We start from the raw sequence: 112998 nt of genomic DNA on the forward strand, positions 1-112998 counted from the left end.
CCACTGAAGGAGTCGCCACCGTCGGCGAGTTGAAACTTCCCCGGCACATGGCGGCCGTGCGCCGCCTGTCCGCGGTGGCCAACGTGACCGGCGTAACCGACCTGGAGCCGGCCCTGACCGTGGGCGAACACCTGCGGGAGCGGGCCCTGTTGGAGCACCGCTTCGGCGGCTCCCTGCGCGGGCTGCTGCACCCGCGGCCCCGGCGCGTCCACGAGGCCCGGCTGCGCGTCGACGCGGCGCTGGCCGCCGCCCGGCTGGACCTGGAGACGCTCCCCAAGGGCTCCCGGACGGCCGTACGGGACCTGGAACGGCCGCAGGAGGCGCGGCTGTCCCTCGCGCTGGCGCTGCTCGGCCGGCCCCGGCTGCTCGGCGTCGACGACGTCGACATGAAGCTGTCGGACACCGAACGCACCGCGATGTGGGACCTGCTGCGGTCCCTCGCCCGCGCGGGGACGACGGTCGTGGCCGTGTGCCGCACCGCGCCCGGCGACTGCGTGACCGTGCCGACCGGACCGAAGGAGGACGCCGGTGACGCGCTCGCCGAGGCTGGCCGCGCTTGAGCTGAGGCGCTTCGGACGCGGACGGCTGCCGCGCGCCGCGCTGGTCGCGCTGCTCGTGCTCCCCCTGCTGTACGGCGCCCTGTACCTGTGGTCCTTCTGGGACCCGTACGGCCGGCTGGACCGCGTCCCGGTGGCCCTGGTCAACGACGACAAGGGCGCCACGGCGGGCGGGAAGCGGATCACCGCCGGCGACGACATCACCGACGGACTGCGTGACAGCCGGACCTTCGAGTGGCACGAGGTGAGCGACGCACAGGCCCGCGCGGGCGTGGAGGACGGCACCTACTACCTGTCGCTGACCCTGCCGGCCGACTTCAGCCGCCGGATCGCCTCCAGTTCGGGCGACTCGCCCGAGGCCGGCGCCCTACAGGTGCGCACCAACGACGCGAACAACTACATCGTCGGGCAGATCTCCCGCACGGTCTTCGCCGAGGTGCGCTCGGCCGCGTCCACGAAGGCGTCCCGGGGCTTCCTGGACAAGATCTTCGTGTCCTTCTCCGACATCCACGACCAGACCGTCACGGCGGCCGCGGGCGCCGACAAGCTGAACAGCGGTATCGGCAAGGCGGAGAAGGGCTCCAAGGACCTCGCGGACGGGCTGAAGGACGCCAAGAGCGGCAGCGGCGAGCTGGCCAAGGGCCTGAAGAAGCTGGACACCGGCTCCGGTGACCTGCAGAAGGGCGCCCGGCAGGTCGCCGACGGCACCCAGGCGCTCGCCGACCAGGTCAACGGCGTCTACGCCGACGCGGGCCCGTTCCTGAAGGACAACGAGAAGACCGTCGGGGACACCGCCCGGCTGGTCTCCGACTCGGCCAAGGCGGTCGGGGACAACCTGGAGACGCTGGTGAAGCTGGCCCCGGGCACCGCCAAGGCCGCGCACGCCTCCGCCGCCGTCCTGGACGAGGTCTACCGGGCGCGCTGCGAGAAGGCGCCCGTCCCCGACCCGGCCTGCCCGCAGCTGAAGCGGGCCGAGCGGGCCGCCGCCGAGACCGCCACCGTCGCCGACGACCTCAACACCCTCATCGCCGACCAGCACGGCGACCTGAAGACCATGCGGGACAACCTGGGCGCCCTGCGCAAGCAGGCCGACGCCCTCGCCGCGCGGGCACCGCACCTGTCCGAGGACGTCGCCCACGCCGTCAAGGACATCAACACGCTGAACACCGGCGCGCGGAAGGTCGCCGCCGGCGCCGAGCGGCTGCACACCGGGCTCGGCACCGCGCACACCGGCGCGGTCGCCCTGGACCAGGGCATCGGCACCGCGAAGTCGGGCGCCGAGACCCTGAACGGCGGCCTGTACAAGCTGTCGGACGGCTCCGGGAAACTGGCCGGCGGGCTGCACTCGGGCGCCCGGAAGATCCCGGACTACGACAAGCGGGACCGCGACCGGCGCACCGGCGTGATGGCCGACCCGGTCCGGCTCGCCTCCCACGACCTGCACCGGGCGCCGAACTACGGCACCGGGTTCGCCCCCTACTTCATCCCGCTGTCCCTGTGGGTCGGCGCGATGGTGGCCTACATGCTGATCCCGCCGCTCAACCGGCGCGCCCTCGCGGCCGGCGCCTCCGCCTGGCGGATCGCGTGCGCCGGCTGGCTGCCGGTGGTCGCCGTCGGCGTGCTCCAGGTGACGGCGCTGATGGCCGTGCTGCACTGGGCGATCGGGCTGCGGATGCTCCGGGCGGCCGGCACGCTCGGTTTCCTCTTCCTGGTCACCGCCTGTTTCGCGGCGCTCGTGCAGTGGCTGAACGCCCGGTTCGGCGCGGCGGGGCGGATCCTGGTCCTCGCGCTGCTGATGCTCCAGCTGACCTCGGCGGGCGGCACCTATCCGGTGCAGACCAGTCCCGGCTTCTTCGCCGCCGTGCACCCGTTCCTGCCGATGAGCTACATCGTGGAGGCGCTGCGCCGGCTGATCACCGGCGGCGGGCTCGGCCCGGTGTGGCAGGCGTGCGGGGTGCTGACCGCGTTCACCGCCGGCGCCCTGGCGCTGACCGCGCTCGCGGCCCGCCGCCGCCAGGTGTGGACGCCGGCCCGGCTGCATCCGGAGCTGACCCTGTGACGGGGGCCGGGGGAGGCGCCCGCACCCGCGCGGACCTGTGAGAATCGGGGCCATGGAAAGCAGCAGCGCCCGGGCCGGCGGCAGCACGCGCCGCGAGGCCACCCGGCAGAAGCTCTACGAGGCGGCCGTCACGCTCATCGCGGAGCAGGGCTTCTCCGCGACCACGGTGGACGAGATCGCCGAGCGGGCCGGGGTCGCGAAGGGCACGGTGTACTACAACTTCGCGAGCAAGTCCGTCCTCTTCGAGGAGCTGCTGAGGCACGGCGTCGGCCTGCTCACCGCCTCCCTGAAGGAGGCGGCCGAGCGGACGGCGCGCGCGGGCGGCGGCAAGGTGGACGCGCTGGACGCGATGGTCCGCGCGGGCCTGGTCTTCATCGACCGCTACCCGGCCTTCACCCAGCTGTACGTCGCCGAGCTGTGGCGCACCAACCGGGCCTGGCAGTCCACCCTGATGGTGGTGCGGCGGGAGGCGGTCGCGGTGGTGGAGGGCGTGCTGCGCGACGGCGTGGCGGCCGGCGAGTTCAGCGACGAGATCGACGTCCCGCTGACGGCGGCGGCGCTGGTCGGCATGGTGCTGGTGGCCGCGCTGGACTGGAAGTCGTTCCAGCCGGAGCGCTCCCTGGACGATGTCCACGCGGCCCTGTCCCGGCTGCTCCAGGGACGGGTCAGCGGCAGGGTCTGAGCGCCCGGGGACCTCCCGGCCCACGGAAGAAGGCGCCGGTCCGCTCCCGGACCGGCGCCTCTTCTCTCCCCCGTGCTCCCCCGTGCTCCCCGTACGTCCTTCGCGTTCTCCCCCGTACGGGTTCCCCCTGGTCTCCCCCTGCGGACCCCCGTGGCGGTCTTCCCCCGAGGCCCCCCGTCTCGCTTCCGCCGACGGATCGGCGGAAGGAGCGGCCGGCGGGCGGGCGCGGTTCCGCCGCCCCGTGCCGGCGGTGCCGGCCCCGCCCCCTGCCGTGGCTCCACTCTCTCGTCCCGGCGGCCGGCGGCCCATCCGCGCGCGTACTCATCCGGCGGTCTGAGTACGCGTACTCAGCCGTCCGCGCGCGGGCCGGGCCGTACGCCCGCCGGGTGGCTACGATCGCCTCCGTGTCCGTACTCCCCTTGGTCTTCACCAGTGGCTGGGCCAGCGGCGTCAACGCCTACGCGGTGGTGCTGCTGCTCGGCCTGTTCGGCGTGACGGGGATCAGCGACGACGTGCCGCAGGCGTTGCAGCGGCCCGAGGTGCTGATCGTCGCGGGGGCGCTGTTCCTGTGCGAGGCCGTCGCCGACAAGATCCCTTACGTCGACTCGGTCTGGGACTCCGTGCACACGGTGGTCCGGCCGGCCGCCGGCGCCTGGGTGGGGGCGCTGCTCGCCGGCCACAGCGGCTCCGTCCCCGAGCTGGCGGCCGGTGTGCTCGGCGGGTCGACGGCGCTGGCCAGCCACACCGTCAAGGCCGGGACGCGGATGGCGGTCAACGCCTCGCCCGAGCCGTTCAGCAACATCGTGCTGAGCCTCGCCGAGGATCTCGGGGTCGGCGCCGTCGTGGCGTTCGCGATGTTCCATCCGCTGGCCGCGGCGGTCGTCGCGGGTGTCCTGCTGGCCGGCGGGCTGCTGGCCCTGGTGTTCCTCGTCACGCGCATCCGGCGTTTCCTGCGCCGCCGGGCCCAGCGGCGCGAGGAGCGGCGCATCGCCTCGCGAGTCCCCTGACCTGCGGCGCGGCGGCCCGGCGGCCGCGTTGTCGGTGGCGGTCGATAAAGTCGCGGGCATGGCACGGATTGCGGTGATCGGCGCCGGGATGGGCGCGATGGCGGCCGCCGCCCGGCTGGCCGTCGCGGGCCACCGGGTGGTGGTGTACGAGCGGACGGAGACGTACGGCGGGGCGGTGCGCCGGTTCGAGCGGGAGGGTTTCCGCTTCGACACGGGCCCGGGGCTGCTGACGCTGCCGGCGGTGTACCGCGATCTGTTCGTCAAGACCGGGAAGGAACCGCTGGAGGAGTGCGTCGGGCTGGTCCAGGTCGACCCCTCGTCCCGGCACGTCTTCGCGGACGGCTCCGCGGTGTCCCTGCCGAACGCCTCGCGCGCGGGCGTCGTCGCGGCCCTGGACGAGGCGCTGGGCGCGGGGGCGGGCGAGCGGTGGGGCGCGTTCCTGGTGCGGGCCCGGGAGGCCTGGGACCGCACCCGCCGGCCGCTGCTGGAGGAGCCGCTGTGGCCCAACTGGCGGGTGCTGGCCGAGAAGGAGCCGTATCCGGCGGTCCCGCACAAACGGCTGCTGCGCACCCGCCGGGCCGGGACGCTGGCCGAGATCGGCGCCTTCGAGCTGCGGGACGAGCGTCTGACGGCCCTGCTGGCGAGTCACGCGCTGGCCTACGGCCTCGATCCCCGCACCACCCCGGCGAGCGCTGCCGTGCTGGCGTACATGGAGCACGCGTTCGGCACCTGGTATGTGCGCGGCGGCCTCCGTGAGCTGGCGCGCGCGGTGTACGAGCGGTGCCTGGCGCGGCGGGTGGAGTTCGTCTTCGGCGCCGAGGTCACCCGGATCACGGAGCGGGACGGCCGGGCGGCCGGCGTGGAGCTGGCCGGGGGCACGGCCGCCGAGGCGGACCATGTCGTGGCGGGCGTGCACCCGGCGCGGCTACGGGCCCTGACGGACCGTCCACTGGACGGGGAGGGCGAGGTGCGGGCCGACCCGGAGGCCGCGCCGCCCGCCCGGTTCACGCTGCTGCTCGCCCTGCGCGGCGCCCGGGAGCCCGGTGCCGCGCACCGCACGGTCGTGCACCCGGCGGACCCCGGGGCGGAGTGGGACTTCCTGGCCTCGCCGGGCGGTGCCGAGCCGCCCGCGCCGACGGTGACCGTGCTGCGCCCCGGTGATCCCGCGCTGCGCCCCGACGACGCGCACGAGTCGGCCGTGCTGTCCGCCGTGGTGCCCGCCGGCGCCGGCCGGGACGAGCGGGCGGCCGGGCGGTACACGGACCTCCTCCTGGCCGCCGGCGAGCGCGCGATACCGGGGCTGCGCGAGCGGCTGCTGTGGCACGAGGTGCGCTCGCCGGGCGACGCCGGGGCGGAGACGGGCGCCCCGGGCGGGTCCGTGCCCGCGCCCGCGCTCGCCGCCGGCGGGGGCCGCTTCCTGCACCCGGCGAACACCACGCGGCTGCCCGGGCTCTACCGGGCCGGCGGCTGGGCCCACCCGGGCGGCGGGCTGGCGCACGCCGGGATGTCGGGCGCGCTGGTGGCCGGGCTGATCGTGGAGGGACCACGGTTCCGCGGCTCCCAGTGAGCGGGGTCCGGTGAGCGGGGTCCGGGCCCCGGCGGACGGGGCCCGGACGGCTCAGAAGCGGTACTGCTCGTCGTAGCCGGCGCCGGGCTGCGGCCGGTGTCCGTCCGGCTGCGGGTACGGCTGCTCCTGCGGGAGTTCGCCGCCGTGGCTGTCGTCGGTGCGCTGCTGCGGCACCCAGACGCCGCCCGGCGGGGTCTCGGGGTAGCCGCCGGGAGCGTACGGGTCCGGGGCGTAGCCGGGCTGCTGGCCGTACTGCTCGCCGTAGCCCTGGTCGTAGCCACCGTAGGACTGGGTGCCGATGTACGGGTCGGAGTAGTTGGCGTACCCCTGCGGCCGGCCGGTGGTGTCGTAGCCGTAGTCCTGCTGTCGGCCGTAGGCGGGGTATTCGTAGGCCGGGGCCTGCTGGGCGGGGTCGCCGTAGCCGGTGTAGCCGCCGGGGTCCTCGGGGAGGACCAGCGGTTCGTAGACGGCGGTGGTCTCGGCGGGGGCGGTGCCGTCCGCACGGGAGGCGGCCGGCGTGAAGACGTCGTCGCGGTCGAAGTCGTCGCGGTCGAAGCCGTCGGCGCGGTCGAAGCCGTCGTGGTCGCCGGGTGCCTGGCCGTAGACCGGGTGATCGGTGCCGTGACCGGTCTCCTGCCCGTAGGCCGGCCGGCCGGTGTTGTCCTGCTCGTCGGCGGGCCCGGGGTCCTGCGGGGCCGCGGTCTGCCGGTCCGTGCGGCCCCGGCGGCGCTTGCTGCCGCCACCGGTCCCGGCGCCGGGCCGCTTGACCGCCCAGCCGGAGGCGAAGCCGCGGCGGAACGAGAGCGTCACATAGGTCTGGCCGACCGCGAAGGCGATCGCGCCGACCCCGATCACGATCACGGAGGGCAACAGCACACCGGCCACGACCCCGGCGAAACCGGCGAAGGCCAGCAGCCGCCAGCGCAGCCGCGCCTTGTATTGCAGCAGCACCTCGCCCAGCAACCACAGCGCGACGCCGCCGAACGCGATGTAGAGGACCGCCCAGCCCATGTACGCCCCTCTCCCAGTGACCGCTACGCAGTGTGTCGTATCGCGGTGCGGCCGGTCTAGGCCCGCGGGGGGTGGTGCAGGCCCAGGTTCTCGTAGATTTCCAGGGTCGCCGTGGAACTGTTCAGCGTGATGAAGTGCAGTCCGGGCACTCCTTCGGCCAGCAGCCGAGCGCAGAACTCCGTGGCGAACTCGATACCGATGGAGCGTACCGCCGCCGGATCGTCCCGCGTCGCCAGGATCCGCTCTTTCAGGGCGTCCGGGACCTGGGCGTTGCTCAGTTTCGGCAACCGTTCCAGCATCTTCACGCTGGTCACCGGCAGGATCTCCGGGATCACCGGGGTGTCGCAGCCCGCCGCCGCCACCCGGTCGCGCAGCCGTAGATACGACTCCGGCTGGAAGAACATCTGTGTGATGGCGTAGTCGGCGCCCGCGCGGCACTTGTCCACGAAGTGCGCGACGTCGGTGTCCCAGTCCGAGGAGCGCGGATGCATCTCCGGGAACGCGGCGACGCCCACGCAGAAGTCGCCCGACTCCTTGATGAGCCGGACGAGTTCGGCCGCGTAGGTGAGCCCCTTGGGGTGCGGGACCCAGGTGCCCATCGGGTCGCCGGGCGGGTCGCCGCGCACGGCGAGCATGTTGCGGATGCCGGCGTCGGCGTACTGGCCGATGATGTTGCGCAGTTCGGCGATGGAGTGGTCGACCGCGGTGAGGTGGGCGACCGGGGTCAGCGTCGTGTCGGCGACGATCTGCTGGGTCTCCTTGACGGTGCCCGCGCGGGTGGAGCCGCCGGCGCCGTAGGTCACGGAGACGAAGTCGGGGGCGACCGCCTCGACCCGCCGGAGCGCGCTCCACAGGTTCCGCTCGCCCTTGGGAGTCTTCGGCGCCGAGAACTCGAAGGAGTACGTCGTCTTGCCGGTGGCGAGCATGTCGCGCACGGTGCGTGCGCGATCAGTCCTGGTGGATGGGGTTCCGAGGGCCATACGGGCAGGTTAGCCAGGGGTGGGCGGTCCCCCAACCGAACCTGGGAAATTGCCCGGATTGTCGGCCACGTGTCCACCCCTTGGACACCGATCCGGCCACCGGGCGCTCTCAGACCTGCCGCAGCCGCTTGCCGAACTCGGCCGCCGCCGCGCCCGGGTCGTCCGCCTCGGTGAGCGCGCGGACCACGACCACCCGGCGGGCGCCCGCGTCCAGCACCTCGTCCAGGTTGCCGAGGTCGATGCCGCCGATGGCGAACCAGGGGCGGCCGGTGCCGAGGGCCGCCGTGTGGCGGACCAGGCCGAGGCCGGGCGCGGGGCGGCCGGGCTTGGTGGGGGTGGGCCAGCAGGGGCCGGTGCAGAAGTAGTCCACGCCGTCCTGGACGGCCGCGGCGGCGGCCTCGGCCTCCGTGTGCGTGGAGCGGCCGATCAGCACGCCGTCGCCGAGGATCGCGCGGGCCGCGGGGACCGGCAGGTCGCCCTGGCCCAGGTGCAGCACACCGGCGCGGGCGGCGTGGGCCACGTCGGCCCGGTCGTTGACCGCGAGCAGCTTGCCGTGCCGGGCGCAGGCGTCGGCGAAGACCTCCAGGTGCGCCAGCTCCTCGGCGGCCTCCATACCCTTGTCGCGCAGTTGCACGATGTCCACGCCGCCGGCCAGGACCGCGTCCAGGAACTCGGGCAGGTCGCCCTGGCGCCGGCGGGCGTCCGTGCAGAGGTACAGGCGGGCGTCGGCGAGCGCGGCGCGGGCGGTGTCGGTCATGTGCGTGGGTCCCCCCGTGGTCGGTGTCCCCGGCGGTGCTGCGGCGGCGGTGTGCGGGCGTCCGGCCCGCACACCGCCTCCGGCTCCCCGGTGCGGCTCAGACGGCGAGCGCCTGGGCGCGGCGCTTCACCTCCGTGCCGCGATTCTCGCTCAGGGCCTGCGCGGGCGTGCCGGGCAGGGTCGGGTCGGGCGTGAAAAGCCACTCGATCATCTCTTCGACCGTGAAGCCGTCGTCCCGCAGGAGCGTCAGGGTCCCGGACAGGCCCTTGACGACCTTGTCCCCGTCGATGAAGGCTGCGGGGACGTGCAGCGCCCTGTTCTCCCCCCGGCGTACGGCGATGAGCTGGCCGTCCTTGACCAGCTGCCGGACGCGCGTCACCTCGACGCCGAGCATGTCGGCGATGTCGGGGAGGGTGAGCCAGGCGGGGACGAGAGCATCGATCTTTGCGTCAATCTCGGTCACGGATCTAGGGTAGGCGCTCCGCCGGGGCGCCCGCGATGTGTCGTCGGCCGTCCGCGGGTCCGTCGTGGCCGGTCACGCCCCCGCGGGCGGCCGTGGCGCTCAGTCGGCCGTGGCGTTCTTCAAGGGGCAGGCCGGGTCCGACAGGGCCCCCGGATCCATGGCGCGGCCGGCCTCGATCAGCCGGCGGCCCTGGGCGAGATCCCGGGGCCGGCCCACGGCCAGCAGGGCGACCAGGCGGCCCGCGCGCAGCCAGCAGACCGTCCAGGACGGGCCGGCCGGGTCGCCGCGCCACACCAGGCGGTCGGCCGCGGCGTGGTGCCCGGCGTACTGCACGAACCGGCCGAACTGCTCCGACCAGAAGTACGGCACCGGGTCGTAGACCGCGGGGGTCTCGCCGAGGATGTTCGCGGCGACCGTGCGCGGGCCCTGAAGGGCGTTGTCCCAGTGGTGGACGAGGAGCCGTTCGCCGTAGCGGGCCGACGGGAAGGACGCGCAGTCGCCCACGGCGTACACGTCCGGCAGCGAGCTGCGCAGCCGGTCGTCGGTGAGGACCTCGCCGTGCGCGCCCAGGGCGACGCCGGAGCCGGCCAGCCAGGCGGTGGCGGGACGGGCGCCGATGCCGACGACGACGGCGCCCGCGGGCAGCCGGGTGCCGTCGGCGAGCACCACCGCGCCGGGCTCGACCCGCGCCACGCGCGCGCCGGTGCGCAGTGCGACGCCCGCGTCGGCGTACCAGGCGGCCATGGGCGCGGCGGCCTCGGCGGGCAGGGCGCCGGCCAGCGGCCGGCCGGCGGCCTCCACGACGGTCACCGCGCAGCCGGCCTCGCGGGCGGCGGTGGCGAACTCGGCGCCGATCCAGCCGGCGCCCACGACGACGACGTCGTGCTGCCGGGCCAGCACGGGCCGCAGCCGGCCGGCGTCGTCCAGGGTGCGCAGCAGGTGCACGCCGGGCACGCCCTCGGTGCCGGGCAGCGTGACCGGTTCGGCGCCGGTGGCGAGGACCAGGACGTCGTAGGGCACCGGGCCCGCCTCGGTGTCCAGCTCGCGTGCGTCCGCCCGCAGGCCGCGCACCGCGCAGCCGAGCCGCAGTTCGACCCCGAGGGACTCGAAGTCGACGTCGAAGGCGGAGTCCTCGGCCTTGCCGAGCAGGACCGCCTTGGACAGCGGCGGCCGGTCGTAGGGCTGGTGGGGTTCGGCGCCGATGACGGTCACCCGGCCCCGGAAGCCCTGTTCCCGCAGGGCCACGGCGGTCTGCACCCCGGCCATGCCCGCGCCGACGACGACCACGCGCGGCCCCGGTGACGTGCCCTCTTGTGCTGTCTGCTCGCTCACCCGGTCACCTTAGACACATGACGGAACGTCAGTCAGCGGGCGTGCTCGGTGACCTGGTCCACAACGCTCGTGCCGGCGCCCGGACCGGACTCCCACTCCCAGGTCTCCGTCAGCCGCAGCCGCCCGTCCGGCAGCTCCCCGACCGTGGACACGCAGTGCCCGGAGGCGGTCGTCCCGTCGGTCCTGAGCTGCACGTACCGGAAGTCCAGCCGGTCGCCCTCGCGGGTGCCGACCAGATGGCCGCGCACCACGTCGCCGCCCGCGTACTCGGCCCAGACGGCGCCGTCCCGCTCGTGGTACGCGAACCGGGTGGCGGTGCCCACCTGGCCCGGGTCCTGGTCCGACACGGGGGCGAAGGCGAGTCCGTCGAGCGACCGGGCCATGGAACGGGGCTCCCTTACGGGTGAGGAGGGGTGCGGGCTAGGGTGGCCACCGTACAAGCACTCGCGGGAGCCCGGACGACCGGGCTGAGAGGGAGGCTCGCGGCCTCCGACCGTACGAACCTGATCCGGGTCATGCCGGCGAAGGGAGGGGCTCACCGCCCATGTCGTCACGTACGTCCGACGTCCTCGTCATCGGGGGCGGAATCATCGGCCTGGTCACGGCCTGGCGCGCGGCGCAGCGCGGGCTCGCCACAGCCGTCGTGGACCCCGCGCCCGGGGGCGGCGCCGCGCAGGTGGCGGCCGGGATGCTGGCCGCGGTCACCGAGCTGCACTACGGCGAGGAGACACTGCTCGGGCTGAACCTGGAGTCGGCCCGCCGCTATCCGGAGTTCGCCGCCGAGCTGACCGCGCTGACCGGCCAGGACCTCGGCTACCGGCGCTGCGGCACCCTCGCCGTGGCGCTGGACGCCGACGACCGGGCCCACCTGCGCGAACTGCACGCGCTCCAGCAGCGCTGCGGTCTGGCGGCGCAGTGGCTGTCCGGGCGGGAGTGCCGGCGCCTGGAACCGATGCTGGCGCCCGGGGTGCGCGGCGGGCTGCGGGTCGACGGCGACCACCAGATCGACCCGCGCCGGCTGGCCGCGGCCCTGGTCGCCGCGTGCGAGCGGACCGGTGTGGTGTTCCACCGCGACCGGGCGGAGCGCCTGGACGTGGTCGCGGACCGGGCCGCCGGCGTCACCACGGCGGACGGCACCGGGCTGCGCGCGGAGCAGGTGGTGCTCGCCGCCGGCAGCCTGAGCGGCCGCCTCGCGGGCGTGCCGCGGGAGCTGTCGCCGCCGGTCCGGCCGGTCAAGGGGCAGGTGCTGCGGCTGACCGTGCCGCCCCGGTACGCGCCGTTCCTGAGCCGGACCGTACGGGCCGTGGTGCGCGGCGGCCACGTCTATCTGGTGCCCCGGGAGAACGGCGAGCTGGTCGTCGGCGCCACCAGCGAGGAGCTGGGCTGGGACACGACGGTCACGGCCGGCGGCGTGTACGAGCTGCTGCGCGACGCCCACGAGCTGGTGCCCGGCATCACCGAGCTGCCGCTCACCGAGACCCGGGCCGGACTGCGCCCCGGCTCCCCCGACAACGCGCCGCTGCTCGGCCCGTCCGGCCTGGCCGGGCTGCTGCTGGCCACCGGTCACCACCGCAACGGGGTGCTGCTCACGCCGGTCACCGGGGACGTCCTGGCGCACACCCTGACCACCGGCGAACTCCCCGAAGAGGCACGTCCCTTCACTCCCCGGCGCTTCGGTGCCGCCCGCCCGGAACAGCAGGAGCAGCCCGTATGAGCACCTCCGTGACCATCTCCGTCAACGGCGAACCCCGCCGTGTCGCGCCGGGCACCGCACTGGACGCCCTGGTGCGCACGCTCACCGCGGCGCCGCGCGGGGTGGCCGCCGCCGTCAACGAGACCGTCGTCCCGCGGGCGCGGTGGGCGGCGACCGCGCTCGCCGAGGGCGACCGCGTCGAGGTCCTCACCGCCGTACAGGGAGGCTGAGCCATGGCCGACGATCCGCTGGTCCTCGGTGACCTGGCCTTCTCCTCCCGGCTGATCATGGGCACGGGCGGGGCGCCCAGCCTGGAGGTGCTGGAACGGGCGCTGGTCGCCTCCGGCACGGAGCTGACGACCGTCGCGATGCGGCGGGTGGACCCTTCCGTGCACGGCTCGGTGCTCTCGGTGCTGGAACGGCTCGGCATCCGGGTGCTGCCGAACACGGCGGGCTGTTTCACGGCCGGCGAGGCCGTGCTGACCGCCCGGCTGGCCCGGGAGGCGCTCGGCACGGACCTGGTGAAGCTGGAGGTGATCGCCGACGAGCGGACGCTGCTGCCCGATCCGGTGGAGACGCTGGAGGCGGCGGAGACGCTGGTCGACGACGGGTTCACGGTGCTGCCGTACACCAACGACGATCCGGTGCTCGCGCGCCGGCTGGAGGACGCCGGGTGCGCCGCCGTCATGCCGCTCGGCTCGCCGATCGGCTCCGGGCTCGGCATCCGCAATCCGCACAACTTCCAGCTCATCGTGGAGCACGCGCGCGTGCCGGTGATCCTGGACGCGGGGGCCGGCACGGCGTCCGACGCGGCGCTGGCCATGGAGCTGGGCTGCGCGGGGGTGATGCTGGCGTCGGCGGTGACGCGGGCGCAGGAGCCGGAGCGGATGGCCGCGGCGATGCGGCACGCGGTGGAGGGGGGCCGGCTGGCCCGGCTGGCGGGGCGGATCCCGCGGCGCTACCTCGCGGAGGCGTCCTCCCCGGCGGAGGGTCTGGCCCGGCTGGACCCGGAGCGGCCGGCGTTCTGACGGCGCCCGCCCGCGCGGTCCCGGAGCCCGCCGTGTGACCCTCGTCCCGCGTGCCGCTCGTCACAGGTCGGCCGCAGTGCCGCCGCGGGGGCGGCCGGCGGGGCGGGGGCGCGGGCGGTGCCTCGTAGACTCGCCTCTCGTGGATACGACCCTTCAGGACCCCTTGGTCGGGCAGGTGCTCGACGGCCGCTACCGCGTCGACGCGCGGATCGCGGCGGGCGGGATGGCCACGGTCTACCGGGCCCTGGACACCCGTCTGGACCGTGTGCTCGCGCTGAAGGTGATGCACCCGGCGCTCGCGGCCGACGGGTCGTTCGTGGAGCGGTTCATCCGGGAGGCCAAGTCGGTCGCCCGGCTCGACCACCCGAACGTGGTGCAGGTCTTCGACCAGGGCACCGACGGGTCGTACGTCTACCTGGCGATGGAGTACATCGCCGGCTGCACGCTGCGGGACGTGCTGCGCGAGCGCGGCGCCGTGCAGCCGCGGGCCGCGCTGGACATCCTGGAGCCGGTGCTCGCCGCGCTCGGTGCCGCGCACCGGGCCGGGTTCGTGCACCGCGACATGAAGCCCGAGAACGTGCTGATAGCCGACGACGGCCGGGTGAAGGTGGCCGACTTCGGGCTGGTGCGCTCCGTGGACACGGTGACCAGCACGACGGGCGCCGTGCTCGGTACCGTCTCCTACCTCGCGCCCGAGCAGATCGAGCAGGGCACGACCGGTCCGCGCGTGGACGTGTACGCGTGCGGGGTGATGCTGTACGAGATGCTGACGGGCGCCAAGCCGCACTCCGGGGACTCCCCGGCCCAGGTGCTCTACCAGCACCTGCACGCGGACGTGCCGCCGCCCTCGGCCCTGGTGCCCGGGCTGCCGTCCGCGCTGGACGACCTGGTGGCGTCGGCCACCGCGCGCGTCCCGGACGCCCGGCCGCAGGACGCGGTGGCGCTGCTCGGCCAGGCGCGGCAGGCCCGGCCGGCGCTGACCGACGAGGAGCTGGACACGCTGCCGCCGCAGGCGCTGGCCGCGCGGCACGACAACGCCGGGGACCGCACGAGCGTGATCCCGCGCGCGCTGACCGCCCCCGTCCCCCGCTCCGCCGGCGCGGAGGAATCCCCGTCCGGGCCGCTTGCCGACGGCGAGGACCCGCCGCTGACTGCCGTAGCGGACGGTGTCGACCGCACGGCCCGGCTGCAGAGCCCGCCCGTGCCGCCCCGGCGCCGCCCGGCCCGGCCGCGGCGCGCGGTGCTGGCCCTGATCGCGGCCGTGCTGGTGGTGCTGGGCGGGGGCGCCGGTGTCTGGTACATCAACTCCGGCCAGTTCACCAAGGTGCCGCCGCTGCTGGCGAAGACCGAGGCCCAGGCGCGGGACCGGCTGGAGGCGGCCGGGCTCGGCGTCGGCGAGGTCGAGCACGCCTACAGCGACACCGTCGAGCGGGGCACGGTGATCGGCTCCGACCCGGCGCCCGGCGCCCGGATACGCGACCACGACGCGGTGTCGCTGACCGTGTCGCTCGGCCCGGAGACGGTGAACGTGCCGAACGTGGAGGGCCAGTCGCTGGCGAAGGCGCGGGCCCGGCTGAAGGCGGACGGCCTGGAGCCGGGCATGGTCACCCGGGAGTTCAGCGACGACGTGCCGCGCGGCTCGGTGGTCCGGACGACGCCGGACGCGGGCACCAAGCGGCACGCGGGCTCGGCGATCGCGCTGACCGTCAGCAAGGGCAGCCCGGTCGACGTGCCCGACGTCACCGGCGACGACCTGGACAGCGCGCGGCAGGACCTGACGGACGCGGGGCTGAAGGTGCGGATCGCCGCCAAGCGGGTCCACTCCGAGTACGACAAGGGCGCCGTCGCCGCGCAGAGCCCTCAGGAGGGCGACGAGGCGGCCGAGGGCGACACGGTGACCCTGACGCTGTCCGAGGGCCCCGAACTGGTCGAGGTCCCGGACGTGGTCGGGGACAGCGTGGACGACGCCCATGAGGCGCTGGAGGCGGCGGGCTTCGAGGTGGACGAGGACCGCGGGCTGCTCGGCCTGTTCGGCGACACCGTGAAGAAGCAGTCGGTGGACGGCGGCGACAAGGCGCCCAAGGGGTCGACGGTCACGATCACCATCCGGTGACCGGTCTCACCGGTGATCACGGTCCGGGCGCGGGGGCGGACATGACACCCTGAACGGGTGAGTCCCGTTCGATCCCCCCGCCCCGGCAGTTCCCGCAATCCCGTCGGCAGCCATGTCCCGGTGGCCGGCGGTCTGCACTCCGTCGGGCTGTCCTACGCCCGTGAGCTGAAGGCGGAGGCCGTGCAGGTCTTCGTCGCCAACCCGCGCGGCTGGGCCACGCCCGCCGGGAACCCGCGGCAGGACGAGGCGTTCCGCGCGGCCTGCGCCGCGGAGTCGGTCCCGGTGTACGTGCACGCCCCGTACCTGATCAACTTCGGTTCGCACACCGAGGCGACGGCGGAGCGGTCGGTGGAGTCGCTGCGGCACTCGCTGCGGCGCGGGCGCGAGATCGGCGCGCTGGGTGTGGTGGTGCACACCGGCAGCGCGACCGGCGGCCGGACGCGGGAGGTGGCGCTGCGGCAGGTGCGCGAGCGGCTGCTGCCGCTGCTGGACGAGCTGACCGAGGACGACGACCCGTTCCTGCTGCTGGAGTCGACGGCCGGGCAGGGTGCCTCGCTGTGCTCGCGGACCTGGGACTTCGGGCCGTACTTCGCGGCGCTGGACGCCCACCCGAAGCTGGGCGTGTGCCTGGACACCTGCCATGTCTTCGCCGCCGGGCACGACCTGACCGGGCCTGCCGGTATGCACCAGACGCTGGATCTGCTGGTGGAGACGGTCGGCGCGGGCCGGCTGAAGCTGATCCACGCCAACGACTCCAAGGACGTGGCGGGCGCGCACAAGGACCGGCACGAGAACATCGGCGCCGGCCACATCGGCGAAGACCCGTTCCGGGCGCTCATGACCCACCCGGCGACCGAGGGCGTCCCGCTGGTCATCGAGACGCCCGGCGGCAAGGAGGGGCACGCGGCGGACGTGGAACGGCTGAAGAAGCTGCGCGACGCCTGACGGGAATACCCCAGGGGGGTATATGGTTCCGGCAGTGCAGGAGCCGTCATCCGACCTGGGGGCAGTCATGAAGCACGAGGCGCACGCCGGACACACACAGCACGGGACACCTCCGCACGCGGACCACCACGCGAGCCACGGCACGGACGGGCGCGCCGGTCACGCGGGGCACCACGGTCACGCACCCGGTGCCACCTGGTCCATGGCCGCGCAGGCCACGCTCCACTGCCTGACCGGGTGCGCCATCGGCGAGGTGCTGGGCATGATCGCCGGCACGGCGCTCGGCTGGGGCAATCTGCCGACGACCCTGCTCGCGGTCGCGCTGGCCTTCTTCTTCGGCTACTCGCTCACCCTGCGGGGCGTGCTGCGGGCCGGCGTCGGCTTCCGCACGGCCTTCCGGGTGGCGCTGGCCGCGGACACCCTGTCCATCGCCGTGATGGAGCTGATCGACAACGGCGTGATCCTCGTCTGGCCGTCTGCGCGGGACGCCATGCTGGGCGACGCGCTGTTCTGGGCCTCGCTCGCGGTGTCGCTCGTGGTGGCCTTCGCAGTGACCACCCCGGTGAACAAGTGGACGATCGGCCGGGGCAAGGGGCACGCGGTGGTGCACCGGTACCACCACTGAGCCGCCCGGAGGACGGGAGTCACAGCTCGGGGCCGTCCCCGGACTCCTCCTGGTAGGAGTAACGCTGCTCGCGCCAGGGATCGCCGACGTTGTGGTAGCCGCGCTCCTCCCAGAAGCCGCGGCGGTCGGCGGTCATGTACTCCACGCCCCGGACCCACTTCGGGCCCTTCCAGGCGTACAGGTGCGGGACGATCAGGCGCACCGGGAAGCCGTGCTCGGCGGTGAGCAGCTCGCCGTCCTTGTGGGTGGCGAAGATGGTCCGGTCGGAGCAGAAGTCCGACAGGCGCAGGTTCGAGCTGAAGCCGTACTCCGCCCAGACCATCACATGGGTGACGTCGGGCGCCGGCGGGGCCAGCTCCAGTACGGCGCCGGCCGGGACGCCGCCCCACTCCGCGCCGACCATGCTGAACTTCGTCACGCAGTGCAGGTCGGCCGTCACCGTGGTGTACGGCAGGGCCGTGAACTCCTCGTGGTCCCAGGTCCGCTTGTCACCGTCGGCGGTGGCCCCGAAGACCCGGAACTCCCAGCGCTCGGGCCGGAACTTCGGCACGGGCCCGTAGTGCGTGACCGGCCAGCCGCGCTGGAGCCGCTGACCCGGCGGAAGCTCTGAACCTGCCGCTGCCCCAGACCCTCGCTCCACCGGATGACCCATGTATCCATCCTGACAGACCTCGGGCAGTGCCCTTGACCATCACTCTCCGAAAAGGGCATATACCTACAAGCCGGTGCGAACTTACTAAGTATCCACTTACTGGACGATCTTCTCCGTCGGTGCAATCATGCGGCGCTATCGGCCGGGTCCCTCTGGAAGGAGTCCACAGCGATGCAAGGCGACCCCGAGGTCATCGAACTGCTCAACGAACAGCTGACCGCCGAGCTGACCGCGATCAACCAGTACTTCCTGCACGCCAAGCTGCAGGACCACAAGGGATGGACCAAGCTGGCCCGGTACACCCGGGCGGAGTCGTTCGACGAGATGCGCCACGCCGAGGTGCTCACCGACCGCATCCTGCTCCTCGACGGCCTGCCCAACTACCAGCGGCTCGGCCATGTGCGGATCGGGCAGACGGTGGCCGAGATGTTCCAGGCGGACCGGCAGATCGAGGTCGAGGCCATCGACCGGCTGCGCCGGGGCGTGCAGGTGATGCGCGAGAAGGACGACATCACGTCGGCCAACGTCTTCGAGGCGATCCTGGCCGACGAGGAGCAGCACATCGACTATCTGGACACCCAGCTGGAACTCGTGGACAAGCTGGGCGAGGCGCTCTACCTGGCGACCGTCATCGAGCAGAGCCAGCCCGACGCCTCGGGCGGCCTGTCCGGCCACTGAGCGGCCGGCGCCGTCAGGCCGCGTCGTCCAGCCGTACGAGCGCCGGGGCGCGCTGGCCGGCCGGCTCCCGGCGGGGGCAGGCGCCGCGGCCGAGCAGGGCCTGGATGCGCCGGACGCAGCCGCCGCAGTCGGTGCCGGCCTTGCAGGCGGAGGCGATCTGGCGCGGGGTGCAGGCACCCTTCTCCGCGTGCTGCTTGACCTGGTCCTCGGTGATGCCGAAGCAACTGCAGACGTACACGCGGGTTCACCTCCCCGGAGGGTCGCTGGTCACTGCCCTCCCCTGTTCGGTGAGGCAAACCTAACCTAACCCATTCCCGGCAACCGGAGAAGTGACCGGGGCGCGGATCCGGTGTGATCCGCGCCCCAGGGTGACTCAGTGCCGGCCGGTCACTGGTCCCGGTACATCTCGGCCACCAGGAACGCCAGGTCCAGCGACTGGCTGCGGTTCAGCCGCGGGTCGCAGGCCGTCTCGTAACGCTGGTGCAGGTCGTCCACGAAGATCTCGTCGCCGCCGCCCACGCACTCGGTGACGTCGTCGCCGGTCAGCTCCACGTGGATGCCGCCCGGGTGGGTGCCCAGCCCCTTGTGGACCTCGAAGAAGCCCTTGACCTCGTCCAGCACGTCGTCGAAGCGGCGCGTCTTGTGCCCGGAGGCCGCCTCGAAGGTGTTGCCGTGCATGGGGTCGGTCACCCAGGCCACCGTCGCGCCGGACGCCGTGACCTTCTCGACCAGCTCGGGCAGCTTGTCGCGGATCTTGTCGGCGCCCATCCGGACGATGAAGGTCAGCCGGCCCGGCTCCCGCTCGGGGTCGAGGCGGTCGATGTAGCGCAGCGCCTCCTCGGCCGTGGTGGACGGGCCCAGCTTGATGCCGATCGGGTTGCTGATCCGCGAGGCGAACTCGATGTGCGCGTGGTCCAGCTGCCGGGTGCGCTCGCCGACCCACACCATGTGCGCGGAGACGTCGTACAGCTTGCCGGTGCGGGAGTCGACCCGGGTCAGGGCGGACTCGTAGTCCAGCAGCAGCGCCTCGTGCGAGGAGTAGAACTCGACGGTCCGGAACTCCTCCGGGTCGGTGCCGCAGGCCCGCATGAAGTTCAGCGCGTTGTCGATCTCCCGCGCGAGCTGCTCGTAGCGCTGGCCGGACGGCGAGGTGCGCACGAAGTCCTGGTTCCAGGCGTGCACCTGGTGCAGGTCGGCGTAGCCGCCGGTGGTGAAGGCGCGCACCAGGTTCAGCGTGGAGGCCGACGCGTGGTACATCTGCTTGAGCCGCTCCGGGTTCGGGATGCGGCTGGCCTCGGTGAAGTCGAAGCCGTTGACGGAGTCGCCCCGGTACACCGGCAGCGTCACGCCGTCGCGGGTCTCGGTCGGCTTGGAGCGCGGCTTGGAGTACTGCCCCGCGATCCGGCCGACCTTCACCACGGGCACGGAGGCCGCGTAGGTCAGCACGGCGCCCATCTGGAGCAGCGTCTTCAGCTTGTTGCGGATGTGGTCGGCGGACACCGCGTCGAACGCCTCGGCGCAGTCGCCGCCCTGGAGAAGGAACGCCTCTCCCTTGGCGACGGCCGCCATCCGGGCGCGCAGCTGGTCGCACTCGCCCGCGAAGACGAGCGGCGGATACGACTCGAGGTCCGCGATCACTGCGCGCAGAGCCTCGGGGTCGGGGTACTCGGGCTGCTGCGCCGCGGGCAGGTGTCGCCAGGTGTTGCCAGCGCTCGGGCTGGTCTTAGCGTTCACGGTCACTCCGTAAACATTACGGGGTCCTGTCCCATGTTCTTCCTCCGGCTCGAAGGGTGAGACGGCGTGACTGCCTGCCGGACGGCCGGCGGGTGCGGTAGGGTTCCCGGCATGTTCGCGCTGTCGATCCAGACCTGGTGGTGGACCGCTTCTCCGGCGGCCCGCTGATCGCGCGTACGACAAGACTTCGCGAAGGCCGCCCGAGGGGCGGCCTTCGGCGTTTCCGGAGCCGTTCCTCACCGCCATCGAGCACCGATCACTTCGATCACATCGACGGAAAAGAGGAACCATGGACCTGGCACGGCTGGTGCACGACTCCCGCCCCTTCGCCCTGCTCCACCGCCGCACCCCGGGCCGCGACGAGCGCCTGGTGGAGGTGCTGACCGGCCCGGTGACCCGGTGCGACCGGCTGGCCGACCTGCCCGACGAGGGGCTGGCGCTCGTCCCGTTCCGGCAGTTGCGCGAGCGCGGCTTCGACGTCCGCGACGACGGCACCCCGCTGCTGGTGCTGACCCCCGAGGAGACGTACACGCTCGATCTGGACGAGGCCCTCGGTCTGCTGCCCGCGCACGAGGTGCGGGTCGAGGGCGGCGGCTTCGACGTGGACGACGAGGAGTACGCGCGGATCGTCGGCCGGGTGCTGCGCGAGGAGATCGGCCGGGGCGAGGGCGCGAACTTCGTGATCCGGCGCACCTACGAGGGCCGGGTCCCCGGCTTCGGCCGCGCCGACGCCCTCGCCCTGTTCCGGCGGCTGCTGGCGGGCGAGCGCGGCGCCTACTGGACGTTCGTGGTGCACACCGGGGACCGGACGCTGGTGGGCGCCAGTCCCGAGGTGCACGTGCGGATGTCCGGCGGCACGGTCGTGATGAACCCGATCAGCGGGACGTACCGCTATCCCGCCGAGGGGCCCACGCCGGACCACCTGCTCCGCTTCCTCGCCGACGGCAAGGAGACCGAGGAGCTGTCGATGGTCGTCGACGAGGAGCTGAAGATGATGTGCACCGTCGGCGACATGGGCGGTGTCGTCGTCGGTCCGCGGCTGAAGGAGATGGCGCACCTCGCGCACACCGAGTACGAGCTGCGCGGCCGGTCCTCCCTGGACGTGCGCGAGGTGCTGCGGGAGACGATGTTCGCGGCGACGGTGACCGGGTCCCCGGTGCAGAACGCGTGCCGGGTGATCGAGCGGCACGAGCGCGGGGGCCGCGGGTACTACGCCGGTGCGCTGGCCCTGCTCGGACGGGACGCCGGGGGCGCGCAGACCCTGGACTCGCCCATCCTGATCCGCACCGCCGACATCGGCGCCGACGGCCGGCTGCGGGTGCCCGTCGGGGCGACGCTGGTGCGCGGCTCCGACCCGGCCGGCGAGGTCGCGGAGACCCACGCGAAGGCGGCGGGCGTGCTGGCGGCGCTCGGGGTGGGCCCGGCCCGGCCGCGCGCGGAGCGGGAGCGGCCCCGGCTGGCCGACGACCCGCGGGTGCGGGCCGCGCTGGACGGGCGGCGGGCGGGGCTCGCGCCGTTCTGGCTGCGGATGCGGGAGCGGCCCGGTGTCCTGACCGGCCAGGCCCTCGTGGTGGACGCCGAGGACACCTTCACCGCGATGCTGGCGCACGTCCTCGGGTCCGGCGGGCTCGACGTGAGCGTCCGGCGGTACGACGAACCCGGGCTGCGGGAGGCGGTGCTCGCGCACCCGGGTCCGGTGGTCCTCGGGCCCGGCCCCGGCGACCCCGCCGACCTCGCCGATCCCCGGATGGCGTTCCTGCGGGACCTGACCGCCGAGGTGCTGGGCGGCCACCGGCACGGGGTGCTCGGCGTGTGCCTCGGACACGAGCTGATCGCGGCCCGGCTGGGGCTGGAGATCGTCCGCAAGGAGGTGCCGTACCAGGGGGCGCAGACGGAGATCGACCTGTTCGGGCGGAGCGAGACCGTCGGTTTCTACAACAGCTTCGTGGCGCGCTGCGACGAGGACGCGGCCCGGGAGCTGGCCGCGCACGGCGTCGAGGTGAGCCGCGCGGAGAACGGCGAGGTGCACGCCCTGCGCGGTCCCGGCTTCGCCGGGGTGCAGTTCCACCCGGAGTCGGTGCTGACGCTGAACGGGGCCGCGGTCGTGCGGGAACTGGTGGGCGGGCTGCGCCGCACGACCGTGTAGCGCCCGGGCGCCGGTCAGCCGAAGAAGACGCCCGCCTCCCGGTACAGCTCCGGGTCCACCGTCTTCAGTCTGGCCGTCGCCTCGGTCAGCGGGACGCGGACGATGTCGGTGCCGCGCAGGGCGACCATCCGGCCGAAGTCCCCGTCGTGGACGCAGTCGATGGCGTGCAGTCCGAAGCGGGTGGCGAGCCAGCGGTCGAAGGCGCTGGGCGTGCCGCCGCGCTGGACGTGGCCGAGGACCGTGGTGCGCGCCTCCTTGCCGGTGCGCCGCTCGATCTCCTTGGCCAGCCACTCGCCCACCCCGGACAGCCGGACGTGCCCGAAGGAGTCCCGCGACTCGTCCTTGAGCACCACCTGGCCGTCCTTCGGCACGGCGCCCTCGGCGACGACCACGATCGGCGCGTAGGAGGCCTGGAACCGGGAGGTCACCCAGTCGCAGACCTGGCCGATGTCGAAGCGCTGTTCGGGGATGAGGATGACGTTGGCACCGCCGGCCAGGCCCGCGTGCAGGGCGATCCAGCCGGCGTGCCGGCCCATCACCTCCACCACCAGGACCCGCATGTGGGACTCGGCGGTGGTGTGCAGCCGGTCGATGGCCTCGGTGGCGATGTTGACGGCGGTGTCGAAGCCGAAGGTGTAGTCGGTGGCGGACAGGTCGTTGTCGATGGTCTTCGGCACGCCGACACAGGGCATCCCGTACTCGTCGGACAGCCGGGCGGCGACCCCGAGGGTGTCCTCGCCGCCGATCGCGATCAGGGCCTGCACCTCCTGCTTGGCCAGGTTGTCCTTGATCCGGCGGATGCCGTCGCGCACCTTCAGCGGGTTGGTCCGCGAGGAGCCGAGGATGGTGCCGCCGCGGGGCAGGATGCCGCGCACGGCGGGGATGTCCAGACGGACGGTGTCGTTCTCCAGCGGACCGCGCCAGCCGTCCCGGAATCCGACGAAGTCGTAGCCGTACTCCTGCACGCCCTTGCGGACGACGCCCCGGATGACGGCGTTGAGCCCGGGGCAGTCGCCGCCTCCGGTCAGTACTCCGACGCGCATGGAAATGTCCCTTCGCCGCGATGGTCTGACGCCGAGTCACGCTAATGGTGATTCAGGTCACATCGGGAGGGGCGATTCGGGTGATCCGGGCGCGCGCCGCGTACGCGCCCTACCCCCCGTCGAGTCCGCGCTCTATGGCATACCGGACCAGCTCCACCCTGTTGTGCAGGTGCAGCTTGCCCAGGGTGTTCTGGACGTGGTTCTGGACCGTGCGGTGGGAGATGACGAGGCGTTCGGCGATCTGCTTGTAGCTCAGGCCCTTCGCCACCAGCCGCAGCACCTCCGTCTCCCGCTCCGTCAGCCGGGGCGCGCCCGGCTCGCCGGCGTCCGCGGCGGGCGCGGGCTCGGCGGCCAGCCGCCGGTACTCGCCGAGCACCAGTCCGGCCAGGCCCGGCGTGAACACCGGGTCGCCGGCGGCGGTACGGCGCACCGCGTCGAGCAGTTCCGCGGTGGAGGCCGACTTCAGCAGATAGCCGGTCGCGCCGGACTTCACCGCCTCCAGCACGTCGGCGTGCTCGCCGCTCGCCGAGAGCACCAGGACCCGCAGCGCCGGGTCGTGGCCGACCAGTTCCTTGCAGACCTGGACGCCGGGCTTGGCGGGCAGGTTGAGGTCCAGCACCAGCACGTCGGGCGCGGCGGCCCGGGCCCGGCGCACCGCCTGCTCGCCGTCGCCGGCGGTGGCGACCACCTCGAAACCGGACTCGGCCAGGTCCCGGGCGACCGCGTCCCGCCACATCGGATGGTCGTCCACCACCATGACCCTGATCGGGCCCTGCCGCTCGGTCATCACCGCTCCGCCTTCTCGCCGCGCGCCCGGACGGCGCCCTTCGGTACCTTCAGTTCGACCTCCGTGCCCTGCCCGGGAACGGAGAGGATCCCGGCGCTGCCGCCGAGGTCGCGCAGCCGGCCCCGGATCGACAGGGCCACCCCGAGCCGGCCCTCGCCCTCGGCCTGCGCGAGCCGGCCCTCGGGGATGCCGGGGCCGTCGTCGCGGACGGTGACGACGATCTCGTCCGGCTCGTCCTCCAGCAGGATCCAGGCCCGCGCCCCGTCCCCCGCGTGCGCCCGCACGTTGTCCAGGGCGGCCCCGACGGCGGCGGCCACCTCGCGGGCCGCGGCCGGCGGCAGCGGCACCGGGGCGCCGGGCTCGGCCAGGCTGACCCGGGCACCCGCGTACGGCGCGAGCAGGGAGCGCAGGTCGAGCGGACCGGTCTCGTCCGGTTCCTCCACCGCGCGGACGACGGCGCCCTCGGCCAGGTCCTCCGAGACCCGGGACACCGGCACCAGACCGCCCGAGACCAGGGTCCGCAGGGCCACTTCCTGGTCCCCGGCCAGCCGGCCCAGCTCGGCCGCCTCGCCGCCGAGCGCCGCGCCCCGGCGCTTCACCATCGCCAGCACCTGGAGCACGCCGTCGTGGATGTCCCGGGCCAGCCGCTCCCGTTCCCGGGTCGCCGCCTCGATCTCCAGGGCGCGGGCGAGGGTGCGCTCGGAGGCGCGGGCCACCTCCACGACGTAGCCGATGGCGATGGCGGCCACCCAGACCAGGATCACGTTGTGCACGGTGTCCCGGGCGGGGTGGCCGCGCTCGGCCAGGTTGGCCGCGGCCACGGCCGTGGAGGCGACGGCCGCCCAGCGCCAGCCGCCCTTGACGGCGAAGGCCAGCACCGCGCCTGCCGTCCATATCGACGGCAGGGTGGGGCCGCCGCCCGCGATCCGCTGGTGGCTGTCGGCGAGCGGGGTGAGCAGGATGCCGGCCAGCGCGACGGCCAGGTCGGCGGCGAGGAAGCGCCGGGTGCAGCTCGCCGCGTTCGCCACCCTGGGCAGGGTGGCGAGGGTCCACACGACCAGCACCGTGTAGTAGGCGACGGCCACCCAGGGCCGGACGAACTGGTCGTAGGCGGTGGCGCACAGGCCGATCGCGTAGAGCATGGTCAGGACGCGGTACGCGGTCAGCGCGCGCCACAGCGGCAGCTCCACCGACATCCGCATGACCCGCTCGCGCTTGGGCATGTCCCCCGGCCCCCCGATTCCCCCGGCCCCCTGGCACCCCGGCCCGCCGGACCGCTGGTCCGCCGCGGCTAGGACTCGTCCTGCTTCTTCCCGGCCGTGCCGGTCTGCTCCGCTTCGGCCTCCCTGGCCGCCTTCGCCGCCCTCGCCGCCTTGGCCGCCTCCGTGAGCTGCCGCTTGGCGGCGGTGGCGTAGATGTCGACGTACTCCTGGCCGGAGAGCTTCATGATCTCGTACATGACCTCGTCGGTCACGGCGCGCAGCACGAACCGGTCGTGTTCCATGCCCTGGTACCGGCTGAAGTCCAGCGGCTTGCCGATGCGGATGCCGGGCCGCATCAGCTTGGGCACCACCTTGCCGGGCGGCTGGATCTTCTCCGTGTCGATCATGGCGACCGGGATGACCGGCGCGCCGGTGGCGAGCGCCACCCGGGCCAGACCGCCGGGTTTGCCCCGGTACAGCCGGCCGTCGGGCGAGCGGGTGCCCTCCGGGTAGATGCCGAACAGCTCGCCGCGCTCCAGCACCTCTATGCCGCTCCTGACCGCCGCCTCACCGGCGCCGCGCGCCCCGGAGCGGTCCACCGGGAGCTGGCCGACGCCCTTGAAGAAGGCCGCGGTGAGGCGGCCCTTCACGCCCGGGGTGGTGAAGTACTCGGCCTTGGCGATGAAGGTGACCTTGCGGTCCAGCACGGCTGGCAGGAAGAAGGAGTCCGAGAAGGAGAGGTGGTTGCTGGCCAGGATGGCCGCACCCGTGGCCGGAATGTTCTCCAGGCCCTCCACCCACGGCCGGAAAGCGACCTTCAGCGGCCCGCCGATGGCGACCTTCATCGTGCCGTACAACACCCGTGTGCCTCCCGTTTCCGTCGGACAGACCTTAACCCCAAGGACCGTCAATGGGCCCGACGACCCTGGTCGGTGTCAGTGCGGTCGCGTACGGTGAAGCACATGCCAGTTCTCCCCGGAGCCGAGCCGTACCGCCACCAGGGCGGTGAGGTGGGGGTCCTCCTCTGCCACGGTTTCACCGGCTCGCCCCAGTCGCTGCGCCCCTGGGCGGAGCACCACGCGGCCCGCGGCCTGACCGTCTCCCTGCCGCTGCTGCCCGGCCACGGCACCCGCTGGGCGGACATGCAGCTCACCACCTGGCAGGACTGGTACGCGGAGGTGGACCGCGAGCTGCGCCTCCTCGCCGAGCGCTGCTCCCGGGTGTTCGTCGCGGGGCTGTCGATGGGCGGCGCGCTGGCCCTCCGGCTCGCGGCCCGGCACGGCGAGCGGGTCGCGGGCGTGGTGGTGGTCAACCCGGCCAACAAGGTGCACGGCCTGTCCGCGTACGCCCTGCCGGTGGCCCGGCACCTGGTGCGCACCACGAAGGGCATCGCCAGCGACATCGCGAAGGAGGGCGCGGCGGAGCTGGGCTACGACCGGGTGCCGCTGCACGCGGCGCACTCGCTGCGCGCCTTCCTGCGCCGGCTGGACGGCGAGCTGCCCCAGGTCACCCAGCCGCTGCTGCTGCTGCGCAGCGCCCAGGACCATGTCGTCCCGGCGGCCGACTCGGCGCGCGTGCTGAGCCGGGTGTCGTCCCTGGACGTCACGGAGACCGTGCTGGAACAGAGCTACCACGTCGCGACGTTGGACGTGGACGCGGACCGGATCTTCGAGGAGAGCTACGCCTTCATCGGCCGGCTCGCACCCAGTGTCGGCAAGGAAGGGACGGCCGCAGTTGGCTGAGCACGACTCCGACCGTGAGGGCCGCGAGGACCGCGACGGCCAGGAGGACCGCGAGGGCCAGGGGGCCCGTGAACCGGACCGCCAGGAGGTGCCGTTCGACGAGGACGCCGCCTGGCGGGCCATCGTCGCCGGCTACGGCGTGGAGCCGCCGGACCCGCCGGGCGCCCGGCCGTTCAAGCCCGTGGAGGATCTGGCGCTGCTGGAGAAGAACGCCGTGGCGGACACCGGCGGGGACGACGGGGGCGACGCCCCGCCCGCGCGCCCGCTCGGCGGCTCGGTCTCCTTCGCGCCCGGGATCGGCCCGCGTGACTACGCGGTGGCCGAACCGTCCGACGACGACTTCGGCGACGGCGACGAGGGCCACTTCGTCCCGCCGGAGCCGCCGCCGCTGCCGGCCGCGGACACCACCGCGAAGTTCGCCTGGCTCGGCGTGGTCGGCGGCCCCGTCCTGCTGCTGCTGGCGGTGCTGCTCGGCTGGGACATGACCTGGTGGCTGGCGACCTGCGGCATCGGCGGCTTCCTCGGCGGCTTCGTGACGCTGGTGGCGCGGATGCGGACGGACGACGAGGAGGACGACGGCCCGGGCCGCGGAGCGGTGGTCTGACGCCGGACCGGACCGGCTGACACTGGGCGGGGTCCGCAGCCGCTCGGCCGGCCGGCCGGCCCTGGACCGGACCGGGTCCGCGGCCGGCTGACGCCCGGGCCCGGCCGCCGACGCCGGTTACGCCGCCGGGACCCGCAGGGCGGCCAGCACCGGGAGGTGGTCCGTGGCCGCCCGCAGGTCCGCCCGGCTGATCCCCGGCTCGTCCAGGGGCACGCCGCAGCCCAGCACCTCGATGCCCTTGGTCGCGAAGACCGCGTCGATGCGCTGGTGCGGACCGGCGGCGGGCGAGGTGAACTCGCCGCCCCAGGGCGCGGTCGTACGGCAGTCCTGGAGGCCGGCGGCGAGGCGGCGGAAGGTGGGTCCGTCGGGGCGTTCGTTCAGGTCGCCGCCGACGACGGCGTGTTCCGCGCCCAGCCCGGCGAGGTGGTCGAGGAGCAGCCCGCCCTGGGCCTGGCGCTCGTCCTGGCGGAGGCTGAGGTGGCAGCTGACGACGCCGAGCCGGGCGGCGCCGAACCGGACGACGGCGCCGGCGAGACCGCGCCGGTGCAGACCCGGCGTGAGCGGCAGCAGGACGTCCTCGGTCCGCTCGACGGTGGCGCGCAGACCGCACAGGATCGCCGGACCCGCCGCCGTGGCCCCTCCGGTGAGGACGACCTGGCCGGAGGCCGCCGCGAGCCGGGCCAGCTTCTTGCGCCAGCGGAAGAAGCGCGGGGCCTCCTGGAGCAGGACCAGGTCCGGGGCGCAGGCGCTGATGACACGGGCGAGGGCGGCGGTGTCGTCGCGCATCGAGCGGATGTTGTAGCTGAGCACGCGGACGACGGCGGAACCGTCTGCCGCGGTGTGGGAGTCGGGGAGCGGCACCATGTGGATCAATGTACGCCCCGGGGACCGGGGCGCGGCGACCCGTGCCCCCGGCCGCGGACCCGCCGCGGCCGGGGATGCCCGCGCGGCCGGGCCGCGCGGACACGGGGCGCCGCGCCCCGGCGCCGCTACATGACCGGGTCGGGCTCCCGGGCCAGGTCCGCCGCGCCCACCAGGCCCGCCTTGTTGCCGAGCTGGGCGGCGATCACGTCGGCCACCGGGCGCCAGTTGCCGCCCACCAGCCAGCGCTTGTACGACTTGCGGATCGGGTCGAGGACCAGATCGCCCTCGTCCGAGAGGCCGCCGCCGACGATGAACGCGGACGGGTCGAACAGGGAGGCCAGGTCGGCCAGGCCGGCACCGGCCCAGCGGGCCAGCTCGCGGTAGGAGTCGACGGCGACCGGGCAGCCCTGCCGGGCGGCCATGGAGATGTGCTTGCCCTCGATGCCGTCGGGGGTGCCGTCGCCGAGCGCGAGCAGCACCTCGGCGCGCTCGGGGGTGGCGTTGGCGCGCTGCTTGGCGTAGCGGACCAGGGCGCGGCCAGAGGCGTACTGCTCCCAGCAGCCCTGCGAGCCGCAGCCGCACAGCAGGCCGTCCGGGACCATCCGGATGTGGCCGAACTCGGCGGCCACGCCGAAGTGGCCGCGGCGCAGCTTGTTGCCGATGATGATGCCGCCGCCGAGGCCGGTGCCGAGCGTGATGCAGATGACGTTGCGGTGGCCCTTGCCGGCGCCGAACCGGTACTCGCCCCAGGCGGCGGCGTTGGCGTCGTTCTCGACCACGACCGGAAGGCCCGTACGGGCCTCGACCTTCTCCTTGAGCGGCTCGTTGCGCCAGTCGATGTTCGGCGCGAAGTACACCGTGGCGCGCTGCCGGTTGACGTAACCGGCGGCACCGATGCCCACGCCGACGATCTCGTGCCCGGCGCGCGCGCCCTCCACCGCCGAGGCGATGGCGTCCACGATGGCCTCGGGCGTGGTGGGGGTCGGCACCTTGAAGGTCGAGAGGATGTTGCCTTCCTCGTCGACCACGCCGGCCGCGATCTTCGTGCCGCCGATGTCGACGCCGATGGTGAGTCCCATGAATCCCTCAGTTTCGGTCGAGCCCCGCTACGGCCAACCGTACCCGAGGCCCCGCCGTGCCAGGGCTTCAGTCCAGGTCGATGCGCTCCCCCGGACCGGTGCCCTCGCCCCGGTCCCCGCGGCCGCCCGTGTCGTCCCGCTCGTCCCGGTCCGTCCGGTCCTGGCGGTCCGGCCGGCCGCCGCCCGGACCGGCCGTCCAGCGCCGCTCCTGGGCCTGGACGGCGGAGCGGTAGGCGGCGAGCAGTTCGCCGCCGGCCGCGGCCAGGTGGCCGAAAACGTCCGGGTTGCGCTCGATGACGGGTTCCACGGCGGCCTTGGCCTGCTCCACGGCCTGCCGCGCCAACTGCTGGGCGGCGGGTCCGGCGAGGCTTTGGAGGAGGGGCGAGGACAGCCCGGAGAGCTTGTCGGCCACCGCGTCCACCAGCTTCTTCAGCTCCTCGGCGGCCGGGCCCTGCGGGGGTCCCTGCTCGGTGCGGCGGCGGGCCTTCTCGGCGGCGAGGTCCTCGGCGCAGGCCGTGGCCCAGGCGTCGGCGTCGGTCGCCCGCTCCTGCGGCGGTTCGGGTGCGGGGCGCTCATCGCTCATGGCGGACTCCTGACTAGGTTCGCCTTTACGACGTTACCCGAACGGCCGTGCCCGGCTCACCGGCCGGCGGCGGGCCACAGATCCGGGTCCGGGGCGAACCGGATGCGCAGTTCGCCCTCGCGCAGTCCGGCGCCGGCGACGGTGCAGCGGCGCAGCGCGGAGGGCAGCGGCACGATCCGGCGGAACGGGCCCGCGCTGATCAGGAGTTCGTCGCCGCGCCGGACCAGGTCCAGCTCGTCCCGTATCGCGCCGGGCAGCGGCAGCGCCCAGACCAGCACGCCGTCCTCGGCGATGCGGTCGGTGACGGGCCACTGCACCGGGGCGGGCGCCGGATCGACGGCGGGCACGGCGAGGGCGGCGAGGTCGTCGGGGCCCTGCGGGTCGCGGCCGAGGTGCGCGACGGTGTGCACGTCGTGCGTCTCCCGCCAGTCGGCGAGCGTCTTGCGCTGCTGGGCGAGGAGTCCGGTGAGCCAGCTGTCGGGGGCCGCGTCGGGCAGGGTCCGGTTGGCGATCAGGGCCTCGGTGCGCAGGCCGCGCAGGGCCAGGCCGAGGCTCGCGGCGCGGATCGCGGCGGCGCCGGCCGGGCCGGGCTCGGCGACCAGGCGTACGGCGGTGCCCGGGTCGGTCAGGACGGTCTCGACGGCGGCCAGCTCCAGGTCCCAGCGGGCCGCCGTCTCGTACAGCCACCCGGCGGGCATGGGCACGCCGGCCAGCCGGCCGAGGACCGGGCGCAGGGCGCGGGCGGCCTGCCGTTCGGGCGGCAGCAGGCGGCGCAGATAGCGGCGCAGCTCCTCGGGCAGGGCGAGCAGGGCGAGGGCCTGCGGCAGCGGCGGGAGGTCGGCGACGAGGAGGTCGTACCGTCCGGAGAGGGCCGCGTCGCGCAGGGCGCGGAGGAAGGACAGTTCCTCGGCGCCGGGCAGCGGGGTGACCTCCTCGGCGTCCAGCCGGGCGGCGCCGAGCAGGTCGAGGACGGTCACGGCGCGGCTCTGGAAGGCGGTGAGGTCCTGCCGGAAGCGTTCCGTGGCGTCCGGGCGCCAGACGGTGAGGTGCGGCGCGGCCTCGGTGGGGGCCGGTCCCGTCCCGGTGCCCAGTGCCACGCCCGGGGTGTCGGTGCGGTCGGCGCTGAGCAGGAGGGTGCGGGTGCCTTCGCCGGCGGCGCGCAGCGCGGTCGCCGCGGCGACCGTGGTGCGTCCGCCGCCGCCCGGGCCCGTGATCAGGATGGTGCGCATGACGGGAACGCTACCGGTGCCCCGCCGGCGGCCCGTCCGCCGCCGGGTGCGGCGGCCCTGGAGGGTCAGGGCGGTCCGGGCGGTCCGGGCCGGCCGGCGCTCAGCCGGCCGTGTGTCCGGCCGCCGCGGACGGCCCCTGCTCCACCCTCTTCTTCAGGCCCGCCAGGGCCCGGTCGATGATGACCTTCTCGGCCTTGCGCTTGATCATGCCGAGCATGGGGATCTTGACGTCGACCGTGAGCCGGTAGGTGACCTCGGTGGCGTCCGCGCCGGCCCGCTTCAGCAGGTAGGTGCCGTCCAGGGAGCGCAGCATCTGGGACTTGACCAGGGTCCAGGAGACCTCGTGCTCGCCGGCCCAGGTGTAGGCGAGGGTCTGGTCGTCCTTGATGGCGCCGGCGTCCATGACGAGGCGGACCTGTTCGGCGCGGCCCCGCTCGTCGGTGGCGAGGACCTCCGCCTCCTTCACCTCGCCGGTCCAGTCCGGGTAGCGCGCGAAGTCGGCGATCACCGCCATGACGTCGGCCGGGGCCGCCTCGATCGTGATGCTCGAACTGGTGTGTTCCGCCATCGCGGTGGCTCCTCCAGATGCGGGCCGGGTTGGGAGAGATCTGTGTGCGCCGGCTGCGCACGCGTGTGCAGCGTGAAGGCTACCGCGCCGCCGACCTGCCGCCTTCACCCCGCCCGACGTGCCTCACCATTCGAGCACCCAGGGCGTGCCGGTGCGGGCGAAGTGCCCCACGTTCACGCACTCGGTGGCGCCGATCCGCATCCGGCGGGCCAGCGGCTGGTGCACGTGCCCGAACAGCGCGTACCGGGGCCGGGTGCGGCGGACGGCGTCCAGCAGGGCCCGGCTGCCCCGCTCGAAGCGGCGGGCCACGGTGTCGTACACCAGCTCGGGCACCTCCGGCGGGATGTGGGTGCACAGCACGTCGACCTCGCCGACGGCCTCGATCTTCGCCGCGTACTCCTCGTCGTCGATCTCGTACGGCGTGCGCATCGGGGTGCGCAGGCCGCCGCCGACGAAGCCGAAGGTCCAGCCGCCGATCTCCACCCGCCCGCCGTCGAGGACGGTGGTGCCGGGCCGGGCGTATTCCGGCCAGAGCTGCGGCATGTCGACATTGCCGTAGGTGGCGTACGTCGGTGCGGGGAACGCGGCGAACATCTCCTCGTACTGCCTGCGGACCGCCTTCTCGATGGCGGCGGCCCGGTCGGCGCCGACGCCGGCCCACAGCCGGGCGCCGAACTCGCGGGCCTCGGCGAACCGGCGGGCGGTGCGCAGCTCGACGATGCGGTCGGCGTTCTCCTTGCCGAACAGGTCGGGGAAGATCCCGCGCGAGTGGTCGGCGTAGTCGAGGAAGAGGACGAGGTCGCCGAGGCAGACGAGGGCGTCGGCGCCGTCGCCGGCCCGGGCCAGGTCCCGGGCGTTGCCGTGCACGTCGCTGACCACATGGACCCGGGTCCGCCGGCTGCCGGTGCGTGTGGATGCCATGGTGATCAAGGGTAGGCGCGCGGGGGTGGGGTGAACAGTGCCGGTCCGGCCTGCGGTTACTCGCCGGTCGGTTGGGCCGTGGACTACTGTGCGCGAAGGAAAGTCCGCGTGTGTGACGCAGCGAACATCTCGCCGGGACCCCCTGTCGTAGACGCCATACCGGCGGGTAACGTCCGGGCAGTCCAGTCGTGCTCTGGTTTTCAGCCACCGAAGTACCCGAGCACTTGCCCGAGCCTTGGACCGCACCGTCGCATCGCACAACGTCGTGGCGCCGGCGCCCTATGAGGAGCAGCAGTCTTGCGCGAGTTCAGCCTTCCGGCCCTGTACGAGGTCCCCGCGGACGGCAATCTGACCGACATCGTCCGCAGAAACGCCGCGCAGCATCCCGACGTCGCCGTCATCGCCCGCAAGGTGGACGGTGTCTGGCAGGACGTGACCGCACGGGAGTTCCTCGCCGAGGTGCACGCCGCCGCCAAGGGCCTCGTCGCCGCCGGGGTCCAGCCGGGCGACCGGGTGGGACTGATGTCCCGGACGCGGTACGAGTGGACGCTGCTGGACTTCGCGATCTGGAGCGCGGGCGCCGTCACCGTGCCGGTGTACGAGACCAGCTCGCCGGAGCAGGTGCGGTGGATCCTGTCCGACTCGGGCGCCACCGCCTGCGTGGTGGAACTGGACGCCCACGCGGCGGCCGTGGAGTCGGTGCGCGAGTCGCTGCCCGCGCTGAAGCACCTCTGGCAGATCGAGGCCGGGGGCGTGGCGGAGCTGGGCCGGCTCGGCCAGGGCGTGGCGGACGAGACGGTCGAGGAGCGCGGCTCGCTCGCCCGCGCCGACGACCCGGCGACCATCGTCTACACCAGCGGGACGACCGGGCGGCCCAAGGGCTGTGTGCTCACCCACCGCAGTTTCTTCGCCGAGTGCGGGAACGTCGTGGAGCGGCTGCGTCCGCTGTTCCGCACCGGCGAGTGCTCCGTGCTGCTCTTCCTGCCCCTCGCCCATGTCTTCGGGCGACTGGTGCAGGTGGCGCCGATGATGGCGCCGATCAAGCTGGGCTGCGTCCCGGACATCAAGCACCTCACGGACGAACTGGCCGCGTTCCGGCCGACGCTGATCCTGGGTGTGCCGCGGGTCTTCGAGAAGGTCTACAACTCGGCGCGGGCCAAGGCGCAGGCGGACGGCAAGGGCGCGGTCTTCGACCGGGCCGCGGACACCGCGATCGCCTACAGCAAGGCGCTGGACACGCCGTCCGGCCCGTCGCTCGGCCTGAAGCTGAAGCACAAGCTCTTCGACAAGCTGGTCTACGGCAAGCTGCGCGCGGTGCTCGGCGGCCGGGGCGAGTACGCCATCTCCGGGGGCGCCCCGCTGGGCGAGCGGCTCGGCCACTTCTTCCGGGGCATCGGCTTCACGGTGCTGGAGGGCTACGGCCTGACCGAGTCCTGCGCGGCGACCGCGTTCAACCCCTGGGACCGGCAGAAGATCGGCACGGTCGGGCAGCCGCTGCCCGGCTCGGTGGTGCGGATAGCGGACGACGGCGAGGTGCTGCTGCACGGCGAGCACCTGTTCAAGGAGTACTGGAACAACCCGGGCGCGACGGCGGAGGCGCTGGCCGACGGCTGGTTCCACACCGGTGACATCGGCACCCTGGACGAGGACGGCTATCTGCGGATCACCGGCCGGAAGAAGGAGATCATCGTCACGGCGGGCGGCAAGAACGTGGCGCCGGCCGTGATCGAGGACCGGATCCGGGCGCACGCGCTGGTCGCGGAGTGCATGGTGGTGGGCGACGGGCGGCCGTTCGTGGGCGCGCTGGTCACCATCGACGAGGAGTTCCTGGGCCGTTGGGCCGCCGAGCACGGCAAGCCGGCCGGTGCCACGGCGGCGGCGCTGCGCGAGGACCCCGATCTGCTGGCGGCGGTCCAGGCGGCCGTGGACGACGGCAACGCGGCGGTGTCGAAGGCGGAGTCGGTGCGCAAGTTCCGCATCCTGCCCGCCCAGTTCACCGAGGAGTCGGGCCATCTGACGCCGTCGCTGAAGCTCAAGCGGAACGTGGTGGCGCGGGACTACGCCGCCGAGATCGAGGCGATCTACGCCAAGTGAGGCGCCGCGCCCTCGCGGGGGCGCGGTCCTACAGCAGAGCCTTCAGGTGCTCGGCCAGCAGGTCCCAGCGCCACTTCTCCTCCACCCACCGGCGGCCCCGCTCGCCCATGCGGCGGCGCAGGTCGGCGTCGGCCAGCAGCGCCACGATCCGGTCGGCGGCCTCCGCGGGCTCGCCGCCGCGGACCACCCAGCCGGTCTCGCCGTCCAGGACCGCGTCCGGGGCGCCCCCGGAGTCGCCCGCGACGACCGGCAGGCCGGTCGCCGACGCCTCCAGGTAGACGATGCCCAGGCCCTCCACGTCCAGGCCGCCGCGCCGGGTCCGGCACGGCATCGCGAACACGTCGCCGGCGCCGTAGTGCGCGGGCAGCTCGGACCAGGGCACGGCGCCGGTGAACCGGACCGAACCGGCCACGCCGGTCTCCCGGGCCAGACGGCGCAGGTCGCGCTCGTAGGGGCCGCCGCCGACGATCAGCAGGACGGTGTCCGGCTCGGCGGCCAGGATGCGGGGCAGGGCCCGGATCAGGGTGTCCTGGCCCTTGCGCGGCACCAGCCGGGAGACGCAGACCACCACCGGCCGCTGCGTGAGGCCGAGCCGGGCGCGGACCTCGGCGCCCCCGGAGGCGGGGTGGAAGGTCTTCTCGTCGACTCCCGGCGGCAGCCGCACCATCCGCGAGGCCGCCGCCGGGCCGAGCGCGGCGGCGATCCGGGAGCGGGTGTATTCCCCGAGGTAGGTGAGGGTGTCCGTGGACTCCCCGATCCGGCGCAGCAGCTGCCGGGCGGCGGGCAGCTGGGCCCAGCCGGCCTCGTGCCCGTGGGTGGTGGCCACCAGCCGCTCGGCGCCGGCCCCGCGCAGCGCGGGTGCCATCAGGCCGAGCGGGGCGGCCGCCCCGAACCACACCGAGGTGCAGCCGTGCTCGCGCAGCAGCCCGGCCGCCCGCCTGGTGACCCGGGGGGTGGGCAGCAGCATCGTCGTGCGGTCGCGGACGACGGTGAACGGCTGCTCGGCGTCGAAGGCGGCGGTGGCCTCGGCGCCCTCCCGGCCGTGCTTCCAGGTGGAGGCGTAGACGACCAGCCGGCCGGGGTCCAGGCGGAGGGCCATGTTGTGCAGGAACGCCTGGATGCCGCCCGGCCGGGGCGGGAAGTCGTTGGTGACGACGAGGGTCTTGTCCATCGCCGCCGACCCTACCGAATGGACCGTTCCCGGCCGCGTGCCCGGCCGGGTCTGTGGCACCCGCACGGGAACGCGGGACATCATGGTCGCTCGCGCGGATTCGAACGGCACGGGCACACACGGCGGCGGACGGCAGGGGATCAGGTGAAGACGAAGGGCGCCGGACGGTCCCTGACGTGGCTGCTCGCGGCCTGGGCCGGCAGCCGCGCGGTGCTGCTGCTGTTCGTGTTCCGGGTGTACGTCTTCCCGGGCCCGGACGTCACCTCGGACGTGTCGGTGATCTACCGCGGCTGGTACGAGGTGCTGCGCCAGGGAACGTTTCCGCTGGACGATGTCACCTGGCAGTACCCGCCCGCCGCCGCCCTCGCGGTCCTCTCCCCCGCCGCCCTGCCCTTCCTGTCGTACGCGCACGCCTTCTACGTGCTGGCCTGTCTGTCCGACGCGGTCGTGCTGGCGCTGCTGGTGCGTGCGGGCGGGCGGCCCGGCCGGTCCCCGCGCGGCGCCTGGGTGTGGGCGGCGGGGGTGCCGCTGCTCGGGCCGACGGTGTACGCCCGCTACGACCTGATGGTGACCGCGGTCGCCGTGGCGGCGCTGCTCGCCGGGGCCCGGCGCCCGCGGGTGCTGGGCGCGCTGACCGCGCTCGGGGCGCTGCTGAAGGTGTGGCCGGCGCTGCTGCTGGTCGGTGTGGTGCGGCGGCGGGCGTGGGCCTCGGCGGCGGTCACCGCGGCGGGTGTCGCCCTGCTGTTCGCGGTGTCGATGCCGGGCGCCTTCGCCTTCCTCTCCTTCCAGCGGGACCGGGGCACCGAGGTGGAGTCGCTGGGCGCCCTGGTCTTCCATGTGGCCCGGCACTTCGGCTGGCAGGGCGAGGTGCTGCTGAACTACGGCTCGATCGAGTTCCTGGGCCCGGGGGTGGGGGCGGTCAGCACGGCCGCGCTGGCACTGACCGGAGCCGCGTTCGGCTGGCTGCTGCTGTGGCGGCTGCGCGCGGGCGCCCCGCGGCCGCATACCCTCGCCGACGCGGCCCTCACGGCGGTGCTGCTGTTCACGGTGACCAGCCGGGTGATCAGCCCGCAGTACCTGGTCTGGCTGGTCGGCCTGGCCGCCGTCTGCCTGTCGCACCGGGCGAGCCGGATGGGCGCCCCCGCGCTGCTGACCGTGCTGGCGTCCTTCCTGACCGTCCTGGAGTTCCCGCTCGGCTTCTCGCACGTGGTGCTGAGCGACTGGTACGGCGTCACGCTGCTGGTGCTGCGCAACGGCCTGCTGCTCGCGGCCGCGCTCACGGCGGCCCGCCTGCTGTGGCGCTCGACCGTACGGCCCGGTGCCGCCGCTCCCTTCCCGCCCCGCTCCGCCCGCCCCGCCGGGGCCCCGGTCTCCTCCTGACACCCGGCCCGCCACGGCGGCACCGCCCGGCCGCGGCGGGCCGTCGCCGGGCTCAGCCGAGCTGCCGGGCGAGGTAGGCGCGCCACTGCGCGGTGAACCGCGGCGGTGTGGTGCCGAGCACCGTGCGCAGGGCCTCCTCCACGGCGCCCGCGCGGCCGGGGTGGGCGCCGACGGCCCGGTAGAAGGCGCCGAGCCGGGACGGGCCCCAGCGGTCGGCGATCATCCGGCAGGCCAGCCAGCCGCCCTCGTAGGCCCGGGCCAGCTTCGTCGGGTCGCTGGTGAAGCGGAAGTCCGCGTCGGCCGGGAGCGCGCGGGGCACCTCGCCGTCCCGGACCGACCGGGCCAGTTCGGGGGCAGCCTCGGCCGGGGCGCGGCCGGTGCCGAGGTAGCCGGTCCAGTCGGCGTAGCCCTCGGACAGCCACAGCGGAGTGGCGGCGGTGGTGGCCGTCCGGGTGGCGACATGGGTCGTCTCGTGGGTGACGACCACCTGCTTGCCGGTGTCGCCGAGCAGCGCGTACGCGTCCGGGTTGACCACCACCCGGTCCGCGGGCGCCCGGCCCGAGCCGCCCGCCTCGCCCGTGGTGACGGCCGCGATGCCCCGGTAGTCGGCGGCGGGCGAGCCGAGCAGGGCCGCCATGCCCGTCAGGGACCGCGGCACGAGGACGACGATCCGGCGGCTCCAGCCCGTGCCCCACACCCCGGAGACCGCCGGCACCGCTTCGTCGGCCAGCCGGGCGAAGGGGCGCAGGTCCGGGGCGGACCCGCCGGCGCCGAGCACCAGGCTGTGCGCGCCCCGCACCACGGTCACCGGGCCCTGGTCCCAGAGCTGCTGCCCGGCCCTGGGGGCGGGCCGGTCGGCGGTGACGTACCAGCGGCCGGCGGCGGTCCGGCCGAGGGTGAGGGTGCGGCGGGCGCCGACCGGGGCCGTGTCGTAGCCGGCGACGCGGTAGCGCAGGTCGGCGTCGGCGGTGGCCCCGGATCCGGTGCGGCGCACGGCGGTGACCCGGTAGCTCCAGGAAGCCAGCGGGAGGGCGCGCAGCCGGGTGTACTCGGTGCGGGCGCCGGTCGCGCCGTACGCCCGCTCGTCGTGGCCGAGCAGGGCCGCCGCGCGCCGGTCGAGCACCCGCTGCACCTCGGTGCGGACCGGATCGGCCGCCGCCGGGGGCGCGGTGCACCCGGCCAGCGGCAGCAGCAGACCGAGCCCCACGGCTCCGATGACCCATGCCCGCCGACGACCAGCCACCGCCCGATCGTACGGTGTCGGGCGCGGTCAGGGCCGGGTGACCGAGGAGACCGGCATCATGCCGACCGGGTCGTAGCGCACCGGGGCGCCGGGGTAGGGCGCGTGGATGACCTGGCCGTGGCCCGCGTACAGGGCCACGTGGCCGGCGTCGGAGCGGTAGACGACCAGATCGCCGGGGCGGGCCTGGGAGAGCGGGACCCGGCGGCCGGCGTACCGCTGCTCCTGCGAGGTGCGCGGCAGGTGCACGCCGGCGTGCGCGTACGCCCACTGGGTCAGGCCCGAGCAGTCGAAGCGGTCGGGGCCGTTGGCGCCCCACACGTACGGGCGGCCGAGCACGGAGCGGGCGGCGGCCAGGGCGGCGGCGGCGCGGCCGCCCTGGCCGGCGGCCGGTGCGGGCGGGTCCGTGCGGCTGCCCCGGGAGGCCCGGTCGTAGGCGGCGCGTTCGGCGGCGGACATGGCGTTGACCAGTTGCCGGGCCCGGGCCAGCTTGCGCTCCACGGTCCGCTTGTGGGCGGCCACCGCCTTGCGGCTGCGCTCCAGCTCGGCGAGGATCCCGGCGGTCTCCGCGCGCTCCTGGACCAGTGCGCGCAGCACGGACCGCAGCTCCTTGAGCCGGCCCGCCTGCCGGGCGCCGATGCGGTCGAGGGTGGCCGCCTTGTCCAGGTAGTCGTCGGGCTCGGCGGAGAAGAGCAGGGCCACCGCCGGATCGATGCCGCCGGCCCGGTACTGGGCGCCGGCCAGTGCGCCGAGCTGCTCGCGCAGGTCGTTGACGCGCTGCTGCTGCCGGGCGATGCGGTCCTGGGCGGTGCGCACCCGGCGGCGCAGCTCGCCGGCGCGTTCGTCGGCCTTGTCGTAGGCCTGGGTCGCCTTCTCGGCCTCCGTGTAGAGCCGGTCGACCTCCGCGCGGGCGCCGGCGTCCGGTGCCGCGTGCGCGGGTACGGCGCCGAGCGCGGCCGCCGCCGCCGACAGCACGCACAGGGCGGCGGTGCCCCGGTCGAATCCGGACGGTGCAAGGCGGCGATGGGACCCCACGGCAGTCCTTCGGCAGGCGGACACAGGCCGTTCCCCGGCGCCTGGGGACGGGGAGGCCCCGGCACCGGGGAAACGCGGCAGACAGTAGCCGTGCGAAGGGGCCCGGACCAAAGACCTCGGCGTCAACACACGCTGACGCCCCGCCGCTGACGCAGGTCACCGGCGGGGCGCGGGGTCAGTTCCGGTTCCGGTGATTCGCCCGTTCGGACGCCACCGTGTCGGACCGGGGCCCGGGTGTCAGACCCGGACGCCGAACTGGAACGGCATGTTGTTGATGGACTCGTAGCGCACCACGGCACCGGTGTGCGGGGCGTGCAGCACCTGGCCGCCACCGGCGTACAGGCCCACGTGGTGCAGGTCGCCGTAGAAGAAGACCAGGTCGCCGACCTTCAGATCGCCGACCGAGCCGATCCGGGTGCCGATGCCCGCCTGCGCCTCGGAGGTGCGCGGGATGGAGACGCCGGCCTGGGCGTAGGCCCAGGAGGTCAGACCCGAGCAGTCGAAGGAGGAGGGGCCGGTGGCGCCGTAGACGTACGGCTTGCCGATCTGGCTCTGGGCGGCGGCGAACGCGGCCGAGGCGCGGCCGGAGGCGGGCGGGGCGTCCTTGAGGTCCACCCGCTCGGTGGAGGAGCGGTTGGCGCGCTGCTGCTCCTGGGCGAGCTGCGCCTTCTCCTGGGCGGTGAGGGTGTTCAGCAGCCGCTGGGCCTCGGCCAGCTTGCCCTGGACTTCCCGCTTCTTGTTGCCCAGTTCGGTGCGGGTGGCGGAGAGGTCCTTGAGCTTCTCGGTGGCCTCGGCCCGCTCCTGGGCGAGTTCGCGCTGCTTGTCCTGGATCTTCTTCAGCGCGTCGACCTGCTGGCTGCTCAACTGGTCGAGCGTGGACGCCTTGTCGAGGTAGTCGTCCGGGTCCGAGGACAGGAACAGCTGGACCGAGGCGTCGATGCCGCCGGAGCGGTACTGCGCGGTGGCCAGCGAACCGAGGCCGTCGCGGAGCTTGTTCAGCTCCTCCTGGCCGCGCGCGACGCTGTCCTGGATGGTGGAGATCTCCTTCTGCAGCTTCTGCTGCTTCTCCTTGGCGCCGTTGTACTTCTCGGTCGCCTGCTCGGCCTGCTCGTAGAGCTTGTCGACCTTGGCCTTGACCTCGGCCTTGCCCGGATTCTCGCTCGGCGCGGCATTGGCGGCGTTGGCGCTGAGCGCGACGGCAGCTGCGGCAGCGGTGGTGAGCACGGTCACGCGAGTGCGGCTCGGCTGCTTGGGTCGACGGTGGGACGCCACGGAGGACGAACTCCTTCTTGTGAGTGTTCACCCGTTCGGAGGTTCGAGCCCAGACCCTAGTGACCTAGCTGTGATCAGTTCAAATCCTCACGGCAAAAAACCCCGTCACGCCATGCATTCTTTGCACATAACTCACATGCAGTGATGCGGGATTGACACTACGTTGCGTGACGTTGCCTGCCAATTCGGGCATTATCCGGGCCTGTTGGACCTTCAGGACAGCCGCTTCAGCAGCACCGCGGAGGCCACCGGCCGGGCGCCCGCCTTCGCGACCCCGTCGGCCACCTCCCGGTCGGTGGAGGCGACGATGACCGGACGTCCCGGCGGCTCGGCGCGCACGAGCTGGCGGATCAGCTCGTCGGCCGTGACACCCGGCTTGGAGAACAGCACCCGCACCCCGCGCGGCGGCGCCAGCAGCACCGGCGCGGCCAGCTCGGCCCCGTCGAAGACACAGGTCACCTCGGCCCCGGTCTGCGCGGCGAGCGCCGAGAGCTGGCCCAGCAGCCTCAGCCGCTGCTTCTCCAGCGGCATCTGCGGATAGCCGGTCTTGGTCACGTTGTAGCCGTCGACGACCAGGTGCGCCTGCGGCAGCGCGAGCAACTGGTCGAGGATCGCCGGATCGTGCTCCGACAGGGCGCGCGCGGCGATGTCCTTCGGGGTCATCCGGCCCGGCTCCACCGCGTCGACGGTCTCGGCGGGGCGCACCGACACCGGCGGCAGCGCGAGTTCGCGCCGCAGGCCCTGGGTCGCCTCCAGCAGGGTGTCGAGCAGCAGCCGTACCCGCATGTCCTCCACGCTGCGGCCCTCCCGGGCCGCCCGCCGGGTGGCCTCCAGCGCGGCCTCGGCCTCGCCCAGACGGGCCTTGAGCCGCCGGGACTCGCTCTCCGCCGCCGACACCTGCACCTGCGTCTCGGCGCGCACGGCGTCGATCTCACCCTGGACCTTGCGCAGCGCGGCCTCCCCGCGCTTGACGTCGTTGAGCGCCGAACGCAGCTTGCGGTGCAGCGACTCGGCCTCCTTCTTCGCCGACTCCACCTCCGCGCGCAGCCGTTCGGTCTCGGCGCGGGTGTGGTCGCGGGCCTGGGCCAGCTCCGCGCGCAGCCGCTCCAGCTCGGCCCGGCTCTCCTCGTCGGCCCGCTCGGCGTCGGCGCGCTGGGCCTCCTCGCCGGCCGCGGCGACCAGCTTCACCCAGCCCGCCGGGCGCAGCACGTAGGCCGCCGCCGCCACGTCGAGCGGGTCCGCGGCCGGGGGCGGGGCGCCGGCGTCGAGGGCACCGGCGAGTTCCGCCTGCGTCTCCCGGAACTTCTCGCCGATCCGCTGCCGGAACAGCGGGTCGGTCTCCAGCGCCGCCGCCATCGCGTTCCCGGCGAACTTCGCCCGGCGGTTCGGGGCGAACCGGGCGTACTGCCGCAACTGGGCGGGCAGTTCCGCCACGGTCAGCCCGCCGAAAGCGTCCGAGACGATCTGCACGACCCGCCGGCGCACACCGTCGGGCAGCGGACGGTCAAGCACCTCAGCGGTGCCGTCGTCCGGCCCCCCGCCTGCGGTCTCCACCATCCGTCACACCCCAATACCGGAAAAAGAGCCTCTCCGGGGCGGCTCCGCTCAGGAGCCGGCGCCCGGCCTGTCCACGAGTTCCACCTGGTCCACCGCGTTGCACCAGCGGCAGCGCACCGACTCGATGGTCTCACTGACCACCTCGCGCTCCTCCACCGTGGGCTCGCCGGCCAGATCGAGGTGGATGTACTCGACGACCTTGGACGAGCGGGTCACGTCGAACCGGGTGAGGTTGCCGCACAGGGCACAGCGCCACCGGGTCGTGGCGGTCGGCAGGGGAACCGTCATCGCGCTGGTCCGCTCCTTCTCGTGTCGGTCCGCGCCGCTGACCGGCGCGTGTGGCTCGTAACCCTACGGCCTGGCGGTCACTCGCCGCCCGTCCGTCCACGGCGGCGAGGCGGTCTGTCGGCATGCGTCCCGTTACGTCATGCTCTGTAGTCATGATCAGTACCTGGAGCACGGCCGCCGGCAGGGCCCTCAGAGCGGTCCGGAGCACGCCGGCGCCGGTGACGTACGGGCTCATCGCGCTGTGCGTCCTGCTCTTCGCGCTCGGCCCGGCCTCCGGGCTGGTGCCCGGGTACGGCTCCGGGGACGCGCTGCCGGCCGTCCAGCGGGCGTACTTCCGGCGCTGGGGCGTGGTCCCGGCCGAGCTGTTCGACGGACCGGCCCGGGGCGCGCTCACCCCGGCCACCGCGCTGTTCGTGCACGGCAGCTGGGTCCATCTGCTCGGCAACATGCTCTTCCTCTTCGTCTTCGGAGCGATGACCGAGGAGAGGATGGGACGGGTGGAGTTCACGCTGTTCTACGCCGGCTGCGGCTACCTCGCCCTCCTCGGCTACGCGGCGGCGAACGCCGCGTCCGGGCAGTCGCTGGTCGGCGCCTCCGGTGCGGTCTCGGCGGTGCTGGGAGCGTTCCTCTACCTGTTCCCCCGGGCGCGCGTGACCAGTCTCCTGCCGTTCCTGTTCTTCCTGCCGCTGCGCTTCCCGGCCTGGGTCGTGCTGCCCTGCTGGGCGGCCCTGCAGTGGCTGGCGGCCGGGCGGGCCTCGGACGGGCCGGGGGTGGCCTACCTCGCCCACCTGGTCGGCTTCGGTCTCGGCTTCGGCTACGCGTGGGTGCGCTACGGCCGTGGGACTAGAGTGAAGGCCGCACCGGCTCCGGTCACCGAGGGAGAGAGACAACCGTGATCACCGCGATCGTTCTGATCAAGACCAGCGTGGACCGGATCCCCGAGATCGCGGAGCGGATCGCCGCGCTGGACAGCGTCAGCGAGGTCTTCTCGGTCACCGGCACCTACGACCTGATCGCCATGGTCCGGGTCCGGCAGCACGAGGACCTCGCCGAGGTCATCCCCGGCCGCATCAGCAAGATCCCCGGCGTGGAGGGCACGGACACGCACGTGGCGTTCCGCACCTACTCCCAGCACGACCTGGAAGCCGCGTTCGCGATCGGCCTGGACAACTAGGGCCTCTCGTTCGGATCATGCCGGGCTCGCGGGCCCTGGCACCGCACCTCGCGGCGTTGTCGTCGGTTGCCATGGCTCCGCCATGGCGCCCTCCTCCGCCTTGCGATGCACGGCACCAGACCCCGCTCCCTGATCCGGCCTGATCCAAACGAAAGACCCTAGGGCCTGTCCGCCCGTTGCCGTCGCGTGACGGGAACGGGCGGACAGGCCCTGGGGCGCGGCCGGGCGCGCGGCGGGCCGGCGTCAGACCGCCGGGACGCAGCGGCCCTCCTCCGTGCGGTACTGCCACTTCGCGCCGTCCCGGACCAGTTCCCGCACCGCGGTGACGAAGCGCTCGACGTGCTCGTCCGGGGTGCCCGCGCCGAAGCTGACACGGATGGCGTTGAGGGACTTCTCGCCCGGGGCCGCCTCCGGGGCGCCGCACTCGCCCTGGGTCTGCGGGTCGCTGCCGAGCAGGGTGCGCACCAGCGGGTGGGCGCAGAACAGGCCGTCGCGGACGCCGATGCCGTACTCGGCGGAGAGCGCGGCGGCGAAGTGGGAGCTGTTCCAGCCCTCGACGACGAAGGAGATGACGCCGACCCGCGGGGCGTCGTCGCCGAACAGGGACAGCACGCGCACCTCGGGGACCTCGGCCAGGCCCGCGCGGACCTTGGCGATCAGGTGCCGCTCGCGGGCGACCAGGGCGTCCCAGCCGGCCTCGGTGAGCGCCTTGCAGGCGGAGGCGATGGCGTAGGCGCCGATGACGTTCGGGGAGCCGGCCTCGTGCCGGGCCGCGGTCTCGTGCCACTCCACGGCCACGCCGCCGTCCTCGCGCCGGGTGACCTTGCGGCTGGCGCCGCCGCCCGCGAGGTACGGCTCGGCCTCCTGGAGCCAGTCGGCGCGGCCGGCGAGGACACCGGAGCCGAAGGGCGCGTACAGCTTGTGCCCGGAGAAGGCGATCCAGTCCACGTCGAGGTCCGCGACGGACACCGGGTGGTGCGGGGCCAGCTGGGCGGCGTCCAGGACGATCCGGGCGCCGTGGGCGTGCGCGGCGGCGGCCAGTTCGCGCACCGGCCACAGCTCGCCGGTGACGTTGGAGGCGCCGGTGACACAGACCAGGGCCGGGCCGTGCGGGTCGCGCTCGGCGAGGGCGCGCTCCAGGGTCTCCACGGCCTGCCGCGGGGTGCGCGGGGCGTCGAGGTAGGTGACGTCCGCGTGCTGCCAGGGCAGCAGGGAGGCGTGGTGCTCGGTCTCGAAGACGAAGACCCGGCAGCCGGCCGGGACCACCCGGGCCAGCAGGTTGAGGGAGTCGGTGGTGGAGCGGGTGAAGACGACCTGGTCGCCGGGCCGGCAGCCGAGGAACTCGGCGACCGCCGCACGGGCGTTCTCGAACAGGTCGGTGGAGAGCTGGGAGAGGTAGCCGGCCCCGCGGTGGACGCTGCCGTAGTACGGGGCGTAGGCGGCGACGTCGTCCCAGACGCGCTGGAGGGCGGGGGCGCTGGCCGCGTAGTCCAGGGCCGCGTAGGTGACTTCGCCGCCGGTGACCAGCGGCACGGAGACATCTGCCCCCAGAACGGGCAGAGGGGTGCAAACGGACCGGTCGGTGGCAGCGGTGGAGACAGACATGGCGAACTCCCGTGAAGGAATGCGGAACGCGGCGGGGTGAAGAGGGAAAAGGGTGTGCGGAGGCGGGGCTCTGCGGCCCTAACGCATTCGCTTGCTCACGGAAGTCTCCTCGACGACCAGGATCCCTGGTGGTGCGAGGGATCCGCGCTTGCCGTGGACCTTGCTGTCCACGGCCTGGTCTTCACCCGGGGCACCCCGCCACGGACGGAGGGTTGCCGGACAGTCGGCCGGGGCCTCATGACTGTCACTCATGACCTGGTGCAGAAAAGTACGCGAGATGATCGTCGTCCCGCAACCCCGTGTCCGGATCGCGGGACGGCTTCCGGTCACCTCACGCGTTGCTGGCGGCCACCCAGCGCTCCAGCACCCGCCGGGCCGCCCCGGAGTCGATCGACTCCGCGGCCCTCGCCATGCCCGCCCGGAGCTGCTCGGCGAGCGGCGCGTCCGCCGGGTCCAAGGCCACCAGCGCCGCCGCCGCGTTCAGCAGCACGGCGTCCCGTACGGCCCCGTGCTCGCCGTCCAGCAGCCGGCGGGCCACCTGTGCGTTGTACGCCGGGTCGCCGCCGCGCAGGGCCTCCACCGGGACCAGGCGGAGGCCGGCGTCGCGCGGGTCGAAGGACTCCTCGCGGACCTTGCCGTCCCGCACCACCCAGACCCGGGAGGTGGCCGTCGTCGTCAGCTCGTCCAGCCCGTCGTCCCCGCGGAAGACCAGCGAGGAGTTGCCGCGTTCGGCGAGCACGCCCGCGACGATCGGCGCCTCGCGGGCGACGGCCACCCCGACCGCCTGGGCCCGCACCCGCGCCGGGTTGGTCAGCGGGCCGAGCAGGTTGAACACCGTCCGGATGCCCAACTGCCCGCGGGCGGCGCCCACATGGCGCAGCGCCGGGTGGAACTTCACCGCGAAGCAGAAGGTGATGCCGGCCTCGTCGGCGACCTCGGCCACCCGGCGCGGCGACAGGTCGAGGTTGACCCCCAGCTGTCCCAGCACGTCGGAGGAGCCGGACGCCGAGGACGCGGCGCGGTTGCCGTGCTTGACGACCTTCGCGCCGGTGCCGGCCACGACGAGCGAGGACATCGTGGAGATGTTCACCGTCTTGGCTCCGTCGCCGCCGGTGCCGACGATGTCGACGGTGCGGCCGGGCACCTCGATCACGTTCGCGTGCTCGTACATGGTGCGGACCAGGCCGGTGATCTCCTGGACCGTCTGGCCCTTGGCCCGCAGCGCCACCGCGAACCCGGCGATCTGGGCGTCGGTCGCCTCCCCGCGCATGATCCGGTCCATCGCCCACGCGGTGTCGTCCGCGGACAGGTCCCGGCCGTCCAGCAGGCCGTTCAGCAGGGCGGGCCAGGAGCGGCCCGCCGCGGTGTCGCCTCCAGCGGGGGTCACAGCGCTCATCAGCCGCTCCTCGTACAGATTCCTGCTCCGTCGCCCCCCACCCTATCCAGCCCGGCGGCATGGCGAAGGGCCCCGTCCGGCTCGCGGACGGGGCCCTTCGGCGTGGCGTGGCGACGCGGGGATCAGTGGTGGCCGTGGCCGCTCGTGATCTCCTTGTACTCCTCGGCGGACGGCTTCGGGATCTGGTTGTCCTCGCCGAAGTAGGCGTTGGACAGCTTCACCCGCAGCTTGTGCGAGGCAGGCACCTTGCGCTCGACACCGTTCTCGTCGACCGTCGGGCCGATCTCGGCCGGCGTGTACTGCTCGTGCGCGGTGAGCGTGTGCAGCTGCTCCTGGCTGAGCGGCTCGTGCACCTCGATGAACTCACCGTGCGGCAGCCGCTTGATGATGCCGGTCTCGCGGCCGTGCAGCACCTTGTCGCGGTCGCGCCGCTGGAGGCCGAGGCAGATCCGCTTGGTGACGATGAACGCGATGACCGGGGCCACGAAGTAGGCGATCCGGACGAACCAGGTGACCGCGTTGATCGACAGGTGGAAGTGCGTGGCGAAGATGTCGTTGCCGCCGCCGATCAGCATCACGAAGTACACGGTCAGCCAGGCGACACCGAACGCCGTACGGGTCGGGGCGTTGCGCGGGCGGTCCAGGATGTGGTGCTCGCGCTTGTCGCCGGTGACCCACGACTCGATGAACGGGTAGACCGCGATCGCCATGAGGATCACGCCGAACAGCAGCAGCGGGATGAACACGCCCAGGACCAGCGTGTGGCCCCAGAAGTTGATCTCCCAGCCCGGCATGGCGCGGATCAGGCCCTCGGCCATACCCATGTACCAGTCCGGCTGGGCGCCGGTGGACACCTGGTCCGGACGGTAGGGGCCGATCGCCCAGATCGGGTTGATCTGCGCGATCGCCGCGAGGGCCGCGAGGACACCGAAGACCAGGAAGAAGAAGCCGCCGGCCTTCGCCATGTACACCGGGAGCAGCGGCATGCCGACGACGTTGTTGTTCGACTTGCCGGGACCCGCGAACTGGGTGTGCTTGTGGTAGAAGACCAGGATCAGGTGGGCCACCATCAGGCCCAGCATGATGCCCGGCAGCAGCAGGATGTGGATCGAGTAGAAGCGGGCCACGAAGTCGCCGCCCGGGAACTCGCCGCCGAAGAGGAAGAACGAGATGTACGTGCCGATGATCGGCACGGACAGGATCGCGCCCTCCATGAAGCGGACACCGGTGCCGGAGAGCAGGTCGTCCGGGAGCGAGTAACCGGTGAAACCGGTGAACATGCCCAGGAAGAGCAGCAGGAAGCCGAACAGCCAGTTGATCTCACGCGGCTTGCGGAACGCGCCGGTGAAGAACACGCGCATCATGTGCACGAACATGCCGGCGATGAAGACCACGGCACCCCAGTGGTGGATCTGCCGGACGAGCAGACCACCGCGCACATCGAAGGAGATGTGCAGGGTCGAGTTGAACGCCTCCGACATCAGCTGTCCCTGGAGCGGGACATACGTGCCGTGGTACTGCACCTCGTTCATCGACGGGTGGAAGAACAGCGTCAGATAGACACCCGTCAGGATGATGATGATGAAGCTGTACATGCACACTTCGCCGAGCATGAACGACCAGTGGTCGGGGAAGATCTTGCGCATGTTGGCCTTGGCGAGGGAGTAGATCCCCAGCCGGCCGTCGGCCCAGTCGGCGAACCGCTCGCCGGCCGGCGCCTGCCCGCGAGAGCGGGGCGTCGCGTTGTCTGCAGTACTCATCCGCGCTCCCAGAAAGCAGGACCGACGGGCTCCTCGAAGTCGCCGAGCGCCTGGAGGTAACCCTCACTGTCCACACCGATGCGCAGCTGCGGCAGGGCGTGGCCGGCGGGGCCGAAGATCACTCGGGCACCGTCGGAGAGGTCGAAGGTGGACTGGTGGCACGGGCACAGCACGTGGTGCGTCTGCTGCTCGTACAGGGAGATCGGGCAGCCGACGTGGGTGCAGATCTTCGAGTAGGCGACGATGCCCTGGTGCGACCACTCCAGCTCGCGCTTGTCCTTGATGTTGCCCGGCTGGATGCGGACGATCATCAGGGCGGCCTTGGCGATCTCCGTCTGGAACTCCTCGGAGTGCTCCTCCAGGCCGTCGGGCTTGGCGAAGGTGAGCGAGCCCACGGCGACGTCCTCGGGACGCAGCGGCTGGTTCGTGTTCATGTTGACCAGGCGCTTGCCCTTGGCCCACATGGTGTGGCGCAGCTTGGTGCCGGGCGCCGGGCCGAGGCCGCCGAGCAGCATGACGCCGGAGAGCGGCACCAGGGCCAGCGCGCCGAACATCGTGTTGCGGATCAGCTTGCGGCGGCCGAGCGCCGACTCCTTGGCACCCAGGCGGAAGTCCGCGTGGACCTTCGCCCGGACCTCGGGGGACGCCTCGATCGGGTGACGCTCGTCGGCGACCTCCACGTCGGACATCAGGGTGCGGGCCCAGTGGACCGCGCCCGCGCCGATGCAGAACAGCGCCACGCCGAGGGTGAGGCCCAGCGTGAAGTTCAGCGCGTTGATGTGGCCGATCGGGAAGACGAAGACCGCCTTGTCGTGCGGCACCGCCACGTAGGAGACGATGAAGCCGATGGTGGCCAGCATCGACACCGTGAACAGCAGGGCGACCACGCGCTCGGACCGCTTGGCGGCCCGCTCGTCGATGTCCTGGATCCGGTGCTCGTGCGGCGGCAGCCCCGGGTCGGCGAACGGGTTCTCCTCGTCCGCGACGTCTACCGCGCCGTGCGCGTGGGCCTGCTCAGCGGGCAGGTTCTCTTCTGGAATGTCTTGGCTACTCATGACTTCTTGGCCTTTGCGGTCCGAGCGGCGACCCAGACGGCGACCACGATCAGCGTGCCGAGGCCGAAGATCCAGCCGAACAGACCCTCGCTGACCGGTCCGAGACCGCCCAGCTCCAGACCACCCGGGTTCTCGGTCTTGTCGCCGTTGACCGCGTTCAGGTACGCGATGATGTCCTTCTTGTTCTTCTCCGACATCGTGGTGTCGGGGAAGGACGGCATGTTCTGCGGGCCCGTCTGCATGGCCTCGTAGATGTGCTTCGGAGCGACACCCTCCAGCGTCGGCGCGAACTTGCCCTTGGTCAGGGCACCGCCCTTGCCGGTGAAGTTGTGGCACTGCGCGCAGTTGGTGCGGAACAGCTCGCCGCCCTTGGCGATGTCCGCGCCCTCGGGGCCGTACTGCTGCTTGGTGGGCACGCTCGGGCCGGCGCCCAGCGACGCGACGTACGCGGCCAGCTGGTCGATCTCGGCCTGCGAGTAGGTGACCTTCTTGCGCGGGATCTGGGCCATCTGGGAGGTGGAGGCCGGCATACGGCCGGTGCCCACCTGGAAGTCGACCGCGGCGGCGCCCACGCCGACGAGGCTGGGGCCGTCGGAGGAGCCCTGGCCACCGGTGCCGTGGCAGCTGGCGCAGCCGACCTCGTAGAGCTTCTTGCCCTCCTTGATGGTCAGGGACTGGGCGGTTTCATCGGCCTGTGCCTTGCCCGCGGGCGCGAACGCGGCGTACAGCCCCCCAGTGGCCGCCAGCGCGAGGAGTAGGACGACGACCGCCGCCAGCGGATGGCGTCGTCGTGCGGAGAGCTTTTTCACGGATTACCCCGGTGTCAGGATCTTCTGCGTCGGTGCTTCTGGATGTGCGGGAGCGGTCCCCGCTACTTGATCAGGTAGATCGTGGCGAAGAGGCCGATCCAGACGACATCGACGAAGTGCCAGTAGTAGGACACGACGATGGCGGCGGTCGCCTGCTCGTGAGTGAACCTCTTGGCCATGTAGGTACGGCCGAGGACCAGCAGGAAGGCGATGAGGCCACCCGTCACGTGCAGGCCGTGGAAGCCGGTGGTCAGGTAGAACACCGAGCCGTACGGGTCCGAGGACAGCGAGATGCCGTCCTTCTTCACCAGCTCCGTGTACTCGTAGATCTGACCGCCGATGAAGATCGCACCCATGATGAAGGTGAGGATGAACCAGCCACGGAGCTTCTTCACATCGCCGCGCTCGGCCGCGAACACGCCGAGCTGGCAGGTGAGGGAGGAGAGCACCAGGATCGTGGTGTTCGTGGCGGAGAAGGGCACATTCAGTGCCTCCGCCATCTCCTTCCAGTGAGCCGGTCCGGTCACCGACCGGAGGGTGAAGTACATCGCGAAGAGGGCCGCGAAGAACATCAGCTCGGAACTCAGCCAGATGATGGTTCCGACGCTGGTGAGGTTCGGCCGGTTGACCGACGGGTGCGCGTGCCCGGTATCTACTGTCGTTGCTGTCGCCACGACCGACATTATGTCGGTCGCTTATCTCGCGCTCACTCCGGGGGGTGCCGTTCGGAGTGTTGCCACCCGCCGAACCGGTGCTGACGTGGTGTTCAGGGGAGTAACATCCGCCCAGACGGCCCTGTCCGTCCCGTCCGTACGACGCCGACGTCCCGGAGGAACAATGCAGCCGACCGCCACGGTGCTGGTCTACAGCGACGACTCCAACACCCGCGAGCAAGTACGGCTGGCCGCCGGGCGCCGGCCCGCTCCGGACGTCCCGCCGGTGGAGTTCCTGGAGTGCGCGACGCCCGCCGCGGTGCTGCGGGAGCTGGACCGGGGCGGCATCGACGTCTGCGTGCTGGACGGCGAGGCCGTGCCGATGGGCGGCATGGGCGTGTGCCGGCAGATCAAGGACGAGGTGTTCGACTGCCCGCCGGTGCTGCTGCTCATGGGCCGGCCGCAGGACGCCTGGCTGGCCACGTGGAGCCGTGCGGACGCCGCGGTGACCCTGCCGGTGGACCCGGTGGAGTTCGCCGCCTCGCTCGCCTCCCTGCTGCGGCGCAAGAGGCTGCTGAGCGCCTAGGAGCGCGGGGCACCGGGACCGCGTGCCGCACGCGGTCCCGTGCCCCTCCAGGGCGCTCACACGGCCGCTGGCCGCAGGCGCACGGTGTCCGCCGGGGCGGAGCCGTCCGAGGTCTTGCCCGTCAGGGCGCTGCCCGTGCGCCACTTGTTCCAGTCGACGTTCCAGTCGCCGAAGCCGTTGCCGAAGGGCTCCATGGGGTCGCCCTCGGAGTTGACGACCCGGACGACGTCGCCCGGCCGGATGTTGTCGTACAGCCACTCGGCGTTGGACGTGCTCATCCCGGTGCAGCCGTGGCTGACGTTCGCGTAGCCCTGGGAGCCCACGGACCAGGGCGCGGCGTGGACGTACTCGCCGGACCAGGTCACCCGGGTGGCGTAGTAGACCGGCAGGTCGTAGGAGTCCGAGCTGCCCTCGGCGATGCCGACGGTGCTCCCGCGCATCCGTACGAAGTACTGCTTCTCCAGGACCACCTTGACGCCGTTGCGGGTCTCGAAGCCCGGCTTGCCGGTGGTGACCGGGATCTGCTCGATCTCCCGGCCGTCCTTGTAGTAGGTGAGCTGGTGCGCGGCGGCGTCCGTGACCACCTCGACCCGGTCGCCGATGGTCAGCTTCAGCGGTGCGGACTTCCCGCCCCACAGCCGGTCGCCGATCCGGATGCCGTCCAGGTTGCTGTGCACCCGGACGGTGGCGTGGGCGGGCCAGTAGTCCTTGGGGCGGTAGTGGAGTTCCTTGTCGCTCACCCAGTACCAGGCGCCCGGCACGGCGGGCACGGACTCCACCCGCAGCGCCCGTTCCACGACGGCGCGCTGGGCCTTGTCCTTGACGCCCTGGTCGAGCTGGGCCGTGACGGGCTGGCCGACGCCGTAGGTGCCGCTGCCCGGTCCGAAGGTGACGCCCAGCCGTTTCCGGCCGGCGGGCTTGCTGGTGTCGAAGGCGAGGACCTTGCGGCCGGGTGCGCCGTCCTCGTCCTCGGTGCTCACCGTGACCGTGTAGCGGGCGCCGGCGGCCAGGGGGGAGGTGCTGTGCCAGCGGCTGCCGTCGGCGGCGAGTTCGCCCGTCACGAAGCGCCCGGTGGAGTCCCGGGCGACCACGTCCGTGATGCGGCCCTCACCGCTGTTGGCGGTGACCTCCAGGGGTTTGTCCGGGTCGACCCGTTTCCCGGTCTCGGTGGGGCCGTTGAAGGAGATCAGGTCCGCTGCGTCGTACGGCCTGGCCGACAGGGGGTTGCCGTCCGAACCGCAAGCGGTGACGCCCGCACCGAGGGCGGTCACCAGCAGGGTGCAGCCGACGACGCTGCGGGTCCGCGCAGTGTGGTTCATGTGATCACGCTATGAGATGACGGGACGACCGGCACGGCGGACAACGCATACGAGCGAACGTCGCTACGGCAAACGAAGGGAGCCCGGACCCTCCGTCAGGAAGGTCCGGGCTCCCGGTGCGTTCAGCGCGCCCTACTGGGTCCGGTTCTCACCGTGGTAGTACTCGAACACCCAGCCGAACAGGCCGATGACGATGAACGGCGCGGAGAAGTAGATCAGCCACCAGCCGACCGCGATGCTGAGGAAGGCGACCGCGCCGCCGAAACCCAGCATGAGCGGCTGCCAGCTGTGCGGGCTGAAGAAGCCCAGCTCGCCCGCGTCGTCCGCGACGTCGGCCTCCTTGTCGTCCTGGGCGCCCGCGTCGATCCGCCGGGCGGTGAAGCCCAGGTAGAAACCGATCATGACGGCCAGGCCGAAGGCCAGGAAGAGCGCCGTGGTACCGGCCGGCTCCTTCGACCACACGCCATACACGATGGCCATGATCAGGATGAAGACGCTCAGCCAGATGAACATCCGACCCTGGATCTTCACTTGCCGGCCTCCTTGCTGCCCGCGACGGCGGTGCCGTGACCGGCGTGCTCAAGCTGTTCGAGCGCGGCGATCTCGGGGTGGTGCAGGTCGAACGCCGGGGATTCGCTGCGGATCCGCGGCAGGGTGACGAAGTTGTGCCGGGGCGGCGGGCAGGACGTCGCCCACTCCAGCGAGCGGCCGTAGCCCCACGGGTCGTCCACACCGACCGGCTTGCCGTACTTGGCCGTCTTCCACACGTTGTAGAGGAACGGCAGGATCGACAGGCCGAGCAGGAAGGAGCTGATGGTCGAGACCGTGTTCAGCGCGGTGAAGCCGTCGGCCGCCAGGTAGTCGGCGTACCGGCGCGGCATGCCCTCGGCGCCCAGCCAGTGCTGGACCAGGAAGGTGCCGTGGAAGCCGATGAACAGCGTCCAGAAGGTGATCTTGCCCAGGCGCTCGTCCAGCATCTTGCCGGTCCACTTCGGCCACCAGAAGTGGAAGCCGGAGAACATGGCGAAGACGACCGTGCCGAAGACCACGTAGTGGAAGTGGGCCACCACGAAGTACGAGTCCGAGACGTGGAAGTCCATCGGCGGCGAGGCCAGGATGACACCGGTCAGACCACCGAACGTGAAGGTGATCAGGAAGCCGGTCGCCCAGAGCATCGGCGTCTCGAAGGACAGCGAGCCCTTCCACATGGTGCCGATCCAGTTGAAGAACTTCACACCGGTCGGCACCGCGATCAGGAAGGTCATGAAGGAGAAGAACGGCAGCAGCACACCACCGGTGACGTACATGTGGTGGGCCCACACCGTCACGGACAGACCGGCGATCGCGATGGTCGCGGCGATCAGACCCATGTAGCCGAACATCGGCTTCCGGGAGAACACCGGGATGACCTCGGAGATGATGCCGAAGAACGGCAACGCGATGATGTACACCTCTGGATGGCCGAAGAACCAGAAGAGGTGTTGCCACAGCAAGGCGCCGCCGTTGGCGGCGTCGAAGACATGGGCGCCGAACTTGCGGTCCGCCTCCAGGGCGAACAGCGCGGCGGCCAGCACCGGGAAGGCCAGCAGGACCAGCACACCGGTCAGCAGCACGTTCCACACGAAGATCGGCATGCGGAACATCGTCATGCCGGGCGCGCGCATGCAGATGATCGTGGTGATGAAGTTGACCGAGCCGAGGATCGTGCCGAAGCCGGAGAAGGCCAGACCCATGATCCACATGTCGGCGCCCACGCCCGGCGAGCGGACCGCGTCCGACAGCGGCGAGTAGGCGAACCAGCCGAAGTCGGCCGCGCCCTGCGGGGTGAGGAAGCCGCCGACCGCGATGAGCGAGCCGAACAGGTACAGCCAGTAGGCGAACATGTTCAGCCGCGGGAACGCCACGTCCGGCGCGCCGATCTGCAGCGGCATGATCCAGTTCGCGAAACCGGCGAACAGCGGCGTCGCGAACATCAGCAGCATGATCGTGCCGTGCATCGTGAACGCCTGGTTGAACTGCTCGTTCGACATGAACTGCTCGCCCGGACGGGCCAGCTCGGCGCGCATCAGCAGCGCCATCACGCCGCCGATCAGGAAGAAGGCGAACGACGTCGCCAGGTACATCGTGCCGATCGTCTTGTGGTCGGTCGTCGTCAGCCACTTGACGACGACTTCGCCGCGGCGCTGGCGCCGGACCGGCAGCTCGTCCTCATAGTGGGACCCTGCTGCCGCGGCACCCTGGGGTTCGTTGAGGATGCTCACAGGATGTTCGACTCCCGGTTCTTCTCGTGCGGCGTCTGGTCGATGCCCGCGGGAATGTAACCGGTCTGCCCCTTCTTGACGAGGTCCTTGAGGTGCTGCTCGTAGCGCTCCGGGGAGACGACCTTCACGTTGAACAGCATCCGGGCGTGGTCGACGCCGCACAGCTCGGCGCACTTGCCACGGAAGGTGCCCTCCTTGTTGGGAGTCACCTGGAAGGCGTTCGGGTGGCCCGGGATGACGTCCTGCTTCATCAGGAACGGCAGCACCCAGAAGGAGTGGATGACGTCACGCGAGGTCAGGACGAAGCGGACCGTCTTGCCCTTGGGGAGCCAGAGGGTCGGCCCGGGGTTGCCGGTCTGCGGGTTCCGCGAGGCGGGCGTACCGACGTCGTAGACACCGCCGGCGTTCGCCGGGAAGTCCTTCTTGTACCGGTCCGGGACACCGGCCAGGTTCTTGTCGGTCTTGGCGTCGCCGGTGGACCCGGGGACGTCCGAGATGTAGTTGAAGCCCCAGCTCCACTGGAAGCCGACCACGTTGACCGTGACGTCGGGCTTCTTGGACATGTCGAGGAGCTTCGACTCGTCCCGGGCCGTGAAGTAGAAGAGCACCGAGATGATGATGATCGGGACCACCGTGTAGAGGGCCTCGATCGGCATGTTGTACCGCGTCTGCGGAGGTACTTCGACCTTCGTGCGGCTGCGCCGGTGGAAGAAAGCACTCCACAGGATCAGGCCCCACACCAGCACGCCGACGGCGAGCGCGGCAGCCCAGGAGCCCTGCCATAGGGAGAGGATCCGCGGAGCCTCTTCCGTGGTCGGGGTGGGCATGCCAAGGCGGGGGAAGTCCTTGTATGTGCAACCGGTTGCGGTCGCCAGGACCAGGCCCGCGGTCAGTGCCTGCAGCAGCTTCCGCCGCATCGGGCGCCGCGGCGAGCGGTCGGAGCCGTTGGGACTCACGTAGCGCCTTCCCGAGAGTCTCGCCCGCGCGGTCGGCTGCGGCCTTCTCGCTGGTCGGTCGCCGCCCTGCGTCGGGCAGGGGTTTGGATGTTTATGCGGACCAAACCCTAGCCCACCCTCTCCGAGGGTTCGCGGGGAGGGGTGCCTACTGGGTGGGGTGGTTCGCTGGATTGGCGGCTGCGGGTACGTCAGTGCTGGTCGCACTCCACGCCGCGGCCGTCGGTGCGACCGTTTCACGCCTGCGGACGGACCGCCTCCGCCGGGGTCTTAACGTTGCCGTATGGCCTACTTCGACGCAGCCTCCGCCACCCCTCTCCACCCCGTCGCCCGCCAGGCGCTGTCGGCCTCCCTGGACGAGGGGTGGGCGGATCCGGCGCGGCTGTACCGGGAGGGGCGCAGGGCGCGGATGCTGCTGGACGCCGCGCGCGAGGCCGCCGCCGAGGCCGTCGGGTGCCGGGCCGACGAGCTGGTCTTCACCCCGTCCGGCACCCGGGCCGTGCACACCGGGATCGCGGGGGCGCTGGCCGGGCGGCGCCGGACCGGACGCCACCTGATCGTGTCAGCGGTCGAACACTCCTCCGTCCTCCATGCGGCCGAGGAGTTCGAGGCGGAGGGCGGGAGCGTCACCCGGGTGGCCGTCAACCGGACGGGAGCCGTCACCCCTTCGGCGTACGAGGCGGCGCTCCGGGCGGACACCGCGCTGGCCTGCCTGCAGTCGGCCAACCACGAGGTGGGCACCGTGCAGCCGGTGGCCCGGGTGGCCGAGGTGTGCCGGGCCGCCGGGGTGCCGCTGCTGGTGGACGCGGCGCAGTCGCTGGGCTGGGGGCCGGTCGAGGGCGACTGGTCGCTGCTCGCGGCCAGCGCCCACAAGTGGGGCGGGCCGGCCGGGGTCGGACTGCTCGTCGTGCGCAAGGGAGTGCGGTTCGCCGCGCGGGGGCCGGTGGACGAACGGGAGTCGGGCCGGGCGCCCGGGTTCGAGAACATCCCGGCGATCGTGGCGGCCGTGGCCTCGCTGCGCGCGGTGCGGGCCGAGGCGGCCCAGGAGGCGGTACGGCTGCGGGAGCTGACGGAGCGGATCCGCACCCGGGTGCCGCGGCTGGTGCCGGACACGGAGGTGGTCGGCGACGCCGGGCACCGGCTGCCCGGGATCGTCACCTTCTCCTGCCTCTACGTCGACGGCGAGGCGCTGCTGCACGAGCTGGACCGGGCCGGCTTCGCGGTCTCCTCCGGCTCCTCCTGCACGAGCGGCACGCTGACACCCAGCCATGTGCTGAAGGCGATGGGCGTGCTGAGCGAGGGCAACGTCCGGGTGTCCCTGCCGGCGGGGACGGCCGAGGCGGACGTGGAGCGGTTCCTGCGGGTGCTGCCGGAAGCCGTGGCCGGGGTGCGGGAGAAGCTGGGCACCCCGGCCCCGGTCACCCAGGCGGGTCCGGGGACGGGCCGGGAGGACCTGGTGGTCGACTCCCTCGGCAAGCGCTGCCCGATCCCGGTCATCGAACTGGCGAAGGTGATCGGCGACGTGCCGGTGGGCGGCACGGTCCGCGTCCTGTCCGACGACGAGGCGGCCCGCCTGGACATCCCGGCGTGGTGCGAGATGCGGGGCCAGGAGTACGTGGGCGAGGAGCCGGCGGACCGGGGCACGGCGTACGTGGTCCGCAGGGTGGGCTGAGACGCCCCCCGGGCCGGGGCCGCGGGAGGCGCCTCCGCGGGACCTCAGCCGAGGTGGGCGCGGACTTCCCGGCCGGCGTCCTCGCCGTACGCCTTCACGAATCGCTCCATGAAGTGGGCCCGCCGCAGCTGGTACTCCTGCGTCCCCACGGTCTCGATGACCAGCGTCGCGAGCATGCAGCCGATCTGCGCCGCCCGCTCCAGCGGGACGCCCCAGGCCAGCCCGGACAGGAAGCCCGCGCGGAAGGCGTCGCCGACGCCCGTGGGGTCGGCCTTGCGCTCCTCCTCCGGGCAGCCGACCTCGATCGGGTCCTCGCCGGAGCGCTCGACGCGTACGCCGCGCGAGCCGAGCGTGGTGATCCGGTGGCCGACCTTGGACAGGATCTCCGCGTCGCTCCAGCCGGTCTTGGACTCGATGAGCCCCTTCTCGTACTCGTTGGAGAACAGGTAGGTCGCGCCGTCCAGCAGTGTCCGGATCTCCTCGCCCTCCATCCGGGCGATCTGCTGGGAGAAGTCGGCGGCGAACGGGATGTTCCGGGAGCGGCACTCCTCCGTGTGGCGGAGCATCCCCTCGGGGTCGTCGGCGCCGATGAGGACCAGGTCGAGGCCGCCGACGCGGTCCGCCACGGTCTTCAGCTCGATCAGCCGGGCCTCGCTCATCGCGCCGGTGTAGAAAGAGCCGATCTGGTTGTGGTCGGCGTCGGTGGTGCACACGAACCGGGCGGTGTGCAGGGTCTCGGAGATGCGGACCGACTCGGTGTCCACACCGTGCCGGTCGAGCCAGGCGCGGTAGTCCTCGAAGTCGGGGCCGGCGGCGCCGACCAGGACCGGCCGGGTGCCGAGCTGGCCCATGCCGAAGGCGATGTTGGCTCCGACGCCGCCGCGGCGCACGTCGAGGTTGTCGACCAGGAAGGAGAGCGAGACCGTGTGCAGCTGGTCCGCGACGAGCTGGTCGGCGAAACGGCCGGGGAAGGTCATGAGGTGGTCGGTGGCGATGGAGCCGGTGACTGCGATGCGCACGACGGGGACTCTCCTGCGGGAGACGGCGTTGACAGTTCACGCTACCCGGTCGGCCGCCGCCGCTGAAGTTGACGAAACTACCCGATAGTAGATCTTTCTTCGCGGTCCGCGGCGTGCGTACGGTGCGGTCATGACGAACCCCAAGGCCCTTCCCTCCGCGCCGGCCGAGTCCGGCGGCGGCCTCGCCTCGCTGCGCGGCGACTGCGCCCGCATGGCCCCGCACTGGGCGGTACCGGAGCGGGCCGAGCCCGGTCCGGTGTCCCCGTCCCGCATCCACGGGGTCAGCGTGCCGGCGCGGTCGGCCCGGCTGCTGGACGCGATGTCGGACTACGGCGACTGACCCGCCGGGCGCGTGCCCGGGAACCGCGCGCTCCTCTCCCGCGTCCCATCACCGTCCCCGCGCGGGGACGGCCGGACCCGACCCAGCGAGGAGCGATGCGGTGAACACCGAGCAGCCCGAGGACCCCGGCGACGCGGCGGTTCCGAAGGCATCCGAGGCATCAGAGGCGTCCGAGACACACGGCGTAGACGAGGCAGCCGGGGCGACCGGGGCGGCGACGGCGTCCGGACAGGGTGCGGCGGCGGCCACGGCCGGGCAGCGGGTCACCGCGGACGGCGGACGCGCGGCCGGGCGGCGGCGGTCGCCCGCCGCCGTCGCCTGCGCCGTCGCGGCCGTCCTGCTGGCCGGGGGCGGCGGCGCCTGCCTGGCGGCGGGCGGCGGACCGGGCGGCCAGGGCGGGAGCGCCCCGGCCGCGTCCGGTCACGGCACTCCCCCGCCGCTCGCGCTGGACGGCCCGGCCGCGGACGGCGACGGCGGTATCGCGCCGGGCGAGCCGGACCCGTCCGGCGTCCGGTACGTGGCCGCGGGCGAGCTGCCGGCCGGGCCCGGTACGGCGGCGGTCTACGCGCCGGCGGGCGAGGTCGGCCGGGAGCGCGTGGTCCGGCTGGCGAAGGCGCTCGGCCTGGACGGGGCGCCGGTGGCCGAGGGACGGAGCTGGCGGGTGGGCGGCCAGGACGGCTCCGGGCCGCGTCTGACGGTGGACCGGGACGCGCCGGGGAACTGGTCGTACAGCCGGTACGCGCCGGGCACCGACGACTGCCGCAAGGTGACCGTGTGCGCCCCGGACCCGGGCCGCCCGGCCGGTGCCCCGGTGAGCGCGGCCGACGCCGAGGCGGCGGCGGCGCCGGTGCTGGCGGCGGCGGGACTGGGCGGCGCGCGGACCGACGCGAGCCGGGTCCAGGGCGCCCAGCGGGTGGTCGACGCGGACCCGGTGGTGGGCGGACTGCCCACGTACGGCTGGACGACCGGCCTGACCGTCGGCCGCACGGGTGAACTGGTCGGCGGGCACGGGCGGTTGAGCACGCCGGTGAAGGGCGCCGTCTATCCCGTGCTGGGCGCCGCGAAGACGCTGGAGCTGCTGAACGGCAAGGCGCGGGACGGGCACCGGATGGGAACCGGCGGGTGCGCGAGCCCGGTGCCTCCGAAGGACCGGCTGGAGCAGCCGTGCGGGGCGTCCACGGGGGCGCCTGAGCGGACGGCCGGCGGTGGCACGGCCACGGTGGACCAGGCGGTGTTCGGGCTGGCCGCGCGGTCGGCCGGCGGGCGGCCGGCGCTGGTGCCGTCCTGGCTGTTCCGGGTGCGCGGGTCCGGGGCGGACGGCGCGTTCACGGTGACGTATCCGGCGGTGGTCCCGGAGTACCTCGCCCCGCCGCCCACGTCCGGCAAGAGCCGGAGCGTGCCGGTGACCTCGTACACGGCCGACGGGCGGACCCTGCGGGTGCGCTTCTTCGGCGGGGTGTGCGCCGACTACGACGTGTCGGCGCGGGAGAGCGGCGACCGGGTGACGGTGACGGTCACCGAGCGGCCCTGGCCGGACCGGGTGTGCGTACTGATCGCCAAGGAGTACGTGCGGACGGTGACGCTCGCCGCCCCGCCGGCCGGCCGGGCGGTGGTCGGCACGGACGGCCGGGCGATCCCGCAGGCATCTCCGGGCGCGCTCCGCCCGGCCGTACCGGCGACGCCGCGCTGACCGGTGCCACCGCGCCGGCCGGCGCGCGACGCGAAGGCGGCGGCCCCCCGAGGGGGGCCGCCGCCTTCTTCGGTCGGATCGCGGCTCAGCTGAAGGAGTCGCCGCAGGCGCAGGAGCCCGTCGCGTTCGGGTTGTCGATCGTGAAGCCCTGCTTCTCGATCGTGTCCACGAAGTCGACGGTGGCGCCGCCGAGGTACGGGGCGCTCATCCGGTCCGTGACGACCTTGACCCCGCCGAAGTCCTTCTCCACGTCGCCGTCGAGCGAGCGCTCGTCGAAGAAGAGCTGGTAGCGCAGGCCGGAGCAGCCGCCGGGCTGGACGGCGACGCGCAGCGCGAGGTCGTCGCGGCCTTCCTGGTCGAGCAGGGCCTTGACCTTGGCCGCCGCGGCGTCGGTCAGGATGATGCCGTCGGTGACGGTGGTGGTCTCGTCCGATACGGACATCTACATCTCTCCCGGGTTGTACGGAGACTGCTTGCCGACGAGTGCAACCGGCGATTCCGCGGATTCATTCCGGGCCGGGCATTCGCGTTGTCGCGTTTTCACTTCCCTCCTCATGCTCGCACACGGCCCGCCGGGCGGACAGCGGCCCGGAGCGGAGCCCGGGGGGATTCACGTCACATCGACGCTATCGCCGTCGTCAAAGTGACGTGAACCAGCTATGATAGATAGCGTCAGTTAGACGAAAAGTAGAAAGGGTGCGTGCCGTGACCACCGCCCAGACCCCGGAACTCGACGTGCAGCCGAGCCCGCTCGCCCTGCTGCTGCTCGGCCGCGAGGCCGACCCGAAGAGCGAGCGGGGCGTCGAGTGCCCCGGTGACCTGCCGTCGCCCTCCGACCCCGGGCTGGTCGAGCGCGCCCGCGCCGCCAAGGCCAAGCTGGGTGACAAGGTCTTCGTGCTCGGCCACCACTACCAGCGCGACGAGGTCATCCAGTTCGCCGACGTCACGGGCGACTCCTTCAAGCTGGCCCGGGACGCCGCCGCCCGCCCGGAGGCCGAGTACATCGTCTTCTGCGGTGTGCACTTCATGGCCGAGTCGGCGGACATCCTGACCTCCGACGACCAGAAGGTGGTCCTGCCCGACCTCGCCGCCGGCTGCTCCATGGCCGACATGGCGACCGCCGAGCAGGTCGCCGAGTGCTGGGACGTGCTGACCGAGGCCGGCGTGGCCGAGCAGGTGGTGCCGGTCTCGTACATGAACTCCTCCGCCGACATCAAGGCGTTCACCGGCAAGCACGGCGGCACCATCTGCACCTCCTCCAACGCCCGGCGCGCCCTGGACTGGGCCTTCGAGCAGGGGGAGAAGGTCCTGTTCCTGCCGGACCAGCACCTGGGCCGCAACACCGCCGTCCGCGACATGGGCATGTCCCTGGACGACTGCGTGGTCTACAACCCGCACAAGCCGGACGGCGGCCTCACCGCGGACGAGCTGCGCGCCGCCAAGATGATCCTGTGGCGCGGCCACTGCTCCGTGCACGGCCGATTCAGCCTGGAGTCGGTCCAGGACGTGCGCGAGCGCGTCCCGGGGGTGAACGTGCTGGTGCACCCCGAGTGCCGGCACGAGGTCGTCGCCGCGGCGGACTACGTCGGCTCGACCGAGTACATCATCAAGACCCTCGAAGCCGCCCCGGCCGGCTCCAAGTGGGCCATCGGCACGGAGCTGAACCTGGTGCGCCGGCTGGCGAACCGTTTCGCGCCCGAGGGCAAGGAGATCGTCTTCCTCGACCGGACGGTCTGCTTCTGCTCGACCATGAACCGCATCGACCTGCCCCACCTGGTCTGGGCCCTGGAGTCCCTGGCCGAGGGCACCCTGGTCAACCGGATCGAGGTCGACAAGGAGACGGAGGCGTTCGCCAAGCTGGCGCTGGAGCGGATGCTGGCGCTGCCGTAACGGACGCACAAGGGCCGGGCCTCGCAAGGAGGCCCGGCCCTTTTCCGTACCCGTCACACCCCGGCAGGCGTCACACCCCGGCGGGCTCCGGTGTCTTCTCCGCCGCCGGCCGCCGCTTCGCCGCGCGCTTCTTCGCCCGGCGCTCCTTGCGCAGCTCCAGCATGGCGTAGAGCGTCGGGACCAGGAGCAGGGTCAGCAGGGTCGAGGTGATCAGGCCGCCGATGACCACCACGGCCAGCGGCTGGGCGATGAAGCCGCCCTCGCCGGTGACGCCCAGGGCCATCGGGAGCAGCGCGAAGATGGTCGCCAGCGCGGTCATCAGGATCGGGCGGAGCCGGTGCCGGCCGCCCTCGATCACGGCCTCCACCACGCCGTACCCCTGTGCGCGGTACTGGTTGATCAGGTCGATCAGCACGATCGCGTTGGTCACCACGATGCCGATCAGCATCAGCATGCCGATCATCGCGGGCACGCCCATCGGGGTGCCGGTGGCCACCAGCAGACCGATCGCGCCGGTCGCCGCGAACGGGACGGAGACCAGCAGGATCAGCGGCTGGACGAGCGAGCGGAAGGTCGCCACCAGCAGCATGAAGACGATCGCGATCGCCGCGAGCATGGCCAGACCCAGGTTCTTGAACGCGTCGTCCTGGTCGGAGCTGACACCGCCGATCTCGGCCGTGGCGCCCGCCGGCAGCTTCAGGTCCTTGATCTTCGACTGCAGCTTGGTGCTGATCGCGCCCGTGTTGTCGCCCGTCGGCCGGGCCGTGACGGTGGCCGCGCGCTGCCCGTCGATACGGGTCATGGACACCGGGCCGTCCACCAGCTTCACCGTGGCGACGTCGCTCAGCCGCACCGGGCCGAGGGGCAGCTTGCGCAGCTGGGCCAGCGTGGTCGCGGGCTTCGCCGACCGGACGACGACGTCCCGCTCGGTGTCGTCCAGGACCGCCTTGGCCGCCGTCGTCCCGCGCACCGCCTGCGCCACCGCGGCGCCCAGCTTCTGCTCGTCGAACCCGGCCGCCGCCGCGGCGGGCTTCGCCTTCACCGAGATCCGCGGCACGCTCTGGGCGAGGTCGCTGGTGACGTCGGTGACGTGGTCGAGGCCGGCGACCGTGGAGCGGACCTGCTCCGCGGCCGTGCGCAGCGCCTTGGCATCGGACGCCTTCACCACCACGCTCAGGTCCTGGCTGCCGAAGCCGTCACCGGCCGACACGGTGGTCGTCCCGATGCCGTCCAGCTTCTTCAGCCCGTCCTCGAGGTGCCGCTGCACCTCGTCGTAGGAGGCCGAGTCCTCCAGCATCACCTGGTACGACGCCTGGTTGGTGTCGGTGCCGCCGCCGAACGCCGCCATGAAACCGGAGGAGCCGACGGTGACCTGGTAGTCCTTGACGCCGTCGGTGGCGGCGAGCAGCTTCTCCACCCGCCGGGCCTGCGCGTCGGTGGCGGCGAGGCCGGTGCCGGGCTTCAGCTTCTGCTTGACGGTGAGGACCTGCTGCTCGCCCTGGTCGAAGAAGTTCGTCTTCAGCAGGCCGGACATGCCGAAGGTGACGACCAGGACGACGATCGCGATGAGCACGCTGGTGAGGCGGCGGCGCGTGGCGAACCGCAGGACCGGGACGTAGGCGCGCTGGAGCCGGCTGTTCGCCTCCTTCTCCTCGGCCTCGCGGCGGGCCTGGGCCGCGTCCGCGGGCGTGCCCTTCGGGGCGCGCAGGAACCAGTACGACAGGACCGGCACGACCGTCAGCGACACCACCAGGGAGGCCAGCAGGGCCGCCGTCACGGTGATGCTGAACGAGCCGAACAGCGCGCCCACCATGCCGCCGACCAGGCCGATCGGCAGGAACACGGCGACGGTGGTGAGGGTGGAGGAGGTGACCGCGCCCGCCACCTCGCGGACCGCGGTGAGGATGGCCTCCTTGCGCTCCTCGCCGTAGCCGAGGTGCCGCTTGATGTTCTCCAGGACCACGATCGAGTCGTCCACGACCCGGCCGACGGCGATGGTCAGCGCGCCCAGCGTCAGCATGTTCAGCGACAGGCCGCGCGTCCACAGCACGAGCAGGGCGAGGACCACGGACAGCGGGATGGACACCGCCGTGACCAGGGTCGAGCGGACCGACGCCAGGAAGAGCAGGATCACCAGGACCGCGAAGAGCAGACCGAGCGCGCCCTCCGTGGTCAGGCCCTTGATGGACTTGGACACGGCCGGGCCCTGGTCGCTGACGACCGTGAGCTTCGCGCCCGCGCCGAGGTCCGCGCGCAGCCCGGGCAGCTTGTCGTGGACCGCGTCGGATATGGAGACCGCGCTGCCCTCGTGGTCCATGGTGACGTTGACGGCGAGGCTGGGCCGGCCGTCGGTGCGGGTGAGGGAGTCGGCCGGGGCCGGCCGCTTGGCGACGGCGGCCACGTCACCGAGACGCACGGGCTTCTTCCCGTCCGCGCCGGCGACCCGCAGGTCCTCGATCTGCCGCAGCGAGGTGAAGCCGCCGCCGACCTGGACGGTGCGCCCCACGCCGTCCTCGTCGAAGGAGCCGGCCGGGACGGTGGCGCCGCCCGCCTGGAGGGCCTGGGCGAGGGCGGCCGGGGTGAGCCCGGCCCGCGCCAGCTTCGCGTCGTCCGGGGTGACGGTGACCTGGAGGTCGCGTACGCCCGTGATCTGGACGCGGCCGACGCCGTCGATGTCCTTCAGGGCCGGTACGACCGTCGTGTCGAGCTGGTCGGCGAGCGCCTGCTGGTCCTTGCCGGAGGTGACGGCCAGGACCACGGTCGGCATGTCGTCGGTGGAGCCGGAGACGACCTGCGGGTCGACGTCGTCCGGGAGCTGGTTGCGGGCCCGGTTCACGGCCTGCTGGACGTCGGAGACGATCCGCTTGGTGTCGTTGCCGTAGTCGAAGGACGCCATGATCACGGCGTTGCCCTCGCTCGCCGTGGAGGTGACACCGGTGACGCCGTCGACGCCCTGGAGGTTGTCCTCGATGGGCTCGACGACCTGCTTCTCGACCACGTCGGGCGAGGCGCCCTGGTACGGCGCGATCACCGACACCATGGGCAGTTCGATGGTGGGCAGCAGCTGCTGCTTGATCTGGGGTATCGCGATCAGCCCGAAGGCGAGCACGATCAGCGACACGAGCCCGACGAGGGCGCGCTGCGCGAGGCTGAACCGGGACAGCCAGGACATGGGTTTAGGGTCTCTCTTCTGGGAGCGGCAGAAGCGGCGGGAGGCGCGGGCGGACGCCCACTGCACCACCTTGGGCCATGCCGGGGGCCCGTTCCGTAGGCCCCAGGTCCCGTTCCGGTGCCGGGCCCCTACTCCGCGCGCAGTACACGCGGGTGGAGGTCAGTCCCTCCTCGGACGGACCAGCCCCGACTCGTACGCGATCACGACGAGCTGTGCCCGGTCCCGGGCGCCCAGCTTGGCCATGGCCCGGTTGACGTGCGTCTTCACCGTCAGCGGGCTGACCGTCAGACGCTCGGCGATCTCGTCGTTGGACAGGCCGCCGGCGACCTGGACGAGGACCTCCCGCTCCCGGCCGGTGAGCGCGCCCAGCCGCTCGGCGCGGGCCGCGCCGGAGCCGTCGCCGTCGTCCGCGCGGGCGAGGAAGCGGGCGATCAGGCCCTTGGTGGCGGCCGGGGACAGCAGGGCCTCGCCGCCGGCCGCGATCCGGATGGCGTTCAGCAGCTCCTCCGGTTCGCTGCCCTTGCCGAGGAAGCCGGAGGCGCCGGCGCGCAGCGCCCGCACCACGTAGTCGTCCACCTCGAAGGTGGTGAGGATGACCACGCGGACCTGGGCCAGGGCGGGGTCGTCGCTGATCATCCGGGTGGCGGCGAGTCCGTCGGTGCCGGGCATCCGGATGTCCATCAGCACCACGTCGGCGGCCTGTTCCCGGGCCAGCCGGACCGCTTCCGCGCCGTCGGACGCCTCGCCCACCACCTCCATGTCGGGCTCGGAGTCGACCAGCACCCGGAACGCGCTGCGCAGCAGGGCCTGGTCGTCGGCGAGCAGGACACGGATGGTCATACGGGCTCCCCTGGGGCCGGCGGCGTCTTGACGGGCAGGATCGCATGGACGCGGAAACCGCCGCCGTAGCGGGGTCCGGTGGTCAGGGTGCCGCCCAGGGCGCCGACCCGCTCACGCATGCCGAGCAGCCCGTGCCCGCCGCCGGCCTCGGGCACCCCGGGCGTTCCGGAGCCGTCGTCCAGCACGGTGACCTCCAGCGCGGGTCCGACGCGTACGACGCTCACCTCGGCCCGGGCGCCGGGTCCCGCGTGCTTCTGCACGTTCGTCAGCGCCTCCTGCACGATCCGGTAGGCGGCCAGGTCGACGGCGGCGGGCAGTTCGCCGCCCTGGCCGGCGCCGGCCACCTCCACCGGGAGGCCGGCGCTGCGGAAGGTGGCCGCGAGGTCCGCCAGCCGGCTCAGGCCGGGGGCGGGCTCGGTGGGAGCCTCCGGGTCGCCGGACTGGCGCAGCAGGCCGACGGTGGCGCGCAGTTCCTCCAGCGCGCTGCGGCTGGCCTCGCGGACGTGGGCCAGGGCCTGCTTGGCCTGGTCGGGCCGCTTGTCCATGACGTGGGCGGCGACCCCGGCCTGGACGTTGACCAGGGCGATGTGGTGGGCGACGACGTCGTGCAGGTCACGGGCGATGCGCAGCCGTTCCTCGGCGACCCGGCGGCGGGCCTCCTCCTCGCGGGTGCGTTCGGCGCGTTCGGCGCGGTCCCGGATGGCCTGGACGACCGCGCGGCGGCTGCGCACGGCGTCGCCCGCGGTGGCGCCGATGCCGGTCCAGGCGAGGACGCCGAGGTTCTCCTGGGCGTACCAGGGCAGCGGGCCGGCGAGCATGGCGGCGGCCGTCAGCACGGTCATGGTGAGCAGGCCGAGGCGCCAGGTGGTGGGGCGGTCGGTGGTCGCGGCGACGGTGTACAGGGCGACGACGGCGGACATCGCGACCGGGGCGCGCGGGTCGCCGGTGACGCACTCGACCACGGAGACCGTGCCGGTGACGGCGAGGACCGTGCGAGGCGCGCGGCGGCGGAAGACGAGCGCCGCGGCGCCGGCCAGCATGAGCAGCAGGCTGAGGACGTCCGGGGTGTGCACGCCCCAGGTCACGCCGTGCCCGTCGCGCGGCACCGCGAAGGAGCCGGCGACCATGCAGACGAGGACGGCCGCGGCGAGGGCCGCGTCCAGGGCCAGCGGGTGGGCCTTGAGGCCGCACCGGGCGCGGTCGAGAGTGCTCACGGGGGAACAGTACGGCGCCCTTCGCGCACCGGTCCCCGGACCGGGACCTGGGCCGGTCAGCCCGGGATGAGGCCGTCGTCGCCGAGGAGGGAGCGGACCTCCTCCAGAGTGGCGTCCGGGGACGGCAGGATCAGCTCGGAGGGCTCCAGCGCGTCGTCGGGCAGCGGCGTGCCGGAGCGGCGGACGGCGTCCAGCAGCGCGGCGAGCGTGCGGCGGAAACCCTCGCCGTCACCGCTCTCCACCTCGGCCAGCAGTTCGTCGTCCAGCCTGTTCAGCTCGGCGAGGTGGGCGTCGTCCAGCCTCACCTGGCCCTCCCCCATGATCCGTACGATCACGTCGGCCTCCATCGGCTCGGACCCCGGCGTCGGACCGGTTACTGCTTGTCGAAGCGCGGGGTGTCCTGCGGCTGCTGCTGGGACTGCCCCTGACCGGTGCCGCCCTCGAGAGCCTGCTGCGGGGAGCCCCCGGCCAGCTCGGCCTTCATGCGCTGCAGTTCCAGCTCTACATCCGTACCACCGGAGAGCCGGTCCAGCTCGGCCTGGATGTCGTCCTTCTGCATCCCGGACTGGTCGTCCAGGGCACCCGAGGCGAGCAGTTCGTCGATGGCGCCGGCCCGGGCCTGGAGCTGGGCGGTCTTGTCCTCGGCGCGCTGGATGGCGAGGCCCACGTCGCCCATCTCCTCGGAGATGCCGGAGAACGCCTCGCCGATGCGGGTCTGGGCCTGGGCCGCGGTGTAGGTGGCCTTGATGGTCTCCTTCTTCGTGCGGAAGGCGTCCACCTTGGCCTGGAGGCGCTGGGCCGCCAGGGTGAGCTTCTCCTCCTCGCCCTGGAGGGTGGCGTGCTGCGACTCCAGATCCGTGACCTGCTGCTGGAGGGCGGCCCTGCGGGACAGCGCCTCGCGGGCCAGGTCCTCCCGGCCGAGCGCGAGCGCCTTGCGGCCCTGGTCCTCCAGCTTGCCGGACTGCTGCTGGAGCTGGTTGAGCTGGAGCTCCAGGCGCTTGCGGCTGGTCGCCACGTCGGCGACGCCGCGCCGCACCTTCTGCAGCAGCTCGATCTGCTTCTGGTAGGAGTAATCGAGGGTCTCGCGCGGGTCCTCGGCCCGGTCAAGGGCCTTGTTCGCCTTCGCGCGGAAGATCATCCCCATACGCTTCATGACACCGCTCATGGGCTTCGCGCGCCCCCTTCTGACGGACTCCAGCTCACCGAACCTGCGACAAGACCCACAGTACGGGCCCTGTCTCCATTACCGCACTGTTCGCGGGGTGATGCGCTCCTCCCCGAGGACGACCGCGGACCGTCCCGCTCCGGCGCGAGGAGTAGGTGATCCCACCCCGGTCTCCTCCCTCCGTCCCCTACAGACGCCCGGTGTTGCCGGATCGTTCCCCGCGGGACTGGGGTCCATGCCGGTGCAGCCCTTACCCTTGGGTTTTGTGTTCCGTAGCCGTGCCAAGGAAGAGAAGGCCCCCGCCGACAAGGCGCCGGTGACCGACTCCAAGCAGCCCCGCGACCCGCAGGCCCCCAAGGGCCGGCCCACGCCCAAGCGCAGTGAGGCCCGGCCCCAGCGCCGCAGCGTCGCCTCCACGCCGACGAACCGCAAGGAGGCAGCACAGCGCCGGCGCGAGGAACGGCGGCAAGCCCTGGAGCGGCAGCGCCAGTCCCTCGCCAGCGGCGACGAGCGTTATCTGCCCGCCCGGGACAAGGGCCCGGTCCGCCGCTTCGCCCGGGACTGGGTGGACTCCCGGTTCAACGTGGCGGAGTTCTTCCTGCCGCTCGCCGTGGTCATCCTGGTGCTGAGCGTGGTGCGGGTGCCCTCCATCCAGAGCGTGGCGCTGCTGCTGTGGCTGATCGTGATCGTGCTGATCGTGCTGGACGCGGCGGTGAGCGGCTTCCGGCTGCGCAAGCGGCTCGCGGAGCGCTTCCCGGACCAGAACACCCGCGGCGCGGTGGCCTACGCGCTGATGCGCTCGCTCCAGATGCGCCGGCTCCGGCTGCCGAAGCCGCAGGTCAAGCGCGGAGAGCGGCCCTGAGCGCAGAGGCTGTCACCGGGGGCGCGGCCGACGCCCGGCCGGACGGGCCGGGCGGCCTGCGCGATGTCGTGAGCCAGGAGCTGGTGGCCCGGCAGCTGGACGAGCAGATAGCCGGGCGGTTCCCGGTCGGGCGGCGGCTGCGGGTGCTCGACGTGGGGATGGGCCGGGGCGCGCAGGCGCTGCGGCTGGCCCGGCTCGGCCACCACGTCACCGGCGTCGAGCAGGACCCGGTGCTGGTCGCCGCCGCCCGCCAGGCCGTGGCCCGGGAACCGGAGGGCATCCGGGAGCGGGTGCGGCTGGTGCAGGGCGACGGGCGGGACACCGGTGTGCACTTCCTGCCGGGCAGCTTCGACGTGGTGCTGTGCCACGGCGTCCTGATGTACGTGGCGGAGCCCGACCCGCTGGTGGCGGGCCTGGCGCGGATGCTGGCCCCGGGCGGTCTGCTCTCCCTGCTGGTCCGCAACGGCGACGCGCTCGCCATGCGCCCGGGTCTCGGCGGTGACTGGGCGGGCGCCCTGGCCGCCTTCGACACCACCGCCTACCAAAACCGCCTCGGCCTGGACGTCCGCGCCGACCGGCTGGCCGCCCTCACCGCCACGCTCGACGGCATCGCCGCGCCGCTGCGCGCCTGGTACGGCGTGCGGGTCTTCACGGACACGGCCGCGCAGGAGGCGGCGCTGCCCGACGACCTGGAGACGCTGCTCGCGGTCGAGGAGCGGGCCGGCCGCACGGACCCCTACCGCGGGGTGGCGGCGCTGCTGCACCTGTGCGGCGTACGGGGCTAGGGTCTTCCGTTCGGATCAGGCCGGCCCTGGGGTCTGCCGTCCGGGCCGGGGCCCGCGCGTCCGGGGTGCTCCGTCCCGCGTCCGGGGTGCTCCGTAAGGGAGGCCCTGAGCCCGTTCGGGGCAACAGCGCGGGCCGGGTGATCAGCGCGCGGTGAGACTCGGGGCATGGACGCTTCCCGTACCCGCGCGCCGCGGACGGCCGTCTTCGCCGTCGCTCTCCTGTGCTGCGCGGCCCCGGCCGCCGGCTGCTCCGGTCCCGTCGCCCTGGCCGGACGGGACGCCCCGGCGGCCACCGGGGCGGCCGTGCCGACGGCCGCGACCGATCTCCAGGACCGCTACCAGCAGGTGATCAGGGATGTCCTGCCGTCGGTCGTGCAGATCCAGGCCAGCCGCGACCTGGGCTCCGGGGTGGTGTACGACGACAAGGGGCACATCGTCACCAACGCGCACGTGGTCGGCGCGGAGAAGACCTTCCAGGTGACCACCGCCAGCAGCGAGGAGCCGCTCACCGCGACCCTCGTCTACTCCTACCCGGAGCAGGACCTCGCCGTGGTCCGGCTGGACCGGGTGCCCGACGGGCTGAAGCCGGCGGTGTTCGGGGACTCCGAGAAGGTGGAGGCCGGCCAGATCGTGCTGGCCATGGGCTCGCCGCTGGGGCTGTCGTCCAGCGTGACGCAGGGCATCGTCTCGGCGACCGGACGGACCGTCAGCGAGGGCAGTGAGGGCGGCGGCACGGACGCCACGATCGCGAACATGGTGCAGACGTCGGCCGCGATCAACCCCGGCAACAGCGGCGGCGCCCTGGTCGGCCTGGACGGGCGGGTGATCGGCATCCCGACGCTCGCCGCGGCCGACCCGGGCCTCGGCAGCGCCGCGCCCGGCATCGGCTTCGCGATCCCGGCGTCCCTGGTCCGCACGGTCGCCGGCCAGATCGTGCGGCACGGCGAGGTCGTCGACTCCGGGCGGGCGGCCCTCGGCATCACCGCCCGCACGGTCGTGGACGACCGGTACCGGCCGGCCGGGGTGGCGGTGGTCAGCGTCCGGGCCGGCGGCGCGGCCGACCGGGCGGGCCTGCGCCCCGGCGACGTCATCACCAGGCTGGGCGACACCCCGCTGACCACCATCACCTCGCTGTCCGAGGCGCTGGCCGCGGACCGGCCGGGCCGGCGGACCACGGTGACGTACCTGCGGGACGGCACCGGGCACACCGCCGAGGTGACGCTGGGCGAGCAGTGAGGAGGGCGCCGCCTCCTCACGCCGCCGTACGGCCGCTCACGCGTCGGCGTGCAGGCTCATCGGGCCGTAGATCTCGGTGTTCTCCTCGAACAGCCGCACCTGGTCGGCCCCGCCCTCCAGCAGCGCCTTCCACTGCTCGCCGATCCAGGACTCGGCGTCGCCCTGGGTGGTGAACTCCTCGGGCTGGACCGCCGGCTGGACCTCCGTCCCGTCGGCCTTCTCGAACCGCCACGTCCATGCCGTCATGTGGGCCTCCTTTGATCCAACACCTGCTGGCAGCCTAGCCGGAAGCGCAAGACCTGCCGGGACAGGCGAAAATCGGTCCGTGGACATCACTCTGCTCGGTACCGGTGCCCCCGCGGGACTGCCGCGGCCCGACTGTTCCTGCGCCGCCTGCGCGAGCGCGCTCGGGCCCGGCGCGCGGGCCGCGACCGCGGTGCTCGTGGACGACGCGCTGCTGCTCGACCTGACCCCGGGCGCGGCGTTCGCGGCGGCGCGCGCCGGGCATTCGCTGGCCGGGGTGCGGCAGGTTCTGCTGTCGCATCCGCACGACGGTCCGGCGGTGGAGGTGCCGGCCGGGCTGCCGCAGCCCGGCCGGGTGCCGGACGGGCGGGAGTTGGCGCTGCTGACGGGGCATCGGGTGCGGGCCGTGGCGATGGACGCGGGCGGCACCGGGTACGCGGTGACCGGGCCGGACGGGCAGCGGCTGCTGTACCTGCCGCCGGGCGGGTCGCCGGCCGGGCTGGAGCAGACGGCGGCGCGGCCCTACGACATGGTCCTCGCGGACGTGGTGAACCGCCCGGACGCCCTCGCCCGGCTGCGGGCGGCCGGTGCCGCGGGCCCCACGACGGACGTCCTCGCCGTCCACCTGGACCACGACGTGCCGCCCGGCGCGGAGTTGCGGCGCCGGCTCGCGGCGGCCGGGGCGCGGGCGGTGCCGGACGGCTCGACGCTGGTGGTCGGGGCGTACGAGGAGGTGCCGGACGTGCCGCGCCGGACGCTGGTGCTGGGCGGGGCCCGCTCGGGCAAGTCGGTGGAGGCGGAGCGGCGCCTGGAGGCGTTCCCGGACGTGCTGTACGTGGCCACGGGCGGCACGCGCGCCGGGGACACCGAGTGGGCGGCGCGGGTGTCCGCGCACCGGGAGCGGCGGCCGGGCTCGTGGCGTACGGCGGAGACGACCGACCTGGTGCCGCTGCTGGCGCAGGACGGGCCGCCGCTGCTGGTCGACTGTCTGTCGCTGTGGCTGACGGACGTGATGGACTCCGTCGGGGCGTGGGACGACGCGGAGTGGGCGGGCGGCGGCGAGAAGGCGCTGCGGGAGCGGGTGCGGGAGCTGACGGAGGCGGTGCGCGGCACCCGGCGGTCCGTGGTGGCGGTGTCCAACGAGGTCGGCTCGGGGATCGTCCCGGCGACGGCGTCCGGGCGCCGCTACCGGGACGAACTGGGCCGGCTGAACGCGGCGTTCGCAGCGGAGTGCGAGCAGGTGGTGCTGGTGGTGGCGGGGCAGGCGCTGGTGCTGCGGGGGTGAGCAGTCATCCGGCGCCCTTGCGGGCGACGATCCGGTACGCGTTGGAGAACCGCGTCCGGCGCAGCAGCGGAGCGCATCCGTGGTCCAGGGCCGCGGCCAGCGTGCGGACCGGCGCCGCCGCCAGGCGCAGCGGCGGACGGGCGTGCGCCAGCGCCAGCGCGACGGCCGCCGCGAGGTCGTACGGCACGTGCGGGTCCGTGCGGTCCGTGACGAGGACCGCGCAGCCCAGGGCCGAGAGCTCGGCGCGCAGGTTGGCCGGCGGCGGCAGGTGCAGATGGCGCGGCTGGCCGTGCGGGAGCCACCACTTGCCGAGGAGTACGGCGAACAGGCTGCGCGGGTCGGGTACTTCGACGACCAGGTGGCCGCCGGGCCGCAGCACGGTCAGCGCGGCGCGGAGTTCGGCGCGCGGGTCGGGGGCGTGCTCCAGGTGGTGGAACATGGTGACGACGTCGTAGCGGGCGCGCAGCCGGGCCGTCATGCCGGGCGTCGTCAGATAGCCGCGGTGCGCCTCCTCCACGCGGCCCTCCAGCAGCGCCTGCTCCACCCGCGCCGTGGGGTCCAGCCCGTCGAAGCTGGTGTAGGGGAAGAACTCCTTCGCCGCCTCGGGGAACCGGGCGTGGCCCGTGCCGACGTCCAGCCAGCTCTCCGGTTCGCGCAGCGCCGACAGCCGCCGGGCGGCGGCCCGGTGCCGGCGCCGGACCGCGCGGTCGGACAGCACGCGGGCGGTGAGGTCCGCCAGCTGTCTTTCGTAGGCGTCGCGGCGGAAGAAGGCGAGTCCCTCCGCGCTGAGCCGGGGGTTCTGGAAGGTGTGGGCGCAGTCGGCGCACTCGTCGAGGACGAAGGTGCCCGCCCGGTGGCGCAGCGGGTCGGGCGCGCGCAGCCGGGTGCGCAGCGCCCGGGAGCCGCACCAGGGGCAGTCCGCGCGGCGCGGCTCCTGGAAGGGGTCGTGGGGGGTGGTGATCTGCGGGGTGAGGGGCGTGGTCGGCATGGGCGGCTCCCTGTGCGACATTCCGCGGCAAAGCGGAACGTATGGGATACCGGTCCGCGGTGCCAAGACGGCGTGCGGGCGGGGTGGTGATGTGCCGCGGGAGTGTGCGCCCGCTGGCGGTACTGTTCGGCGAATGAGCAGCCTTAATCTGGACGACTTCACCGATCTGATCGAGCGCCCGGACGGGGGCGTGCGCCGTGACGCCGAGGCCCGGCGCGAGCGCCAGGTCGTGCCGCCCGGGGCCCTGGGCCGGCTGGACGAGCTGGGCGAGTGGCTGGCCGCCGCGCGGGGCGAGGTGCCGGTGCGGCCGGTCGAACGGCCGCGGGTGGTGCTCTTCGCCGGTGACCACGGCGTCGCCGGGCTGGGCGTGTCGGCGCGGCCGGCGGGCGGCGCGGAGCGGCTGGTGCGGGCGGTGCTGGAGGGCGCGAGCCCGGTGTCCGTGCTCGCGCGCCGGCTGGAGGTGCCCGTACGGGTCGTGGACATGGCCGTGGACTGTCCGGCGGACGTCTTCCCGCCGGACGTGACCAGGCACCGGGTGCGGCGGGGCAGCGGCCGGATCGACATCGAGGACGCGCTCACCCTTCAGGAGGCCGAGGCCGCCCTGCTGGCCGGGGTCGCGGTCGCCGACGAGGAGGCCGACTCGGGCACCGACCTGGTGGTCCTCGGCGATGTCAGCGTGGGCGGGACCACGCCGGCGGCGGTGCTGGTCGCCGCGCTGTGCGGGACCGACGCGTCCGTGGTGACCGGGCGCGGCGGGCTGGCGATCGACGACCTGACGTGGATGCGCAAGTGCGCGGCGGTCCGGGACGCGCTGCGGCGGGCCCGGCCGGTGCTCGGGGACCAGCTCCGGCTGCTCGCGGCCGTGGGCGGCGCGGACCTCGCGGCGATGACCGGGTTCCTGCTCCAGTGCGCGGTGCGCAAGCTGCCCGTCGTCCTGGACGGGGTGGTGGCCGCCGCGTGCGCGCTGGTCGCCCAGCGGGTGGCGTTCCGGGCGCCGGACTGGTGGCTGGCCGGGCACGCCAGCGGGGAGCCGGGCCAGGCGAAGGCGCTGGACCGGATGGCGCTGGAGCCGCTGCTGGAGCAGGGCGTGAAGGTCGGCGAGGGCGTGGGCGCGCTGCTGGCGCTGCCGCTCGTCCGCAGCGCCGCCGCGCTGGCCGCGGAGCTGCCCGAGAAGCCGGCGGCCGGGGAGGAGCCGGGGCCGGGGAGCGGGCAGGGCACGGAAGCCGTGAAGGACGCGGAGACCGTGGCGGACCCGGTGGCCGCGGCGGACACGGTGACCGTTGCGGACCCGGTGGCTGTGAAGGACCCGGAGCCGGGCAGCCCGAAGACGCCGGGGACCGTGCAGGACCCGGCGGCCGGGGAGGAGTAGCCCGGTGGTGCCGGGCCGGCCGGGGCCGGTCCGGCACCCGAACACGCCTGAACAGAGGGGCCGGAGCGGGAGCCGGCCGCAGAAGCGCGGTTCGTCCCGGCCGTGGCCATATGATCCTCTTCATGGGAGATGCCCGAATTGCCGTGGCGGAGCGGGCGGGGCGGTCCACCCGGACTTCCCGGCGGGCCGCCGCCTTCGCCGTCTGGTATCTGCGGACCGTCGCCTTCGTCAACTTCCTCAGCGCGGTGTGGGTCTCGCTCGGCCAGGACGTGCGCCGGCACAACCAGGACGACTTCTTCACGCCGTACCTGCTGACGGCCGGTTTCGCCTCCGGGGTGTTCACCGCCTTCCTGGCGATCACCATGCGGCGCCGCAAGCGGGCCGCGTGGATCCTGAACCTGGTGGTGAGCGGGCTCTTCCTGGCCCTGCTCGCGCCGGCCATGGCGTTCCCGGAGATCCGGCGGTACGCGCAGAACTGGGTCTCCCTGGTCCTGACGGCCGCCTTCGTGGGCGCGCTGCTCGCCGGCCGCCGGGAGTTCTACGCCAAGGGCGACCGGTCCAACCCGCGGCTCGCGGCGACCGTGGCGGTCTGCGGCGGCCTGGCCGCGAGCCTGCTGGCCGGACTGCTGGTGACGGTCACCAACCAGGCGCCGGACGCGGCCCGCTCCACGTTCCGGGAGCGCTGGTACTACGGCACCCTGCGGCTGGTGTCGGTGGCGGCCGACGAGTCCCGCTTCCCCGGGATCGAGCCGCCCCGCTGGGCCAACGTGGCGGTCAACGTGCTCAGCACGGCCCTCGTCCTCGCCGTCCTCTACGCCGCCTTCCGCTCCCGGCGGGCCGTCGACCCGCTCACCGAGGACGACGAGAAACGGCTGCGGATCCTGCTGGACCGGCACGGTGAGCGCGACTCGCTCGGCTACTTCGCGCTGCGCCGGGAGAAGAGCGTGGTGTGGTCGCCGACCGGGAAGGCCGCCGTCGCCTATCGCGTCGTGGGCGGGGTGAGCCTGGCGTCCGGGGATCCGCTCGGCGACCCGGAGGCGTGGCCGGGGGCGATCGCGCCGTGGCTGGCCGAGGCGCGGGCGCACGGCTGGATCCCGGCGGTGATGGGCGCGAGCGAGGAGGCCGGGACGGTCTACGCCCGGCACGGGCTGGACGCGCTGGAACTCGGCGACGAGGCGGTCGTGGAGATCGCCGAGTTCACGCTGGAGGGGCGGGCGATGCGCACGGTCCGGCAGGCGTACAACCGGGTGCGGCGGGCCGGGTACCGGGTGCGGATCCGGCGGCACGAGGACATTCCGGCGGCCGAGATGGCGTTCCTCGTCGAGCGCGCCGACGACTGGCGCGACGGCGCGACCGAACGCGGCTTCAGCATGGCGCTGGGCCGGCTCGGCGACCCCGGCGACGGCCGGTGCGTGATGCTGGAGTGCACGGACGCCGAAGGGCGGCTGCGGGCGCTGCTGTCGTTCGTGCCCTGGGGCCCGGCCGGGCTGTCCCTGGACCTGATGCGGCGGGACCGGGACTGCGACAACGGGCTGATGGAGTTCATGGTCATCGAGCTGCTGCGGCGGTCCGGCGAGACCGGGATCACGCAGGTCTCGCTCAACTTCGCGATGTTCAGGTCGGTCTTCGAACGTGGCGCGCGCCTCGGCGCCGGTCCGGTGCTGAGGCTGTGGCGGTCACTGCTCGGCTTCTTCTCCCGCTGGTGGCAGATCGAGTCGCTGTACCGCGCCAACGCAAAGTACCGGCCCATCTGGGAACCGCGGTTCCTGCTCTTCGAGAAGAGCGCGGACCTGCCGCGCATCGGCCTCGCCGCGGCCCGCGCGGAGGGCTTCCTGGAGGCCCCGGGACTGCCGAAGTGGCTGCACCGCAGGCACCTGGACACGCGTCTGACCGTACGGGGATGAGGAATCGTGAGGGGAACGCTCGCCCGTTGGGCCCGCGCCGAGTGGGGACCGCTGTGCGGCGCCGTGCGCGAGCCGCTGCGCCGGCGCGGGGCCGCCGCGCTGCCGATGACGCTGGGGGCGGTCGGCCTGACCGCGCTCCTGCAGTACGTGCAGAACCGGCCGTGGGGGTACGGGCCGGTGCAGGACCTGGGCGCGGTGCGCGCCGCGGATCCGCTGGGGCCGGCCCTGCTGCGCACTCCGCTGTCGCTGTTCGTACCCGCGCTGGACCTGCCGGTGTGGGGTGCGCTGGCGCAGATCCTGCTGGTGTTCGGGATCGCGGAACTGTGCCTGGGCCGGCGGCGGACGCTGGCCATCGCCTACGCCGCCACGCTCGCCGGGACGCTGTACGCGCGCCTCGGCGTCACCCTCGGCGCGCACGCCCCGTTCGGGCTGCCGTGGACCGACGCGCAGGTGGTGGACACCGGCCCGTCGGCGGCGGTCGTGGGGCTCGCGGTGTTCGTGGCCTGGCGGTACGGCGCCTATGTGACGGCGGGCGCGGTGACGGCGGCGATGGTCGCCGAGGTGCTGGCGAAGGAGAACCTGGCGGGCAAGGAGCACCTGGCCGCGCTGCTGGCGGTGGGGCTGCTGTGCCTGCTGGCGGCCGCACGGGACCGCCACCCGGACCGCCCCCGCCGACGGCCCGGCACTCCCGCCGGCAGCGGCCCCCGGCAGTGGCCCGGCACCCGAGCCGACGGCCGTGGCGGCGCGGGTCCCGCCCCGGGCCGCCGGACCGGCACCCGCCCGCACCGATGGCCGGGCACCCACGCCGGCGACGGCCCCCAGCGGTGGCCGGGCACCCACGCCGGCGGCGACAGCGGCGCCCCCACGGCGAGCCGCCCCGCCCGGCCTCACCGGTGGTCCGGCAGCCGGGCCGGGCGGGGGTCCGGTCTGCCGCCGATCCAGTCCTGAACCGCCCGCCGCGGCCCCGCCCAACACCGGTCGTGCCGGTAGGCACGCAGCACGACCGGGGGCCTGGCCCGAGGCGGCGGCCGACGGGCCGCCGGGCCCGGACCGCGCGGCCGACGGCCGTGACGGCGGCAGGCCCACGGCGAGCCGCCCGGCCGGCGCCCGGCCTCACCGGTGGTCCGGCAGCCGGGCCGGGCGGGGGTCCGGTCTGCCGCCGATCCAGTCCTGAACCGCCCGCCGCGGCCCCGCCCAACGACGATCGTGCCGGTAGGCACGCAGCACGGCGCGGGCCCGGGCCCGGGGCCGGCGGCCGTAGCAGCGGCGGGCCCACGGGGAGCCGGGGCGGGCGAGCCGGACCGCGCCGACGAGCGCGACCAGCGGCACGATCACCCCGAACAGCGCGGTCCGGGTCTTGCCCTTGCCCAGCGCGACCAGGGAGAGGACGAAGTTGGCGGCGATGTTGGCGACGGCCGTGGTCCGGTCGGTCAGTTCCTGCCGGGTGAGGTTGTCGACGCCGAACGGGGAGAACCCGGCGAGCAGCAGCCCGACGAGGGCCGCCGTGAGCACCACGACCTCGACGCTCTTGCGGCCCTCCGCGCTCCAGTAGACGTCGTCCAGGTGCAGGAGCAGCGCGAACTCGTCCAGCACGAGGCCCGCGCCCATGCCGAACAGCACCGCCGAGACGGCCCCGCCGGCACCGTGCCGGTCGCTGGCCACCGCGCCGAAGCCGCCGACGACGGTGAGGACGACGCCGGGGACGACGTGGTGGATGTGCAGCCCGCCCGCCCGGACGTTGCCGAACGGGCCCTTGCCCGCCCGGATCAGCCGGGTGACGGCCCGGGTGGCGGCGAAGGTCAGCACGAAGGCGGCGAGGGCGAGCAGCAGCGGGAGTTTGCCCGGCTCGACGATGTTCCGCACCCACCAGTGCCCCATGTGCGCACTTTATCCCCGGGCGCCGCCGGGGGCCCCGGGACCGCCGGATACCCTGCGCCGGTGCCGACACCCTCCTCACCGTCCCCGCCCTCCCCGCCGTCCCCGTCCGCCGCGCCGTCGGCCGGCGACGGCCTGCGCTTCGCCTTCGGCACGCTCACCGTGCTGCCCGTGCGGGTGCGCCGCTGGGACCGCGCGGCGGCGCGCGGCGGGATGCTGTGGGCGCCGGCGGCCGGGCTGGCCGTCGGGCTCTGCGCGGCCGGGCTCGGCCTGCTGCTGCTCCGGCTGGGCGCGGGCCCGCTGCTCGCCGCCGTCGCCTCGGTCGCCGTACCCGCCGCGCTGACCCGGGGCCTGCACCTCGACGGGCTCGCGGACACCGCGGACGGGCTGGGCAGCGGCAAGCCCGCCGAGGACGCGCTGCGGATCATGAAGCAGTCGGACATCGGACCGTTCGGCGTGCTCACCCTGGTCCTGGTGCTGCTGGCCCAGGTGGCGGTGCTGGCCCAGCTCTACGGCGCCTCCTGGACGCGGGGCGCCCTGGCGGCCGTGGTCTCGGCGCTCGCGGCCCGGCTGGCGCTCACCCTGGCCGCGCGCTCCGGGGTGCCGGCGGCCCGTCCGGAGGGGCTGGGCGCGGCGGTGGCCGGGGTGGTGCCGCGGCCGGCCGCGCTGGGCGTGGTGGCCGGGGCGGTGGCGGCGGCCGGGGCGGCGGGCGCCTGTTCCGGCGGGTACGACGGCGCTTGGACGGCCCTCGCCGTGGCCGTCGGCGTCTGCGCCGCCGAACTGCTGCTGCGGCGGTGTGTGCGGCGGTTCGGCGGGGTGACCGGGGACGTGTTCGGCGCGGTGGCCGAGACGGCCGCGACGACGGTGCTCGTGGTGCTCTCGCTCGGCCGCTGAGCGCCGGGGCGTCATCCGAACCGGTGGGGCGGCGGCACGCCGGAACCCGGCGCGCGCCGCCCGGCGCACGGGAGCGTGGCCGGGAGCGGCGGGCCGGCACCACGCACGGGTGACCACCCGAAGGAATGAGCGAACGCACGTACGCGCGTAGTCTCGTCCCGGGTGTTCGCCGGCGAGGTGGCGGCCCCGGTTGTCACCTGTCCCCGGGCCTGGGCCTAGGGTCGGCTCCCGGGCCCGGTCGACCCACCCCGTTTCGGCCACAGGAACTTCACATCGGAAGCGAGAACTCACCACCGTGACTGCTCTGACTCTCAGCACCGCCGCGGCGCCCGGCCTGCGGGCCGACGCGATCGTGATCGGTGTCGCCAAGGGCGCCCAGGGGCCCGTCGTCGCGCCGGGCGCCGAGGCCGTGGACAAGGCGTACGACGGCAAGCTGGCCGGCGTCCTGGAGACCCTCGGCGCCTCGGGTGCCGAGGGCGAGCTGACCAAGCTGCCCGCACCGGCCGGCTTCAAGGCCCCGCTCGTGGTGGCGGTGGGCCTCGGCCCGGGGCCCTCGGACGCGGAGGCCGACGAGAGCGCCGGCTTCGACCCGGAGGCGCTGCGCAAGGCCGCCGGTGTCGCCGCCCGCGCGCTCGCCGGGTGCCGCAAGGCCGCGTTCGCGCTGCCCGTGGACAGCGCCGGCGCGCTCGGCGCGATCGGCGAGGGCGTCCTGCTCGGCGCCTACTCCTTCGACGTCTACAAGAGCGGCGCCCAGGCGGGCAACGGCCGGGCCGGGAACGGCAAGGCGCCGCTGGCCGAGGCCGCGCTGCTGGGCGGCAAGCCGCGCGACGCCGCCCACAAGGGCGCGGTGGCCCGCGCGGTCGCGGTCGCCGAGGAGCTGAACCGCGCCCGCGACCTGGTCAACACCCCGCCGAACGACCTCACCCCGGCCTCCTTCGCCGCCCTCGTGCAGACCGCGGCCAAGGAGCACGGCATCAAGGTGCAGGTGCTCGACGACAAGGCGCTGGCCAAGGGCGGCTACGGCGGCATCCTGGGCGTCGGCGGCGGCTCGGCGGCCACCCCGCGCCTGGTGAAGCTGTCGTACAAGCACCCCGAGGCGGAGAAGCACCTGGCCTTCGTCGGCAAGGGCATCACCTACGACTCGGGCGGCATCTCGCTGAAGCCGGCCGGCCACAACGAGACCATGAAGTGCGACATGAGCGGTGCCGCCGCCGTGTTCGCCGCGGTCGTCGCCGCCGCCCGCCTCGGCCTGGAGGTCGAGGTCACCGGCTGGCTGGCGCTGGCCGAGAACATGCCCTCCGGCTCCGCCGTGCGCCCGGGTGACGTGCTGCGCATGTACAGCGGCAAGACGGTCGAGGTGCTCAACACCGACGCCGAGGGCCGGCTGGTGCTCGCCGACGCGCTGTGGGCGGCCTCGCAGGAGAACCCGGACGCCATCGTGGACGTGGCCACGCTGACCGGCGCGATGATGCTGGCGCTGGGCAGCCGGACGTTCGGCGTCATGGCCAACGACGACGCGTTCCGCACCACGGTGTACGAGGCGGCCGAGGAGGTCGGCGAGCCGGCCTGGCCGATGCCGCTGCCGGAGCACCTGCGCAAGGGCATGGACTCCCCCGTGGCCGACATCGCGAACATGGGCGAGCGGTGGGGCGGCGGCCTGGTGGCCGGCCTGTTCCTGCGCGAGTTCGTGGGCGAGGGCATCACCTGGGCGCACCTGGACATCGCCGGCCCGGCGTTCAACGAGGGCGGCCCGTTCGGGTACACGCCGAAGGGCGGGACGGGCTCCGCGGTGCGGACGCTGGTGCGGCTGGCGGAGCTGACCGCCGAAGGCGACCTGGGCTGACGTCCGCCCGGCCCCCCGCGGGCCGCGGGGGCGCGGGGGCCGGTCGCGCGGCGCGGGGCCGCGCGGCCGTGATCGCCCCCGCGGCCCCGCGCCGCCGCCGCGTCCGGCGTCCGTTCCCGCCGAACGTGGGACGTCTCACACACCGGCCCGGCGTCTCGATCCCGTCCGACAAGTGCAAAGATGGAGCCCGGCAGGACAGGGCCCCCACCGAAGGGCCGAAGCATCAAGCGGCCGGACACCAGCCGCCTGCCGGTCATCGTCGACCGGCCTACGGCGCACATGCATGGAGGACGTGACGTGGCGAACGACGCCAGCACCGTTTTCGACCTAGTGATCCTCGGCGGTGGTAGCGGTGGTTACGCCGCGGCCCTGCGCGGGGCCCAGCTGGGCCTGGACGTCGCCCTGATCGAGAAGGACAAGGTCGGCGGCACCTGCCTGCACAAGGGTTGCATCCCCACCAAGGCCCTGCTGCACGCGGGCGAGATCGCCGACCAGGCCCGCGAGAGCGAGCAGTTCGGTGTCAAGGCCACCTTCGAGGGCATCGACGTCCCGGCCGTCCACAAGTACAAGGACGACGTCATCTCGGGCCTGTACAAGGGCCTGCAGGGTCTGATCGCCTCCCGCAAGGTGACGTACATCGAGGGTGAGGGCCGGCTGTCCTCCCCCACCTCCGTCGACGTGAACGGCCAGCGTGTCCAGGGCCGCCACGTCCTGCTGGCGACCGGCTCCGTGCCGAAGTCCCTGCCCGGCCTGGAGATCGACGGCGACCGCGTCATCTCCTCCGACCACGCCCTCGTCCTGGACCGCGTGCCGAAGTCCGCGATCATCCTGGGCGGCGGTGTCATCGGCGTCGAGTTCGCCTCGGCGTGGAAGTCCTTCGGTGCCGACGTCACGGTCATCGAGGGCCTCAAGCACCTCGTCCCGGTCGAGGACGAGAACTCCTCCAAGCTGCTGGAGCGCGCCTTCCGCAAGCGCGGCATCAAGTTCAACCTGGGCACCTTCTTCCAGAAGGCCGAGTACACCCAGGACGGTGTCAAGGTCACCCTGGCGGACGGCAAGGAGTTCGAGGCCGAGGTCCTGCTCGTCGCCGTCGGCCGCGGCCCGGTCTCCCAGGGCCTGGGCTACGAGGAGCAGGGCGTCGCGATGGACCGCGGCTACGTCCTGGTCGACGAGTACATGCGCACCAACGTTCCCACCATCTCCGCCGTCGGCGACCTGGTCCCGACGCTCCAGCTCGCGCACGTCGGCTTCGCCGAGGGCATCCTGGTGGCGGAGCGCCTGGCCGGTCTGAAGGTCGTTCCGATCGACTACGACGGTGTCCCGCGGGTGACGTACTGCCACCCGGAGGTCGCCTCCGTCGGCATCACGGAGGCCAAGGCCAAGGAGGTCTACGGCGCGGACAAGGTCGTCTCGATCAAGTTCCCGCTCGGCGGCAACGGCAAGAGCCGGATCCTGAAGACCGCGGGCGAGATCAAGCTGGTCCAGGTCAAGGACGGCGCCGTGGTCGGCGTGCACATGGTCGGCGACCGCATGGGCGAGCAGGTCGGCGAGGCGCAGCTGATCTACAACTGGGAGGCGCTGCCGTCCGAGGTGGCCCAGCTCATCCACGCCCACCCGACGCAGAACGAGGCTCTCGGCGAGGCGCACCTGGCCCTGGCCGGCAAGCCCCTCCACATGCACGACTGACGCCTTCCGTCTTCGGGCGCGACGACACAGACTTCCGCAATTCGTTAGGAGCAACCGAAACCATGGCGGTTTCCGTAACCCTTCCGGCGCTCGGCGAGAGCGTCACCGAGGGCACTGTCACCCGCTGGCTGAAGGCCGAGGGCGAGCGCGTCGAGGCCGACGAGCCGCTGCTCGAGGTCTCGACGGACAAGGTCGACACCGAGATCCCGGCGCCGGCTTCCGGCGTGCTGGCGTCCATCAAGGTCGCCGAGGACGAGACCGTCGAGGTCGGCGCCGAGCTGGCCCTCATCGACGACGGCACGGGCGCGCCCGCTGCCGCCGAGGCCCCCGCCGCCGAGCCCGCCCAGGCCCCGGCCGCCGAGCCCGCCCCTGCCCCTGCCCCCGCCGCCGAGGCCCCGGCCGCCCCGGCGCCGGCCCCCGCCGCCGAGGCCGCTCCCGCTCCCGCTCCCGCCGCCGAGGCTGGTGGCGCGGAGGGCACGGACGTGGTCCTGCCCGCGCTGGGCGAGTCCGTGACCGAGGGCACCGTGACCCGCTGGCTGAAGTCGGTCGGCGACTCCGTCGAGGCCGACGAGCCGCTGCTCGAGGTCTCCACGGACAAGGTCGACACCGAGATCCCGGCGCCGGCTTCCGGCGTGCTGCTGGAGATCGTGGTCGGCGAGGACGAGACCGCCGAGGTCGGCGCCAAGCTGGCCGTCATCGGCGCCCCGGGCGCTGCCCCGGCCCCCGCCGCCGCCCCGGCCGCCCCGGCTCCCGCCCCGGCCGCCGAGACCCCGGCGCCCGCCCCGGCCCCGGCCCCGGCTCCTGCCCCGGCCCCCGAGCCGGCTCCGGCGCCCGCCGCGGCTCCGGCGCCCGCCCCGGCTCCTGCCCCGGCTCCCGCTCCCGCCGCTGCCGCCCCGGCCCAGTCCGCGGCTCCGGCTCCGGCGCCCGCTCCGGCTCCGGCTCCGGCTCCGGTGACCCCGGCCACCGCGCCGACCTCGCCGACCGCCACCCAGGCGACCGACGAGGGCGCGTACGTGACCCCGCTGGTGCGCAAGCTGGCCGCCGAGAACGGTGTCGACCTCGCCACCGTCAAGGGCACCGGCGTCGGCGGGCGGATCCGCAAGCAGGACGTCCTGACCGCCGCCGAGGCCGCCAAGGCCGCCGCCGCCCCGGCTCCGGCCGCGGCCCCGGCCGCCGCTCCGGCCGCCGCTCCGGCCGCCGCTCCGGCCGCCGCGAAGAAGGCGCCGGCGCTGGAGGCCTCCCCGCTGCGCGGCCAGACCGTCAAGATGCCGCGCATCCGCAAGGTCATCGGCGACAACATGGTCAAGGCGCTGCACGAGCAGGCGCAGCTGTCCTCGGTCGTCGAGGTCGACGTCACCCGTCTGATGAAGCTGCGTGCCCGGGCGAAGGACTCCTTCGCGGCCCGCGAGGGCGTCAAGCTCTCCCCGATGCCGTTCTTCGTCAAGGCCGCCGCGCAGGCGCTGAAGGCCCACCCGGTCATCAACGCCAAGATCAACGAGGCCGAGGGGACCATCACCTACTTCGACACCGAGCACGTCGGTATCGCGGTGGACTCCGAGAAGGGCCTGATGACCCCGGTCATCAAGAACGCCGGCGACCTCAACCTCGCGGGCATCGCCAAGGCCACGGCCGAGCTGGCGGGCAAGGTCCGGGCCAGCAAGATCACGCCCGACGAGCTGTCCGGCGCGACCTTCACCATCTCCAACACCGGTTCGCGCGGCGCGCTGTTCGACACGATCATCGTGCCGCCGGGCCAGGTCGCGATCCTCGGCATCGGTGCCACGGTCAAGCGTCCGGCCGTCATCGAGACCGAGGAGGGCACGGTCATCGGCGTCCGCGACATGACCTACCTGACCCTCTCCTACGACCACCGTCTGGTCGACGGCGCCGACGCGGCCCGTTACCTGACGACGGTCAAGGCGATCCTGGAGGCCGGCGAGTTCGAGGTCGAACTCGGTCTCTGACCAGCGCCGGGGACGCGCACCGGGCCGTGAGCCGGCCGGTGCCGTCCCGATCGGGCCGCAGCGCACACCCCGTCCGGAACCTTCCGGGCGGGGTGTGCGTGTTTGCCGGGGCGCGCGGCGTGTAAGGCTCGTCTCACCTGCGTCAAAGCGCCCCCGCGCGCCCTGCCCGCGGAGCGGACCGGCCGTATTGTCTACACGTCGAAGCCCTGCGTGAGGAGCCGTCATGACCGCGCCCGTCGTCCACTCGCTGCGCGAGCAGATCCGCGAGCACATCGTGGAGGGAATCGTCAGCGGGCGCTGGCAGCCGGGCGAGCGCATCGTGGAGCGCCGGATCGCCACCGAGCTGGAGGTCAGCCAGACGCCGGTGCGGGAGGCCCTGCGCGAGCTGGAGTCGCTGCGGCTGATCGAGTCGGCCCCGAACAAGGGCGTACGCGTCCGCAATCTGACCGCGGCCGACCTGGAGGAGAGCTACCCGGTCCGGGCCGGTCTGGAGGCCATCGCGGCCGAGCTGGCGGCCGACCGGCTGGCGGAGGACTGCTCGGCGCTGCAACCGCACGTGGCGGCCCTGTACGAGGCCGACCGGGAGGCGGACGGCACGGCCCAGGTGCGGCACACGGTCGGCTTCCACCGGGAGCTGGTGCGCGCCGCGCGCAACTCGGTGCTGCTGCACACCTGGGAGGGCCTGGGCATCGAGGTCTTCACGGCGCTGTCGATCCGCTGGCTGGGCACGGTCCAGCAGTCGTACGCGGAGGAGCACGAGGAGCTGGTGCAGGCCTTCCAGCGGCGTGATCCGCGGATCGCGGAACTGGTGAAGGCCCATGTGCTGGGCTGCGCGCCGCGCGCCTGAGCCAGCCGAGCATACCCCCGCTCACCTGCGAAAACCCCGCCCGGAAGCGGCACCCGGTGCCCATTTCGAAGGCACCCGGTGCCTACTTTCTCGGAATCAAGACTTTTTCCGCCTCACCCCTTTGATCGATCATCGATCAGGGAGTTACAGTCGCCGACGGACTTCCACCGAAGTCCACTGCCCTGTCCTGCCAAAGACCAAGGGCACCCCCGAACCCTTACCTGAGGGAACCCCCTTCGACTGAGGAAGGCGGCGACATGACCGACCCCCACGCCATCCAGCCGAGCGCGCTCGACCAGCTCCCGGACCGCGACCCGGAGGAGACCGCCGAATGGCAGGCGTCCCTGGACGCCGTCGCCAGGGAGGCCGGGCCGCACCGTGCCGCGTACCTGATGCGCCGCACGCTGGAGCGCGCCGAGGCGGGCGGCATCGCGCTGCCGAAGCTCCTCGAGACCGACTACGTCAACACCATCCCCACCTCCGCCGAGCCGGCCCTGCCGGGCGACCCGGAGATGGAGGCGCGGATCACCGCGTGGAACCGCTGGAACGCGGCGGCGATGGTGACCCGCGGCAGCAAGCACGGCGTCGGCGGCCACATCGCCACCTTCGCCTCCGCCGCCTGGCTGTACGAGACCGGCTTCAACCACTTCTTCAAGGGCAAGGAGGGCGACGGTTCCGGCGACCAGCTCTACATCCAGGGCCACGCCTCCCCGGGCATCTACGCCCGCGCCTTCCTCGACGGCCGGCTCTCCGAGCACCACCTGGACCACTTCCGCCAGGAGGCCGGCGGCAACGGCCTGCCGTCGTACCCGCACCCGCGCCGGCTCCCCTGGCTGTGGGAGTTCCCGACGGTCTCCATGGGCCTCGGCCCGCTGTCGGCGATCTACCAGGCGCGCTTCAACCGCTACCTGACCAGCCGCGGCATCAAGGACGTCTCCGCCTCCCACGTCTGGGCCTTCCTGGGCGACGGCGAGATGGACGAGCCCGAGTCGACGGCGGCCCTCGCCCTGGCGGCCCGTGAGGAGCTGGACAACCTCACCTTCGTCATCAACTGCAACCTCCAGCGCCTGGACGGCCCGGTCCGCGCCAACTTCAAGATCGTGCAGGAGCTGGAGGCCCAGTTCCGCGGTGCCGGCTGGAACGTCGTCAAGACGCTGTGGGGCACGGCCTGGGACGAGCTGTTCGCCCTGGACACCACGGGCGCGCTGGTCCGCCGGCTGCGCGAGGTGCCGGACGCGCAGGTGCAGACGTACCAGACCCGCGACGCCGCCTACATCCGCCAGGACTTCTTCGGCGCCGACCCGGCGCTCGCCGAGATGGCGAAGCTGCTCGGCGACGACAAGATCCTGGAGTGCTTCCACCTCTCGCGCGGCGGCCACGAGGCCCGCAAGGTCTACGCCGCGTACAAGGCCGCCGTCGAGCACAAGGGCGCGCCGACCGTGATCCTGGCCCAGACGGTCAAGGGCCACACCCTCGGCGAGGGCTTCGCGTCGAAGAACGCCAACCACCAGATGAAGAAGCTGACGGTGGACGAGTTCAAGGCGATGCGCGACCTGCTGGAGCTGCCGATCAAGGACAGCGACTTCACCGACGGCGTGGTGCCCTACGGCCACCCGGGCGCCGACTCTCCGGAGGTGCGCTACCTCCAGGAGCGCCGCGCGGCCCTCGGCGGCCCGGCCCCGGCCCGCCGCACCCACGCGCTGGCCCCGCTGCCCGCCCCCGCCGAGAAGGCGTTCGCCTCCTTCGACAAGGGTTCCGGCACCCAGAACGTGGCCACCACCATGGCGTTCGTCCGTCTGGTCAAGGACCTCGTCCGCGACAAGGAGACGGGCAAGCGCTGGGTGCCGATCGTCCCGGACGAGGCGCGCACCTTCGGCATGGAGAGCCTCTTCCCGTCCCTCGGCATCTACTCGCCCAAGGGCCAGACGTACGAGCCGGTCGACCGCGACCAGCTCATGTACTACAAGGAGGCCAAGAACGGCCAGATCCTCAACGAGGGGATCACCGAGGCCGGTTCGATGGCCGACTTCATCGCCGCTTCCACGTCGTACGCGACGCACGGCGAGGCGATGATCCCGTTCTACATCTTCTACTCGATGTTCGGCTGGCAGCGCACGGCCGACCAGATGTGGCAGCTCGGCGACCAGCTCGGCCGCGGCTTCCTCGTCGGCGCGACGGCGGGCCGGACCACCCTGACGGGCGAGGGCCTCCAGCACGCCGACGGCCACTCCCCGGTGATCGCCGCGACCAACCCGGCCGCGCTGACGTACGACCCGGCGTTCGCCTACGAGATCGCGGTGATCGTCCGCGAGGGTCTGCGCCGGATGTACGGCGAGGCCAAGCCGGGCGAGGACCAGAACGTCTTCTACTACCTGACGGTCTACAACGAGCCGCTGCCGCAGCCGGCCAAGCCGCAGGGCCTCGGCATCGACGAGGGCATCGTCAAGGGCCTGTACCGCTTCAACACGGCGGAGTCGGCCGGGGTGGCCGTGACGGCGGGTGCCCCGCGCATCCAGCTGCTCGGCTCGGGCACGGCGATCCACTGGGCCCTGACGGCGCAGCGGCTGCTGGCCGAGGAGTGGGGCGTGGCCGCCGACGTGTGGTCCGCGACCTCCTGGTCGGAGCTGCGCCGGGACGCGCTGGAGGCCGACGCGGCCCTGCTGCGCGGCGAGGAGCGGGTGCCGTACGTCCGCCAGGCGCTCCAGGGCGCCGACGGCCCGGTCCTCGCGGTCACCGACTACATGCGCCAGGTCCCGGACCAGATCGCGCAGTGGGTGGAGCAGGACTGGTCCTCGCTGGGCGCCGACGGCTTCGGTCTGTCGGACACCCGTGAGGCCGCCCGTCGCCACTTCGGCGTCGACGCCCAGTCGATCGTCGTCGCGGCCCTGGCCCAGCTCGCCCGGCGCGGCGAGGTCAAGGCCACGGCGGTCAAGGAGGCCCGGGAGCGGTACGGGCTGTAATCACCGCCCGCGCCAGGCAGGGGTACGGCCGCGGCCGTACCCCTGCCGTGTCTTTTTCGCCTTCCCCGGCTTTCCCCGGCTTCCCGGGCCTCCCCCGCCGCCGTCGTCGGCCGCCCGGCATCATGAACGCATGCGTGCCGCCCGCCTGATCAAGATGGTGCTCCTGCTCCAGTCCCGGGCCTCCATGACCGCCGCCGAGCTGGCGCGGGAGCTGGAGGTGTCGGAGCGGACCGTGACCCGGGACGCGCAGTCGCTGTCCGAGGCGGGCGTGCCGGTGTACGCGGACCGGGGGCGGGCCGGCGGCTACCGGCTGGTCGGCGGGTACCGGACGCGGCTGACCGGGCTGGCCCGCGGCGAGGCCGAGGCGCTGTTCCTGAGCGGGGTGCCGGGCGCGCTGCGGGACATGGGGCTCCAGGACGCCGCGTCGGCGGCCCGGCTGAAGGTGGCGGCGGCGCTGCTGCCCTCGCTGCGGGACGCGCCGGACTCGGCCGCGCGGCGGTTCCACCTGGACGCGCCCGGCTGGTTCCGGGAGCCGGAGACGCCCGCACCGCTGCCGGCGCTCGCCGAGGCGGTGTGGGCGGACGGCCGGGTCCTCGCCTGCTACCGGCGCGCCGACGGCGTGGTCGAGCGGCGGCTGGAGCCGTACGGGCTCGTGCTGAAGGCGGGCGTCTGGTACCTGTGCGCGCGGGTGGCCGGCGACGGCGCGTTCCGGACGTACCGGATCGACCGGTTCACCGCGGTGGACCCGCTGGACGAGCGGTTCGACCGGGACCCGGACTTCGACCTGCCCGGTTTCTGGGCGGAGCAGGCCGAGCGGTTCGCGCGGTCGATCCTGCGCGCCGAGGTCGTCGTACGGCTCTCCCCGGACGGTGTGCGCCGGCTGCCGCACGCCGTCGATCCGCTCGCCGCGCGGGAGGCGCTGGCGGAGCCGGGCGCGCCGGACGCCGGGGGCTGGGTGACGGTGACGCTGCCGGTGGAGTCGGAGGAGGTCGCGTACGCCCAGCTGACGGCGCTCGGACCGGAGGCCGAGGTGCTGGCGCCGGCCGGGCTGCGGGAGCGGTTCGCGGCGGACGCGGCCCGCGCCGCCGCGCTGTACCGGCGCGGGGGCGGCTGACGGCGCTGTTCCGCACTCCGCGTGCGCCCGACCGGCCGAGGCCGGATCCTGGTGGCGTGATGGACGAGACGGAGTTCTGGGAGCTGATCGACACCACCCGCGAGGCCGCCGGCGGCGACCCCGAGGAGCAGGCCGACCTGCTCGTGGACCGGCTGCTCCAGCTCGACCCGGAGCTGGTCCTGGACTTCGCCCGGCACTTCGAGGCCCGCTACAACCGCGCCTACCGCTGGGATCTGTGGGGCGCGGCCTGGCTGCTGCTGGACGGGTGCAGCGACGACGCGTTCGACTACTTCCGCTGCTGGCTGATCGGGCAGGGCCGGGAGGTCTTCGAGGGCGCCCTGCACGAACCGGACGCGCTGGCCGGACTGCTGGGCGAGTTCGACCAGGAGATCGACGGCGACGGCGAGGAGCTGGGGTACGCGGCGGACGAGGCGTACGAGCAGCTGACCGGGACCGTCGCGCCCGACCTGGGCATCGCCCCGGCGCCGGGGGAACCGGAGGGCACACCGCTGGACCTGGAGGACGACCGGGCGCTCGCGCAGCGCTATCCCCGGCTGTGGGAGCGGTTGCGGGCGTGAGGCCGGCCCGCACACCGCCGTCGGCCGCCGGGGCCGCCCGCCCCCGGCCGGTCCCGGACGCCCGGCACGGCGGCACCCCGTCCGTCCGGTCCGGACCGGACGCACCCCTCACGGTCCCGGCGACCAGGCCGGACGCACCCCACACGACCCCGGCGACCAGGCCGGACGCACCCCACACGACCCCGGCGACCAGGCCGGACGCACCCCACACGACCCCGGCGACCGGGCCGGACGCGCTCCTCACGACCCCGGCGACCGGGCCGGACGCGCTCCTCACGACCCCGGCGACCGGGCCGGACGCGCTCCTCACGACCCCGGCGACCAGGCCGGACGCGCTCCTCACGACCCCGGTGACCGGGCCGAGCACGCCCCTTGTGGCCGCGCGGCGCGGCGGTCCGGCGCGCGTGGTCCGGAGCCGGCCGGCGCGCTCCCGCGCGGGTCCGCTCCGGCCGCCGGTCCGGCCGTCCTCACGCGTGCCGTCCGGGGTCCCCGCCGCCGGCCCGGGGACTCGGAGTGGGCCGGGAGCCGCCGTGCGTCCGGGGACGTCCGTTGGACGCCTCGCCCGGCGACGGGGTGGGCCCCTGGCTGTGGACCGCCCGGGGACGTGCAGGAGTGGGCAGGACGCTGTGGACCGCCCGGGTATGTGCCGGGGTGGGCAGGACGCTGTGGGCCGTCCGGGACCGCGGTGGGGTGGGTCGTGGGCTGTGCGGCGGCCGTGCGGGCGGGCGGCCCTGGAGCAGGGCGGCGTGTTCCCGGAGGGCCGGGAGGCGGGCGGTGAGGGCCTCGCCGGGGCAGCTCGTGGGGAAGCCGGTGTCGTGGCCGGCGAGGGCGGGCAGGGTGGCGGCGGTGCCCGCGCGGTAGCGGCTGAGGCTGCTGCTGGAGACCAGCCGGGCCCGGCCGCGCGGGTCGACACCGGCGAGGCCGAGTTTCCAGGCGGCCAGCGCGGCGATGGCGTCGGTCATGGGCCGGGGTACGGGGACCCCGGCGGTGAAGGTGCCGAGGGCAGCTATGCCGGCGGTGCGGTGGTTGAAGCCCTGGGTGTGGGCGCCGGTGACGGCCCGTTCGACACCGCCGGCGCGGCCCTCGTAGACCGTGCCGCAGCGGTCGACGAGGAAGTTGTAGCCGATGTCGTCCCAGCGGCGCTCCCCCGTCTGGCCCGCGTACAGGCCGCGGATGATCCGGGGCGCGTCGGCGCAGGCGTAGCCGTTGGGCGAGTCGGTGTGGTGCAGGAAGACGGCGACCACCTCGTCGTCGTAGCGCGGCGGCGGCTGGCCGCGTCCGGTGGCCCGGTCCAGCCAGGCGGAGCGCGGCACGATGCGCGGCCGGGCGGCCCGGTAGGCGGGCGGCCGGGCCCCGGCGGCCGGGCGGTCGGGGCGGGACACCACGACCCGCCCGGCGCCGGGGACGCACAGGGCGAGCGCGCCCACGGCCAGCAGTCCGGGCAGGCAGCCGAGCAGGACGAGGACGGCGCCGGGTATGCGCCGCGGGGCGCGGCGGGGCGTCGCGGCGGAGCGTGCGCGGGCCCGGCGGGCTCTGGGGACGAGGCGCATGATCCCACTCTCGTTGCGTCCCGCCGGGCCCGCGCGGTGCGCTGTGCCACCTGGCGGAACCCTCGTCCTGGTCCGGATCGTTCCCGGAGGGCGGCGACGAACCGGGGAGACCCGGGAGGAAGGCGGCTGTCGTGAACCTGTTGGATGTGCTGCTCGTGCTAGTGGCCGCCTGTTACGCGGTCTCCGGGTATCGGCGCGGACTGGTGGCCGGGTGTGTCTCGCTGGCCGGGTTCGTGGGCGGCGCGGCCCTCGGCGTGTGGCTGCTGCCCTGGGTGACGGGCCAGGTGGCGCGGGGCTCGCCCGCGGCGACGGTGCTCGCGGTGCTGACGGTGCTGGTGCCGGCCGTGGTGGGGCACGAACTGACGGGCCGGCTGGCGCTGCGGCTGCGCGGGGAGCTGGACCGGGGTCCGCTGCGGGTGGCGGACGGACTGGGCGGCGCGGCGGCGAACGCGGTCGCGGTGCTGGTGGTGGCCTGGGTGGCGGCGAGCGTGCTGTCGGCGGCCCCGGTGCGGCCGCTGACGACGGCGGTCCGGGACTCGGCGGTGCTGGGCGCGGTGCAGCGGACGATGCCCGACACCACGCCGGCGTGGTTCTCCCGGGCCACGTCCGCGCTGGACCAGGCAGGTTTCCCGCAGGTGTTCAACCCGTTCGAGAACGAGTCGACGGCCCGGGTGGCCCGGCCGTCCGGCGACAGCGTCACCCCGGATGCGACGAAGGCCGCCCGGCTGAGCACGGTGAAGATCGAGGGTGCCGCGGGCGCCGAGGGCCGCGAGGGCAGCGGGTTCGTCTACGCGCCGGGGCACGTGCTGACCAACGCGCACGTGGTGGCCGGCATCGACCGTCCGAGCGTGCGGGCCGGCGGGGTGGGGCCGGCGTACGGGGCCCGGGTGGTGCTGTTCGACCCGGACCGGGACGTGGCGGTGCTGTACGTGCCCCGGCTGCGCGCCCCGGTGCTGCGCTTCGACCCGGACGCGGCGCGCGGGGACCCGGCGGTGGTGGCGGGCTATCCGCAGGACGGCGGCCTGGACCTGCGGGCGGCGACGGTCGCGAGCCGGGTGCGGGCGACCGGGCAGAACATCTACAGCGACCGCTCGGTCACCCGGGACGTCTACGCGATCCGCTCCACGGTGCGGCCGGGCAACTCCGGCGGCCCGCTGCTGACCACGGACGGCCGGGTGTTCGGGGTGGTCTTCGCCCGCTCCGTCTCCGACCCCGGGACCGGGTACGCGCTGACGGCGGCCGAGGTGGCGGGCGACGCCCGGCGCGCGGCCACCGCGACGGAGCCGGTGGACACGGGCGAGCTGGTCGCCGCGTAGGGCCTGCCGTGCGGATCATGCCGGGTCACAGGGCGCGGCCCATGCACACGTCGTCCACGTACCGGCCGTCGATCAGGAACTCGCCCGGCAAGACTCCCTCGACGGCGAACCCCTCGGACTCGTACAGCGCGCGGGCCGGGGTGTTGTGGCCGAGCACGCGCAGGGTCAGACGGCGTGCGCCGCGCTCGCGCGCCTGGGCGGCGGCGGCCCGCAGCAGCGCGCGCCCGACGCCCTGCCCGCGTGCCTCGCCGGCGACGGCGAAGCCCTGGACGGTCAGGACGTGCGCGTTGGCGGCGAGCGGTGTGGGCCGGGTGAGCCGGATGTAGCCGAGGAGGCGTCCGCCGGACTCGGCGACGAGGAACTCCTCCGGCGGGTGCCGCTCGTCGAAGAACGGCGGGTACGGCGGCTGCGGCCGGGGGGTCACCGCGTGCAGCGTGGACCAGGTGGCCCGGTCCAGGACGGCGAGTTCCGGCTCGTCGGCGGCCTGGGCGGGGCGTATGGAGGGTTCGGGCATGGCGATCACCCTACGGCGCGTGATCCGGGGGTCCAGCGGGTTTCCGGGCCGCGGTGCGGTCATGCTGGGGCCATGGAACGATCACGTATCGCGGTGGCCGGCGCGTCCGGTCTCATCGGTGGCGCTCTGGCGCGGTCCCTGGCCGCCGACGGGCACGAGGTGGTGCGGCTGGTTCGCCGGGACCCCCGGGGCCCGGACGAGGTCCGCTGGGACCCGGCCCGGGGGTCTGTCGACACCGCGGGTCTGGCCGGGTGTGACGTGGTGGTGAATCTGGCGGGGGCCGGGGTGGGCGACCGGCGCTGGACACCGGAGTACAAGCGGCTGCTCCGGGAGAGCCGGGTGCTGGGCACGGCGGCGCTCGCCGAGGCGGTGGCCTCGCTGCCGCGCCCGCCGCGGGCCTTCCTGAACGGCAGCGCGATCGGCTTCTACGGCGACACCGGCGACCGGGTGGTGGACGAGGACGCGCCGCCGGGCGACGGGTTCCTGGCCCGGCTGTGCGTGGAGTGGGAGGGGGCGGCGGCGCCCGCCGCGGCGGCGGGGGTGCGGACGGTGTTCCTGCGCACCGGGCTGGTGGTGGCCCGCGGCGGCGGGGCCTGGGGGCGGCTGTTCCCGCTGTTCCGGGCGGGGCTCGGCGGCCGGCTGGGCGACGGGCGGCAGTACTGGTCGTACATCGCGCTGCGCGACGAGGTGGCCGCGATCCGGCACCTGATCGACGGTGCCGGTCTGTCCGGGCCGTTCAACCTGACGGCGCCCGAGCCGCTGACCAACCGTGAGATCACGGCGGCGATGGCGCGGGTGCTGCGCCGGCCGGCGCTCTTCCCGGTGCCGGCCGCGGCGCTGCGGGCGGTGCTCGGCGAGATGGCCGGGGATGTGCTGGGCAGCCAGCGGGCGGTCCCGAGGCGGTTGCTGGAGTCGGGTTTCCGGTTCGCGTGCCCGGGGATCGAGGAGGCGATCCGCGCGGCGTGACGCACCGGCCGGTGACACCGGCGAACGCGTGTGACGGTATGCGACCTCCATGCGACCGTGCCCTGCCGATGCGCGACTGTCCCGGGCCGGTCACCGCCCTAGCCTCGAGGCGAACTCGGGTATCCGCGGCGCGTGTCGGGGCCCTGACGCCTCCACCGGCCGCGCAACCACAGGAGGGCCTCGTGCTTGAGCCCGCGTACCAGGTGGACGTCGTCATCGTGGGGGCCGGGATCGCCGGTCTCTCGGCGGCCCACCGGCTGACCAGCGCAGGAGTCACCACCGCGGTCCTGGAGGCCGCCCCGTACGTCGGCGGCCGCATGTCGACGGAGAAGGTCGACGGCTTCCGGCTCGACCGTCTCGGACAGCTGCTGTCCGCGTCCTCCCCGGAACTCCGGCTGACACCGGGCCTGGACGCCCTGGCCGTGCGCCGTTTCGCGCCGGGCGTCCTGCTGCACCGCGACGGACGGGTCCAGCGTGTGCTGCCGCCGGCGGCCGGCGGGAGCGCGGGGGGCGCACGCGGCGCACGCGGCGCGCTTCACGCGGTGCGCGCCCTGGCCGGCCCGCCCAGGAGCACCGCGGCCGCGCCCGGCCGGACCGGTGCGCCGGTGGGCGGCGCGGTGGACCAGGTCCGGCTGGGCGCCGTACTCGGCCGGATCGCGACGACGCCGGTCGAACGCCTGCTCGCCCGGCCCGAGCTGCCCGCCGCCCAGGCGCTCGGCCGGCGCGGCCTGCCGGCCCGCACCATCGACGGCTTCCTGCGCCCGCTGCTCGCCGCGCTGCTGTGCGACCCGGAGCTGAGCACGTCCAGCCGGTGCGCCGACCTGGCGCTGCGCGCCTTCGCCAGCGGCCGGCTGGGCGTCCCCGAGGGCGGCGCGGAGACGCTGCCGGAACTGCTGGCCGGGGCGCTGCCGCCGGGCACGGTGCGCACCGGCGTGCGGGTCACCGCCGTGTCCACGACCTCGGTGGCCACCGCGGAGCACGGGGAGATCCGCTGCCGGGCGGTGCTGCTGGCCACCGACGCGCGGGCCGCGGCGGAGCTGCTGCCGGGGCTGCGGCTGCCGGACTTCCATCCGGTGACGGTCCTGCACCACACCACCGACGACCCGGCGGCGGTCCGCGCGGCCGGGGCGTCGCTGCTGCTGGACGCGGACCGGGGCGGGCCGGTGGCGCGCACGGCGGTGCTCAGCGCGGTGGACCCGAGCCGGGCGCCGGCCGGGCGGACGCTGATCTCCTCCACGGTGCTGGGCCCGCCGCCGCAGGACGTCGACACCGCGGTCCGCATCCACCTCGCGCGCCTCTACGGCACCTCCACGCGCCGCTGGGAGACGCTGGCCGTGCACCACACGCCCGAGGCGGTCCCGGCGATGCGCCCGCCGCACGATCCCCGCCGGCCGGTACGGCTCCTGGCGGGCCTGTACGTCTGCGGCGACCACCGGGACACCAGCACGGTCCAGGGCGCCCTGCACTCGGCCCACCGGGCGGCCGCCGCCGTCCTGGCCGACCTGGGCATGGGCTCCCTGCACCGCGCCGATCCGGCGCCGACCCTGCCCAGGGCGGCCTGAGCGCGCAGGGACGGGCCGCCGGGAGCCCGGCGGCCCGGCGCCGCTAGCCCCAGGCCGCGACCTTCTCGCGGTAGCTGCGCACGGGTGCCGCGTCCCGGTACGGCTCCAGACGGCGCTCGAAGTCCCTGACGTACTCCACCGCGCGGGCCGAGCGCATCTCCGCGGCCTGGGCCGCCGCCTCCGCGGCCAGCGCGCACGCCTGGTCGAGTTCGCCGAGGCCGAGCCGGGCGGTGGCGAGGACGACCCGGCAGAACAGCCGGCTGCGGGCGAAGGCGGGCGCCCGCAGCTGGAGGGCGCGCTCGGCGTGCTGCGCGGCGGCCCGGAACTGCTGGAGGTCGCGGTGGCAGTGCCCGAGCTCGTCCGCGAGCTGCCCCTCGTCGAAGAATTTGGCCCAGTACGGCACGTCGTCGCAGGGCCGGGCCGCGTCCAGCGCCCGCTCGGCCCTGACCAGCGCCGCGGTGCACGCCCGCACCTCGCCGAGGACCGCGTGCGCCCGCGCCTCGGAGGCGTGCAGCAGTGCCTGGACGACCGGCGGGGCGCCCGTGCCCACGCCCTGCTGCGCGACGCGCGCCAGTTGGACGGCCTCGCGGCCGTGGCTCAGGTAGACGGCCTGGCGGCTCATGGTGACCAGCACGTACGAGCCGTACGCCCGGTCGCCGGCCGCCTGGGCGAGCCGCAGCGCCTGGACGAAGTAGCGCTGGGCGAGGCCGTGCGCGGCGATGTCGTACGACGTCCAGCCCGCGAGCCGGGTCAGGTCGGCGGCGGCGCCGAACAGCCGGCGGCCGGTCTGCTCGTCGTAGGAGCCGCGGAGCATCGGTTCGCACTCGTGCTCCAGATAGCGCACCAGTGCCTGCCGGGCGTGGCCGCCGCCGAACCGGTCGTCGAGGGCGCGGAACAGCTCGCCGACCGAGCGCAGCGCGGCGATGTCACCGCCGGTGACCTTGTGGCCGGGGAGGCGTTCGGCGGTACCGCGGGCCCGTGCCGTGCCCGGCACCCCGGGCGGGAGCGGAGGCTTGTGCACGCCGGGCCGGGCCTGCGGCGGCACCCGGGGCGCGGGCTCGCGGGCCACCCGGTCGTCGGCCTTGCCGATCAGCCAGTCCCGGCTGGGCACGACCAGCCCGGCCGGGGTGAAGGCGATCCGGCGCAGTTCGGCCTGGCTGCCGGAGTCCTTGCGCCACAGGCCGCTGACGATGTCGACGGCCTCCTCCGGGGTGGCCGCGAACTCCAGCCCGGCGTAGACCGGCGCGCAGGCGTCCAGGCCGAGGTCCTGGGCGGTGAGCCGGCGGCCGAGCCGGCGGGTGAAGACCTCGGCGATGAGGGCGGGGGTCGTGCCGCGCGGCTGTTGCCCGCGCAGCCAGCGGGTGACGGACGTCTTGTCGTATCTCAGGTCCAGCCCGTGCTCCAGGCCGAGCTGGTCGACGCGACGGGCCAGACCCGCGTTGGAGAACCCCGCTTCTGCGATGAGCGCGGCGAGCTGGCGGTTGGGGGTGCGCTGCGCGGGTCGGTCCGTCATCTGCGGTGCGGTCTCCTGCCTTCCGGGCCGTCGACGTGCCCGGATTGCCTTTGAGCAGCCGTTATGGCCTCACGAACGGCGTGAATGTAGCGGAGAGTGAGCAGGCGGTCGCACAGTTCGCCGGGCATTCATCCGATCGTGTGAGGAACATCCGCAGGGCTGACGCACGCCGGTCGGACGTACAGTGGCGTGGGCGCGATACATGCCTGACACACCCATCGCCGAGGGAGGCGCTTGCCGTGAGTGAGTTGCGGTTCGTCCGCAGGGGATTCGGTGCGGATGCCGTCGAGTACCAGGTGGCCTGGGACGAGCAGCGCCGGGTGCACGCGGCCCGGTTCGCCGACGAGGTCCCCGACACCGTCATCCTCCTGGAGCACCCTCCGGTGTACACGGCCGGCCGGCGCACCGAGGACAGCGAGCGCCCGCTGGACGGCACCCCGGTCATCGACGTGGACCGCGGTGGCAAGATCACCTGGCACGGCCCGGGCCAGCTGGTGGGCTACCCGATCCAGAAGCTGCCCCGCCCGGTGGACGTGGTCGCGCACGTGCGGCGGCTGGAGGAGGCGATCATCCGGGCCTGCGCCGAGTTCGGCCTGGAGACCACCCGGGTGGAGGGGCGCAGCGGGGTGTGGGTGCTCGGCGACCCGGTCGAGCAGCGGCCCGCGCTCGGCGGGCTGTCCCTGGACTTCGACCCCCGGCTGAACGACGACGAGTTCGACCCGCGTCTGAACGGCCCGGAGTACGCGCCCTCCAACGCCGGCCAGCGGCGCGAGGACCGGAAGATCGCGCAGATCGGCATCCGGGTGGCCAAGGGCGTCACCATGCACGGCTTCTCGTTCAACGTGAACCCGGACATGAAGTGGTTCGACCGGATCATCCCGTGCGGCATCCGGGACGCGGGCGTCGCCTCCCTGGCGGGCGAGCTGGGCCGGGACGTCACGATCGAGGAGGTGCTGCCGGTGATCGAGCGGCACCTGCGGGACGTCCTGGAGAACGCGGAACTCAAGCCCCGGGAGATCGAGACGGCCTCCGCCTGACCGTCCGGCACGGGAATGCGCCCTGCGGCCTCGGGGTTGGCCTCACCGGCAGGGCGCGAAGTACACGGGCGTACCCTGGTGTACGCCGAAGAATCGAAGTCACAGGGAGCCGACGTGTCCGCAGTCTCACCGGACGGACGCAAGATGCTGCGCCTGGAGGTCCGCAACAGCCAGACCCCCATCGAGCGCAAGCCCGAGTGGATCAAGACCCGGGCGAAAATGGGCCCCGAATACACGAAGATGCAGAACCTCGTGAAGAGCGAGGGGCTGCACACGGTGTGCCAGGAAGCCGGCTGCCCGAACATCTACGAGTGCTGGGAAGACCGCGAGGCGACCTTCCTCATCGGCGGCGACCAGTGCACCCGGCGCTGCGACTTCTGCCAGATCGACACCGGCAAGCCCGAGGCCCTGGACCGCGACGAGCCGCGCCGCGTCGGCGAGTCCGTGGTCACGATGGACCTGAACTACGCCACCATCACCGGCGTCGCCCGCGACGACCTGGCGGACGGCGGCGCCTGGCTGTACGCCGAGACCGTGCGCCAGATCCACCGGCAGACCGCCGGCCGGGAGGGCGGCCGCACCAAGGTCGAGCTGCTGGCGCCCGACTTCAACGCGGTGCCCGAGCAGCTCGCGGAGGTCTTCTCGGCCCGGCCCGAGGTCTTCGCGCACAACGTCGAGACGGTGCCCCGGATCTTCAAGCGGATCCGCCCCGGCTTCCGCTACGAGCGCTCCCTGAAGGTCATCACCGAGGCCCGCGACGTCGGCCTGGTCACCAAGTCGAACCTGATCCTCGGCATGGGCGAGACCCGCGAGGAGGTGAGCGAGGCGCTGCGGCAGCTGCACGACGCCGGCTGCGAGCTGATCACCATCACGCAGTACCTGCGCCCCTCCGTCCGCCACCACCCCGTGGAGCGCTGGGTCAAGCCGCACGAGTTCGTGGAGCTGAAGGAGGAGGCCGAGCAGATCGGCTTCTCCGGTGTGATGTCCGGCCCGCTGGTGCGGTCCTCCTACCGCGCCGGGCGCCTGTACCAGATGGCGGTGGAGAAGCGCGGTGCGTTCGTCGCCGCCCAGGCGGTGTGATCATACGATGTGAGCCGACCGTGTGAACTCACGCACAAGCGGCTACCGGCCGGTAGGCGGCCGGGCCGACGCGGTCCCGCCCGTCCTCGCTGATGAGGACGGTGCCGGGGCCGCGTCGGCGTTCCGGCCCCGCGCACCGGGCCTTCATGGGCGTTTGACCGGTCGGTCACGCCCTGGTAACACCGAACCGTGACCCTCGTATCACGCCCCGTATCTCCATCGCTTCGAGGGGGGACCTCGACCATGCAGGCCGCACCCGTGTACGACGGGGTGCCGAAAGGCACCCGCGCCACCGCCCGCCCGTCCTTCACCGACGCCCTGCGCGCCGTCGAGTCCCTGCTGATGAGCGGCGGTCAGCGCACCGCCCGCCGGAACGCGTGGACCTCCGTCCTGGAGGACCGCCGCCGGGCCCGGGCCCGGGTGGAGGCCCAGCAGGTCCTGGAGCGGGCCGCCGACCGCACCTGACTCCCCTCCCCCGGCCCCGCCCGCCGGACACTGCCGTCGTCCGCGGCTCCCCGGGGCACGTAGACTTCGTGGCATGGCGAGGAAGGAACCCGCGGCGGACGCCGCGAATGCCGGGCGACTGAAGCAGATCGCCCTCACGTACCAGATGACCCGCAAGGTCGACACGAAGATCGGTCTTGTACTCGCGGCCGTCGGCGTCGGCACCTTCGGTGTCCTCCTCGCGATCGGCTTCCTGCTCGGCCACCCGGTCTACCTGGGTATCTTCGGCCTGCTGATCGCCCTGCTGGCCATGGCGATCGTGTTCGGCCGCCGGGCCGAGCGGGCCGCGTTCGGCCAGATGGAGGGCCAGCCGGGCGCCGCCGCGGCCGTGCTGGACAACATCGGCCGGGGCTGGACGACGACTCCGGCGGTGGCGATGAACCGCAGCCAGGACGTGGTGCACCGGGCGGTCGGCAAGGCCGGCATCGTGCTGGTCGCCGAGGGCAACCCGAACCGGGTGAAGAGCCTGCTGGCCGCCGAGAAGAAGAAGATGAACCGCATCGTCGCGGACGTGCCGGTGCACGATGTGATCGTGGGTGACGGCGAGGGCCAGGTGCCGCTGAAGAAGGTGCGCACCACCCTGCTGAAGCTGCCGCGCGTGCTGACCGGCCCGCAGGTGACGACCACCAACGACCGGCTGCGGGCCATGGGCGACCTGATGCGCAACATGCCGTTGCCCAAGGGCCCGATGCCCAAGGGCATGAAGCTGCCGAAGGGCGGCCAGCGCGGGCGCTGAGCCCCCCGCCCGAACGTATACCTCACCGACGAAGCCCCGCACCCCACCGGTGCGGGGCTTTCGCGTGACACGCCGCCGATCGGAGCATCCGGCCGGTAATCGGCTCATACGCTCCTAGCCTTCGGCATGTGACAAAACGCCATATTACGTACCTCGCGTGCACCACGGTCCTCGTCGGGACGTTCACCGGCGCCACCCCGGCGTCGGCCGCCCACCGGACCCTCGTGGTGCGTCCGGGTGAGTCGATCCAGAAGGCGGTGGACGCCGCCGCGTCCGGCGACACCGTGCTGGTGCGGGCCGGCACCTACCACGAGAGCGTCACGGTCCGGACGCCCGGCGTGACCCTGCGCGGTGTGGGCCGGCACACCGTGCTCCGGCCACCGGCCAAGACCAAGGCGGCACAGGCCGGGACGGCACAGTCCGGGACGGCGGCCGGGAAAGCGGCCTCCGTCACCTGTCTCGCGGCCGGCAACGGCATCTGCGTGGTCGGCGGGAAGAACCGGGCCCTGCGCGACGTCACCGTCTCCGACCTGCGCGTGACCGGATTCGCCAAGACCGGCGTGTGGTCCATGGGCACCGACCGGCTGACCGTCGCCCGGGTGACCGCCGACGGCAACGGCCAGTGGGGCATCGCCCAGGAGCACTCCACCCGCGGCGCGTTCCGCGACGACACCGCCCGGGGCAACGGGGACGCGGGCCTGTTCCTCGCCAACAGCGTCAAGGCCGAGCAGGGCGCCCAGGACACCAAGGGCACGGTGGTCGAGCGCAGCCTCCTGGCGGGCAACCGGATCGGCCTCACCGTCCGCCGGCTGCGCAACCTCGACGTCACCGGCAACCACGTCACCGGCAACTGCGCCGGCGTCTTCGTCGTGGGCGACGAGAACAAGCCCAGGGCCGGCGCCCTGACCGTCGCCGACAACCTGGTCCAGCGGAACAACCGCTACTGCCCGAAGACCGCCCGGCTGCCCTACCTCCAGGGTTCCGGCATCGTCCTGACCGGCACCGAGAAGGCCCTGGTCACCCGGAACACGGTCACCGGCCACTCCGGCAAGTCCCCGCTGTCGGGCGGCATCGTCCTGTTCAAGAGTTTCGTGGGCGCCCCCGGCGAGCGGAACCGGATCACCGGCAACCGGCTGTCGGCCAACTCCCCGGCCGACCTCGTCAACCAGGAAGCCGGCAAGAGCGGCAACGCCTTCGACCGCAACTCCTGCCGGGCCTCCAGGCCCGCGGGCCTGTGCTGACCGGGCGGCCGTACCCGACCCACGCAAGGAAGGAAGGCGGCACATGACCGCACCATCCCCCGCGCTCTCCACTCCGCCGGAGTCCGCGGCACCCTCCTCCCCGCCCCCGTCGATGCGGCTGCGCGAACTCGTGTTCGGGGCGGCCTGCGCCGCCGCCGTCCGCGCCGCCGCCCGGCTCGGCGTCGCCGACGCCCTCGGGGAGGCGCCCATGACCGTCGAGGGCCTGGCGGCGGCGGTGCGCACCGAGCCGGGTCCGCTGCGCCGGCTGCTGCGCGCCCTGTCCTGCTACGGCGTCTTCGCCGAGCGCCCCGACGGGACGTTCGCGCACACCGAGATGTCCCGGCTGCTGCGCGAGGACGACCCGAACAGCCTGCGGGCCATCGCCCAGTGGTGCACCGAGCCGTGGACCTGGGACGCCTGGCCCCGGCTGGACGAGGCGGTGCGCACCGGCCGGAACGTCGTACAGGACCTGTACGGCAAGGAGTTCTTCGCCTACCTGAACGAGGACGCCCCGGAGTCCGCCGACGTCTTCAACCGGGCGATGACGAGGTCCAGCGAGCAGTCGGCCCGGGAGGTCGCCGCCCTGCTCGACCTGTCCGGCAGTGATTCGGTCGCCGACCTCGGCGGCGGGCAGGGGCACGTGGTGGCCAGCCTGCTGGACAAGTACCCGGCGATGCGGGGCTACCTGCTGGACCTGCCGCGGGTGGTCGAGAAGGCCCTGCCGCGGCTGCGCGAGGGCGGCGACCTGGCCGGCCGGGCGCGGATCGTGCCGGGTGACATCCGCGAGGCCGTCCCGGTCCGGGCCGACGTCTACATCATCAAGAACATCCTGGAGTGGGACGACGAGTCCACCACGCGGCTGCTGCGCAACGTGGTCGGGTCGGGCGGTCCCGGCACCCGGGTGGTCGTCATCGAGAACCTGGTGGACGACACGCCGTCGATGCGGTTCAGCACCGCCATGGACCTGCTGCTCCTGCTGAACGTCGGCGGGGCCAAGCACACCACCGGCAGCATGACCGGCCGGCTCCGCGCGGCGGGCCTGGAGGTCCGCGGCATCCAGCCGGTCAACCCCTTCCTGCACGCGTTCGACTGCACGGTCCCCGCGTGAGCGCACCGCCCCACGGCGCACCGGTGCCGGGTCCGCGTCGCACGCGGGCCCGGCACCGGTGGTCCGGACGGGGGGGTCAGACGCCGGCGTCGCGCTCCCAGAGATAGAAGCGGCGGGCCATGGCGTCCTTCGGGGACCGCCAGGTCTGCGGGTCGTACGCGCTGACGTACGCCGACAGCCGTTCGCTGACCTCCTTGAACTGAGGGTGCGAGGCCACCTCGGCGATGGCCGGTCCGGGCTCGCGTTCGGACTCGATGAGGTGCATGTACACATCGCCGAACTGGAAGAGGCTGCGCCGGACCACCCCGACGAGGTGGGGCAGCTCTCCCCGGTCGGACTCCGCGAACACCTTGGCGATGCCGGGGGCGGAGTCCGGCGCCATACGGGCGACGATCAGGGCCTGGTGCACGGTCGTCTCCTGTCGTCCGGCTCAGTCGGCCAGGGCCGGGGCGGGCCGCTGTCCGGCCGCCGCCTTCTCGATCTTGTCCCGGATCAGGGCCAGCTGGACCTTGGAGTTCTTGTTGATGTTGTCGGTCATCCAGTCGTCGTCGACCGGTGCGTCCGGCTTCATCGCGAAGTCCTGCGTCCAGATCATCCGGGTGCCGGCGGGGACCTCCTCGTAGCGCCAGTGGATGTCCATGTGGGCGAAGGGACCGGTCTCCACCCGGCGGGCCGTGACGGTGCGGGAGTCACGGTCCGGCTCGCGCTCGGAGACCCAGCTCCAGACGGTGCCGTTCTCGTCCGGGTGCATGGTCAGCCGGAAGGTCGTCTTCTCGCCCTCCCGCTTGAGGACCTCCACCGACGCGTACTCGCTGAACAGCTGCGGCCAGCGCTCCAGGTCGTTGGTCATGTCCCAGACCAGGTCCAGCGGTGCGGCGATGGTGATCTCGTTCCGGGTGTGTCCTGCCATCTCAGGCTCCTGCCATCAGAGTGGTGTTGACGAGGTTGAGGAACTGCTGGGGCGTCTTGCAGCGTTCGGCGTCGACCGGCATCGGGGTGCCGTGCGTGTTCTCCAGTTCGCCGACGATGCCGAGCAGGCCCAGCGAGTCGACGCCGAGGACGTCGAAGCCGGTGTCCGGCTTCTCGACGAGCTGCTCCGGGCTGACGGTGACCCCGGCGGCCTTCTTCATCAGGGCGGCCAGTTCTTCCACGGTGATCTGCGGCATGGTGCTTCCTCCTTTGCTGCTGTTCTCAGTGCGCCGGGCCGCGTCGCAGCACCAGCGCCGAGTTCGACCCCATGAGTCCGCGGCTGAGGACCAGTGCCGTCCGCAGTTCGGCGACGCGGGCGCGGCCGGTGACGAGGTCGAGGTCGTGGCAGACGTCGAAGACGTTCGGCGTCGGCGGGATGATGCCGTGCTCCATGGCCAGCACGGCCGCGGCGGTGTCCAGCACCGGGGCCGCGCAGTAGCCGCGGCCGGTGCCGGTCTTCGGGGCGGTGACCGGCACCCGGGTGCCGTGCGCGCCGAGGGCGTCGGCGAGCGCCAGCGCCTCGGCCCGGTCCGCCGCCGGCACCCCGAGGGCGTCGGCGAAGACCACGTCGACCTCCTCGGGGGCGCAGCCGGCCTCCGCGAGGGCCTGCCCGATGGCGTGGGCGAGGCCGTCGCGGGAGTCCGCCCAGCGGGACGCACCGGTGAAGGTGGCCCCGTGGCCGGCGATGACGGCCCGGACGTCGGCGCCGCGCCGCCGGGCGGTGCCCGTCGCCTCCACGACGAGCATCGCGCCGCCCTCGGCCGGCACGAACCCGCACGCGCCGTCCGTGAAGGGCCGGTAGGCCCGGTCCGGGTCCGGCTCGCGGCTCAGCTCCTCGTAGCCGAGCTGGCAGACCATCGAGTACGGCGCGAGCGGCGCCTCGGTGGAGCCGGCCACGATCACGTCGGTGCCGCGCCGCACCGCCCGGGCCGCGTGGGCGAGGGCGTCCAGGCCGCCGGCCTCGTCGGAGGCGACGACCGAGCAGGGTCCCTTGAAGCCGCGGCGGATGGAGACCTGGCCGGTGCTCGCGGCGTAGAACCAGGCGATGGACTGGTACGGCCCGACGAACCGGCTGCCCTTGCCCCACAGTCGCTGCAGTTCGCGCTGGCCGAACTCGCCGCCGCCGGACCCGGCGGCGGTGACCACGCCGATGGAGTACGGCGCGTCGGGGATGCTGGCCTGCCCGAGCCGGGCGTCGTCCAGCGCGAGGTCGGCCGCGGCCATGGCGTAGTGCGTGAACCGGTCGGTCTGGACGAGGAAGCGCTCCTCGATCGTGGCCGCCGGGTCGAAGGCGCGGACCTCACCGGCCACCTTGAGGGGAAGGTGCTCACAGCCCTCGCGGGTGACCCGGTCGAGGACGCTGAGGCCCTCCTGGGTTGCCTTCCAGAAGGTGTCGGTGCTGGTGCCGTTGGGTGCGACCACCCCGATGCCGGTGACGGCCGCGTGCCGGTCCTTCGGTTCGCTCATCGTGTCCTCACTCCCTGGGCCGGGTCAGGATCACCGCGGACTGGAATCCCCCGAACCCGCTGCCCACGGACAGCACGCTGCTCAGCTTGCGTTCACGGGCGACGCGCGGGACGTAGTCCAGGTCGCACTCCGGGTCGGGGATCTCGTAGTTCGCGGTCGGCGGTACGACCTGCTTGGCGAGGGCCAGCACGCACGCGACCAGTTCGATGGCGCCGATCGCCCCGAGGGAGTGCCCCACCATGGACTTGATGGAGCTCATCGGGGTGTCGTAGGCGTGGTGGCCGAGCGCCCGCTTCACGGCCGCCGTCTCGTGGCGGTCGTTCTGCCGGGTGCCGGAGCCGTGCGCGTTGACGTAGTCGATCGCCGTCGGGTCGAGCCGCGCCTGGCCGAGCGCCGTCTCGATGGCCCGCGCCATCTCCAGGCCCTCCTTGGTCAGGCCGGTCATGTGGTAGGCGTTGCCGAAGGTGGCGTAGCCGCCCAGTTCGCAGTACACACGGGCACCGCGGGCCCGGGCGTGCTCCAGTTCCTCCAGGACGAGCACGGCGCCGCCCTCGCCCATGACGAACCCGTCACGGTTGTTGTCGAAGGGCCGGGAGGCGTGCGCCGGGTCGTCGTTGTTGGGTGACGTGGCCTTGATCGCGTCGAAGCAGGCCATGGTGATCGGGGATATCGGCGAGTCGGAGGCCCCCGCGACGCAGATGTCGGCGCGGCCCTCCTGGACGGTGTGGAAGGCGTAGCCGACGGCGTCCAGGCCCGAGGTGCAGCCGGTGGAGACGGTCTGCACCGGACCCTGCGCGCCGAAACGTTCCGCCACCGCGGAGGCCACGGTGCTCGGCGAGAACGCCCGGTGCAGCTGCGGCTCCGCCTCGCCGTGGTCGACGTCCCAGCGCTGCCCGCGATGGCTGACCAGGACGTAGTCGTGCTCCAGACGGGTGGTGCCGCCGACGGCGGTGCCCAGCGAGACACCGATCCGCCACGGGTCCTCGCGGGCGAAGTCGAGACCGGAGTCCCGGACCGCCTCCTCCCCGGCGACCAGCGCGAACTGTATGTACCGGTCCGCCCGTTGGATCTGCTCGGTGTCCAGGCCGTGCGCCGCCGGGTCGAAGTCGCACTCGGCGGCGATCCGGGACCTCAGCCCGGCCGGGTCGAAGAACGTGATGCCCCGCGTCGCGGTACGGCCTTCGGCCAGCAGGTCCCAGAACGCCGGTACGCCGATCCCGCCCGGGGCGACGACGCCTATGCCGGTGACCGCCACGCGCCGGGTCATGAGCGGACCTGTTCCCGGCGGGCCGGCTCGGCGGCGACGGCGAGGTCCGCCGTCTCCTCGGTGTCGACGTGCCCGAGGGCCGGCCGCGGGGCGAGCGGGCCCAGGTGGAAGACGAGCCGCGCCTCCACGTCGCCGACGTTGCGGAAGCGGTGGCGCATGTTGATCGGGATCATCAGGCCCTGCTCGGGCCGCAGCGGGTGCGGTTCGCCGTCCAGGTCGACCTCCAGCAGCCCGGAGACGACGTAGACGAACTCCTCGGAGTAGGGGTGGTAGTGCTCACCGATGCGGTCGCCGGGCCGGATGAGGGCCACGCCCATGAAACCGCTGGTGGCGCCCACCGTCGTCGGGGTGAGCATGGCCCGCAGATCGCCGCCGCGCCGGGTGTTGGGCTCGATCTCGCCGAGGTCCACGATCTTCGGAAGGGGTCTGGTCACGGTGTTCCTCCGTTGGTGTGCTGGCCGGCCGGGTCAGGCGTCGGGTGAGCGGCGGTCGGTGACGAGGTCCATGCCGACGGGCTCGCCGTCCAGCAGGGCGTCCAGCGCGGCCGGCCGCCGGGCCTCGGCCGCGAGGGCCCGCGCGCCGAGGCCGGGCCGTACGTCGATCAGCCGGACGACGACGTCGTCGCGCTGGAAGATCGTGCTGCGCAGGACCGGGCCGTCCGGGTCGTCCGCCGCCGCCTCGTCCCGCTGGGCGAGCAGCTCGGCCAGCCGCATCCCGCCGCCCGGCCGGGCCGGGTAGTACTCGGCGCGCCGCTCGCCCTCGGTCAGCTCGTCGGCGGTGAGGTGGTGCACGGCGGGCAGCGCCGCCCGGGTGAAGAACACCCGCGCGGACTCCTGGTCGTCCAGGTCCCGCTCCTGCTCCAGATAGGGGTTGATCGCCTCCTCCACGGCCCGCACCTCCGGCTGCCGGGCCACGTGGCGCAGTGCCGCGAGCAGGTCACCGCGCACCTCGATGGCCCGCACCACCCGGTTGCCGTGCATGAACAGGGAGGTCCGGCACAGCCGGGTGGTCTCGTCGACCCGGGCCCGGGGGGAGGCGTAGTCCGCGAGGATCTTCTTGACCCGCTCCTCGCTGCCCGGCCGGACCGTGAAGGTCAGCGCGTGCCGGATCACACCGTCGCCGATCCGCGGGGACGACTGGAGCCGGCGGCGCGAGGCGGCACCGGCGGCCTCCTCGCCCGTCTCGCGGACGACGTGGAAGCGCAGCGACCGGGTGTCACGGACGCAGCTGTGCAGCGGTTCCACCATCCGCACGTGCTCCTCGCTGTTCACCCAGGTGAGGAACGGCGGGGCGCTCTCCCACTCGCTGGTGATCAGCCACTGGGAGGGGTTCTCGATCGACTGGCACAGCTGGTCGCTGACGTGGCCGGGAACCTGCGCCACCTGGTTGCACAGCTGCTCGTAGGCCTCCAGGAACTGCTGCTGGGCGCCGTCGTGGACGTCCACGAGGAGGACGACCCTGAGCGGGGAGCCGTCGAACACGGACTGGGAGACCCGCTTCGACACCTGGCGCGTCGACGGGGCCGAGAGCTTTTCCGACAAGGTGGTCATGCTGCGCACATCTCCTTCACGGGGGCAGAGGCGGACGCCGGCGGCCGAATGACGCGACGTCAGCGCTTCTTGATCCTGTGCCGCTTCCCCCGCTGCGCGCGACTCGCGTGAACCACGTGGGTGATTGAGCACGCGAAAGCCGTCCCACAGGGCACACAAACACCAGCGCGCCCCCCATCCCCACCCCTGCCTCTGGAGCCTTGATGCAGCACAAAGCCGATCACCAGGTGCCCGTCCTCGTCGTGGGCGGCTCTCTGGTGGGCCTGTCCCTCTCCCTGTTCCTGGGCCGTCTGGGCGTACCGCACATGCTCGTCGAGCGGCACTCCGGGACCTCGATCCATCCGCGCGGCCGCGGCAACAACCTGCGGACGATGGAGCTGTTCCGGGTGGCCGGCCTCGAACCGGACATCAAGGCGGCGGCCTCCCTGCTCGCCGGCAACCACGGCATCCTGCAGACGCCCACGCTGGCCGGGGACGCCGGCGAATGGCTGTTCCGGCACATCGACCCGGGCGGCGGGCTGGCCCGGTTCAGCCCCACGTCGTGGTGCCTGTGCAGCCAGAACGATCTGGAGCCGGTGCTGCTGAAGGGGGCCCGGGCGCTCGGCGGCGACCTGCGCTACTTCCACGAGCTGGAGTCCTTCGCCCAGGACCCCGAAGGAGTGACGGCGTTCGTCCGGGACCGCGACAGCGACGAGCTGTACACGGTCCGCGCGGACTACCTCGTCGCCTGCGACGGGCCGCGCAGCCCCGTCCGGCGCCATCTCGGCATCGGGCAGAACGGCCCCGGCGACCTGTTCGCCAACGTGAGCGTCACCTTCCGCTCCAAGCTGCTCGCCGAGACCGTCGGCGACCGCCGCTTCATCTGCTGCTACCTCACCAGCCCGGAGGCCGACGGCGCCCTGCTGCCCGTCGACAACAAGGAACACTGGGTGTTTCACGCCCCCTGGCACCCGGAACACGGCGAGCGACTGGAGGAGTTCACCGAGGAACGGCTCCAGCGGCACATCCGGCTGGCCGTCGGCGTGCCCGACCTGGACGTGGAGATCACCGGCAAGGCGTCCTGGCGCGCGGCGGAGCGGGTCGCCGAGCGGTACGCGGCCGGCCGGGTGCTGCTCGCCGGGGACTCGGCCCACGAGATGTCCCCGACCGGCGCCTTCGGCTCCAACACCGGCATCCAGGACGCCCACAACCTGGCCTGGAAGCTGGCCGCCGTCCTCGACGGCTGGGCCGGCCCCGGCCTGCTGGACACCTACGACACCGAGCGCCGCCCGGTCGCCCTGGCCACCAGCGCCCGCGCCTCGGCGCGCTCCGTGGAGCACAGCCACCCCGGCTTCGCCCCGACCCCGGGCGTCGGCTCCGGCCCGCGCAGCGGCATCCTCCCGGTCGTCCTCGCCTACCGCTATCCGGAGGGCGCCGTCCTGGGCGCCGACCCGGCCCAGCCGGTCGTGCCCGACGAGGTGCGGCTGACCGCGGACCCGGGCAGCCGGGCCCCGCACCTGTGGCTGCGCCGGGCGGGCGAACGGCTCTCCTCGGTCGACCTCTACGAGCGCTCGCTGGTCCTGCTCAGCGACGCCGGTTCGCCCGCGGGCGCGGCCTGGCACGCGGCCGCACGGCGGATCGCGGACACGGACGGGGTACGGCTGGAGCCCTACCGCGTCGGCACCGGCCCGGACGCCGACCTGGTCCACGACGAAGACCCCGGCTGGGCCGCGCTGCACGGCACCACGGCGGACGGAGCGGTCCTGGTACGCCCCGACGGCTTCGTAGCCTGGCGCACCCCCACCATCCCCCCAGCCCCGGAAACGGAACTGCGGAGGGTACTGGCGGCGGTACTGCGCCGGGGGTGAGAGGAGGCGGGTCCCGGGCCGGGGCTGGGGCAGACCCGGGCCAGGGGCGGTACCTGGCCGGGGGCGGGTTCCGGGGCCGGGCGCGGGTCCCGGGGCTGGGCACGCGGGTCCCGGGGCTGGGCACGCGTCCCGGGGCTGGTGGAGACCGGTGCCGGGCGCGGTCCCGGGGCTGGTGATGCCCGGTGCCGGGTACGGACGCCGGTGCCGGGCACGGGTCACGGTGCCGGGGGCGGATTCCGGGGCTGGTGGAGACCGGTGCCGGGCGCGGGCACCGGTGTCGGGCGCGGGTCCGGGGGTTCGGCGCGGGGACGGTGCCGGGCGCGGACGCCGGTGCCCGGCATGGGTCCGTCCCGGTGCCGGGTACGGAGGCGGTGCCGGGCGCGGAGACCGGTGCCGAGGCCGGCGAACAGCGCGGGCGTCGTGACGGAGGTCGTCCGTGCCGGAGAGTGCGGACGGCTCCTGCACGAGAGGGTCGGGACGGGGGCGCAACAGGGCAGACCCGGCCGGTTCCGGCCGCCGCAGGCGTCAGGCCGGGCGGGGGCGGGCCCGGCCGGTTCTGGCCGGCGCAGGCACACGGGGCCGCGGCACGGGTAGGCCCGGCCGTTTCGGACCGGCGCGGGGCCGAACCCCGCCGGGTCGGGCCGCCGCAGGCACGCGACCCGCGGCACGGGTGAGCCCGGCCGTTCCCGACCGGCGCAGGGCGGACCCCACCGGGTCAGGCCGCCCCAGGAGTGCGGGCCCGGGGGCGAGCCCCGCCGGTCCGGTCGCCGCAGGCTTCAGGCCAGGGCGGGGGCAGGCCCCGCCGGTCCGGGGCCGCCGCGGGCTTCGGACCGGAGTCAGAGCGGACCCGGCCGGTTCCGGCCGCCGCAGACACACGGACCGCGGCACGGGTGAGCCCAGCCGTTCCCGACCGAGGCGGGGCGAACCCCACCGGATCGGGCCACCGCAGGCACTCGGCACGAGCGGGCCCAGCCGGTTCCGACCGGAGCGGGGCGAACCCCGCCGGGGCAGGCCGCCGCAAGCACGCGACCCGCGGCACGGGTGGGCCCGGCCGTTCCCGACCGGCGCAGGGCGGAC

Annotated in this window: 103 protein-coding genes, 2 pseudogenes and 2 riboswitches (1 of these 107 cut by a window edge); of the genes and pseudogenes, 50 read left to right on the forward strand and 55 right to left on the reverse strand. The window is 73.7% G+C overall.

The window, feature by feature from the left end:
* From ACH4OA_RS22865 to ACH4OA_RS22885, 5 genes are all read left to right on the forward strand, one after another.
* Nucleotides 1–560, forward strand: partial view of an ATP-binding cassette domain-containing protein gene (locus ACH4OA_RS22865; RefSeq protein ID WP_397970581.1) — the 3' portion only. 232 nt of this gene lie to the left of the window's left edge; the window shows 560 of its 792 coding nt (coding positions 233–792); the start codon falls outside the window, past its left edge; it ends in the stop codon at nt 558–560.
* Nucleotides 529–2616: a YhgE/Pip family protein gene (locus tag ACH4OA_RS22870; RefSeq protein ID WP_397970474.1), complete on the forward strand. Its 2088-nt coding sequence runs from the start codon at nt 529–531 to the stop codon at nt 2614–2616. Before ACH4OA_RS22865 ends, ACH4OA_RS22870 begins: the two co-directional genes overlap by 32 nt.
* A 52-nt stretch (nt 2617–2668) precedes the next feature.
* Nucleotides 2669–3298 (forward strand): TetR/AcrR family transcriptional regulator, encoded by a 630-nt coding sequence (locus ACH4OA_RS22875; protein WP_365942224.1) that lies wholly within the window; start codon nt 2669–2671, stop codon nt 3296–3298.
* 404 nt (nt 3299–3702) lie between these two features.
* Nucleotides 3703–4305 carry a DUF4126 domain-containing protein gene (locus ACH4OA_RS22880; protein WP_365884103.1) on the forward strand — a complete coding sequence of 201 codons (603 nt, stop codon included), beginning with the start codon at nt 3703–3705 and terminating at the stop codon, nt 4303–4305.
* A gap of 58 nt (nt 4306–4363) precedes the next feature.
* Nucleotides 4364–5872, forward strand: a complete 1509-nt coding sequence (locus tag ACH4OA_RS22885) for a phytoene desaturase family protein (RefSeq protein ID WP_397970477.1) — start codon at nt 4364–4366, stop codon at nt 5870–5872.
* Nucleotides 5873–5923: 51 nt separating this feature from the next.
* Here ACH4OA_RS22885 and ACH4OA_RS22890 read toward each other — a convergent pair whose 3' ends face one another.
* From ACH4OA_RS22890 to ACH4OA_RS22915, 6 genes are all read right to left on the reverse strand, one after another.
* Nucleotides 5924–6883, reverse strand: a complete 960-nt coding sequence (locus tag ACH4OA_RS22890) for a hypothetical protein (RefSeq protein ID WP_397970479.1) — start codon at nt 6881–6883, stop codon at nt 5924–5926.
* 56 nt (nt 6884–6939) lie between these two features.
* Nucleotides 6940–7863 carry a methylenetetrahydrofolate reductase [NAD(P)H] gene (gene metF, locus ACH4OA_RS22895; protein WP_365884063.1) on the reverse strand — a complete coding sequence of 308 codons (924 nt, stop codon included), beginning with the start codon at nt 7861–7863 and terminating at the stop codon, nt 6940–6942.
* Nucleotides 7864–7972: 109 nt separating this feature from the next.
* Nucleotides 7973–8620, reverse strand: coding sequence for a thiamine phosphate synthase (gene thiE / locus ACH4OA_RS22900; protein WP_397940583.1), 648 nt, complete (start codon nt 8618–8620; stop codon nt 7973–7975).
* 97 nt (nt 8621–8717) lie between these two features.
* The gene (locus ACH4OA_RS22905) at nt 8718–9083 is read right to left on the reverse strand and encodes an Rv2175c family DNA-binding protein (protein WP_365942126.1); all 366 of its coding nucleotides are present in this window, start codon (nt 9081–9083) and stop codon (nt 8718–8720) included.
* A 99-nt stretch (nt 9084–9182) separates the two neighbouring features.
* Nucleotides 9183–10415, reverse strand: coding sequence for an NAD(P)/FAD-dependent oxidoreductase (locus ACH4OA_RS22910; protein WP_397945738.1), 1233 nt, complete (start codon nt 10413–10415; stop codon nt 9183–9185).
* A gap of 32 nt (nt 10416–10447) precedes the next feature.
* A complete protein-coding gene (locus ACH4OA_RS22915; protein ID WP_397970481.1) occupies nt 10448–10798 on the reverse strand; it encodes a hypothetical protein in 351 nt (116 codons plus the stop codon).
* 53 nt (nt 10799–10851) lie between these two features.
* Nucleotides 10852–10962: riboswitch (TPP riboswitch) on the forward strand.
* On the opposite strand from ACH4OA_RS22915, the gene thiO reads away from it, so the two are divergent.
* From thiO to ACH4OA_RS22945, 6 genes are all read left to right on the forward strand, one after another.
* A complete protein-coding gene (gene thiO, locus ACH4OA_RS22920; RefSeq protein ID WP_397970483.1) occupies nt 10960–12129 on the forward strand; it encodes a glycine oxidase ThiO in 1170 nt (389 codons plus the stop codon). Its footprint overlaps the riboswitch before it by 3 nt.
* A complete protein-coding gene (gene thiS / locus ACH4OA_RS22925) occupies nt 12126–12338 on the forward strand; it encodes a sulfur carrier protein ThiS (RefSeq protein ID WP_365882759.1) in 213 nt (70 codons plus the stop codon). Before thiO ends, thiS begins: the two co-directional genes overlap by 4 nt.
* Before the next feature lie 3 nt (nt 12339–12341).
* Complete coding sequence (locus ACH4OA_RS22930; RefSeq protein ID WP_397942036.1) at nt 12342–13136, forward strand: thiazole synthase; 795 nt, start codon at nt 12342–12344, stop codon at nt 13134–13136.
* A gap of 139 nt (nt 13137–13275) precedes the next feature.
* Entirely contained in the window at nt 13276–15249 is a 1974-nt protein-coding gene (gene pknB / locus ACH4OA_RS22935) for a Stk1 family PASTA domain-containing Ser/Thr kinase (protein ID WP_397970485.1), read from the forward strand.
* A 57-nt stretch (nt 15250–15306) separates the two neighbouring features.
* The gene (locus ACH4OA_RS22940) at nt 15307–16194 is read left to right on the forward strand and encodes a deoxyribonuclease IV (protein ID WP_397970488.1); all 888 of its coding nucleotides are present in this window, start codon (nt 15307–15309) and stop codon (nt 16192–16194) included.
* Between the two features lie 67 nt (nt 16195–16261).
* Nucleotides 16262–16819 (forward strand): DUF4396 domain-containing protein, encoded by a 558-nt coding sequence (locus ACH4OA_RS22945; RefSeq protein WP_397942046.1) that lies wholly within the window; start codon nt 16262–16264, stop codon nt 16817–16819.
* A 19-nt stretch (nt 16820–16838) separates the two neighbouring features.
* Here the strand turns inward: ACH4OA_RS22945 and ACH4OA_RS22950 are convergent, their stop codons facing one another.
* Nucleotides 16839–17471 carry a sulfite oxidase-like oxidoreductase gene (locus tag ACH4OA_RS22950; protein ID WP_397970491.1) on the reverse strand — a complete coding sequence of 211 codons (633 nt, stop codon included), beginning with the start codon at nt 17469–17471 and terminating at the stop codon, nt 16839–16841.
* A 171-nt stretch (nt 17472–17642) separates the two neighbouring features.
* On the opposite strand from ACH4OA_RS22950, the gene bfr reads away from it, so the two are divergent.
* The gene (bfr, locus tag ACH4OA_RS22955; RefSeq protein ID WP_397970494.1) at nt 17643–18149 is read left to right on the forward strand and encodes a bacterioferritin; all 507 of its coding nucleotides are present in this window, start codon (nt 17643–17645) and stop codon (nt 18147–18149) included.
* A 13-nt stretch (nt 18150–18162) separates the two neighbouring features.
* On the opposite strand, the gene ACH4OA_RS22960 is transcribed toward bfr, so the two are convergent.
* The gene (locus ACH4OA_RS22960) at nt 18163–18387 is read right to left on the reverse strand and encodes a bacterioferritin-associated ferredoxin (RefSeq protein ID WP_397942030.1); all 225 of its coding nucleotides are present in this window, start codon (nt 18385–18387) and stop codon (nt 18163–18165) included.
* 149 nt (nt 18388–18536) lie between these two features.
* Entirely contained in the window at nt 18537–19889 is a 1353-nt protein-coding gene (locus ACH4OA_RS22965; protein WP_365882955.1) for a class II 3-deoxy-7-phosphoheptulonate synthase, read from the reverse strand.
* A 105-nt stretch (nt 19890–19994) separates the two neighbouring features.
* Here ACH4OA_RS22965 and ACH4OA_RS22970 point away from each other — a divergent pair, with 105 nt between their 5' ends.
* Nucleotides 19995–20051 (forward strand): trp operon leader peptide, encoded by a 57-nt coding sequence (locus tag ACH4OA_RS22970; RefSeq protein WP_365882961.1) that lies wholly within the window; start codon nt 19995–19997, stop codon nt 20049–20051.
* 121 nt (nt 20052–20172) lie between these two features.
* A complete protein-coding gene (locus ACH4OA_RS22975) occupies nt 20173–22029 on the forward strand; it encodes an anthranilate synthase family protein (RefSeq protein ID WP_397970497.1) in 1857 nt (618 codons plus the stop codon).
* Nucleotides 22030–22043: 14 nt separating this feature from the next.
* Here ACH4OA_RS22975 and ACH4OA_RS22980 read toward each other — a convergent pair whose 3' ends face one another.
* The 4 genes from ACH4OA_RS22980 to ACH4OA_RS22995 all read right to left on the reverse strand — a co-directional run bounded on the left by ACH4OA_RS22980 (nt 22044) and on the right by ACH4OA_RS22995 (nt 25921).
* Complete coding sequence (locus ACH4OA_RS22980; protein WP_397970498.1) at nt 22044–23072, reverse strand: 6-phosphofructokinase; 1029 nt, start codon at nt 23070–23072, stop codon at nt 22044–22046.
* Between the two features lie 109 nt (nt 23073–23181).
* Nucleotides 23182–23859, reverse strand: coding sequence for a response regulator (locus ACH4OA_RS22985; RefSeq protein WP_397970501.1), 678 nt, complete (start codon nt 23857–23859; stop codon nt 23182–23184).
* Nucleotides 23859–25082 (reverse strand): MacS family sensor histidine kinase, encoded by a 1224-nt coding sequence (gene macS / locus ACH4OA_RS22990; RefSeq protein WP_397942025.1) that lies wholly within the window; start codon nt 25080–25082, stop codon nt 23859–23861. Before macS ends, ACH4OA_RS22985 begins: the two co-directional genes overlap by 1 nt.
* A 68-nt stretch (nt 25083–25150) precedes the next feature.
* Nucleotides 25151–25921, reverse strand: coding sequence for a lysophospholipid acyltransferase family protein (locus tag ACH4OA_RS22995; protein WP_397942024.1), 771 nt, complete (start codon nt 25919–25921; stop codon nt 25151–25153).
* A 102-nt stretch (nt 25922–26023) separates the two neighbouring features.
* Here ACH4OA_RS22995 and ACH4OA_RS23000 point away from each other — a divergent pair, with 102 nt between their 5' ends.
* Both ACH4OA_RS23000 and ACH4OA_RS23005 read left to right on the forward strand, forming a co-directional pair.
* On the forward strand, nt 26024–26803 hold the full coding sequence (locus ACH4OA_RS23000; protein ID WP_397970504.1) for an alpha/beta hydrolase: 780 nt from the start codon (nt 26024–26026) through the stop codon (nt 26801–26803).
* Nucleotides 26796–27407: a hypothetical protein gene (locus ACH4OA_RS23005; RefSeq protein WP_365883805.1), complete on the forward strand. Its 612-nt coding sequence runs from the start codon at nt 26796–26798 to the stop codon at nt 27405–27407. The genes ACH4OA_RS23000 and ACH4OA_RS23005 overlap by 8 nt, the downstream gene beginning before the upstream one ends.
* A gap of 117 nt (nt 27408–27524) precedes the next feature.
* Here ACH4OA_RS23005 and ACH4OA_RS23010 read toward each other — a convergent pair whose 3' ends face one another.
* The 6 genes from ACH4OA_RS23010 to ACH4OA_RS23035 all read right to left on the reverse strand — a co-directional run bounded on the left by ACH4OA_RS23010 (nt 27525) and on the right by ACH4OA_RS23035 (nt 32651).
* On the reverse strand, nt 27525–28271 hold the full coding sequence (locus tag ACH4OA_RS23010; RefSeq protein ID WP_397945732.1) for an endonuclease/exonuclease/phosphatase family protein: 747 nt from the start codon (nt 28269–28271) through the stop codon (nt 27525–27527).
* A 125-nt stretch (nt 28272–28396) separates the two neighbouring features.
* Complete coding sequence (locus ACH4OA_RS23015; RefSeq protein WP_365881483.1) at nt 28397–29350, reverse strand: ROK family glucokinase; 954 nt, start codon at nt 29348–29350, stop codon at nt 28397–28399.
* Between the two features lie 67 nt (nt 29351–29417).
* Nucleotides 29418–29933 carry a DUF5304 domain-containing protein gene (locus ACH4OA_RS23020; RefSeq protein WP_397942017.1) on the reverse strand — a complete coding sequence of 172 codons (516 nt, stop codon included), beginning with the start codon at nt 29931–29933 and terminating at the stop codon, nt 29418–29420.
* Nucleotides 29934–29989: 56 nt separating this feature from the next.
* Nucleotides 29990–31162 carry an ArsA family ATPase gene (locus tag ACH4OA_RS23025; protein WP_397942015.1) on the reverse strand — a complete coding sequence of 391 codons (1173 nt, stop codon included), beginning with the start codon at nt 31160–31162 and terminating at the stop codon, nt 29990–29992.
* A 100-nt stretch (nt 31163–31262) separates the two neighbouring features.
* On the reverse strand, nt 31263–31730 hold the full coding sequence (locus tag ACH4OA_RS23030) for an SRPBCC family protein (RefSeq protein WP_397942013.1): 468 nt from the start codon (nt 31728–31730) through the stop codon (nt 31263–31265).
* 123 nt (nt 31731–31853) lie between these two features.
* Complete coding sequence (locus tag ACH4OA_RS23035) at nt 31854–32651, reverse strand: metallophosphoesterase (RefSeq protein WP_365881491.1); 798 nt, start codon at nt 32649–32651, stop codon at nt 31854–31856.
* A 297-nt stretch (nt 32652–32948) separates the two neighbouring features.
* On the opposite strand from ACH4OA_RS23035, the gene ACH4OA_RS23040 reads away from it, so the two are divergent.
* Nucleotides 32949–34745: an AMP-dependent synthetase/ligase gene (locus ACH4OA_RS23040; RefSeq protein WP_365881493.1), complete on the forward strand. Its 1797-nt coding sequence runs from the start codon at nt 32949–32951 to the stop codon at nt 34743–34745.
* Between the two features lie 28 nt (nt 34746–34773).
* On the opposite strand, the gene ACH4OA_RS23045 is transcribed toward ACH4OA_RS23040, so the two are convergent.
* On the reverse strand, nt 34774–35916 hold the full coding sequence (locus ACH4OA_RS23045; RefSeq protein WP_397942011.1) for a glycosyltransferase family 4 protein: 1143 nt from the start codon (nt 35914–35916) through the stop codon (nt 34774–34776).
* Nucleotides 35917–36060: 144 nt separating this feature from the next.
* Here ACH4OA_RS23045 and ACH4OA_RS23050 point away from each other — a divergent pair, with 144 nt between their 5' ends.
* Nucleotides 36061–37296: a glycosyltransferase 87 family protein gene (locus ACH4OA_RS23050; RefSeq protein ID WP_397942009.1), complete on the forward strand. Its 1236-nt coding sequence runs from the start codon at nt 36061–36063 to the stop codon at nt 37294–37296.
* 52 nt (nt 37297–37348) lie between these two features.
* On the opposite strand, the gene ACH4OA_RS23055 is transcribed toward ACH4OA_RS23050, so the two are convergent.
* The 5 genes from ACH4OA_RS23055 to ACH4OA_RS23075 form a co-directional block, all read right to left on the reverse strand.
* On the reverse strand, nt 37349–38539 hold the full coding sequence (locus tag ACH4OA_RS23055; protein WP_397945729.1) for a hypothetical protein: 1191 nt from the start codon (nt 38537–38539) through the stop codon (nt 37349–37351).
* Nucleotides 38540–38566: 27 nt separating this feature from the next.
* The gene (locus ACH4OA_RS23060) at nt 38567–39571 is read right to left on the reverse strand and encodes an NlpC/P60 family protein (protein WP_397942005.1); all 1005 of its coding nucleotides are present in this window, start codon (nt 39569–39571) and stop codon (nt 38567–38569) included.
* Nucleotides 39572–39808: 237 nt separating this feature from the next.
* Nucleotides 39809–40843 carry an NlpC/P60 family protein gene (locus ACH4OA_RS23065; protein WP_397942003.1) on the reverse strand — a complete coding sequence of 345 codons (1035 nt, stop codon included), beginning with the start codon at nt 40841–40843 and terminating at the stop codon, nt 39809–39811.
* A gap of 213 nt (nt 40844–41056) precedes the next feature.
* Nucleotides 41057–42400 (reverse strand): NYN domain-containing protein, encoded by a 1344-nt coding sequence (locus tag ACH4OA_RS23070; RefSeq protein ID WP_397942001.1) that lies wholly within the window; start codon nt 42398–42400, stop codon nt 41057–41059.
* A gap of 48 nt (nt 42401–42448) precedes the next feature.
* Nucleotides 42449–42688, reverse strand: coding sequence for a hypothetical protein (locus ACH4OA_RS23075; protein WP_365876088.1), 240 nt, complete (start codon nt 42686–42688; stop codon nt 42449–42451).
* A 152-nt stretch (nt 42689–42840) separates the two neighbouring features.
* Here ACH4OA_RS23075 and ACH4OA_RS23080 point away from each other — a divergent pair, with 152 nt between their 5' ends.
* Together ACH4OA_RS23080 and ACH4OA_RS23085 are read left to right on the forward strand one after the other, a co-directional pair.
* Nucleotides 42841–43584 carry a rhomboid family intramembrane serine protease gene (locus tag ACH4OA_RS23080; protein WP_365876090.1) on the forward strand — a complete coding sequence of 248 codons (744 nt, stop codon included), beginning with the start codon at nt 42841–42843 and terminating at the stop codon, nt 43582–43584.
* On the forward strand, nt 43581–43862 hold the full coding sequence (locus tag ACH4OA_RS23085) for an Lrp/AsnC ligand binding domain-containing protein (protein ID WP_360734273.1): 282 nt from the start codon (nt 43581–43583) through the stop codon (nt 43860–43862). The genes ACH4OA_RS23080 and ACH4OA_RS23085 overlap by 4 nt, the downstream gene beginning before the upstream one ends.
* A gap of 243 nt (nt 43863–44105) precedes the next feature.
* Here the strand turns inward: ACH4OA_RS23085 and ACH4OA_RS23090 are convergent, their stop codons facing one another.
* The 6 genes from ACH4OA_RS23090 to ACH4OA_RS23115 all read right to left on the reverse strand — a co-directional run bounded on the left by ACH4OA_RS23090 (nt 44106) and on the right by ACH4OA_RS23115 (nt 51170).
* Nucleotides 44106–45467 (reverse strand): aminotransferase class V-fold PLP-dependent enzyme, encoded by a 1362-nt coding sequence (locus ACH4OA_RS23090; RefSeq protein ID WP_397970506.1) that lies wholly within the window; start codon nt 45465–45467, stop codon nt 44106–44108.
* Between the two features lie 139 nt (nt 45468–45606).
* A riboswitch (SAM riboswitch) is annotated at nt 45607–45723 on the reverse strand.
* A gap of 75 nt (nt 45724–45798) precedes the next feature.
* On the reverse strand, nt 45799–46863 hold the full coding sequence (gene trpD / locus ACH4OA_RS23095; RefSeq protein WP_397941997.1) for an anthranilate phosphoribosyltransferase: 1065 nt from the start codon (nt 46861–46863) through the stop codon (nt 45799–45801).
* Nucleotides 46864–46985: 122 nt separating this feature from the next.
* Complete coding sequence (locus ACH4OA_RS23100; protein ID WP_365876098.1) at nt 46986–48623, reverse strand: cytochrome bc complex cytochrome b subunit; 1638 nt, start codon at nt 48621–48623, stop codon at nt 46986–46988.
* Complete coding sequence (locus ACH4OA_RS23105) at nt 48620–49678, reverse strand: Rieske 2Fe-2S domain-containing protein (RefSeq protein ID WP_397941995.1); 1059 nt, start codon at nt 49676–49678, stop codon at nt 48620–48622. Before ACH4OA_RS23105 ends, ACH4OA_RS23100 begins: the two co-directional genes overlap by 4 nt.
* The gene (locus ACH4OA_RS23110) at nt 49675–50487 is read right to left on the reverse strand and encodes a c-type cytochrome (RefSeq protein WP_397941994.1); all 813 of its coding nucleotides are present in this window, start codon (nt 50485–50487) and stop codon (nt 49675–49677) included. Before ACH4OA_RS23110 ends, ACH4OA_RS23105 begins: the two co-directional genes overlap by 4 nt.
* A gap of 62 nt (nt 50488–50549) precedes the next feature.
* Entirely contained in the window at nt 50550–51170 is a 621-nt protein-coding gene (locus tag ACH4OA_RS23115; RefSeq protein ID WP_365876104.1) for a heme-copper oxidase subunit III, read from the reverse strand.
* Nucleotides 51171–51324: 154 nt separating this feature from the next.
* Here ACH4OA_RS23115 and ACH4OA_RS23120 point away from each other — a divergent pair, with 154 nt between their 5' ends.
* Nucleotides 51325–51726, forward strand: coding sequence for a hypothetical protein (locus tag ACH4OA_RS23120; protein ID WP_365876106.1), 402 nt, complete (start codon nt 51325–51327; stop codon nt 51724–51726).
* Nucleotides 51727–51782: 56 nt separating this feature from the next.
* On the opposite strand, the gene ACH4OA_RS23125 is transcribed toward ACH4OA_RS23120, so the two are convergent.
* The 4 genes from ACH4OA_RS23125 to coxB all read right to left on the reverse strand — a co-directional run bounded on the left by ACH4OA_RS23125 (nt 51783) and on the right by coxB (nt 56262).
* Complete coding sequence (locus tag ACH4OA_RS23125; protein ID WP_397970509.1) at nt 51783–53045, reverse strand: Ig-like domain-containing protein; 1263 nt, start codon at nt 53043–53045, stop codon at nt 51783–51785.
* 132 nt (nt 53046–53177) lie between these two features.
* On the reverse strand, nt 53178–53576 hold the full coding sequence (locus ACH4OA_RS23130) for a cytochrome c oxidase subunit 4 (RefSeq protein WP_365941985.1): 399 nt from the start codon (nt 53574–53576) through the stop codon (nt 53178–53180).
* Entirely contained in the window at nt 53573–55306 is a 1734-nt protein-coding gene (gene ctaD, locus ACH4OA_RS23135; RefSeq protein WP_365882696.1) for a cytochrome c oxidase subunit I, read from the reverse strand. Before ctaD ends, ACH4OA_RS23130 begins: the two co-directional genes overlap by 4 nt.
* The gene (gene coxB / locus ACH4OA_RS23140) at nt 55303–56262 is read right to left on the reverse strand and encodes a cytochrome c oxidase subunit II (RefSeq protein WP_365882698.1); all 960 of its coding nucleotides are present in this window, start codon (nt 56260–56262) and stop codon (nt 55303–55305) included. The genes ctaD and coxB overlap by 4 nt, the downstream gene beginning before the upstream one ends.
* A gap of 280 nt (nt 56263–56542) precedes the next feature.
* On the opposite strand from coxB, the gene ACH4OA_RS23145 reads away from it, so the two are divergent.
* Nucleotides 56543–57931, forward strand: coding sequence for a cysteine desulfurase/sulfurtransferase TusA family protein (locus ACH4OA_RS23145; protein ID WP_397970512.1), 1389 nt, complete (start codon nt 56543–56545; stop codon nt 57929–57931).
* Between the two features lie 44 nt (nt 57932–57975).
* Here ACH4OA_RS23145 and ACH4OA_RS23150 read toward each other — a convergent pair whose 3' ends face one another.
* On the reverse strand, nt 57976–58950 hold the full coding sequence (locus ACH4OA_RS23150; protein ID WP_397941986.1) for a carbohydrate kinase family protein: 975 nt from the start codon (nt 58948–58950) through the stop codon (nt 57976–57978).
* Nucleotides 58951–59080: 130 nt separating this feature from the next.
* On the opposite strand from ACH4OA_RS23150, the gene ACH4OA_RS23155 reads away from it, so the two are divergent.
* The gene (locus ACH4OA_RS23155) at nt 59081–59290 is read left to right on the forward strand and encodes a hypothetical protein (protein ID WP_365882704.1); all 210 of its coding nucleotides are present in this window, start codon (nt 59081–59083) and stop codon (nt 59288–59290) included.
* Nucleotides 59291–59390: 100 nt separating this feature from the next.
* The gene (locus ACH4OA_RS23160) at nt 59391–60980 is read left to right on the forward strand and encodes a hypothetical protein (protein WP_397970514.1); all 1590 of its coding nucleotides are present in this window, start codon (nt 59391–59393) and stop codon (nt 60978–60980) included.
* An 85-nt stretch (nt 60981–61065) separates the two neighbouring features.
* On the opposite strand, the gene ACH4OA_RS23165 is transcribed toward ACH4OA_RS23160, so the two are convergent.
* Nucleotides 61066–61422 carry an iron-sulfur cluster assembly accessory protein gene (locus tag ACH4OA_RS23165; protein WP_023551351.1) on the reverse strand — a complete coding sequence of 119 codons (357 nt, stop codon included), beginning with the start codon at nt 61420–61422 and terminating at the stop codon, nt 61066–61068.
* A 263-nt stretch (nt 61423–61685) separates the two neighbouring features.
* On the opposite strand from ACH4OA_RS23165, the gene nadA reads away from it, so the two are divergent.
* Nucleotides 61686–62870, forward strand: a complete 1185-nt coding sequence (nadA, locus tag ACH4OA_RS23170; RefSeq protein WP_365878892.1) for a quinolinate synthase NadA — start codon at nt 61686–61688, stop codon at nt 62868–62870.
* 70 nt (nt 62871–62940) lie between these two features.
* Here nadA and ACH4OA_RS23175 read toward each other — a convergent pair whose 3' ends face one another.
* The 5 genes from ACH4OA_RS23175 to ACH4OA_RS23195 all read right to left on the reverse strand — a co-directional run bounded on the left by ACH4OA_RS23175 (nt 62941) and on the right by ACH4OA_RS23195 (nt 69249).
* Nucleotides 62941–66042, reverse strand: coding sequence for an efflux RND transporter permease subunit (locus ACH4OA_RS23175; protein WP_397970516.1), 3102 nt, complete (start codon nt 66040–66042; stop codon nt 62941–62943).
* A gap of 159 nt (nt 66043–66201) precedes the next feature.
* A complete protein-coding gene (locus ACH4OA_RS23180) occupies nt 66202–66882 on the reverse strand; it encodes a response regulator (protein WP_397941978.1) in 681 nt (226 codons plus the stop codon).
* Nucleotides 66879–68096: a sensor histidine kinase gene (locus ACH4OA_RS23185; protein ID WP_397941977.1), complete on the reverse strand. Its 1218-nt coding sequence runs from the start codon at nt 68094–68096 to the stop codon at nt 66879–66881. The genes ACH4OA_RS23180 and ACH4OA_RS23185 overlap by 4 nt, the downstream gene beginning before the upstream one ends.
* Before the next feature lie 56 nt (nt 68097–68152).
* The gene (locus ACH4OA_RS23190) at nt 68153–68431 is read right to left on the reverse strand and encodes a hypothetical protein (protein ID WP_365878884.1); all 279 of its coding nucleotides are present in this window, start codon (nt 68429–68431) and stop codon (nt 68153–68155) included.
* A 38-nt stretch (nt 68432–68469) separates the two neighbouring features.
* Nucleotides 68470–69249: a PspA/IM30 family protein gene (locus tag ACH4OA_RS23195; RefSeq protein ID WP_365878882.1), complete on the reverse strand. Its 780-nt coding sequence runs from the start codon at nt 69247–69249 to the stop codon at nt 68470–68472.
* 247 nt (nt 69250–69496) lie between these two features.
* Between ACH4OA_RS23195 and ACH4OA_RS23200 the strand changes: the two genes are divergently transcribed.
* The 3 genes from ACH4OA_RS23200 (at nt 69497) to ACH4OA_RS23210 (ending at nt 72144) form a co-directional block, all read left to right on the forward strand.
* Complete coding sequence (locus tag ACH4OA_RS23200; protein WP_365878880.1) at nt 69497–70123, forward strand: DUF3043 domain-containing protein; 627 nt, start codon at nt 69497–69499, stop codon at nt 70121–70123.
* A gap of 83 nt (nt 70124–70206) precedes the next feature.
* Complete coding sequence (locus ACH4OA_RS23205; RefSeq protein WP_365878894.1) at nt 70207–70908, forward strand: methyltransferase domain-containing protein; 702 nt, start codon at nt 70207–70209, stop codon at nt 70906–70908.
* A 165-nt stretch (nt 70909–71073) separates the two neighbouring features.
* Nucleotides 71074–72144 carry a S1C family serine protease gene (locus ACH4OA_RS23210; RefSeq protein WP_397970519.1) on the forward strand — a complete coding sequence of 357 codons (1071 nt, stop codon included), beginning with the start codon at nt 71074–71076 and terminating at the stop codon, nt 72142–72144.
* 36 nt (nt 72145–72180) lie between these two features.
* On the opposite strand, the gene ACH4OA_RS23215 is transcribed toward ACH4OA_RS23210, so the two are convergent.
* A complete protein-coding gene (locus tag ACH4OA_RS23215; RefSeq protein ID WP_365878876.1) occupies nt 72181–72390 on the reverse strand; it encodes a hypothetical protein in 210 nt (69 codons plus the stop codon).
* Between the two features lie 79 nt (nt 72391–72469).
* Between ACH4OA_RS23215 and ACH4OA_RS23220 the strand changes: the two genes are divergently transcribed.
* A complete protein-coding gene (locus ACH4OA_RS23220; RefSeq protein ID WP_397941973.1) occupies nt 72470–73672 on the forward strand; it encodes a bifunctional adenosylcobinamide kinase/adenosylcobinamide-phosphate guanylyltransferase in 1203 nt (400 codons plus the stop codon).
* Between the two features lie 4 nt (nt 73673–73676).
* Here the strand turns inward: ACH4OA_RS23220 and ACH4OA_RS23225 are convergent, their stop codons facing one another.
* Complete coding sequence (locus tag ACH4OA_RS23225; RefSeq protein WP_397970522.1) at nt 73677–74660, reverse strand: class I SAM-dependent methyltransferase; 984 nt, start codon at nt 74658–74660, stop codon at nt 73677–73679.
* A gap of 133 nt (nt 74661–74793) precedes the next feature.
* On the opposite strand from ACH4OA_RS23225, the gene cobT reads away from it, so the two are divergent.
* From cobT to ACH4OA_RS23240, 3 genes and pseudogenes are all read left to right on the forward strand, one after another.
* Nucleotides 74794–76029 carry a nicotinate-nucleotide--dimethylbenzimidazole phosphoribosyltransferase gene (cobT, locus tag ACH4OA_RS23230; protein ID WP_397970524.1) on the forward strand — a complete coding sequence of 412 codons (1236 nt, stop codon included), beginning with the start codon at nt 74794–74796 and terminating at the stop codon, nt 76027–76029.
* A 122-nt stretch (nt 76030–76151) separates the two neighbouring features.
* Entirely contained in the window at nt 76152–77933 is a 1782-nt protein-coding gene (locus tag ACH4OA_RS23235; RefSeq protein WP_397970527.1) for a phosphatidylglycerol lysyltransferase domain-containing protein, read from the forward strand.
* 6 nt (nt 77934–77939) lie between these two features.
* Nucleotides 77940–78617, forward strand: a pseudogene (locus ACH4OA_RS23240) (hypothetical protein); the annotation flags it as partial.
* 429 nt (nt 78618–79046) lie between these two features.
* On the opposite strand, the gene ACH4OA_RS23245 reads toward ACH4OA_RS23240, so the two are convergent.
* Nucleotides 79047–79811, reverse strand: a complete 765-nt coding sequence (locus tag ACH4OA_RS23245) for a hypothetical protein (RefSeq protein WP_397945719.1) — start codon at nt 79809–79811, stop codon at nt 79047–79049.
* Nucleotides 79812–79871: 60 nt separating this feature from the next.
* Here ACH4OA_RS23245 and ACH4OA_RS23250 point away from each other — a divergent pair, with 60 nt between their 5' ends.
* The 8 genes from ACH4OA_RS23250 (at nt 79872) to ACH4OA_RS23285 (ending at nt 91694) form a co-directional block, all read left to right on the forward strand.
* Entirely contained in the window at nt 79872–80702 is an 831-nt protein-coding gene (locus ACH4OA_RS23250) for an adenosylcobinamide-GDP ribazoletransferase (RefSeq protein WP_397970530.1), read from the forward strand.
* A 295-nt stretch (nt 80703–80997) separates the two neighbouring features.
* Nucleotides 80998–82545, forward strand: a complete 1548-nt coding sequence (locus ACH4OA_RS23255; protein WP_397941964.1) for a leucyl aminopeptidase — start codon at nt 80998–81000, stop codon at nt 82543–82545.
* 297 nt (nt 82546–82842) lie between these two features.
* Nucleotides 82843–84231: a dihydrolipoyl dehydrogenase gene (gene lpdA, locus ACH4OA_RS23260; protein WP_365874574.1), complete on the forward strand. Its 1389-nt coding sequence runs from the start codon at nt 82843–82845 to the stop codon at nt 84229–84231.
* Nucleotides 84232–84293: 62 nt separating this feature from the next.
* Complete coding sequence (gene sucB, locus ACH4OA_RS23265) at nt 84294–86195, forward strand: 2-oxoglutarate dehydrogenase, E2 component, dihydrolipoamide succinyltransferase (RefSeq protein ID WP_397970532.1); 1902 nt, start codon at nt 84294–84296, stop codon at nt 86193–86195.
* Nucleotides 86196–86418: 223 nt separating this feature from the next.
* On the forward strand, nt 86419–87042 hold the full coding sequence (locus ACH4OA_RS23270; protein ID WP_365874570.1) for a GntR family transcriptional regulator: 624 nt from the start codon (nt 86419–86421) through the stop codon (nt 87040–87042).
* Between the two features lie 257 nt (nt 87043–87299).
* On the forward strand, nt 87300–90002 hold the full coding sequence (gene aceE, locus ACH4OA_RS23275; protein WP_397941960.1) for a pyruvate dehydrogenase (acetyl-transferring), homodimeric type: 2703 nt from the start codon (nt 87300–87302) through the stop codon (nt 90000–90002).
* A gap of 130 nt (nt 90003–90132) precedes the next feature.
* Complete coding sequence (locus tag ACH4OA_RS23280) at nt 90133–91116, forward strand: helix-turn-helix transcriptional regulator (protein WP_397945716.1); 984 nt, start codon at nt 90133–90135, stop codon at nt 91114–91116.
* 59 nt (nt 91117–91175) lie between these two features.
* Entirely contained in the window at nt 91176–91694 is a 519-nt protein-coding gene (locus ACH4OA_RS23285) for a DUF4240 domain-containing protein (RefSeq protein WP_365874578.1), read from the forward strand.
* Between the two features lie 725 nt (nt 91695–92419).
* Here ACH4OA_RS23285 and ACH4OA_RS23290 read toward each other — a convergent pair.
* Nucleotides 92420–93244 (reverse strand): annotated as a pseudogene (locus tag ACH4OA_RS23290) (peptidoglycan recognition protein); the annotation flags it as partial.
* A gap of 131 nt (nt 93245–93375) precedes the next feature.
* Here ACH4OA_RS23290 and ACH4OA_RS23295 point away from each other — a divergent pair.
* Complete coding sequence (locus ACH4OA_RS23295) at nt 93376–94560, forward strand: MarP family serine protease (RefSeq protein WP_365874564.1); 1185 nt, start codon at nt 93376–93378, stop codon at nt 94558–94560.
* A gap of 25 nt (nt 94561–94585) precedes the next feature.
* On the opposite strand, the gene ACH4OA_RS23300 is transcribed toward ACH4OA_RS23295, so the two are convergent.
* Nucleotides 94586–95074: a GNAT family N-acetyltransferase gene (locus ACH4OA_RS23300; protein WP_365874562.1), complete on the reverse strand. Its 489-nt coding sequence runs from the start codon at nt 95072–95074 to the stop codon at nt 94586–94588.
* A gap of 72 nt (nt 95075–95146) precedes the next feature.
* Here ACH4OA_RS23300 and ACH4OA_RS23305 point away from each other — a divergent pair, with 72 nt between their 5' ends.
* Both ACH4OA_RS23305 and ACH4OA_RS23310 read left to right on the forward strand, forming a co-directional pair.
* Entirely contained in the window at nt 95147–96040 is an 894-nt protein-coding gene (locus ACH4OA_RS23305; RefSeq protein ID WP_365874560.1) for a TIGR01777 family oxidoreductase, read from the forward strand.
* Nucleotides 96041–96222: 182 nt separating this feature from the next.
* Nucleotides 96223–97602, forward strand: coding sequence for an NAD(P)/FAD-dependent oxidoreductase (locus tag ACH4OA_RS23310; protein ID WP_397970535.1), 1380 nt, complete (start codon nt 96223–96225; stop codon nt 97600–97602).
* Between the two features lie 43 nt (nt 97603–97645).
* Here ACH4OA_RS23310 and ACH4OA_RS23315 read toward each other — a convergent pair whose 3' ends face one another.
* Nucleotides 97646–99115 carry a regulator gene (locus ACH4OA_RS23315; protein ID WP_397970538.1) on the reverse strand — a complete coding sequence of 490 codons (1470 nt, stop codon included), beginning with the start codon at nt 99113–99115 and terminating at the stop codon, nt 97646–97648.
* Nucleotides 99116–99354: 239 nt separating this feature from the next.
* Between ACH4OA_RS23315 and lipB the strand changes: the two genes are divergently transcribed.
* The 6 genes from lipB to ACH4OA_RS23345 all read left to right on the forward strand — a co-directional run bounded on the left by lipB (nt 99355) and on the right by ACH4OA_RS23345 (nt 104821).
* Nucleotides 99355–100152, forward strand: coding sequence for a lipoyl(octanoyl) transferase LipB (gene lipB / locus ACH4OA_RS23320; protein WP_365874554.1), 798 nt, complete (start codon nt 99355–99357; stop codon nt 100150–100152).
* A gap of 114 nt (nt 100153–100266) precedes the next feature.
* A complete protein-coding gene (gene lipA / locus ACH4OA_RS23325; RefSeq protein WP_365874552.1) occupies nt 100267–101232 on the forward strand; it encodes a lipoyl synthase in 966 nt (321 codons plus the stop codon).
* 243 nt (nt 101233–101475) lie between these two features.
* A complete protein-coding gene (locus tag ACH4OA_RS23330) occupies nt 101476–101697 on the forward strand; it encodes a hypothetical protein (protein WP_365874550.1) in 222 nt (73 codons plus the stop codon).
* Nucleotides 101698–101770: 73 nt separating this feature from the next.
* Nucleotides 101771–102472: a DUF4191 domain-containing protein gene (locus ACH4OA_RS23335; protein WP_397945712.1), complete on the forward strand. Its 702-nt coding sequence runs from the start codon at nt 101771–101773 to the stop codon at nt 102470–102472.
* 128 nt (nt 102473–102600) lie between these two features.
* A complete protein-coding gene (locus tag ACH4OA_RS23340) occupies nt 102601–103713 on the forward strand; it encodes a nitrous oxide reductase family maturation protein NosD (RefSeq protein WP_397970541.1) in 1113 nt (370 codons plus the stop codon).
* A gap of 112 nt (nt 103714–103825) precedes the next feature.
* On the forward strand, nt 103826–104821 hold the full coding sequence (locus ACH4OA_RS23345; RefSeq protein WP_397942042.1) for a methyltransferase: 996 nt from the start codon (nt 103826–103828) through the stop codon (nt 104819–104821).
* Nucleotides 104822–104897: 76 nt separating this feature from the next.
* Here ACH4OA_RS23345 and ACH4OA_RS23350 read toward each other — a convergent pair whose 3' ends face one another.
* The 7 genes from ACH4OA_RS23350 to ACH4OA_RS23380 are packed head-to-tail and all read right to left on the reverse strand — an operon-like array spanning nt 104898 to nt 110074.
* Entirely contained in the window at nt 104898–105230 is a 333-nt protein-coding gene (locus tag ACH4OA_RS23350) for a TcmI family type II polyketide cyclase (RefSeq protein WP_365874544.1), read from the reverse strand.
* 21 nt (nt 105231–105251) lie between these two features.
* Nucleotides 105252–105731: an SRPBCC family protein gene (locus tag ACH4OA_RS23355; protein WP_365874542.1), complete on the reverse strand. Its 480-nt coding sequence runs from the start codon at nt 105729–105731 to the stop codon at nt 105252–105254.
* Between the two features lies 1 nt (nt 105732).
* The gene (locus ACH4OA_RS23360; protein ID WP_268695444.1) at nt 105733–105987 is read right to left on the reverse strand and encodes an acyl carrier protein; all 255 of its coding nucleotides are present in this window, start codon (nt 105985–105987) and stop codon (nt 105733–105735) included.
* A gap of 25 nt (nt 105988–106012) precedes the next feature.
* On the reverse strand, nt 106013–107257 hold the full coding sequence (locus tag ACH4OA_RS23365) for a beta-ketoacyl synthase N-terminal-like domain-containing protein (protein ID WP_397941935.1): 1245 nt from the start codon (nt 107255–107257) through the stop codon (nt 106013–106015).
* 7 nt (nt 107258–107264) lie between these two features.
* Nucleotides 107265–108524 carry a beta-ketoacyl-[acyl-carrier-protein] synthase family protein gene (locus ACH4OA_RS23370; protein WP_365874538.1) on the reverse strand — a complete coding sequence of 420 codons (1260 nt, stop codon included), beginning with the start codon at nt 108522–108524 and terminating at the stop codon, nt 107265–107267.
* Entirely contained in the window at nt 108521–108958 is a 438-nt protein-coding gene (locus ACH4OA_RS23375; RefSeq protein WP_365874536.1) for a cupin domain-containing protein, read from the reverse strand. The genes ACH4OA_RS23370 and ACH4OA_RS23375 overlap by 4 nt, the downstream gene beginning before the upstream one ends.
* 33 nt (nt 108959–108991) lie before the next feature.
* Nucleotides 108992–110074 (reverse strand): SchA/CurD-like domain-containing protein, encoded by a 1083-nt coding sequence (locus ACH4OA_RS23380; protein WP_397941933.1) that lies wholly within the window; start codon nt 110072–110074, stop codon nt 108992–108994.
* A gap of 203 nt (nt 110075–110277) precedes the next feature.
* On the opposite strand from ACH4OA_RS23380, the gene ACH4OA_RS23385 reads away from it, so the two are divergent.
* On the forward strand, nt 110278–111921 hold the full coding sequence (locus ACH4OA_RS23385) for an FAD-dependent oxidoreductase (protein WP_397970544.1): 1644 nt from the start codon (nt 110278–110280) through the stop codon (nt 111919–111921).
* Nucleotides 111922–112998 lie beyond the last annotated feature (1077 nt).

It is taken from the genome of Streptomyces sp. NPDC017095 (assembly GCF_044332325.1).
Classification (GTDB): domain Bacteria; phylum Actinomycetota; class Actinomycetes; order Streptomycetales; family Streptomycetaceae; genus Streptomyces.

Coding starts and splice junctions, on each gene's coding strand:
- ACH4OA_RS22980 (WP_397970498.1), bottom strand. CDS start 23,072: ATGCGCGTCGGAGTACTGACCGGAGGCGGCGACTGCCCCGGGCTCAAC.
- ACH4OA_RS23225 (WP_397970522.1), bottom strand. CDS start 74,660: ATGCCGACCACGCCCCTCACCCCGCAGATCACCACCCCCCACGACCCC.
- ACH4OA_RS23010 (WP_397945732.1), bottom strand. CDS start 28,271: ATGGTGCCGCTCCCCGACTCCCACACCGCGGCAGACGGTTCCGCCGTC.
- macS (WP_397942025.1), bottom strand. CDS start 25,082: ATGCCCAAGCGCGAGCGGGTCATGCGGATGTCGGTGGAGCTGCCGCTG.
- ACH4OA_RS23025 (WP_397942015.1), bottom strand. CDS start 31,162: ATGCGCACCATCCTGATCACGGGCCCGGGCGGCGGCGGACGCACCACG.
- aceE (WP_397941960.1), top strand. CDS start 87,300: ATGACCGACCCCCACGCCATCCAGCCGAGCGCGCTCGACCAGCTCCCG.
- ACH4OA_RS22950 (WP_397970491.1), bottom strand. CDS start 17,471: ATGGGTCATCCGGTGGAGCGAGGGTCTGGGGCAGCGGCAGGTTCAGAG.
- cobT (WP_397970524.1), top strand. CDS start 74,794: ATGAGCAGCCTTAATCTGGACGACTTCACCGATCTGATCGAGCGCCCG.
- ACH4OA_RS23270 (WP_365874570.1), top strand. CDS start 86,419: ATGACCGCGCCCGTCGTCCACTCGCTGCGCGAGCAGATCCGCGAGCAC.
- ACH4OA_RS23075 (WP_365876088.1), bottom strand. CDS start 42,688: ATGACGGTTCCCCTGCCGACCGCCACGACCCGGTGGCGCTGTGCCCTG.
- ACH4OA_RS23105 (WP_397941995.1), bottom strand. CDS start 49,678: ATGAGTAGCCAAGACATTCCAGAAGAGAACCTGCCCGCTGAGCAGGCC.
- ACH4OA_RS23030 (WP_397942013.1), bottom strand. CDS start 31,730: ATGGCGGAACACACCAGTTCGAGCATCACGATCGAGGCGGCCCCGGCC.
- ACH4OA_RS23015 (WP_365881483.1), bottom strand. CDS start 29,350: ATGGGACTCACCATCGGCGTCGACATCGGCGGCACGAAGATCGCGGCC.
- ACH4OA_RS23125 (WP_397970509.1), bottom strand. CDS start 53,045: ATGAACCACACTGCGCGGACCCGCAGCGTCGTCGGCTGCACCCTGCTG.
- ACH4OA_RS23385 (WP_397970544.1), top strand. CDS start 110,278: ATGCAGCACAAAGCCGATCACCAGGTGCCCGTCCTCGTCGTGGGCGGC.
- ACH4OA_RS22985 (WP_397970501.1), bottom strand. CDS start 23,859: ATGACCGAGCGGCAGGGCCCGATCAGGGTCATGGTGGTGGACGACCAT.
- ACH4OA_RS22930 (WP_397942036.1), top strand. CDS start 12,342: ATGGCCGACGATCCGCTGGTCCTCGGTGACCTGGCCTTCTCCTCCCGG.
- trpD (WP_397941997.1), bottom strand. CDS start 46,863: ATGAGCGCTGTGACCCCCGCTGGAGGCGACACCGCGGCGGGCCGCTCC.
- ACH4OA_RS23195 (WP_365878882.1), bottom strand. CDS start 69,249: ATGAAGCGTATGGGGATGATCTTCCGCGCGAAGGCGAACAAGGCCCTT.
- ACH4OA_RS23280 (WP_397945716.1), top strand. CDS start 90,133: ATGCGTGCCGCCCGCCTGATCAAGATGGTGCTCCTGCTCCAGTCCCGG.
- ACH4OA_RS23215 (WP_365878876.1), bottom strand. CDS start 72,390: ATGACGGCATGGACGTGGCGGTTCGAGAAGGCCGACGGGACGGAGGTC.
- ACH4OA_RS23210 (WP_397970519.1), top strand. CDS start 71,074: ATGGACGCTTCCCGTACCCGCGCGCCGCGGACGGCCGTCTTCGCCGTC.
- ACH4OA_RS23045 (WP_397942011.1), bottom strand. CDS start 35,916: ATGGACAAGACCCTCGTCGTCACCAACGACTTCCCGCCCCGGCCGGGC.
- ACH4OA_RS23380 (WP_397941933.1), bottom strand. CDS start 110,074: ATGACCACCTTGTCGGAAAAGCTCTCGGCCCCGTCGACGCGCCAGGTG.
- metF (WP_365884063.1), bottom strand. CDS start 7,863: ATGGCCCTCGGAACCCCATCCACCAGGACTGATCGCGCACGCACCGTG.
- ACH4OA_RS23370 (WP_365874538.1), bottom strand. CDS start 108,524: ATGACCCGGCGCGTGGCGGTCACCGGCATAGGCGTCGTCGCCCCGGGC.
- ACH4OA_RS23175 (WP_397970516.1), bottom strand. CDS start 66,042: ATGTCCTGGCTGTCCCGGTTCAGCCTCGCGCAGCGCGCCCTCGTCGGG.
- ACH4OA_RS23145 (WP_397970512.1), top strand. CDS start 56,543: ATGGCCTACTTCGACGCAGCCTCCGCCACCCCTCTCCACCCCGTCGCC.
- thiS (WP_365882759.1), top strand. CDS start 12,126: ATGAGCACCTCCGTGACCATCTCCGTCAACGGCGAACCCCGCCGTGTC.
- ACH4OA_RS22915 (WP_397970481.1), bottom strand. CDS start 10,798: ATGGCCCGGTCGCTCGACGGACTCGCCTTCGCCCCCGTGTCGGACCAG.
- ACH4OA_RS23235 (WP_397970527.1), top strand. CDS start 76,152: ATGGGAGATGCCCGAATTGCCGTGGCGGAGCGGGCGGGGCGGTCCACC.
- ACH4OA_RS23020 (WP_397942017.1), bottom strand. CDS start 29,933: ATGAGCGATGAGCGCCCCGCACCCGAACCGCCGCAGGAGCGGGCGACC.
- ACH4OA_RS23100 (WP_365876098.1), bottom strand. CDS start 48,623: ATGAGTACTGCAGACAACGCGACGCCCCGCTCTCGCGGGCAGGCGCCG.
- ACH4OA_RS22945 (WP_397942046.1), top strand. CDS start 16,262: ATGAAGCACGAGGCGCACGCCGGACACACACAGCACGGGACACCTCCG.
- ACH4OA_RS22885 (WP_397970477.1), top strand. CDS start 4,364: ATGGCACGGATTGCGGTGATCGGCGCCGGGATGGGCGCGATGGCGGCC.
- ACH4OA_RS23080 (WP_365876090.1), top strand. CDS start 42,841: ATGATCAGTACCTGGAGCACGGCCGCCGGCAGGGCCCTCAGAGCGGTC.
- ACH4OA_RS23120 (WP_365876106.1), top strand. CDS start 51,325: ATGCAGCCGACCGCCACGGTGCTGGTCTACAGCGACGACTCCAACACC.
- ACH4OA_RS23115 (WP_365876104.1), bottom strand. CDS start 51,170: ATGTCGGTCGTGGCGACAGCAACGACAGTAGATACCGGGCACGCGCAC.
- ACH4OA_RS23305 (WP_365874560.1), top strand. CDS start 95,147: ATGGAACGATCACGTATCGCGGTGGCCGGCGCGTCCGGTCTCATCGGT.
- thiE (WP_397940583.1), bottom strand. CDS start 8,620: ATGACCGACACCGCCCGCGCCGCGCTCGCCGACGCCCGCCTGTACCTC.
- ACH4OA_RS22875 (WP_365942224.1), top strand. CDS start 2,669: ATGGAAAGCAGCAGCGCCCGGGCCGGCGGCAGCACGCGCCGCGAGGCC.
- ACH4OA_RS23180 (WP_397941978.1), bottom strand. CDS start 66,882: ATGACCATCCGTGTCCTGCTCGCCGACGACCAGGCCCTGCTGCGCAGC.
- ACH4OA_RS23365 (WP_397941935.1), bottom strand. CDS start 107,257: ATGAGCGAACCGAAGGACCGGCACGCGGCCGTCACCGGCATCGGGGTG.
- ACH4OA_RS23355 (WP_365874542.1), bottom strand. CDS start 105,731: ATGGCAGGACACACCCGGAACGAGATCACCATCGCCGCACCGCTGGAC.
- ACH4OA_RS23000 (WP_397970504.1), top strand. CDS start 26,024: ATGCCAGTTCTCCCCGGAGCCGAGCCGTACCGCCACCAGGGCGGTGAG.
- ACH4OA_RS23070 (WP_397942001.1), bottom strand. CDS start 42,400: ATGGTGGAGACCGCAGGCGGGGGGCCGGACGACGGCACCGCTGAGGTG.
- ACH4OA_RS22890 (WP_397970479.1), bottom strand. CDS start 6,883: ATGGGCTGGGCGGTCCTCTACATCGCGTTCGGCGGCGTCGCGCTGTGG.
- ACH4OA_RS23245 (WP_397945719.1), bottom strand. CDS start 79,811: ATGGGGCACTGGTGGGTGCGGAACATCGTCGAGCCGGGCAAACTCCCG.
- thiO (WP_397970483.1), top strand. CDS start 10,960: ATGTCGTCACGTACGTCCGACGTCCTCGTCATCGGGGGCGGAATCATC.
- ACH4OA_RS23330 (WP_365874550.1), top strand. CDS start 101,476: ATGCAGGCCGCACCCGTGTACGACGGGGTGCCGAAAGGCACCCGCGCC.
- ACH4OA_RS23035 (WP_365881491.1), bottom strand. CDS start 32,651: ATGGCATCCACACGCACCGGCAGCCGGCGGACCCGGGTCCATGTGGTC.
- sucB (WP_397970532.1), top strand. CDS start 84,294: ATGGCGGTTTCCGTAACCCTTCCGGCGCTCGGCGAGAGCGTCACCGAG.
- ACH4OA_RS23345 (WP_397942042.1), top strand. CDS start 103,826: ATGCGGCTGCGCGAACTCGTGTTCGGGGCGGCCTGCGCCGCCGCCGTC.
- ACH4OA_RS23335 (WP_397945712.1), top strand. CDS start 101,771: ATGGCGAGGAAGGAACCCGCGGCGGACGCCGCGAATGCCGGGCGACTG.
- ACH4OA_RS23200 (WP_365878880.1), top strand. CDS start 69,497: ATGCCGGTGCAGCCCTTACCCTTGGGTTTTGTGTTCCGTAGCCGTGCC.
- ACH4OA_RS22975 (WP_397970497.1), top strand. CDS start 20,173: ATGGACCTGGCACGGCTGGTGCACGACTCCCGCCCCTTCGCCCTGCTC.
- ACH4OA_RS23360 (WP_268695444.1), bottom strand. CDS start 105,987: ATGCCGCAGATCACCGTGGAAGAACTGGCCGCCCTGATGAAGAAGGCC.
- ACH4OA_RS23300 (WP_365874562.1), bottom strand. CDS start 95,074: ATGCCCGAACCCTCCATACGCCCCGCCCAGGCCGCCGACGAGCCGGAA.
- bfr (WP_397970494.1), top strand. CDS start 17,643: ATGCAAGGCGACCCCGAGGTCATCGAACTGCTCAACGAACAGCTGACC.
- ACH4OA_RS23315 (WP_397970538.1), bottom strand. CDS start 99,115: ATGACGGACCGACCCGCGCAGCGCACCCCCAACCGCCAGCTCGCCGCG.
- ACH4OA_RS23285 (WP_365874578.1), top strand. CDS start 91,176: ATGGACGAGACGGAGTTCTGGGAGCTGATCGACACCACCCGCGAGGCC.
- ACH4OA_RS23165 (WP_023551351.1), bottom strand. CDS start 61,422: ATGTCCGTATCGGACGAGACCACCACCGTCACCGACGGCATCATCCTG.
- ACH4OA_RS23090 (WP_397970506.1), bottom strand. CDS start 45,467: ATGTCTGTCTCCACCGCTGCCACCGACCGGTCCGTTTGCACCCCTCTG.
- ACH4OA_RS23155 (WP_365882704.1), top strand. CDS start 59,081: ATGACGAACCCCAAGGCCCTTCCCTCCGCGCCGGCCGAGTCCGGCGGC.